At 71.5% G+C, this 112,443-nt stretch carries 107 protein-coding genes, 1 pseudogene and 1 riboswitch (1 of these 109 only partly in view); of the genes and pseudogenes, 45 read left to right on the plus strand and 63 right to left on the minus strand.

Going from position 1 to position 112,443, the window contains the following annotated elements:
• Positions 1–161: 161 nt before the first annotated feature.
• Together ACGFN2_RS08125 and ACGFN2_RS08130 are read right to left on the minus strand one after the other, a co-directional pair.
• Entirely contained in the window at positions 162–533 is a 372-nt protein-coding gene (locus ACGFN2_RS08125) for a low affinity iron permease family protein (RefSeq protein ID WP_362613979.1), read from the minus strand.
• Positions 511–822, minus strand: a complete 312-nt coding sequence (locus ACGFN2_RS08130) for a DUF6479 family protein (RefSeq protein WP_393358419.1) — start codon at positions 820–822, stop codon at positions 511–513. The genes ACGFN2_RS08125 and ACGFN2_RS08130 overlap by 23 nt, the downstream gene beginning before the upstream one ends.
• Positions 823–1,008: 186 nt before the next feature.
• Here ACGFN2_RS08130 and ACGFN2_RS08135 point away from each other — a divergent pair, with 186 nt between their 5' ends.
• Both ACGFN2_RS08135 and ACGFN2_RS08140 read left to right on the plus strand, forming a co-directional pair.
• Entirely contained in the window at positions 1,009–1,164 is a 156-nt protein-coding gene (locus ACGFN2_RS08135) for a DUF6131 family protein (protein ID WP_362613984.1), read from the plus strand.
• A 446-nt stretch (positions 1,165–1,610) separates the two neighbouring features.
• Positions 1,611–2,060, plus strand: coding sequence for a hypothetical protein (locus ACGFN2_RS08140; protein WP_393358421.1), 450 nt, complete (start codon positions 1,611–1,613; stop codon positions 2,058–2,060).
• On the opposite strand, the gene ACGFN2_RS08145 is transcribed toward ACGFN2_RS08140, so the two are convergent.
• The 4 genes from ACGFN2_RS08145 to ACGFN2_RS08160 all read right to left on the minus strand — a co-directional run bounded on the left by ACGFN2_RS08145 (position 2,054) and on the right by ACGFN2_RS08160 (position 4,891).
• Complete coding sequence (locus tag ACGFN2_RS08145; RefSeq protein WP_393358423.1) at positions 2,054–3,043, minus strand: MerR family transcriptional regulator; 990 nt, start codon at positions 3,041–3,043, stop codon at positions 2,054–2,056. The genes ACGFN2_RS08140 and ACGFN2_RS08145 overlap by 7 nt on opposite strands.
• Positions 3,044–3,111: 68 nt before the next feature.
• A complete protein-coding gene (locus ACGFN2_RS08150) occupies positions 3,112–3,378 on the minus strand; it encodes a DUF4190 domain-containing protein (protein WP_362606035.1) in 267 nt (88 codons plus the stop codon).
• The gene (locus ACGFN2_RS08155) at positions 3,375–3,548 is read right to left on the minus strand and encodes a hypothetical protein (RefSeq protein ID WP_362606038.1); all 174 of its coding nucleotides are present in this window, start codon (positions 3,546–3,548) and stop codon (positions 3,375–3,377) included. The genes ACGFN2_RS08150 and ACGFN2_RS08155 overlap by 4 nt, the downstream gene beginning before the upstream one ends.
• A gap of 128 nt (positions 3,549–3,676) precedes the next feature.
• Positions 3,677–4,891, minus strand: coding sequence for a PP2C family protein-serine/threonine phosphatase (locus ACGFN2_RS08160; RefSeq protein ID WP_393358426.1), 1,215 nt, complete (start codon positions 4,889–4,891; stop codon positions 3,677–3,679).
• A 520-nt stretch (positions 4,892–5,411) separates the two neighbouring features.
• Here ACGFN2_RS08160 and ACGFN2_RS08165 point away from each other — a divergent pair.
• Positions 5,412–5,741 carry an STAS domain-containing protein gene (locus ACGFN2_RS08165; RefSeq protein ID WP_362606043.1) on the plus strand — a complete coding sequence of 110 codons (330 nt, stop codon included), beginning with the start codon at positions 5,412–5,414 and terminating at the stop codon, positions 5,739–5,741.
• Between the two features lie 82 nt (positions 5,742–5,823).
• Here the strand turns inward: ACGFN2_RS08165 and ACGFN2_RS08170 are convergent, their stop codons facing one another.
• The 7 genes from ACGFN2_RS08170 to ACGFN2_RS08200 form a co-directional block, all read right to left on the minus strand.
• Positions 5,824–6,234: an ATP-binding protein gene (locus ACGFN2_RS08170; RefSeq protein ID WP_393358428.1), complete on the minus strand. Its 411-nt coding sequence runs from the start codon at positions 6,232–6,234 to the stop codon at positions 5,824–5,826.
• 125 nt (positions 6,235–6,359) lie between these two features.
• Positions 6,360–7,646, minus strand: a complete 1,287-nt coding sequence (locus ACGFN2_RS08175) for a PP2C family protein-serine/threonine phosphatase (RefSeq protein WP_393358430.1) — start codon at positions 7,644–7,646, stop codon at positions 6,360–6,362.
• Positions 7,643–8,656, minus strand: a complete 1,014-nt coding sequence (locus tag ACGFN2_RS08180) for a SpoIIE family protein phosphatase (protein ID WP_362606051.1) — start codon at positions 8,654–8,656, stop codon at positions 7,643–7,645. The genes ACGFN2_RS08175 and ACGFN2_RS08180 overlap by 4 nt, the downstream gene beginning before the upstream one ends.
• Positions 8,653–9,129 (minus strand): ATP-binding protein, encoded by a 477-nt coding sequence (locus ACGFN2_RS08185; RefSeq protein ID WP_362606053.1) that lies wholly within the window; start codon positions 9,127–9,129, stop codon positions 8,653–8,655. The genes ACGFN2_RS08180 and ACGFN2_RS08185 overlap by 4 nt, the downstream gene beginning before the upstream one ends.
• Positions 9,113–9,523: an STAS domain-containing protein gene (locus tag ACGFN2_RS08190; protein ID WP_362606056.1), complete on the minus strand. Its 411-nt coding sequence runs from the start codon at positions 9,521–9,523 to the stop codon at positions 9,113–9,115. The genes ACGFN2_RS08185 and ACGFN2_RS08190 overlap by 17 nt, the downstream gene beginning before the upstream one ends.
• A complete protein-coding gene (locus ACGFN2_RS08195; RefSeq protein ID WP_362606058.1) occupies positions 9,520–10,395 on the minus strand; it encodes an STAS domain-containing protein in 876 nt (291 codons plus the stop codon). The genes ACGFN2_RS08190 and ACGFN2_RS08195 overlap by 4 nt, the downstream gene beginning before the upstream one ends.
• A 294-nt stretch (positions 10,396–10,689) precedes the next feature.
• Positions 10,690–11,877, minus strand: a complete 1,188-nt coding sequence (locus ACGFN2_RS08200) for a PP2C family protein-serine/threonine phosphatase (protein ID WP_393358434.1) — start codon at positions 11,875–11,877, stop codon at positions 10,690–10,692.
• Between the two features lie 79 nt (positions 11,878–11,956).
• On the opposite strand from ACGFN2_RS08200, the gene ACGFN2_RS08205 reads away from it, so the two are divergent.
• The 4 genes from ACGFN2_RS08205 to ACGFN2_RS08220 all read left to right on the plus strand — a co-directional run bounded on the left by ACGFN2_RS08205 (position 11,957) and on the right by ACGFN2_RS08220 (position 16,336).
• On the plus strand, positions 11,957–12,466 hold the full coding sequence (locus ACGFN2_RS08205) for a MarR family transcriptional regulator (RefSeq protein WP_362606063.1): 510 nt from the start codon (positions 11,957–11,959) through the stop codon (positions 12,464–12,466).
• Between the two features lie 465 nt (positions 12,467–12,931).
• The gene (locus ACGFN2_RS08210) at positions 12,932–14,008 is read left to right on the plus strand and encodes a hypothetical protein (RefSeq protein ID WP_393358436.1); all 1,077 of its coding nucleotides are present in this window, start codon (positions 12,932–12,934) and stop codon (positions 14,006–14,008) included.
• Positions 14,009–14,325: 317 nt separating this feature from the next.
• On the plus strand, positions 14,326–15,552 hold the full coding sequence (locus ACGFN2_RS08215; protein WP_393358438.1) for a cytochrome P450: 1,227 nt from the start codon (positions 14,326–14,328) through the stop codon (positions 15,550–15,552).
• Between the two features lie 40 nt (positions 15,553–15,592).
• Positions 15,593–16,336, plus strand: coding sequence for a MerR family transcriptional regulator (locus ACGFN2_RS08220; RefSeq protein ID WP_393358440.1), 744 nt, complete (start codon positions 15,593–15,595; stop codon positions 16,334–16,336).
• Between the two features lie 100 nt (positions 16,337–16,436).
• Here the strand turns inward: ACGFN2_RS08220 and ACGFN2_RS08225 are convergent, their stop codons facing one another.
• Positions 16,437–16,799: a helix-turn-helix domain-containing protein gene (locus ACGFN2_RS08225; protein WP_362606074.1), complete on the minus strand. Its 363-nt coding sequence runs from the start codon at positions 16,797–16,799 to the stop codon at positions 16,437–16,439.
• A gap of 83 nt (positions 16,800–16,882) precedes the next feature.
• Here ACGFN2_RS08225 and ACGFN2_RS08230 point away from each other — a divergent pair, with 83 nt between their 5' ends.
• Positions 16,883–17,791 carry an NAD(P)-binding domain-containing protein gene (locus ACGFN2_RS08230; RefSeq protein WP_362606077.1) on the plus strand — a complete coding sequence of 303 codons (909 nt, stop codon included), beginning with the start codon at positions 16,883–16,885 and terminating at the stop codon, positions 17,789–17,791.
• A gap of 25 nt (positions 17,792–17,816) precedes the next feature.
• Here ACGFN2_RS08230 and ACGFN2_RS08235 read toward each other — a convergent pair whose 3' ends face one another.
• Positions 17,817–19,013, minus strand: a complete 1,197-nt coding sequence (locus ACGFN2_RS08235; RefSeq protein WP_393358443.1) for an FAD-dependent oxidoreductase — start codon at positions 19,011–19,013, stop codon at positions 17,817–17,819.
• Between the two features lie 195 nt (positions 19,014–19,208).
• Between ACGFN2_RS08235 and ACGFN2_RS08240 the strand changes: the two genes are divergently transcribed.
• Positions 19,209–19,811 (plus strand): TetR/AcrR family transcriptional regulator, encoded by a 603-nt coding sequence (locus ACGFN2_RS08240; RefSeq protein WP_393358445.1) that lies wholly within the window; start codon positions 19,209–19,211, stop codon positions 19,809–19,811.
• Between the two features lie 26 nt (positions 19,812–19,837).
• Here the strand turns inward: ACGFN2_RS08240 and ACGFN2_RS08245 are convergent, their stop codons facing one another.
• Positions 19,838–20,866, minus strand: a complete 1,029-nt coding sequence (locus tag ACGFN2_RS08245; protein WP_393358447.1) for an aminoglycoside phosphotransferase family protein — start codon at positions 20,864–20,866, stop codon at positions 19,838–19,840.
• A gap of 128 nt (positions 20,867–20,994) precedes the next feature.
• Here ACGFN2_RS08245 and ACGFN2_RS08250 point away from each other — a divergent pair, with 128 nt between their 5' ends.
• Complete coding sequence (locus tag ACGFN2_RS08250) at positions 20,995–21,486, plus strand: hypothetical protein (protein WP_393358449.1); 492 nt, start codon at positions 20,995–20,997, stop codon at positions 21,484–21,486.
• A 326-nt stretch (positions 21,487–21,812) separates the two neighbouring features.
• Here ACGFN2_RS08250 and ACGFN2_RS08255 read toward each other — a convergent pair whose 3' ends face one another.
• Positions 21,813–22,484: a hypothetical protein gene (locus ACGFN2_RS08255; RefSeq protein WP_362606089.1), complete on the minus strand. Its 672-nt coding sequence runs from the start codon at positions 22,482–22,484 to the stop codon at positions 21,813–21,815.
• Positions 22,485–22,662: 178 nt separating this feature from the next.
• A complete protein-coding gene (locus tag ACGFN2_RS08260) occupies positions 22,663–23,319 on the minus strand; it encodes a TetR/AcrR family transcriptional regulator (protein WP_393358451.1) in 657 nt (218 codons plus the stop codon).
• A 136-nt stretch (positions 23,320–23,455) separates the two neighbouring features.
• Here ACGFN2_RS08260 and ACGFN2_RS08265 point away from each other — a divergent pair, with 136 nt between their 5' ends.
• The gene (locus ACGFN2_RS08265; protein ID WP_393358453.1) at positions 23,456–24,091 is read left to right on the plus strand and encodes an MSMEG_1061 family FMN-dependent PPOX-type flavoprotein; all 636 of its coding nucleotides are present in this window, start codon (positions 23,456–23,458) and stop codon (positions 24,089–24,091) included.
• Positions 24,092–24,093: 2 nt separating this feature from the next.
• The gene (locus ACGFN2_RS08270; protein ID WP_393358455.1) at positions 24,094–25,002 is read left to right on the plus strand and encodes a PDR/VanB family oxidoreductase; all 909 of its coding nucleotides are present in this window, start codon (positions 24,094–24,096) and stop codon (positions 25,000–25,002) included.
• A gap of 110 nt (positions 25,003–25,112) precedes the next feature.
• Here ACGFN2_RS08270 and ACGFN2_RS08275 read toward each other — a convergent pair whose 3' ends face one another.
• Entirely contained in the window at positions 25,113–26,210 is a 1,098-nt protein-coding gene (locus tag ACGFN2_RS08275) for a hypothetical protein (protein WP_393358457.1), read from the minus strand.
• A 288-nt stretch (positions 26,211–26,498) separates the two neighbouring features.
• Between ACGFN2_RS08275 and ACGFN2_RS08280 the strand changes: the two genes are divergently transcribed.
• Positions 26,499–27,539 (plus strand): NADP-dependent oxidoreductase, encoded by a 1,041-nt coding sequence (locus ACGFN2_RS08280; RefSeq protein WP_393358459.1) that lies wholly within the window; start codon positions 26,499–26,501, stop codon positions 27,537–27,539.
• A 12-nt stretch (positions 27,540–27,551) separates the two neighbouring features.
• On the opposite strand, the gene ACGFN2_RS08285 is transcribed toward ACGFN2_RS08280, so the two are convergent.
• Together ACGFN2_RS08285 and ACGFN2_RS08290 are read right to left on the minus strand one after the other, a co-directional pair.
• Positions 27,552–27,953 (minus strand): DoxX family protein, encoded by a 402-nt coding sequence (locus tag ACGFN2_RS08285; RefSeq protein ID WP_393358461.1) that lies wholly within the window; start codon positions 27,951–27,953, stop codon positions 27,552–27,554.
• A 95-nt stretch (positions 27,954–28,048) separates the two neighbouring features.
• Positions 28,049–29,047 (minus strand): DUF5937 family protein, encoded by a 999-nt coding sequence (locus ACGFN2_RS08290; protein WP_393358463.1) that lies wholly within the window; start codon positions 29,045–29,047, stop codon positions 28,049–28,051.
• A 65-nt stretch (positions 29,048–29,112) separates the two neighbouring features.
• Here ACGFN2_RS08290 and ACGFN2_RS08295 point away from each other — a divergent pair, with 65 nt between their 5' ends.
• The 6 genes from ACGFN2_RS08295 to fes all read left to right on the plus strand — a co-directional run bounded on the left by ACGFN2_RS08295 (position 29,113) and on the right by fes (position 38,004).
• On the plus strand, positions 29,113–30,363 hold the full coding sequence (locus ACGFN2_RS08295; protein ID WP_393358465.1) for an MFS transporter: 1,251 nt from the start codon (positions 29,113–29,115) through the stop codon (positions 30,361–30,363).
• Positions 30,364–30,445: 82 nt separating this feature from the next.
• Positions 30,446–31,966 (plus strand): M28 family peptidase, encoded by a 1,521-nt coding sequence (locus ACGFN2_RS08300; RefSeq protein ID WP_393358467.1) that lies wholly within the window; start codon positions 30,446–30,448, stop codon positions 31,964–31,966.
• A 478-nt stretch (positions 31,967–32,444) separates the two neighbouring features.
• Positions 32,445–33,602, plus strand: coding sequence for a cytochrome P450 (locus ACGFN2_RS08305; protein WP_393358469.1), 1,158 nt, complete (start codon positions 32,445–32,447; stop codon positions 33,600–33,602).
• Positions 33,603–33,791: 189 nt separating this feature from the next.
• Entirely contained in the window at positions 33,792–34,847 is a 1,056-nt protein-coding gene (locus ACGFN2_RS08310) for a YncE family protein (RefSeq protein WP_393358471.1), read from the plus strand.
• 364 nt (positions 34,848–35,211) lie between these two features.
• Positions 35,212–36,516: an enterochelin esterase domain-containing protein gene (locus tag ACGFN2_RS08315; RefSeq protein ID WP_393358473.1), complete on the plus strand. Its 1,305-nt coding sequence runs from the start codon at positions 35,212–35,214 to the stop codon at positions 36,514–36,516.
• A 210-nt stretch (positions 36,517–36,726) separates the two neighbouring features.
• Entirely contained in the window at positions 36,727–38,004 is a 1,278-nt protein-coding gene (gene fes / locus ACGFN2_RS08320; RefSeq protein ID WP_393358475.1) for an enterochelin esterase, read from the plus strand.
• 135 nt (positions 38,005–38,139) lie between these two features.
• On the opposite strand, the gene ACGFN2_RS08325 is transcribed toward fes, so the two are convergent.
• The 7 genes from ACGFN2_RS08325 to ACGFN2_RS08355 all read right to left on the minus strand — a co-directional run bounded on the left by ACGFN2_RS08325 (position 38,140) and on the right by ACGFN2_RS08355 (position 47,633).
• Entirely contained in the window at positions 38,140–41,982 is a 3,843-nt protein-coding gene (locus ACGFN2_RS08325; RefSeq protein ID WP_393358591.1) for an amino acid adenylation domain-containing protein, read from the minus strand.
• A 77-nt stretch (positions 41,983–42,059) separates the two neighbouring features.
• Positions 42,060–42,290 carry a phosphopantetheine-binding protein gene (locus tag ACGFN2_RS08330; RefSeq protein WP_362606122.1) on the minus strand — a complete coding sequence of 77 codons (231 nt, stop codon included), beginning with the start codon at positions 42,288–42,290 and terminating at the stop codon, positions 42,060–42,062.
• 6 nt (positions 42,291–42,296) lie between these two features.
• On the minus strand, positions 42,297–42,929 hold the full coding sequence (locus ACGFN2_RS08335) for an isochorismatase family protein (RefSeq protein WP_362606125.1): 633 nt from the start codon (positions 42,927–42,929) through the stop codon (positions 42,297–42,299).
• Positions 42,930–42,941: 12 nt separating this feature from the next.
• The gene (locus ACGFN2_RS08340) at positions 42,942–44,594 is read right to left on the minus strand and encodes a (2,3-dihydroxybenzoyl)adenylate synthase (RefSeq protein WP_393358477.1); all 1,653 of its coding nucleotides are present in this window, start codon (positions 44,592–44,594) and stop codon (positions 42,942–42,944) included.
• The gene (locus ACGFN2_RS08345; protein ID WP_393358479.1) at positions 44,591–45,805 is read right to left on the minus strand and encodes an isochorismate synthase; all 1,215 of its coding nucleotides are present in this window, start codon (positions 45,803–45,805) and stop codon (positions 44,591–44,593) included. Before ACGFN2_RS08345 ends, ACGFN2_RS08340 begins: the two co-directional genes overlap by 4 nt.
• A gap of 62 nt (positions 45,806–45,867) precedes the next feature.
• Positions 45,868–46,662 carry a 2,3-dihydro-2,3-dihydroxybenzoate dehydrogenase gene (locus tag ACGFN2_RS08350; protein WP_393358481.1) on the minus strand — a complete coding sequence of 265 codons (795 nt, stop codon included), beginning with the start codon at positions 46,660–46,662 and terminating at the stop codon, positions 45,868–45,870.
• Positions 46,659–47,633: an ABC transporter substrate-binding protein gene (locus ACGFN2_RS08355; RefSeq protein ID WP_393358483.1), complete on the minus strand. Its 975-nt coding sequence runs from the start codon at positions 47,631–47,633 to the stop codon at positions 46,659–46,661. Before ACGFN2_RS08355 ends, ACGFN2_RS08350 begins: the two co-directional genes overlap by 4 nt.
• A 151-nt stretch (positions 47,634–47,784) precedes the next feature.
• On the opposite strand from ACGFN2_RS08355, the gene ACGFN2_RS08360 reads away from it, so the two are divergent.
• From ACGFN2_RS08360 to ACGFN2_RS08380, 5 genes are all read left to right on the plus strand, one after another.
• Positions 47,785–48,870, plus strand: a complete 1,086-nt coding sequence (locus tag ACGFN2_RS08360; protein ID WP_362606137.1) for an iron ABC transporter permease — start codon at positions 47,785–47,787, stop codon at positions 48,868–48,870.
• Positions 48,867–49,934: an iron chelate uptake ABC transporter family permease subunit gene (locus ACGFN2_RS08365; RefSeq protein WP_362606140.1), complete on the plus strand. Its 1,068-nt coding sequence runs from the start codon at positions 48,867–48,869 to the stop codon at positions 49,932–49,934. The genes ACGFN2_RS08360 and ACGFN2_RS08365 overlap by 4 nt, the downstream gene beginning before the upstream one ends.
• Positions 49,931–50,734, plus strand: coding sequence for an ABC transporter ATP-binding protein (locus ACGFN2_RS08370; RefSeq protein WP_362606143.1), 804 nt, complete (start codon positions 49,931–49,933; stop codon positions 50,732–50,734). Before ACGFN2_RS08365 ends, ACGFN2_RS08370 begins: the two co-directional genes overlap by 4 nt.
• A 794-nt stretch (positions 50,735–51,528) precedes the next feature.
• Entirely contained in the window at positions 51,529–52,005 is a 477-nt protein-coding gene (locus ACGFN2_RS08375) for a tyrosinase family oxidase copper chaperone (protein WP_362606146.1), read from the plus strand.
• Positions 52,006–52,045: 40 nt separating this feature from the next.
• Entirely contained in the window at positions 52,046–52,864 is an 819-nt protein-coding gene (locus tag ACGFN2_RS08380; protein WP_362606149.1) for a tyrosinase family protein, read from the plus strand.
• Positions 52,865–53,147: 283 nt separating this feature from the next.
• Here ACGFN2_RS08380 and ACGFN2_RS08385 read toward each other — a convergent pair whose 3' ends face one another.
• The 6 genes from ACGFN2_RS08385 to ACGFN2_RS08410 all read right to left on the minus strand — a co-directional run bounded on the left by ACGFN2_RS08385 (position 53,148) and on the right by ACGFN2_RS08410 (position 59,902).
• Positions 53,148–54,707, minus strand: coding sequence for an alpha/beta hydrolase (locus tag ACGFN2_RS08385; protein WP_393358487.1), 1,560 nt, complete (start codon positions 54,705–54,707; stop codon positions 53,148–53,150).
• A gap of 272 nt (positions 54,708–54,979) precedes the next feature.
• Positions 54,980–55,633, minus strand: coding sequence for a response regulator transcription factor (locus tag ACGFN2_RS08390; RefSeq protein ID WP_362606155.1), 654 nt, complete (start codon positions 55,631–55,633; stop codon positions 54,980–54,982).
• 96 nt (positions 55,634–55,729) lie between these two features.
• On the minus strand, positions 55,730–57,466 hold the full coding sequence (locus ACGFN2_RS08395) for a sensor histidine kinase (protein ID WP_393358593.1): 1,737 nt from the start codon (positions 57,464–57,466) through the stop codon (positions 55,730–55,732).
• A gap of 214 nt (positions 57,467–57,680) precedes the next feature.
• The gene (locus ACGFN2_RS08400; protein ID WP_393358595.1) at positions 57,681–58,244 is read right to left on the minus strand and encodes a TetR/AcrR family transcriptional regulator; all 564 of its coding nucleotides are present in this window, start codon (positions 58,242–58,244) and stop codon (positions 57,681–57,683) included.
• Between the two features lie 70 nt (positions 58,245–58,314).
• Positions 58,315–59,709, minus strand: coding sequence for an amidase (locus ACGFN2_RS08405; RefSeq protein WP_393358490.1), 1,395 nt, complete (start codon positions 59,707–59,709; stop codon positions 58,315–58,317).
• Complete coding sequence (locus ACGFN2_RS08410) at positions 59,696–59,902, minus strand: hypothetical protein (protein WP_362606166.1); 207 nt, start codon at positions 59,900–59,902, stop codon at positions 59,696–59,698. Before ACGFN2_RS08410 ends, ACGFN2_RS08405 begins: the two co-directional genes overlap by 14 nt.
• A gap of 239 nt (positions 59,903–60,141) precedes the next feature.
• Here ACGFN2_RS08410 and ACGFN2_RS08415 point away from each other — a divergent pair, with 239 nt between their 5' ends.
• Complete coding sequence (locus ACGFN2_RS08415; protein ID WP_393358493.1) at positions 60,142–61,077, plus strand: MBL fold metallo-hydrolase; 936 nt, start codon at positions 60,142–60,144, stop codon at positions 61,075–61,077.
• Positions 61,078–61,238: 161 nt separating this feature from the next.
• Positions 61,239–61,718, plus strand: coding sequence for a hypothetical protein (locus ACGFN2_RS08420; RefSeq protein ID WP_393358495.1), 480 nt, complete (start codon positions 61,239–61,241; stop codon positions 61,716–61,718).
• 24 nt (positions 61,719–61,742) lie between these two features.
• Here ACGFN2_RS08420 and ACGFN2_RS08425 read toward each other — a convergent pair whose 3' ends face one another.
• Positions 61,743–62,126 (minus strand): VOC family protein, encoded by a 384-nt coding sequence (locus tag ACGFN2_RS08425; RefSeq protein WP_362606174.1) that lies wholly within the window; start codon positions 62,124–62,126, stop codon positions 61,743–61,745.
• Positions 62,127–62,253: 127 nt separating this feature from the next.
• On the opposite strand from ACGFN2_RS08425, the gene ACGFN2_RS08430 reads away from it, so the two are divergent.
• Positions 62,254–62,904 carry a class I SAM-dependent DNA methyltransferase gene (locus ACGFN2_RS08430; protein ID WP_393358496.1) on the plus strand — a complete coding sequence of 217 codons (651 nt, stop codon included), beginning with the start codon at positions 62,254–62,256 and terminating at the stop codon, positions 62,902–62,904.
• A gap of 82 nt (positions 62,905–62,986) precedes the next feature.
• On the opposite strand, the pseudogene ACGFN2_RS08435 reads toward ACGFN2_RS08430, so the two are convergent.
• Both ACGFN2_RS08435 and ACGFN2_RS08440 read right to left on the minus strand, forming a co-directional pair.
• Positions 62,987–63,088 (minus strand): annotated as a pseudogene (locus ACGFN2_RS08435) (hypothetical protein); the annotation flags it as partial.
• Between the two features lie 202 nt (positions 63,089–63,290).
• A complete protein-coding gene (locus ACGFN2_RS08440; protein WP_362606179.1) occupies positions 63,291–63,761 on the minus strand; it encodes a hypothetical protein in 471 nt (156 codons plus the stop codon).
• A gap of 622 nt (positions 63,762–64,383) precedes the next feature.
• Here ACGFN2_RS08440 and ACGFN2_RS08445 point away from each other — a divergent pair.
• The gene (locus ACGFN2_RS08445; RefSeq protein WP_393358499.1) at positions 64,384–65,937 is read left to right on the plus strand and encodes an AbgT family transporter; all 1,554 of its coding nucleotides are present in this window, start codon (positions 64,384–64,386) and stop codon (positions 65,935–65,937) included.
• Positions 65,938–66,023: 86 nt separating this feature from the next.
• Positions 66,024–67,487, plus strand: coding sequence for an amidase (locus ACGFN2_RS08450; RefSeq protein WP_393358501.1), 1,464 nt, complete (start codon positions 66,024–66,026; stop codon positions 67,485–67,487).
• Here ACGFN2_RS08450 and ACGFN2_RS08455 read toward each other — a convergent pair.
• The 6 genes from ACGFN2_RS08455 to ACGFN2_RS08480 form a co-directional block, all read right to left on the minus strand.
• Entirely contained in the window at positions 67,477–68,529 is a 1,053-nt protein-coding gene (locus ACGFN2_RS08455; RefSeq protein ID WP_393358503.1) for an Lrp/AsnC family transcriptional regulator, read from the minus strand. The two genes, ACGFN2_RS08450 and ACGFN2_RS08455, sit on opposite strands and share 11 nt — an antisense overlap.
• 153 nt (positions 68,530–68,682) lie before the next feature.
• Positions 68,683–69,510, minus strand: coding sequence for a DUF3159 domain-containing protein (locus tag ACGFN2_RS08460; protein WP_393358505.1), 828 nt, complete (start codon positions 69,508–69,510; stop codon positions 68,683–68,685).
• Between the two features lie 219 nt (positions 69,511–69,729).
• Complete coding sequence (locus ACGFN2_RS08465; RefSeq protein ID WP_393358507.1) at positions 69,730–70,596, minus strand: GNAT family N-acetyltransferase; 867 nt, start codon at positions 70,594–70,596, stop codon at positions 69,730–69,732.
• A 54-nt stretch (positions 70,597–70,650) separates the two neighbouring features.
• On the minus strand, positions 70,651–71,064 hold the full coding sequence (locus ACGFN2_RS08470) for a cytidine deaminase family protein (RefSeq protein WP_393358509.1): 414 nt from the start codon (positions 71,062–71,064) through the stop codon (positions 70,651–70,653).
• Positions 71,065–71,233: 169 nt separating this feature from the next.
• Positions 71,234–71,890 (minus strand): response regulator, encoded by a 657-nt coding sequence (locus tag ACGFN2_RS08475; protein WP_393358511.1) that lies wholly within the window; start codon positions 71,888–71,890, stop codon positions 71,234–71,236.
• Positions 71,872–73,770 (minus strand): sensor domain-containing protein, encoded by a 1,899-nt coding sequence (locus tag ACGFN2_RS08480; protein ID WP_393358513.1) that lies wholly within the window; start codon positions 73,768–73,770, stop codon positions 71,872–71,874. Before ACGFN2_RS08480 ends, ACGFN2_RS08475 begins: the two co-directional genes overlap by 19 nt.
• A 578-nt stretch (positions 73,771–74,348) precedes the next feature.
• Between ACGFN2_RS08480 and ACGFN2_RS08485 the strand changes: the two genes are divergently transcribed.
• Both ACGFN2_RS08485 and ACGFN2_RS08490 read left to right on the plus strand, forming a co-directional pair.
• On the plus strand, positions 74,349–76,481 hold the full coding sequence (locus ACGFN2_RS08485) for an alpha/beta fold hydrolase (protein ID WP_393358515.1): 2,133 nt from the start codon (positions 74,349–74,351) through the stop codon (positions 76,479–76,481).
• 317 nt (positions 76,482–76,798) lie between these two features.
• Positions 76,799–77,311: a Rieske (2Fe-2S) protein gene (locus ACGFN2_RS08490; protein WP_393358597.1), complete on the plus strand. Its 513-nt coding sequence runs from the start codon at positions 76,799–76,801 to the stop codon at positions 77,309–77,311.
• Positions 77,312–77,349: 38 nt separating this feature from the next.
• Here the strand turns inward: ACGFN2_RS08490 and ACGFN2_RS08495 are convergent, their stop codons facing one another.
• Positions 77,350–77,997 carry a cysteine hydrolase gene (locus ACGFN2_RS08495; protein WP_393358517.1) on the minus strand — a complete coding sequence of 216 codons (648 nt, stop codon included), beginning with the start codon at positions 77,995–77,997 and terminating at the stop codon, positions 77,350–77,352.
• Positions 77,998–78,226: 229 nt separating this feature from the next.
• On the opposite strand from ACGFN2_RS08495, the gene ACGFN2_RS08500 reads away from it, so the two are divergent.
• Positions 78,227–78,691: a pyridoxamine 5'-phosphate oxidase family protein gene (locus ACGFN2_RS08500; RefSeq protein WP_362606208.1), complete on the plus strand. Its 465-nt coding sequence runs from the start codon at positions 78,227–78,229 to the stop codon at positions 78,689–78,691.
• Positions 78,692–78,826: 135 nt separating this feature from the next.
• Here the strand turns inward: ACGFN2_RS08500 and ACGFN2_RS08505 are convergent, their stop codons facing one another.
• Positions 78,827–79,348, minus strand: a complete 522-nt coding sequence (locus ACGFN2_RS08505; RefSeq protein WP_393358520.1) for a GNAT family N-acetyltransferase — start codon at positions 79,346–79,348, stop codon at positions 78,827–78,829.
• Positions 79,349–79,496: 148 nt separating this feature from the next.
• On the opposite strand from ACGFN2_RS08505, the gene ACGFN2_RS08510 reads away from it, so the two are divergent.
• The 3 genes from ACGFN2_RS08510 to ACGFN2_RS08520 all read left to right on the plus strand — a co-directional run bounded on the left by ACGFN2_RS08510 (position 79,497) and on the right by ACGFN2_RS08520 (position 83,809).
• Complete coding sequence (locus ACGFN2_RS08510; protein ID WP_393358522.1) at positions 79,497–80,399, plus strand: DUF3626 domain-containing protein; 903 nt, start codon at positions 79,497–79,499, stop codon at positions 80,397–80,399.
• Positions 80,400–80,754: 355 nt separating this feature from the next.
• Positions 80,755–82,215, plus strand: a complete 1,461-nt coding sequence (locus ACGFN2_RS08515) for an acyl-CoA synthetase (RefSeq protein ID WP_362606215.1) — start codon at positions 80,755–80,757, stop codon at positions 82,213–82,215.
• Positions 82,199–83,809: a carboxyl transferase domain-containing protein gene (locus ACGFN2_RS08520; protein ID WP_393358524.1), complete on the plus strand. Its 1,611-nt coding sequence runs from the start codon at positions 82,199–82,201 to the stop codon at positions 83,807–83,809. Before ACGFN2_RS08515 ends, ACGFN2_RS08520 begins: the two co-directional genes overlap by 17 nt.
• A 42-nt stretch (positions 83,810–83,851) precedes the next feature.
• Here the strand turns inward: ACGFN2_RS08520 and ACGFN2_RS08525 are convergent, their stop codons facing one another.
• Positions 83,852–84,766, minus strand: a complete 915-nt coding sequence (locus ACGFN2_RS08525; protein ID WP_393358526.1) for a LysR family transcriptional regulator — start codon at positions 84,764–84,766, stop codon at positions 83,852–83,854.
• A gap of 74 nt (positions 84,767–84,840) precedes the next feature.
• Between ACGFN2_RS08525 and ACGFN2_RS08530 the strand changes: the two genes are divergently transcribed.
• Entirely contained in the window at positions 84,841–85,917 is a 1,077-nt protein-coding gene (locus tag ACGFN2_RS08530; protein WP_393358528.1) for a DMT family transporter, read from the plus strand.
• A gap of 159 nt (positions 85,918–86,076) precedes the next feature.
• On the opposite strand, the gene ACGFN2_RS08535 is transcribed toward ACGFN2_RS08530, so the two are convergent.
• Entirely contained in the window at positions 86,077–87,408 is a 1,332-nt protein-coding gene (locus ACGFN2_RS08535) for an aminotransferase class I/II-fold pyridoxal phosphate-dependent enzyme (RefSeq protein WP_393358530.1), read from the minus strand.
• A gap of 35 nt (positions 87,409–87,443) precedes the next feature.
• Here ACGFN2_RS08535 and ACGFN2_RS08540 point away from each other — a divergent pair, with 35 nt between their 5' ends.
• A complete protein-coding gene (locus tag ACGFN2_RS08540) occupies positions 87,444–88,109 on the plus strand; it encodes a pyridoxamine 5'-phosphate oxidase family protein (protein ID WP_393358532.1) in 666 nt (221 codons plus the stop codon).
• Positions 88,110–88,118: 9 nt separating this feature from the next.
• Positions 88,119–88,775 (plus strand): FMN-binding negative transcriptional regulator, encoded by a 657-nt coding sequence (locus ACGFN2_RS08545; protein ID WP_393358534.1) that lies wholly within the window; start codon positions 88,119–88,121, stop codon positions 88,773–88,775.
• A 55-nt stretch (positions 88,776–88,830) separates the two neighbouring features.
• Here the strand turns inward: ACGFN2_RS08545 and ACGFN2_RS08550 are convergent, their stop codons facing one another.
• The 3 genes from ACGFN2_RS08550 to ACGFN2_RS08560 form a co-directional block, all read right to left on the minus strand.
• Positions 88,831–89,808 (minus strand): DMT family transporter, encoded by a 978-nt coding sequence (locus tag ACGFN2_RS08550; protein WP_393358536.1) that lies wholly within the window; start codon positions 89,806–89,808, stop codon positions 88,831–88,833.
• Positions 89,809–89,985: 177 nt separating this feature from the next.
• Complete coding sequence (locus tag ACGFN2_RS08555) at positions 89,986–91,152, minus strand: DMT family transporter (RefSeq protein WP_393358538.1); 1,167 nt, start codon at positions 91,150–91,152, stop codon at positions 89,986–89,988.
• 49 nt (positions 91,153–91,201) lie between these two features.
• Positions 91,202–91,732, minus strand: a complete 531-nt coding sequence (locus ACGFN2_RS08560; RefSeq protein ID WP_393358540.1) for a Clp protease N-terminal domain-containing protein — start codon at positions 91,730–91,732, stop codon at positions 91,202–91,204.
• A gap of 301 nt (positions 91,733–92,033) precedes the next feature.
• Between ACGFN2_RS08560 and ACGFN2_RS08565 the strand changes: the two genes are divergently transcribed.
• A complete protein-coding gene (locus ACGFN2_RS08565; protein ID WP_393358542.1) occupies positions 92,034–92,462 on the plus strand; it encodes an SRPBCC family protein in 429 nt (142 codons plus the stop codon).
• Between the two features lie 58 nt (positions 92,463–92,520).
• Here ACGFN2_RS08565 and ACGFN2_RS08570 read toward each other — a convergent pair whose 3' ends face one another.
• Both ACGFN2_RS08570 and ACGFN2_RS08575 read right to left on the minus strand, forming a co-directional pair.
• Positions 92,521–93,135, minus strand: coding sequence for a PadR family transcriptional regulator (locus ACGFN2_RS08570; RefSeq protein WP_362606240.1), 615 nt, complete (start codon positions 93,133–93,135; stop codon positions 92,521–92,523).
• A 184-nt stretch (positions 93,136–93,319) separates the two neighbouring features.
• Positions 93,320–94,324, minus strand: coding sequence for an SDR family NAD(P)-dependent oxidoreductase (locus ACGFN2_RS08575; protein ID WP_393358545.1), 1,005 nt, complete (start codon positions 94,322–94,324; stop codon positions 93,320–93,322).
• A gap of 316 nt (positions 94,325–94,640) precedes the next feature.
• Between ACGFN2_RS08575 and ACGFN2_RS08580 the strand changes: the two genes are divergently transcribed.
• Positions 94,641–95,177 (plus strand): GNAT family N-acetyltransferase, encoded by a 537-nt coding sequence (locus tag ACGFN2_RS08580; RefSeq protein WP_393358547.1) that lies wholly within the window; start codon positions 94,641–94,643, stop codon positions 95,175–95,177.
• Positions 95,178–95,327: 150 nt separating this feature from the next.
• Positions 95,328–96,149 carry a PhzF family phenazine biosynthesis protein gene (locus tag ACGFN2_RS08585; RefSeq protein WP_393358549.1) on the plus strand — a complete coding sequence of 274 codons (822 nt, stop codon included), beginning with the start codon at positions 95,328–95,330 and terminating at the stop codon, positions 96,147–96,149.
• A 71-nt stretch (positions 96,150–96,220) separates the two neighbouring features.
• On the opposite strand, the gene ACGFN2_RS08590 is transcribed toward ACGFN2_RS08585, so the two are convergent.
• Positions 96,221–97,030 (minus strand): CPBP family intramembrane glutamic endopeptidase, encoded by an 810-nt coding sequence (locus ACGFN2_RS08590; RefSeq protein ID WP_393358551.1) that lies wholly within the window; start codon positions 97,028–97,030, stop codon positions 96,221–96,223.
• A gap of 193 nt (positions 97,031–97,223) precedes the next feature.
• Between ACGFN2_RS08590 and ACGFN2_RS08595 the strand changes: the two genes are divergently transcribed.
• Positions 97,224–99,011, plus strand: a complete 1,788-nt coding sequence (locus ACGFN2_RS08595) for a substrate-binding domain-containing protein (protein WP_393358553.1) — start codon at positions 97,224–97,226, stop codon at positions 99,009–99,011.
• A 19-nt stretch (positions 99,012–99,030) separates the two neighbouring features.
• Here ACGFN2_RS08595 and ACGFN2_RS08600 read toward each other — a convergent pair whose 3' ends face one another.
• Positions 99,031–100,584 (minus strand): glutamate-cysteine ligase family protein, encoded by a 1,554-nt coding sequence (locus tag ACGFN2_RS08600; RefSeq protein WP_393358555.1) that lies wholly within the window; start codon positions 100,582–100,584, stop codon positions 99,031–99,033.
• A 591-nt stretch (positions 100,585–101,175) separates the two neighbouring features.
• On the opposite strand from ACGFN2_RS08600, the gene ACGFN2_RS08605 reads away from it, so the two are divergent.
• Both ACGFN2_RS08605 and ACGFN2_RS08610 read left to right on the plus strand, forming a co-directional pair.
• A complete protein-coding gene (locus ACGFN2_RS08605; RefSeq protein ID WP_362606256.1) occupies positions 101,176–101,763 on the plus strand; it encodes a hypothetical protein in 588 nt (195 codons plus the stop codon).
• A 331-nt stretch (positions 101,764–102,094) separates the two neighbouring features.
• A complete protein-coding gene (locus ACGFN2_RS08610) occupies positions 102,095–102,289 on the plus strand; it encodes a DUF5999 family protein (RefSeq protein ID WP_362606258.1) in 195 nt (64 codons plus the stop codon).
• A 69-nt stretch (positions 102,290–102,358) separates the two neighbouring features.
• On the opposite strand, the gene gcvP is transcribed toward ACGFN2_RS08610, so the two are convergent.
• Entirely contained in the window at positions 102,359–105,244 is a 2,886-nt protein-coding gene (gene gcvP, locus ACGFN2_RS08615; RefSeq protein WP_393358558.1) for an aminomethyl-transferring glycine dehydrogenase, read from the minus strand.
• A 188-nt stretch (positions 105,245–105,432) separates the two neighbouring features.
• Positions 105,433–105,529, minus strand: a riboswitch (glycine riboswitch).
• 114 nt (positions 105,530–105,643) lie between these two features.
• On the opposite strand from gcvP, the gene ACGFN2_RS08620 reads away from it, so the two are divergent.
• Complete coding sequence (locus ACGFN2_RS08620) at positions 105,644–106,027, plus strand: PRC-barrel domain-containing protein (RefSeq protein ID WP_393358560.1); 384 nt, start codon at positions 105,644–105,646, stop codon at positions 106,025–106,027.
• Here the strand turns inward: ACGFN2_RS08620 and ACGFN2_RS08625 are convergent.
• From ACGFN2_RS08625 to ACGFN2_RS08660, 8 genes are all read right to left on the minus strand, one after another.
• The gene (locus tag ACGFN2_RS08625; protein ID WP_393358562.1) at positions 105,937–107,400 is read right to left on the minus strand and encodes a DNA polymerase IV; all 1,464 of its coding nucleotides are present in this window, start codon (positions 107,398–107,400) and stop codon (positions 105,937–105,939) included. The two genes, ACGFN2_RS08620 and ACGFN2_RS08625, sit on opposite strands and share 91 nt — an antisense overlap.
• A 67-nt stretch (positions 107,401–107,467) precedes the next feature.
• Complete coding sequence (locus ACGFN2_RS08630; RefSeq protein WP_393358564.1) at positions 107,468–108,073, minus strand: MerR family transcriptional regulator; 606 nt, start codon at positions 108,071–108,073, stop codon at positions 107,468–107,470.
• A 187-nt stretch (positions 108,074–108,260) separates the two neighbouring features.
• On the minus strand, positions 108,261–108,734 hold the full coding sequence (locus tag ACGFN2_RS08635) for a bifunctional nuclease family protein (RefSeq protein ID WP_006606439.1): 474 nt from the start codon (positions 108,732–108,734) through the stop codon (positions 108,261–108,263).
• Between the two features lie 56 nt (positions 108,735–108,790).
• The gene (locus tag ACGFN2_RS08640; protein WP_393358566.1) at positions 108,791–109,537 is read right to left on the minus strand and encodes a MerR family transcriptional regulator; all 747 of its coding nucleotides are present in this window, start codon (positions 109,535–109,537) and stop codon (positions 108,791–108,793) included.
• A 17-nt stretch (positions 109,538–109,554) separates the two neighbouring features.
• A complete protein-coding gene (locus ACGFN2_RS08645) occupies positions 109,555–110,403 on the minus strand; it encodes an FHA domain-containing protein (RefSeq protein WP_362606275.1) in 849 nt (282 codons plus the stop codon).
• A 118-nt stretch (positions 110,404–110,521) separates the two neighbouring features.
• The gene (locus ACGFN2_RS08650; protein WP_362606277.1) at positions 110,522–111,565 is read right to left on the minus strand and encodes a DUF881 domain-containing protein; all 1,044 of its coding nucleotides are present in this window, start codon (positions 111,563–111,565) and stop codon (positions 110,522–110,524) included.
• A gap of 5 nt (positions 111,566–111,570) precedes the next feature.
• Entirely contained in the window at positions 111,571–111,903 is a 333-nt protein-coding gene (locus ACGFN2_RS08655) for a small basic family protein (RefSeq protein ID WP_003984969.1), read from the minus strand.
• Positions 111,900–112,443 carry the 3' portion of a DUF881 domain-containing protein gene (locus ACGFN2_RS08660; RefSeq protein ID WP_393358568.1) on the minus strand. It continues 389 nt past the right edge of the window, so only the last 544 of its 933 coding nucleotides appear in the window; the start codon falls outside the window, past its right edge; the stop codon is at positions 111,900–111,902. The genes ACGFN2_RS08655 and ACGFN2_RS08660 overlap by 4 nt, the downstream gene beginning before the upstream one ends.

Consider the following 112,443-nt stretch of genomic DNA (forward strand, 5'->3'; position numbering starts at 1 on the left):
CCCCACCACACCCCCCCCCCCCCCCCGGCCGGCGCGCCGGGCCCCCCCCCCCCCCCCCCCCCCCCCCCCCCCCCGCGCCGCCGCCCCCCCCCCCCGCCCGCCCCCCCCACGGCTCCGCGGTCGCATCCGGCCCCGTCAGGCGCGGGCGGTGCGGCGCCGCGTCAGGTCTCCTCCTCCAGGCGGATGGCCTTCCTGAGATTCTCGGCGGCCTGACCACCGCCCTTCTGCTCACGCTCCTCCAGCAGGGCCGCCGCCAGGGCGTCCAGCTTGCGCTGGACGGCGTGTTCCGCGCGCAGCTCGGAGTTCTTCAGCAGCGCGAGGAGCAGCAGGGTGACCGCGGCCATGAGGTCGCCGGTCACGATCTGCCACTCCAGGGGCAGATGCGCGAGATGGACGGCCACGAAGAGGGCGACCAGCGCCAGGCAGATGAGGAAGAAGGCGGGCGAGCTGGTGAACAGCGAAGCCTTCTCGGCGAACTCGGCGAACCGGCCTCGCTTCTCGCCGCCTCGGCTAGCGGGATGGCGTACGGCCATGGCCTTCGTCCTCTTCTTTCAGCCCGCGCGGGGAGCGCCGCTGCTCCGTTCGGGCGAGTTCCCGGGTCTCCCGGCTCTCCATGACGTCGCCGACCGGCCCGCCCTCCGGCAGCCGGGGCTGTTCCCCGGGACGGGGTGGACCGGGCTCGCGGGCCCTGTGCCGCCGCCCCCACATGAAGGCCGCGAGCAGCAGGGCTACCAGGGCGACGCCCGCGATGGCGAGCAGCAAAGCGCCCGTCCCGTCGGCGGCGGCCAGTTGTCCGGGCAGGTGCAGCGGGGGTGCGGACATGGTCTCAGTCTCCATCCGGGCCGGTTACCCGACGAGGCGAGAGCTACCCGCACCGGGCGGACCGCCGTCCGTGTCGCCGCTCACCCCGGCCCGGCCGCGGCGTGAACCGGTCCGTTTCGCAGCGGTTGCCGTGGCCGCGGTCCGGGATCACAGTGAAGGCAACACTCGTGCGAGATCGGAGTCGTGATGGTCGTTCTCGGCATCATCCTTCTGGTCATCGGATTCGTGACGGGGCTGGCCTTCCTGTGGACGATTGGCATCGTGCTCGTGGCCATCGGCGCGGTTCTGTGGCTCCTGGGCGCGACGGGGCACGCCGTCGCGGGACGGAAGCACTACTGGTAGCGCCGGAGGCGTTCCGCTGCCGGCGGGAGCCGCTGTGGAACGCCTCCGAGGACCGGCTGCCCGCCCACGGGTGCCCGCTCGAGGTGAGCGGGCACCCGTGGGCATGCGCGAGGCGTCCGAGGCGGAGTCCGTGGTGCCGGTCCCGGTCGGGGCCGGCACCACGCGCGTCCGCGGCCCCTGTCGGGGAGGCCCTCCCGACGACACGTCGGCGGCTGCTCGCTCCCGCCGTGTGACGGTTGCCCCGGACAGCATCCGGACAAGGCGCTGACCAGGCCGGACACCCCACCGGTTGTCCGGGACAGCGAACGCTGTTGTGTGCGTCCGTGCCGCTCCGTCAGGCTCTTGCTGCCCCGGCCGAGCAGCCCCCGGCGGGCCCCGAGCGTGCGAGGAAGCTCCGTCGGAGCCGCTCACGGACCGGGAACGGCACGCCCCTTCAAGGAGGACCGATGCGCACCATCCGTCTCGCTCTCACGGCCGCCGTCGCGGCGATCGGCGCAAGCGTCCCTGTCGTCGCGGCCGCCCCCTCGGCCGCGGCCGGCCCGCCGGCGAGGACGATGCACGTCAGTGCCGTCGCCGCCGACACAGGCTCGACCACGTGCAACGACCTGACGATCAGCGCGACGTACACGATCCGTGGCAAGTGGAGCTACCTCAACAGCGTGCAGGCCTACGAGACCGGCGGCTACGACAAGTTCTCGTCGACCACGCTCCACTACCGGGCGGACGGCGGGCGGACCACCTTCACGTCCGAGTCGTGGTTCCGGGACCAGGACGACGACTTCACCTGGCGCCCGAACATGGGCGGGGTGGACCTCGCCCGCAAGCCCTACCTCAAGATCCAGCGCAAGTCGTTCGGCGGCCTCAACTACTGCGAGGCCTACATCCACCTCTACTGACCCGCCACGTCAGCGGGGAACGGGCGGGCCGTGGCACCCTCACGGCCCGCCTGCCGGGTCAGATCGCCAGAATCCGGTCGCTGTCCGGATCGTGCAGCACCACCTCGGCGTACGGACCGAGCAGCAGCGCCACGGCCTGGCACGCCGGTCCCCATCCCCTCGTCGAGCGCGCGGATCGCCGCGGCGGTCTCGATGCCGTCGTCGTGCAGCACATGGCGCAGGCGGGTGATGTCGACGTACGCGGCGTCGAGGGGGTACGGGGTCAGGCGGGAGAGCGCGGTGCAGTACTTGGCTATCGAGGACCGGCCCGGGATGAAGATCGACAGTTCGTCCCTGGCCTCGAAGGTCTGCACCTCCAGATCGCCGGGCAGCGCCGCGAGGGTGCCCTCGTCCGCCGTGACGGGAATCTTCACCAGCCAGGACTCCTCCTCGCCCGCGAGGGTCCGTCTCCGCTGCTCCGGGGTCTCGTTGGCCAGGGTGTACCAAGGGGGCCCCGGCACGACGGCCCCGCAGGACTCCACGGCCCTGACCACCTCCCGCGCGGTGGCGGCGATGGCGGCATCGGCCTCGTCCCACGCGCGCTGGTCGCACACGACCGAGGTGCCGGGCACCAGCTTCGAGACCACCGTCGTCCCGGGCGTGTGGCACCGGCGCACCTCCGGCCACGAGGCGAAGAACCTGCGCGCGTCCCTGATCGCCTCGTCCTGGGCCTGCCGCAGGCGCTCCACCTCCGCGCTGTGCTCCTGCAGCAGAGCCGGGGCGGTGTCCGGTTCGTCGAGAGCCCGCCGGACGAGCTTGACGCTCATGCCCGTGCCGCGCAGGACGGTGACCAGCATGGCCTGTTCGGCCTGTTCCAGCAGGTACGAGCGGTAGCCGGTCTGCTCGTCGACATGGGCCGGGACGAGCAGACCCTCGGAGTGGTAGTACCGCAGCGTCTGTGGCGGCAGATGGCACATTTCGCTGAATTCGCTGATCGACAACATGACGCCATGGTCGTCGTTACAGCAGCTGCAAGGTCAAGCCCCCGGGCCCGGTGCCCGCCGGCCGGCTCTCAGAGGTGCCAGCTGAGGGTGCCGCTGTGCGCGGACAGCACCACCAGCAGCACGAGGTCGACGGTGCCGAAGAGCAGGCCCAGGGAGGCGCGCAGGCGCCGGATGGTCCCGCGGCGGAGGGCCGCCGCGCCGAAGAACAGGGCGCACGGGCCGAGGAAGAGGTTGAACACCAGCAGGCCCAGCAGCCCGCAGACGAACGCGGCGACCGCCATGCGGTCGGCCTGAGGGTGCGCTCCGGTCTTCAGGGGAATCCGCAGGGAGGTCATCGGCCGGCTCCCTTCGTCGCGCCGCCCGCCTTGTGGCGCTCCCTCGCGAAGAAGACCGCCAGCCAGGCGGTGATGGCGATTCCGGCGACGACCGTGACGGGCACGGGAACGTGCCCCGCGGTCCCCAGGAGTGCGCCGAACAGGAACAGGGCCACGACCAAGAAGAGCATGATCCGCCTTTCCGTAGGGGTCGGCAGGGTGCCGGCACCGGGACACCGGCGAGCGTGAGGCCCCTGCTGGTGACACCCGCTGCGCCCTTGGAGCGGTGCCCTGTCCCGCGTACCCGGAACTGCTGCTTCTAAAGGGGGCCGTCCCCGGCGTCTGCCGCCCTCCCCGGCCCCGCCGCCGGGTCTCCCTGCCGTCCGAACCAGTCGACGCACAGCACCAGGGAGTCGTCCGGTGAGGCGGCGTCGCGGTGTGCGGCCAGGTCACGGAGTACGGCACGGGGCACGTCGGCGGCCGGGAGCAGCCGGCCGGCGTGGATGGTCCGGGCCAGGGCGCGCTCCACGTAGGCCTCCCCCCGCGGGGAACGCGCCCCGTACACGCCGTCGCTGACGATGAGCAGCCGGTCCCCGGGCAGTACCTCGAACTCCTGCGGCTTGTAATGGGTCTCCTCGAACATGCCGAGCGGCATCTGGCCGTCGAGTTCGATGCGCTCGACGGTCCGTCTCCGCAGTCGCCACAGCTGGGGCGACCCGGCGTCCACGGCCTGGACCCGGCCGTTCGCGAGGTCGAAGCACAGCAGCAGCGTGGACACATGGGCGGCGCCCCGGTACTGGGCGTAGACGGCCTGGTCGGCCAGTGCCGCCTGGTCCTCGATGCCGATACCCGCCCGGCGCGCGTTGCGCAGCGCGTTCACGGCGAGATGGGTGAGCATCGAGGCGGCAACGCCGGTGCCCGTGCCGTCGGTGACGGCGAGGGTCAGCTCGTCGGCGTCCGAGGCCCAGTCGTAGTTGTCGCCGTGGCTGTCATAGGCGGGTTCGAGCTGGGCGCCGATGGCGTACTCGGCGGCGGAACAGGCGCTGGCGGGCAGGAGTTGCCACTGCATCTCGGCGGCGAGACTGAGCCGGCTGATGCGTCGCGCCCGCCGGTAGACGTCGGTGTCCCGCTCGGCCACCAGGAGTTCGTGGCCGAGCACACCGGCCACGTGGACGAGGTCGTCGACGGCTTCCGGCAGGGACCGCTCGACGGGCAGCCGTACGGTGAGAACGCCGGTGCGTTCCCCGCGGACGGTCACCGGAAGGTGGTGCTCGACGATCCCTCCCTGCCGGGTCCGGCTACGGGGTTGCTGGCTGCCGAACGCCCTGCCCTCGGCGCTGTTGGCGACGGGGACCGGTGTGGCGGCCGCTCCCGCCGCGCCGAAGGGGGCGAGGGCCGTCGCCCCGTGGTCAGCGAGCAGCAACTCCACCGAGAGCGCGCCGTAGCCTTCGGCGAGTACCTCGCGAAGCGTGTCCACCAGAGCGTGCGGGGGCGAGGCTTGCAAGGCGCGTGCTACCCCAAGGCGTTGAGTCACGGTCTCTCAGGCATTCTTCGTCCGTGGACGAGGGCAAAGGCGGGGGTCGGCGGGGAACCGCGCCGCATGACGGAACAGGGTGGTCAAGGCTCCCGTCACGGTGGCCTCTTGACCCCCGTGAGCACGGAAGGGCGGGCGCCCCGCGCACAGTTGCACCTGCCGGGGCAGGGAGGCGGGGCGGCAGACGGCCCGGTGCGTTCCAACGCGGCGGCCTCCCTCCCCACTCGCACAGGAGGTGACGGCCCACGCTTCGTCGGCGGCCACGCTCATGTTCTGCCAGCGCGTGCGGCGGATCTCAGGCCGCTTCCGGTCTCACGCCACGCCAGGCGCAGCCGCCTTGCTCCGTGACGAGAACAGATTGTTGCCTTATGGCGAATGTTGTCAAACGGCAACTATGGCTTCTATTCTGGAGCGAGCCAGTCACGTGTCGTACAGACGGACCGGGAACGACGCGTCGCTCCAGCCGTCAGCCCCTACAGCGAGGTTCACCGTGCTGCCCCAGCCCAGTGGAGGCCGACCGATGGCGACGGAGAGGGTGGCGTGGCGAGGGCGGGAGGCGCTGGTCGTCGCTGTCTCGGGACCGCTCGATCTCGACACCGTCGGGCCCCTCGAAGAGGCCCTCGGGGCGGCGGCCGAGGACGGCAGCGCGGCAGTCGTCGTCGACCTGTCCGCGGCCACGTTCGCGGACTCCACCACGGTCAACGTGCTGTTGCAGGCGCACACCGCGCTGGGCCCGGCCCTGCGCCTCGCGGCCCCGTCCGCCGCACTGCGACGCCTCTTCACCCTCACGGGACTGGACACGGTCCTGCCGCTCCACGAGTCCGTGACGGAAGCCCTCGCCGCCGGGTGACGGAGCGGGGCCGCGGCACCCAGGGCCGGGCCGGCCTCGGGCGGCGCTGCCGCCGCTCCGCACCGCGCCCGGCGGAGCGCTCTCAGCGTGCCAGGGCCGCCCGCACCGTCTTGCCGCCGGAGGACCCCGGGAGGACCACGACGTCGAGAGCCAGGCTCTTCACCAGGGGCCATCCGAAGCCGCCGTTGCTGCCGGACAGGTCGGGGCGTCGCTCCCGCGGATGCGCGGAGCTGGGGTCCTCGACGGAGACCTCGATCCGCTCGCGGTCCGCGCGCAGGTGCAGGGCCGTGACGGCGCCGGCGTGCCGCAGCGCGTTCGCGACCAGCTCGGAGACCAGGAGCAGCACGTTCTGGGTGGTCCCCGCGGAGGGCTCCGGGCGGAGCAGCGCGGCGAAGTGTCTGACGACCTCGCGGGCGTCCGCCGCGGAGTCCGGGTGGCAGACGCGGTAGGCCGACGGTGACGGGTGGTCGTCAAGCACGAGCTGGTGTTGCATGGTGTTCTCCTCCCGCTCGGTAGGGGCCCGTTCTCGGCTGCTGTTCATGACCGTCTGCCCAGACATTCGCCCGGGAAAGATGGCGTGCGGCGTACGGCCGCCGTGGCAGGGGGAGTTCAAGGCCGTCACGTCAGGGAGGTGCTCGGGGTGTTCGCCGCTCGGCGGACGGCCAGGGCGAGTGTGTCGTCGGCATGCAGGATGACCGTGTGCATGTCCTTCGCGACGGCGCCGGGGATCTCGTGCACCGGCCGCCGGGCGTGCGCCCAGGCGCTCTTGACGAGCCGCGCCTCGCCTTCGATCGGATCGCGCCGGCTCTCGGTCAGACCGTCGGTGTAGAGCACGAGCAGATCGCCCTCGTGCAGCGTGTCCTCCAGCACGGTCTCGCTCCCGGGGAGCGGGAAGCCGATACCCCGGCCGCGGACCTCCAGGTAGTCGGAGGTCCCGTCGGCGCGTACGACCAGGGCCGGCGGGTGACTGCCGTTGGCCAGGCGGAGTGCGCCGGTTTCGGGGTCGATCCGCGCCAGCAGGACGGTGGCCATGGTCTCGGGGTCGAACGGCGCGAGAATGTCGTGGGTCCGGGCCACGATGGATTCCAGCGGGTGGCCTTCGAGGGCCAGTGTGCGCACCGCGTGCGTGACGTTGAGCGCGCTGCGGGTACTGCGCACCCCGTGGCCCAGCGCGTCCACGACCGTGATGTGCACCGTGCCGTCGGGAAGCAGGAGCCAGTCGTAGAAGTCGCCTCCGGTGGGGGCGTCGGTGTCGGCCGGGGCGTAGTGGACGGCGAACTCCAGACCGCTGACAGTGATCGGCGGGGGTCGGAGCGCGTCCTCCAGCTCCCGCAGGATCTGACCGTGCGCCCGCCGCAGTCGCTCGTCCCGCTCCTCCAGCTGGATGTAGAGGGCGAGCACTCCGCTGTTGGTCTCGGCGAGTTCGTCCTTGAGCCGGTGCAGTTCGGTGGTGAGGGTGTCCACCCGGGAGAGCGCGGCGCGGAGATCACCTTCGAGCGCCGCGATCTCCGCCTCGTGGGCCACCGCCCCGTCGGCCTCCTGGGGAAAGCCCTGGGCGGGCACCGGGGCGGGGCGCGGCGCCTCCTCCCCTTCGCCGAGGGGGAGGTACCAGGCAACGGCACCGTCGGGCGTGGGCTGCCCTCGCAGCGGAAGGTCGGTCAGGCTCGGCGACGCCGTGCTCCGGCCCGCGTGCAGGGTGACCGCCAGCAGTCGCCTTCCGTCGGGGACGGATTGTTCGACGGCCTCCAGGCGGACGGGGCCCTCGGTCTCGAAGGCGGCCGTGGCCATCTGGGACACGGAGAGCAGCAGCCGCGCCGTGTTGTGGGACGGAAGCCGGTGCGCTGCGCAGACTTCCCGGACGGCGCGTCGCAGGCCCGGCAGGTTGTGGAAGGTATGGGGGGTCACGGAAGTCTCTGGCTGGGTCGGGCGGCGAGCACGGTCGCGTCGTCGCGGGTGAGGCGGTGGCTGTGGGCGAGGGACGCGGCGAGGAGGTGCGGCGGCAGCCGGCGCACGAACGGCGAGGGCGCCTGGGCCCACCGCTGATCGATGCCGTCGGAGTGCAGCACCGCGGTGGCACCGGGCGGCACGGGGAACGAGCGCACCTGCGGCACCGTCATGTTCAGGCCGGCTATACCAGGCTGGCCACTCAGGCGGTGGCCGACATCGAGCGCGGTCAGCGTCAGGACACGGACATTGCCGATACCGGTGTACTCCGCCCGGCCCGGGTGCAGGCGCAGCAGGCCCACCGCGGCGCCCCGGGTGCGGCGCAGCGCCCGGTGGAGGGCGGTGAGGAGTTCCGGCAGCGGGAGGTCCGGGGCCCGGTGGAAGGACCGGAGGGCCACCTGCGCGGCCTCGGCCGCTTCCGGGCCGTGGCCGAGGCCGTCGACCACGACCGCGGTGCGGACGGCGCCCCGGTCGACGACGGCGTAGGCGTCGCCGCTCGTCTCCTCGCGCTCCGCCGGCAGACAGACCGCACCCACCTCCTGCCCGGCCGCCGGTGCGGCGTCGGGATCGCTGAGGCGGGCCCGGACGAGGGTGCCGGTGCCGGTCTGCGTACGGATGGTGAGGTCGGTCGCTATCCGCTTCACGGCGCCCAGGCCGGCACCGAGGGTGCTGCCGGTGGTGTAGCCGTCGGTGAAGCAGCGCTGGAGTTCGCCGATGCCGGGCCCGTGGTCGGCGGCGACGATCTCCATCCCGCCGCCCAGGGGCAGCGGCTGGATGAACAGCGACCCGCCGGTCGCGTGATGGGCCAGGTTGCTGGCCAGTTCCGAGGCGATGACGGCGGCCTGGTCGGGCAGTGCTCCCGGCAGGGAACAGCGCCCGGCGACCGCGCGGGCGGTCTCGGCGGCAAGATGGACGGCGCTGTAGTGGTCGACGGCGATGTGTGCCGTCGGCAGGGTCTCGGGAAGGGTCACCGCCCGGCCCATCGCGTGGCGATCACGGTCGTGCCCCGCCCGGACGCGGTGTGCAGTTCGAAGTCGTTCATCAGCCGCCGGGCACCCCCCAGGCCGTGGCCGAGTCCCGCGCCCGTGGTGAAGCCGTCGGTCAGCGCGGCGTCGACGTCCCCGATGCCGGGCCCGTCGTCCACGACCGTCAGGCGCAGTCCGGCGTTTCCGCTCAGCGACAGCTGCTCGATGGTCACGCTGCCCCCTCCGCCGTGGATGTAGGCGTTGCGCGCCAGCTCACTGGCGGCGGTGACCACCCGCGTCTGGTCGACGATGCTGAATCCGGCGCGCAGGGTGGCCGCGCGCACCGCGTGGCGGACGGTCAGCAGGTCTTCTTCGGTGCGCACATGGTGGACCGTACGGCCTCCCTTTCCGTCGGCGGTGTCGTTGGCCCTGGTGGCGGCGGGAGCCACCGGGTCGTCAGTGCTACGGGCGGAACTCACTCCGGCCCCCTCCGGACGGCTGCGGGTTCTGACGCCACCCCATCGCAGCCATGCCCTGTTCGGCGTTGAGTGCCGTCTCCACTCCGGTGAGCTGGAGTCCCAGCTCGACCAGGGTGATGGCGACCGGCGGCCGCATCCCGGCGACGATCACCCGGGCGCCCAGCAGCCGTGCCGTGGTGGTCAGTTCCATCAGCGTGCGGGCCACGAAGGAGTCGACGATCTCCAGCCGGGAGATGTCGATGAGGACGCCGCGGGCTCCGTCGCTGGTGATGCGGCTGGTGAGTTCCTCGGTGAACGCCACGGCGGTCTTGTCGTCGAGTTCGTTGAGGAGACCTGTGACCAGGACGTCTCCCAGGCGCAGAATCGGGACGCCACCCGAGACGGGGGCATTCATCGCCTGTCCAGCGTGGCGATGTCCGACGCCGCGTCGGTGAGTTTCACGGCCTCGCCGAGGGCGTCGGCGAGGGTGGCGCGGGTCAGGATCGTCGACAGGTCGATGCCGAGCTGCGCGATGGTCTGCGCGATGGGCGGCCGGATTCCGCTGATGACGCAGTCCGCGCCCATCAGACGTACGGCGTTGACGGTGTGCATCAGATGCTGGGCGACAGCCGTGTCGACCGTGGGCACACCGGTGATGTCGATGATGGCGACCAGCGCCTCGTGCTCCTGGATGGCCTGGAGGAGGTTCTCCATCACCACCTGGGTGCGTGCGGTGTCGAGCGTGCCGATCAGCGGGACGGCCAGAACCTGGCGCCACAGCCTGACGACCGGGGTGGAGACCTCCAGCAGCTGCTGGCTCTGCCGGCGGATGATCTCCTCGCGGCCCTCGACGAAGACCTCGAACGAGAGCGCGCCGGCGGTGTCCAGCAGGCGGTTGATCAGCACCGCACTGCCGAAGAGGTCCTCCCCTTCACGGGTGCGCCGCTGTACGGCCTCCAGCAGGACCTCCTTGAGCGACAGGACCGCCAGGGAGGTCGCGGTGGGCGAGACGCCCCGGCGGGCACGGCGCAGCGAGATCTCGGACACCGTCCGGTGCATCTCCTCGTGCGAGGTGACCACCCGTTCGACCGGAACGCCGAGTTCCAGGCCGGAGAGCAGGGCGCCGACCAGCGCGTCGGCCTCCTCGCCCAGCTCGGCCTCGCTCACGTCCCCGTCCAGGGAGGGCTGTGCCAGCTGCAGCCGCACCCAGCGGTCCGAGATCTCATCGGCCTCTTCGCGCAGCACGTTCGTGACCCGCTCGCGTGCGGCAGCCTCAGCGGAAACCAACTCTTTGTCCTTTCGGTCCGGCCCGTCCGACCGCGTCGGGACTTCTCGCCCGGCGGTGCGGCCGGGCCCACCCGCACTCATCGATAATTGCCTTCCGGCAAATGTTAGCGAGCGCGATCAAGCGTTGATAGGCGCGGGCCCCCTCTTCACCCGCCGAGACGGAGAACGGCCGGACGGCCGAATCGGTGCGGTGTTTTTGCGGCTGAAGAGGAGATATGAGATCCGGGATTCCCCGGGGCACGGCGGTCCGGCGGGGTCCTGAGCGAAGCGCGTGACCAGCACCGCGCGCGACGGTCACCCGCCGGTCGCCGCCTGACCGAGAGCGTGGCCGAACCAGTCAAAACACAGCACCAGGGCGTCATCCAGCGTCTCCGCACCACGGTATTCGGCCACATCGCGGAGCACGGCTCCCGGAGCCATGGCGGCGGGCAGCAGACGCGTGGCGCCCAGCGCCCGCGCGAGCGCCCGCTCCGCGTACGTCCCGCCCCGCGGCGAGGGCGCCTCGTACACCCCGTCGCTCACGAACAGCAGCCGGTCCCCCGGTTCGACCGTGAAGCTCTCAGCCGTGTAGTGGGACTCCTCGAACATGCCCAGCGGCAGCTGCCGGTCCGGCTCGACGCGCTCGACGGACTTCCCCCGCAGCCGCCACAGCTGCGGCGACCCCGCGTCGACGACCTCCATCCGTCCCGTCGCCAACTCGACGCGCAGCAGCAGCGTCGACACATGACACGCGCCCCGGTAGTGGCCGTACACCGCCTGGTCGGCCAGTGCCGCCTGATCGGCGAGGCCGGCGCCGGCGCGGCGGGCGTTGCGCATCGCGCTGACAGCGAGGTGGGTGAGGAGCGCGGCCTCCACGCCCTGCCCCATGCCGTTGGTGACGGTGAGCGTCAGCGCGTCGCCGTCCGAAGCCCAGTCGAAGTTGTCGCCGTGCACGGCGTAGGCGGGTTCCAGCTGGGCACCGAGGGCGTACTGCGCGGTGGCACACGCCCGGGCGGGGAGCAACTGCCACTGCATCTCCGCCGCCACGGTGAGGCGGCTGACCCGGCGGGCCCGCTGGTAGACGTCGGTGTCCCGCTCGGCGACCAGGATCTCGTGGCCCAGCTGGCCGGCGATCTGCCTCAGCTCGTCGAGGACCGCCGGTGTGGAGCGTGCGGCGGGCAGCCGGACGGTCAGGATGCCGATCCGGTCGCCGCGCACCGTCACCGGCAGATGGTGGTCGACGGCCTCGCCATGGGGCGCCTGCTGCTCGCGCGGCTCCTGGCTTCCCAGCGCCCGCCCTTCGGGGCTGTTGGCCACGGGCAGTGAGACATCGCCGCCCTCCGGGGCGTCGCACGACCTGAGGACGGTGCCGCCGTAGTCCGTCAGATACAGACGCACGGAGGTGGCCCCGTAGGCGGCGGTGAGATGGTCGCGCAAGGTGGCCGGCAGGGCGTGCGGGAGCGAGGCACGCAGCGCCGGCCCCAGGTCACAGCGTTCAGTCATGGTTCCGGAGCACCCTTCCTGCGGCGCCTGGGGCAGGGTCGGTCTGACAAGGAGAGGCGCAGGGTGACAGAGTGTTGGTGTGCCCCGTTTCACCAGTCGGTCCCCTTCCCGCGCACAGGCGAGCGCGGCGGCCCTCGCCGCCTCCGAACTGCTGGAGGTGCTGTGGGGGCACGGCCAGGAGGCGGCGCGCTCGGCGGAGGTCTCCCCTTCCCAGCTCCGCGCGCTGCTGGTGCTCGAAAAACGGGAAGGCACGAATCTGCGCACGCTCGCCGCGGCGCTCGCCTCGCGCCCGCCGGCGGTCAGCAGGCTCTGCGACCGTCTGGAAGCGATGGGCCTCGCCGAACGGGGCCCCAGCGCGACGAGCCGACGTGAGGTCGAGTTGCGGCTGAGCCTGCGCGGCAGGGTGCTGCTGGAGGAGTACCGGGCGGCGCGGAGCCGGGAGATCACGGCCACCCTGGAGCGGATGGACCCGTCCGACGTCGCCAAGCTCGCGGCCGGCCTTGAAGCCTTTCACACGGCGTCCGCCCGGCTCGTCGTGGACGAGGGCGGCGCGGCCGCCCGGGACAGCGGCGTCGCGGACAGCGCCTAGCCTCACCTGTGCTCCGTCCCTCGATCCGGCGTGCCACGCCGGAAGCGCTCTGCGCGGACGGGACAACAGATCGCCGTCGCACCGGCGACGTTATCAAAGCGCGATATCGCCGCTCGCCGGACGCCCGGCACCGCACCAAAGGCGGCTCACTCCGCCTGAGAACCGTCTCACCATCCGCGTGAGAACGGCGAGCGCAGGCGCTTCCCGCTAAAAGCCGCAAATGTTACCGAGAAGTCCGCGGAACCACCGCGGAACGGCTTCCCTCTTCGCTTGTGCCGAGAGGAGGAAACCCCGTTCCGCATTCGCCGGGCGAGGTCGGGCACAGCGCGGCCCAGCGGAATCCCTTTCTGGTGGATTCCGGCCGGCCTCCCGCTCTCCACGGCGAATTCGATGAACTGGTCCCTTTTCGCGGGGTTCTGGAAACTCACGCGCTCAACAGCTGCTGGAAGCAAGGGAGATATCACCATGTCGAATTCCGCTGCCGCCCCGCGCCGGGCGTCCCGGCGCAGGGCCAGAAGTGTCACGGTGCTGGCCGCGGCCCTGCTCACCGCGGCGCCGTTGCTGGGCTCCGCCTCACCGGCCGTGGCCGCCGAGGAGAATCCGATCCGCAATGACAAGCTCTACGAGAGCGAGGACGACATCCAGGCGGCCTTGACGAAGACGGCACCCGTCGGGGACTCCGAGACGGTGATGGGTTACCCGAAGGGAATCGACAGGGACGCGAACGGTGCCGTCATGCCGTTCGACCTGCGCGATGTGCAGGACAAGTACGACCCCCAGCAGGCGGTCCAGGACGCCAAGCAGGCGGCGCAGAAGTACGCGGACGACGCGAACAACCCCGCCGGGTACCGGGATGTCGCGCAGCAGCTGGTGACGGGCTGGGGAAAGAAGAACGCCGACAACCCGGCCGTCGAGGTCCGCAAGAACACCACGGACGACAAGATGACGGACAAGTACACCCAGGGCCCCGCCGAGTCGTACTGCGCGGGGAAGGACGTCATCGACGGGTCACCGCACGATGTCCAGGCATCGCCGTGCGTCTTCGTCGGGAAGCTCGACACGAAGCCCGGCTCCAAGTACCCCAAGATCGGGAGCTCCAGCGCCGTTCTGGGCGGAGGGAAGAAGACCTACAAGGTGACGGGTCAGGTCACCGACGAGAAGAGCACGACGGACGGCTGGTCGGTGGGCGGCAAGTTCACGCCCAAGGTCACCACGACTCCCGCCAATGGAGGGACGGGCGGAGAGCTCGGCGGCGAGGCCGGCTTCACCTACAGCTGGTCCGTCACCACGACCGAGCGCAAGATGACCGGGGTCGACGACCAGACCGAGGTCACTTTCCCGAGCGACAAGAAGGGCAGCCTGCAAGGCCGCCGTGACGGCGCCTACTACGTCGGCTACCTCGTCGTCCGCTACGCCGACCCCAAGGGCTTCGCACGGGCGGAGGAGGAGCGTCTGATCGCCATTCCCGCCCGGGTCTACGTGCAGTCCCCCAAGAGCAGCACACCGGTCAGCTACTTCACCTACACGGAGCCCGTGTCGTAGGAGCCCTGGCCGGACCTCGGCACCCGGCCCGAGCGAAACCCCGGCCCGTCGGGTCGTTCCCCGCACCACCTCCGGCACCGGCGGGCTGGGAACCACCCGGCGGGCCCGAAAAACCGGCGGGCCGCACTCCGCACAGCAGGACAGCTCACGGGACAACTGCGCGCATTTCGGGTATGGCGGCAGAAGGCTTGACCCTGACCCTGCGTCAGGGTTGGAGCCTTCTCGGCATGACCGGGGGAAGTCCCCTGCCGTTCAGGGCAGTTGACCTGTCCCGAGGCGCCACTCCCCCTCATCGACCGCCACGAGAGGAAATCCCGATGAGTCACACGGTTCCCGTCCCGAACGGCCTGCCCATGGAGCGCGACGCCGGCCCCTTCGACCCGCCACGCGACCTCACCCGGCTGCGCGAGGCCCGCCCGGTCAGCCCTCTGCTCTTCCCCGACGGTCACGAGGGCTGGCTCGTCACCGGATACGACGCGGTCCGCCAGCTCCTGGCCGACACCCGGTTCAGCTCCCGCCAGGACATCGGCGTGCTCCACGTACCGTACGAGACCCCCGGCATGCCCGCCGCCACCGAACCGTCCCCGCAGGTGCCGGGCCTGTTCGTCGCCATGGACCCGCCGGATCACACCCGGCTGCGGCGGATGCTCACCGGCGCCTTCACCGTGAGACGCATGAAGCAGCTCGAACAGCACATCACCGACATCGTCGAGCGGCAGCTGGACGAGCTGGCGCGCCTCGCCCCGCCGGTCGACCTGGTCAGGGAGTTCGCCCTGCCGGTGCCCTCGCTGGTGATCTGCGAACTGCTCGGCGTCCCCTACGCGGACCGGGAGACCTTCCAGGTCAACTCCGCCAGGTTCCTGGTCAAGGACCAGCCGCTGGACGAGAAGATGGCCGCGTACGGCGCCATGACCACGTACCTGGCCGAACTGGTCACACACAAACGCGCCGACCCCGGCGAGGACATCCTGTCCGACCTGGCCCGCCGAGACGACCTCAGCATCGAGGAACTGACCGGTATCGCCTTCCTGTTGCTGCTCGCGGGCCACGAGACCACTGCCAACATGCTGGCGCTGGGCACCTTCGCGCTCCTGGAACACCCCGAGCAGCTGGACCGACTCCGCGCCGACGCCGACCTCCTCCCCGGTGCCGTCGAGGAACTCATGCGCTACCTGTCCGTCGCCGACATCTTCTTCCGCTACGCGACGGAGGACATCGAACTCGGCGGTGAGACCATCGGCAAGGGATCGACCGTCGTCGTCTCGCTCCTGGCCGCCAACCGCGACCCCCGGCGCTTCGACGACCCCGATGCCCTGGACATCCGCCGAAAGGCCCGCGGTCACCTGTCGTTCGGTCACGGCATCCACCAATGCCTCGGCCAGCAACTGGCCCGCATCGAGATGCGCGCCGGATTCGAGGGACTGCTGCGCCGCTTCCCGACCCTCGAACTCGCCGTCCCCGCCGACGAGGTGAGGCTCAGGACCGACATGAACATCTACGGCGTCCACGAACTGCCGGTCACCTGGACGGAACCGGCCCGCTAAGATCCTCGCCGGCGCTGCCGCGCGTCCCGAAGACCGGAGGATGACGGTGCTCACGATCAGCCAGCTCGCGGCGACCGCCGGTGTGACCGTGCGCACCGTCCGCCACTACCACCACGTCGGCCTGCTGCCCGAACCCGCACGCGACGCCTCCGGATACCGCCGCTACAACGCGCAGGCGGCGGTGGATCTCATCCGGATCAGGACCCTCGCCGACGCCGGGGTGCCCCTGGCCCGCATCGACGCGCTGCTGCACGCGCAGCCGGCCGAGTTCGCCGCCGCCATCGCCGATATCGATGCCGAGTTGCAGCGCAAGATGGACCAACTCACGGAACACCGCCGCCGGATCGCCACCCTGGCGAGCGGCGAAGCGCTGGTGCTGCCCGCCGAGGTGGTCGCCATCCTGGACCGGATGCGCGGCCTGGGGGTCAGCGAACGGGCGATTCAGCTGGAGCGCGACACCTGGGTCCTGATGCAGGCACTGGACCCGAAGGCCATGGCAGAGGGGATACAGGAGAAGAAGGCCAGTTTCGACGACCCCGAGACGACGCGCCTGTTCCTCGTCTGTGACCAGTCGGTCGACTGGGAACCGCACGACCCACGCGTGGACCAGCTCATCGAAGACCTGGACGCCTGGGAGATCGCCCACGGACGCGACAGCAGCCAACGGGGAAACCTGGAGTTGATCTACTCCCGGATAGCCGAGGCCTCACCGGCGTGGAAACGCATCCTCCAGGTACTCGCCCACCGCGCCAAACAGCGCCGCACCACCGGGCACGACACCTGAGAGCCGGCCCGGGGCGCCCGGGGCGGCGGAGCCGGCGCACCACTGTCCGCCGGCGGGAAGCGGCCTACCGGTGGTGACCGGGGCGCTCTGCGGTTGTCGGCTAGCTCCCCGCCACGTCGACCCTTTCGGAGGACTCGCGGCGTATCCGCTCGATCCCCCAGTCGCTGAGCGGTACGAGCGCCTTGTTGAGCGTGTGCCCGTGTTCCGTCAGGGAGTACTCCACCCGCGGTGGCACCTCGGCGTAGACCTTGCGGTGTACGAGACCGTCCTCCTCCATCTCCCGCAGGTGCTGGGTCAGCATCTTCTCGCTCACTCCCTGCAGGCCACGGCGGAGTTCGGCGAAGCGGCGTACGCCATAGGCGTCGAGCTCCCAGAGGATCAGCCCCTTCCACTTGCCGCTCACCACGTCGAGCCCAGCGTCGATACCGCAGAAGTAAGGCCCGCGTCGCGCTGCCTTGGCCATCGCCGATCCCCTTACGAAAAGGTAAGTACCGCAGTAAATAGTGGGTACTTCCGAGAATAGTGGTGTTCTTCGAGCATGGAGGGGTGAACGGACAACAGAACCTCACCACCAGGCACCACAGCGCTGTCACCGTGATCGGGCTCGGCCCGATGGGCCAGGCGATGACCCGTGCGCTCCTCTCCGCCGGACACCCGGTCACCGTCTGGAACCGCACCGCCGGCCGGGCCGACGGCGTCGTCGCCGACGGAGCCACGCTCGCGGCGACACCCGGCGAGGCGGTCGAAGCGAGCGACCTCGTGATCCTGAGTCTCACCGACTACCAGGCCATGTACGCCGTCCTCGACAGCGCCACCGCGTCGCTCGCCGGGCGGACGCTGGTCAACCTCAGCTCCGACACTCCCGACCGCACCCGCGAGGCGGCAGCCTGGGCGGCGGAGCACGGTGCCGCCTTCCTCACCGGTGGCGTCATGGTCCCGGCGCCGATGGTCGGCACGGCGGCGTCCCATGTCTACTACAGCGGCCGCGAGGACGCGCTGAAGAACCACCTGCCGGCGTTGACCCTGCTCGGCACACCCCAGCATCTGGGCGAAGACCCGGGCCTCGCCCAGATGATGTACCAGGCGCAGCTCGCGGTGTTCCTCACCACTCTGTCCGGGCTGATGCACGCCACCGCGATGCTGGGCACCGCGGGGAGGAAGGCCCAGGAGACGCTGCCGGAGCTGCTCTCCTTCGTCGACACGATCGGTGGCATGCTGCGGGCCGGTGAGGAGCGCCCCGGCGCCGCGCTGGACGCCGGAGAACATCCCGGCGACCTCAGCACGGTCACCATGATGGGTGCGACCACCGACCACATCGTCGAGACCAGCACCTCACTCGGCCTCGACCTCGCGCTCCCGCTGGCCGTACAGGCCCACTACCGGCGCGCGATCGAGGACGGACACGGCGGCGACAACTGGACCCGCATCATCGACGGCATGCGCGAACCGCGCTGATCCGACGGCCCTCGACCGCTCGCCCCTACGCGCCGGAAGGCCCCACCACACTCCGGGAGTTGTCCGGACCCGGGTCAGCGGCAGGCTCCGGAGCGGGTGCGAACGTGTCGGCGTCGGGCACCGCCAGCAGGTGCTCGGCGCCGCCTTCGAGCAGCCGCGCCGTTTCGGCCGAGCGGGGGAGCATCGACTTCTCGTAGGTGCGTACGGCGTCGGCGACGGTGGCGGAGTGGACGAGGGCGAGGGCGAGTTCGCAGGCGTCGAGCATGGCGAGGTTGACGCCGACGCCGAGGGGCGGCATGAGGTGTGCGGCGTCGCCCAGGAGCGTCACGCCGGGCGAGTGCTCCCAGGTGTGCGGCACCGGCAGGGCGAAGAGCGGACGGTCGACGTAGGGACCGTCGTTGTCGCTGATCATCCGGAGCAACTGCGGTGACCAGGCCGCGAACTCACCTAGCAGATGCGCACGGAGGCCCTCGGTGTCCTCGGGGCGCAGCCCGTTCGCCGCGATCCAGTCCACGGGGACGCTCCGCATGAGGTAGACGCGCAGATGGCCGCCGCTGTTGCGCTGCGCGAAGAGGCCCCGCTCGCCGTCGGCGATGTGGGCACTGCCCTTCCCGACCAGGCGGGACAGCTCGGGGTGCGCCTGCTCCACGTCGTCGAACCAGGCCTCCAGGAAGCTGACCCCGGTGTAGCGCGGCACTGCGGGTGACACGGCGGTGCGGACGCGGGAGAAGGCGCCGTCCGCACCGATGACGAGGTCCGTCTCGACGGACGTACCGTCGGTGAACGTCAGTGTTCGCGGCCCGTTGGCCGGTCCGCTCACCGAGGCGAGGATGCGCCCCCACTGCACCGTCCCCGCGTCGAGCGACCGCAGCAGGAGAGCACGTAGCTGCCCGCGGTCGATCTCGGGACTGGCCGTTTCCCCTTCGTCCGGCAGATGGTGGGCCAGGAGCCTTCCCTCCGGGTCCATCTGGCGCATTTCCTGCCCTTCGAGCCTGGCGAGCGCGAAGAACTCCGCCAGCAGGCCCGCTTCATGGAGTGCGCGCTGGCCGTCCTCCTGGTGCAGGTCGAGCGAGCCGCCCTGGTTCCGGGAGGCCACCCCTGGATCGCGGTCGTACACCGTCACCGCGATGCCGTGCCGCTGGAGGATGCGGGCGCAGGTGAGGCCGCCGGGCCCGGCGCCGATGATGCTGATCCGCGCGCTCGCGGGCGTCGGAGAATCCATGGGAGTCCCTTTCCTCGGTCGGGTTCCTCGGTCGGGGTCTCCGGGTGACGCCGTGCGCGCCATGGCACGGCGATGCCCCGGTGCCGGGTCCCCCACGGGGCGGCAACCCCCACGGAGACACCAAAGCAGAAACGAGTCCATAAGTGCAATGGTTACAGTTTCTGCTTCGTTCCAGCTATGGGGTACGGTGGCGTCATGCCCGACTCCCCGCCCCTTGGCCGTCGCGAACGCAAGAAGGCCGCGACGAGGCAGGCCATCGCCGACGCCGCACTGGAACTCTTCCTGGCGCACGGCTTCGAGCGAGTGAGCGTCCGCGACATCGCCGACCGAGCCGATGTGTCGACGACGACCCTCTTCGCGCACTTCCCGAGCAAGGAAGCGCTGGTCTTCGACCGCGAAGAGGAAGTCGAGGCGGCGCTGACCGCCGCCGTCCGTGAACGCCCCGACGACCAGAGCGTGGTCGAGGCACTGCGCGCCCACGCGCTGACCTCATGGGCGCCGATCGCGTCCGATCCCCGCCTGCGGCAGTTCACCGCACTGGTGGACCGCACGCCCGCGCTGCGTGAGTACGCGGAGCGCATGTGGCTGCGCCATGCGGACGCCCTCGGCACCGCGATCGCGGAGGAACTCGGCCGGGAGACAGATGATCTCGCCTGCTCGGCGCTGGCCCGGTTCGTCCTGCAGGTCCCGACCCTCACCAAGGGCCGGCCCGACCCGCGCGCGGCCGTGGAGACGGTCTTCGACCTGCTGCTCCACGGTTGGCGTTCGCAGTTCGATGCCGAGGGGGGCGTTGGGTAATTCGTCGACAGTTCGGGGGCCGCCCCCTACGGACGCTGTGCCGGCACCGGCCGGAGCGTGGGCCAGCGCGCGAGCATGCGTCGGCGCATCGCGGTGCAGAGGGTGCTCAGGCCGCTGAGAGCGGGGTCGTCGGCCGTCAGCCGGCTCACGACACCGAGGCGGTGGACGAGCCGTTGCCGGGCCGTGGCGGTGCCCCACTCCCAGTCCTGGTCAGGAATCCGGGCCAGGTGATCCTTGCTTCCGCGGTGTGCCCGCTGAACCAGTGCGTCGCCGCGGAGCAGCCAGCCGGCACAGGCGTCAGTGAGGCCATCCGGGATGTCGGAGCCGGTCGCGGCGCGCCACGCCGTGCGATAGGCCTGCTCCGCCCGTTCCAGCAGCGGCTCCGCGGCCGACGTGACACACCAGCAGGTCGGAAATCCGATGCGCAGATAGGCGAGTTCCATCAGGCCGCTGCCGAGCGAGGCTTGCTCGAAGTCGATGAATCTGATCCCGGTAGCGGTGTGGAGATCATTACCGGGACAGGGGTCGCCGTGGAGAAGGGCATGCCCGGGTGCCTGGTCGAGCCGGTTCACCAGGTCCTGGAGTTCGCCGGACACACCAGGCGTGACAGGGGCCTCCAGCGCCACGGCAAGCCGTAGGAAGGCGTCGGCATCGGCCTGGTTCGGGCCCTGCCACCGGGGGAGTTCCCCGGCGTCCTCGGGCCGGGCGGTGGCATGCAGCCGTGCCAGCGCGTCTGCGTAGTCGACGATCCAGTCGGCGGCGGGGCGTCGGTGCTCCAGGTGTTCCAGCACCAGCACCCGCCGGGCGGGATCGGTGGCCAGCACCGCGGGCACCACGGGAGACTCCGCTCGGGCGGCGCACCGCAGCGCGGCTACCTCGCGGGCGAATCGCTCGCCGGCATCAGCACCGCCGACGCTCTGCTTCACCACCGCCGTCGCCGTCGGCAACTCGACGCGCCACACACGCGAGCGAGGACTGCTGTCCAGCCTGCGAGAGCTTCTGGGCGCTCCCAGCTCAGCCCGTAACCCGTCCCCGAACGGCAGCCGCAGCAACATGAGTTCATCCTGGCACGCGGCCGAACGGGTCTGTCGGCCACACGGGGACCGGCCGTCCGGTACCGGCCGTCCGCCCACGCCCGGGACTGGCGGCATGGGCAGCCTCGTCCGGCCGCTAGGGTGCGCGGGTGAGCAGTGCGATATCGCGTGAGTCGAACAAGAAGCGGCAGAACGAGCCGAAGCCGGCGTGGGGGTGGCGGATCACCGGGCTGCTACTGGGCCTCGTGCTCACCCTTGTCGGTGCCGGAGCCGTCCTTCTCCAAAGTGTCCAGGGGGTCCAGGCCACCGGTCTGGTGGGCACACGTGGCACCTTCACGGTCGGCTACTGCATCGACAAGAACCGGAGCGGGAAAAACTCGGACTACGAATGCGGTGGCGATTTCACACCTCGTGGCGGGAAGGCCGACGACGGGTGGAGCGGAAGGCTCGTCAACGCGGGCGACTACGCGACCGGCGCTAAGTACGACGTGGTCGAGTCCTGGGTGGGCAGCGACGGCCGCTTCCGCGAGGTCGGTATCGGGGCGGTCTTGGCATCCCTCATGTGGCTCTGCTTCGGACTGGTGATCCTGGCGATGGGCATATCCCAGCTCCGCAAATGGGGGAAGAGTTTCAAGGGGTAGGGCGTGCTGAGACCAAAGGGCAGGCGCAGCCCAGTCGTCAACTCGCCTGAAATGCCTGGCCGTTGCCCCAGCCCTGTGACATTGTCCGCAGGTGAATGACACCGCTCAGGGAGAGACGGCCTCGGGGCGTCCCGACGACCGCGTCGCTCCGCTTGGGCGGCGGTCCCGGTGACCGTGCTGGCCACCGCTGCCGTCATCATGGAGCACCGCCGCTGGGGCTGGCTGATCTCCCGCTGAAGGAGCACCAGTTGAAGGGCCGACCCATGCCCCCGGCGGCGGCCGTCCACCTCGGTGCCGGTGGGTCGAGACCGGCACGCGTCACATGATCACGGTCGTGAGTCCGCTGCCATGGCGCGAGCGTGGGAACTGGCCGGCCCGGCATAGGAGTAGACGGTGCCGTCGAGGTCGAGCATGACCCAGACTCGACCGACCTTCGTTGCCGCGTACGGAGTGGCCGCACCGCGGGCCTCCACGGAGCCGAGCACCCGCCCGTCGCGCGAGAACGTGGCCTTGTGGTGCTGGGTGCCGAGCCTGCTCACCTTGGCGACGGTCTTGCCGTCGGCGAGCTTTTCCGTGTGCGGTCCGCTCCCCTGGGAGGTCCGCTGAATCCACGACACGGCGTTGCCCTTGTTGTCGAGCATGGTGATCATCCCATTGAGGTTGCCCGCAGCGTACGGCTTGGCCGCGGTGGCCTCGATGGAGCCGAAGGAGGAACCGTGCGCGAAGCCTTCCTCGCGGAAGTGGCGATCGCCCAGCTTGTAGATCTTTCCGATCGAGACGCCGTCGGCGAGCTTCACCGTGCGGACGTAGCGTCCACCTCCTTCGGAGTGGGCCGCGGGCTCGGCCGCGGTCACCACGGCGTGCGGGGTTCCGGTGGCGGCCGTGGCTCCAGTGGCGGCCGTGGCTCCGGCCGCGGGCACCAGCACCGCTGCGGCTGCCACGGCGGCGGCCGCGGCGAAACGGAAGCTGTGCCGACGAGTACGTAACTGCATCACCATGCGAAGCTCCAAAGCTCGTCAGTTCAAACGGAGGATTTCCGGAGACAATGCGCGCAGTCGCTGCGCCGGTGGGGCGATACGGCTGTGGGCATTGCCAGGAGAGGAAGCTAAGGGCTTGGTGTGTTTGTCCTCTGCCGGTCAGGTAACGGAAGGCCAGCGGCTGGACCTCGAATAACCATCAAATGGAATGTGGTGTACGGGATTCGCGCTCCCCCGCATCGCCCTTGAGATAGCGGGTGAGCATGGTGACCAGTTCGCTCTCCAGACGTGTGGGGGCGAGCGGGTCGGGGGCGGCGATGAGCTGGTGGACGACCAGTTCGACCGTGGAGACGAGGAGCCGGGCGGCGACCTCCCGGTCCGCGACCCGGACCTCCGGGTGGTCCTCGATCAGCTCGCGGGCGTGGGCGGTCCGTGTCTGCTGGTATCGGGACACCTTCTCCAGCAACTCCGAGGAACGCGGCGCCTGTTCGAGCATGACGCGGAGGAGGTGCGGGTCGTCCTGGTGATTGTCGATCGTGCGGCGCACATAGCGGCGGATGCCGTCTTCGAGGGAAGAGGGTGCCGTGTCGTCATCGCCGCGTGAGAGGGCTGTCATCCCGGCGTCGAGGTGCCGGGTCATCAGCTCGACGAGGATGGCGTCCTTGTTCGGGTAGTACTGGTACAGCGAGCCGATGGAGATCCGCGCCTGCTCGGCGATCCGGTTGGTGGTCCCGGCGGCATGTCCGTACTCGGCGAAAACATGAGCAGCGGCGGCGAGGATGCGCTGCCGGGTGTGCTCGGCCCGAGCCTGACGGGGCTGTTTACGTGGCTGAAGTGCGCGGCGTTCCGACGCCATGAAGCCTCCTGGGCACGACCGCGAATGCGAGTAGCGCACAACCTGAGTATTTGCTCACAATACTCCCATGACCTGCGGCGGAGCGGTCCTTGGGCGCTCCGGCGCGGTCTTCTGCCTGCCCCGGAAGGAGTTCCCCTTGACGCAGTCGCAGAGCGGTACGCGCCCCAGGCGGGTGTCGCCCGCCGAGGTCCTCGCCCGGCTCGGAGAGCCGGAAGCGATGGCCAAGGCCAAGATCCTGGACCGTATCGACGAGCACTTCCACCGCTTCATCGCGCACTCCCCCTTCCTGACGATGGCCACCGCGGACGCGGCGGGCCGCGCCGACTGCTCGCCCCGGGGCGACTACCCCGGGTTCGTGAAGGTCCTGGACCCCCACACACTCGCGGTCCCCGACCGGCCCGGCAACAAGATCGCCGACTCCTTCCGCAACCTCGCCGAGAACGACGGAATCGGCCTGCTCTTCCTCATCCCCGGGCTGCGCGAGACACTGCGGGTCAACGGCCACGCCTACCCCACCGACGAGCCCGAGGTGCTCGCCAGGATGCGGACCGAGGCCAGGGAACCGGAACTGGCGCTCATCGTGGAGGTGACGCAGGCGTACTTCCACTGCGGACGCGCCATCCTTCGCTCCCGGCTGTGGAACGCCACGAGCCAGGCCCTCGCCGAGGAAATGCCGACGCCGGGCGAAGTGGCGACGGCCCAGTTCGGCCTCGACATCGACCCGGGCCTCATCGACCGCGGTCTCGAAGACTCCTACCGGAAGCTCTACTGACCATGCAGCAAACCGTCGTCGACCGCATCGACCGGGCCGCCGAGGACACCGTCTCCCTCGTCCTGCGCGGCACCACCGGACCGCTGGCGCCCTGGGAGCCCGGAGCACACCTCGACATCACCCTCCCGAACTGGCTGACCCGGCAGTACTCGCTGTGCGGCGACCCGGCCGACCGCACCGCGTACCGCGTCGCCGTACGGCACGAGCGCCTCAGCCGGGGCGGGTCCGAGTACATCCACCGGTTCCTGCGCCAGGGCCGTGTCCTGGACGTGTCCCTGCCCCGCAACCACTTCCCGCTCGTGCCCGCGCCCGCATACCTCTTCCTCGCGGGCGGCATCGGCATTACCGCCGTCCTGCCGATGCTGCGGGCGGCAGTCTCGGCGGGGATACCGGCCTCACTCGTGTACGTGGGACCGTCGGCCGCGACCATGCCGTTCGCGGACGAGCTGCGGACCGCGTACGGCGAGCACGTCCGTATCGTCGCCACCCGCGAACAGGGCAGGCCGGATCTCGGCGCCCTCGCGGCCGGGCTGGCTCCCGGCGCCCTCGTCTACTGCTGCGGCCCCGCGCCGATGCTCACCGCGGCATCGGCCGTGTTCCCGCCCGGCCGGCTGCACACGGAGCGGTTCCACCCGGTGGCCAAGTCCTTCGCGCCGGATACGGAGTTCGAGGTGCGGTGCGCCAAGTCCGGACGGAAGGTCCAGGTACCGGCCGACGAGTCCCTGCTCGACGCCCTGGCCCACGCCGGCCATCCGCTGCCGTCCGGCTGCCGCGAGGGCGTCTGCGGCAGCTGCGAACTCACCGTCCTGGAGGGCGAGCCCGAGCACCGCGACGACATCGGCGCCCCCGAAGGCCGCATGTACGCCTGCGTGTCACGCGCGCTGAGCCGGTGTCTGGTGGTGGACCTCTGAGGCGTATCTGTTGATCACGAGGCTGTGCGGAACCGGAGCCGGAGCCCTGGTCAACCAGCCAGGTATCGGGGCCGGAACCGGGCTCGCGGGTAGCGGATGGCGCGCTGTCCCTACTGGATGTCCAGGAGGTGGGGGTGCCTCGGGTCGACGGGGCAGATGAAGATGCGTAGTTCGCCGCAGCGGCCAGGGGTCACGCCGGTCGGCGTGCAAGCGCCCACCGCGTTTGCCTGGGAATCCTCAAGGGGGCGCCAGCTCTTGGAGCCACCGTCCCATTCGCTGCTGTCGAAGCTGAGCAGCAGGTCCATCGACGCTCCGCACCGGCAGTTGACGGGCGCCGGATCGGTCAGATGCCAGGATGCCCAGCCGCCGGCCTTGCAGCCGGGGGCGATCGACAGGTCGTATTGATACCCGAAGCCCGTTTCCTCCTCCCATTGTTCGTCCTGCACGTCGAGGCGCTCGCGCAGGGCATCGGGCAGCAAGTCCGCGTACTGGTACTCGGTCACCTGCTCGGGGTGCAGCACGCAGGGGGTGGGCAGGTAGGAGTCGTGGGTGTCCCGGGGCTGCGGCGGCGTGCTGCTGGGCACTGAGGAGACGTCGGAGGGGATGTCGAAGGGGATTTCTGAGGAGGCATCGAGCGCGCGGCGCCAGGTGAGGTGTACGAACGGGCCTCCGTAGAAACGGGGCTGCCCGGGCAGATCCTGGTGGTCGGTGGGGCACCACAGCACCTGGAGGAGGTCGGTTCCTGAGGGGAAGGCGATGGTCGGGACATCGCGGGCGTGGAGCTGGGCGACGGGCACCAGGAGGTTCGGTTTCTCGTGTGCCTCGGACTCGTACCAGTGGGTGGTGTAGTGGACGAGGTCGAAGGACGCGCCACGGCGGACGGTTGCCCGGTCGAGCAGGGCGAACTCCTCCGGGCTGCGCCGCCCACCGCGTCGCGCCCCCTGGCGCGCCTGCCGCTTGGCCTGGGCCTGCTGCAACGCGATGACGAGCGCGAGGTCCATCGGCTCGCTGCGCCGCACCATACGGGGTGCGGTACACGTGGGCCACGGCTCACCGGCGGGCCACAGCAGCGGACCGCCGATCGAGCTATCGGTGCGGGCCGGGGCGCCGGGTCTTGGGTGCAGGCGGGTCGTCTTCCTTGCGTGGGCTGCCAGTTCGGGCAGTACCGCGGTGACGTCGATGGGTCGTGGTGGTGTCGTTCGGGGCAACGTGTGCTCTCCCAGAGCTGCTGTGGCATGGGGGCGTATGGAAGAAAGTGTCCAGGACGGCGGTGAGCTGGAACCCACCGCACCGGTCGTCAGCACCTATCCGCTGCCCGTAGCGATCCGGGGTGGACGGGGCCCCGCCCCGGGCAGGAAGCATCGGGGCGGCCCGGCCGCCCGTGGGGAATCGGACGTGTCCCGCCCCCTTCCCCGTCCGTCGGCGGGGAAATGTTCTCGGTGTCCGCGGGGTTGTGTCGGCTGGTTCGTCCCATGACCCCGAGGAGGACTGCGCTCATGTCCGTACTGCTGACGACCGGCTCCTTACCGCCCACGACAGGCCGCGAATGGCACCTCGTCGCCCGCCCGTACGGCCGGCCCACGCCGGAGGACTTCGCGCTGCGTGAGGCGCCGGTGCCCGAGCTTGGCGAGGGGCAGATCCTCGTCCGCAACACGTACTTCTCCGTCGATCCGTACATGCGCCTGCGGATGAACGAGGTGGCCTCCTACCTCCCGCCCTTCGCGCTCGGCCGGCCGATGGACGGCGGGGCGGTGGGCGAGGTCATCGCCTCGCGTGACGGCTCCCGCCCGGTGGGTGGCCATGTCCTGCATTTCACCGGCTGGCGTGAGTACGGGGTCATGGACGCCAAGGACGCCACCCCGGTGGACCCGTCGCTCGCCCCTGTGAGCGCCTACCTCGGTGTGCTGGGCACTACGGGGCTGAGCGCGTATGCGGGTCTGCTGGAGGTCGGGGCGCTCAAGGAGGGCGACGCCGTGTTCGTGTCCGGGGCGGCCGGTGCGGTGGGCAGCGTGGCCGGTCAGATCGCCCGGATCAAGGGCGCCTCCCGGGTCGTCGGCTCGGCCGGCTCCGACGAGAAGGTCCGGCTGCTGGTCGAGGAGTACGGCTTCGACGCCGCCTTCAACTACAAGAACGGCGAGGTCGCCCGGCTGCTCAGGGAGGCCGCGCCGGACGGGATCGATCTTTACTTCGACAATGTGGGCGGCGACCACCTCGAAGCGGCCCTCGACTCCCTCAACATGTACGGCCGAGCGGTCATCTGCGGTCTGATCTCGCAGTACAACGCCACCGAGCCGGGCCCCGGCCCGCGCAACCTCGAAGAGATGATGTTCAAGCGGCTGCGGCTGCTCGGCATGATGACCTACGACCACTCCCACCTCCGGCCGCAGTTCATCGAGGAGGTCTCGGGCTGGCTCCGCTCCGGCGAGCTGACGTATCACGAGACCACGGTGACCGGCATCGAGAACGGCGTCGAGGCGTTCCTGGGCATGCTCCGCGGCGACAACACCGGAAAGATGCTCGTGAGCCTCGGGGAGTGACGAGGGCGGGGGCTACGTGAAGTACCGGCCGTGAGCGGTCAGGTTGAGCACCAGGGCCGCCACGGCCAGGGAGAAGAAGACGGCCCAGCCACCGAAGTGGTGGTCGCCGGCCCGCAGATGGGCTGCGAACGCGCCGAGGAAGTACAGCACGAGCCCCCCGGCGGCGAGCGCCCCCACCCACGGCACGGCGATCCCCACCAGCAGCCCGGCGGCCCCCGCACCCAGCAGGACGCCCAGCGGCCGCACCCAGGACCGCGGCACCCCCATCTTGTCCGCCTGGCTCCGGGGGTAGTCGTGGCCCGTCAGGTTCGCGACGGCCGCCACGCCATGGACGAGCGAGGCCGCGAGGGTGACCGCGAGGTAGGTGAGGAACATGCTGGGCTCCTGTTCCGTGAGGACGAGGTGGGTGGACACCTCACTGACGGGACGGGAGCCCGGGATGTGACATGGCCGGTGCCGTACGCGCATCACGGCCATTGCCGGTCCCGGCGTCGGTGCCACTGGTCACGTCACCCGTCCTCCGCGCACCGGGTCCCCCCGACCAGTGCGTCGCCCAGTGGAGTGCGGTAGTAGAGCACCGACCGGCCGGACCGGGCGCGGCACAGGAGACCGGCGGTGCGCAGGACGGCCAGGTGGTCACCGACGGCTCCGGGGGCCAGGCGCAGGGTCTGGGCGAGTTGTGTGGTGCTCGCGGGCCGGCCGAGGGCGGTGAGGATGCGGGACCGGGAGCGGCCGAGGAGGGCCGGCAGGGCGTCGTGCGTGGTGGGGCCGGGGGACTCCCACAGGGCGGCGATGCCACGGGCGGGGTAGATGAGGGACTTCGGCCAGGGTGCGTCTGTGTGGGTGGCGATGCCGGGCCAGACAAAGATGGAGGGGATGAGGAGGAGCCCCTCCCCCTGGAGTGCGACGGTGCGGTCCGTGGCGGAGTGCATGACGTCTATTCCGCCGTCGCGCCACCGCAGCCCGGGGTGCAGGCCGTCGAGGACCGCCGCCCAGCCCGAGCGGCCGAGCCTGCCGGTGCGGTGGACGACGTCGCGTTCGCAGATGGCCTGCAACTGCGGCCAGTCCCGGGCCAGCAGCCCGTGCCAGGCCTGATCGAGGGCGTCGGCGATCGCGTGGACGGCGCCGTCGTCGTGCAGCACGGACCGTACGTGCGGGTCGGTGACCGGCCGCGCGGCGAGGCAGCGCGCGATCTCCCTGCGGGCGTCGGGCAGGGGGGTCGCACGCAGCGCCGCCATGTCCTCCTCCCAGGTCCGGTCGAGGCTGCTGGGCGGCGAGGTGACGAACGAGGCGCCGAAGGTGCGGTGGTGGAGTGCGAGAGCCGCGTCGAGCTCCGTGGTGCGGCGCAGTTCCTGGAATGCCGGTAGCAGCCGCCCCAGCCAGGTGGCGGGAAGGCGTCGTGGGGTGAGTCCGCTCAAGATGCGCAGCAGGCCGCCGAGTTCGAAGGCCGGTGACAGCGCGAAGCGGCTGCGCAGCACGTCGTCCGTCCCGACCTCGAAGCGGAGCATGGCGGGAGCTTACGCCGCTGGACGTAACAGTCGACATCGCCGCGGCCCCGCCACAGGCTCCTGCCATGACGTCCACAGGCGCCCCGCAGCGGCGTACCACCTATCGGGACGTGCTGGCGGACCGCCGTTACCGCCTGCTCTTCCTCACCCGGGCGGCGGCGATCACGGCCGACTCCCTGCGGATCATGACCCTGTCGGTGTTCGTCTTCGCGGCGACCGGTTCGCCGTTGCTGGGCTCGCTGACGTTCGGTGCCGGTTTCCTGCCGCAGCTGGTCGGTTCGGTGCTGCTGGGGTCGCTCGCCGACCGGGTGCGTCCGCGGCGGCTGATCGTCGCGGGCTACCTGCTGGAGTGCGGCGCGGCGGCGGCGCTCGCGCTGGCGGATCTGCCGGTCGGGTGGATTCTGGTCCTGGTGGCCGTCGTGGCCTGTCTGACCCCGGTCTTCGGGGGCGCGTCCAGCCGGCTCGTCGCCGAGACCCTGACCGGTGACGCCTATGTGCTGGGGCGCTCCCTGTTCAGCATGTCCTCGTCGGGAGCCCAGTTGCTGGGTCTGGCGGGGGGCGGCGCCGCCCTCACCTTGCTCGGCGCGCGGCATGCGTTGTTGCTCAGTGCCGGGGCGTACCTCGCCGCCGCGCTGGCCGTACGCCTCCGGCTTCCCGACCTGCCGACGCCTCAGCCGGCGGACTCCGGGCGGCCGGAGCCGGCGGCCCCGGGTTCCGTGCTGCGCCACAGCTGGTCGGGGATCGCCGGGCTGCTCGGCGCGCGCCGGGTGCGGCAGTTGCTTCTCGCGCAGTGGCTGCCGTCGTCGTTCGCGGCCGGTGCGGAGAGCCTCATCGTGCCGTTCTGCGGTCAGCGCGGCTTTGCCGCCGGTTCGGCGGGGCCGCTGCTCGCCTGTCTGCCGGTCGGGATGCTGCTCGGCAATCTGCTCGTCGGCCGCTTTCTGTCCCCGGGAGCACGGGAGCGCCTGGTGGCTCCGCTGGCGGCGGTCCTCGGTCTGCCGCTGGTCGTCTTCGCGCTGCGCCCGCCGTGGGTGGTCTGTGCGGTGCTGCTGCTGATCAGCGGGGTCGGCTTCGCCTATGGCCTGGGGCTGCAGCGGGCGTTTCTCGACGCGGTGCCGGAGGCGAGCCGCGGCCAGGCCTTCGGGCTGCTCACCTCGGGCCTGATGACCGTGCAGGGCGTCGGTCCCGCCGTCTTCGGCTCGGTGGCCGAGGCGTCGAGCACCGGGGTGGCCATGGCATGGGCCGGAGGCGCGACGGTGTGCGTGGCCGGCTTCCTGACGCGGGTGCCGGTCCGGCCGCCGGCCGCCGGGACACCGTGACGTCACCGGGTGCGCGGCGGAATCCGGCCGCCGCGGTGGCGTGCGTATCCGAACTGCTCCGCATCCAGCGAAGGAGAAGACCGTGAACGATCCATCGAGGCGGCGGACGATGCCGCCGCGTCCGGCCCGCGGGGGGCGTGCCTCCCGCCGGAGGTCCGCCGCCCTCGCCCGTGCCACCGGCATCGGCGTGGCGCTGGTGAGTGCCGCCGCCCTGCTGACGCCCGCCGCGGCGGCGGACGACGGGGCCGGGGACTCCTCCGCCCGGGCCGCCGGAGACTGGCTGGCGGGCCAGGTCACCGGGCGGCGGGTGTACGACGAGTTGCGGCACTTCCAGCGCCTGGCGGACGAGAACGGCGGCTCACGGGCCGCGGGCGAGCCGGGCGAGGCGGCGACGGCCGCCCATGTCGCCGACCGGTTACGGGCCGGCGGGTACCGGGTGACCGTGCAGTCCGTGCCGATCACCTATGTCGCCTTCGACACGGAGGAGGCCACCGAGACCTCGCCGGGCGGCGGCGCGCTGAAGGTCCTCATGACCCGGTACGCGCCGTCCACGCCGGCCGGCGGCCTCACCGCGCCGGTCGCCGCCATGGAGGCGTCCCGTACGGGGTGCACGGTCGCCGACTACCCCGCCGAACGCTTCGACGGCGCCCTCGCGTTGGTGGCCCGCACCTCCGCCTGTCCGCTCGCGCAGCAGGAGAAGGCCGCCGCCGATGCCGGTGCCCGGGCGCTCCTGGTGTGGCAGCCGACACCGTCTCCGGAGCACATCTGGCGCTATCAGGCGCCCGCCACCGGGTTCCGCCTCCCCGTCGCCTCGGTGACCCAGAAGGCGGCCGAGCAGCTCGCGGACCGGGCGGCGGCCGGCCGGGTGGAGCTCCATCTGACCCTGCGCGCCCGTCGCATGGCGCGGTTCTCGCAGAACGTGCTGGCCGAGACCTCCGGCGGCCGGCCGGACCGGGTCGTCATGATGGGCGCCCACCTCGACGGCGTCACCGAGGGCGCGGGCATGAACGACAACGCCACGGCCGCGGCCGCCGTGCTGCAGACCGCGCTGCGGCTCGCTCCGCGCCAGGGCCAGGTCACCCAGAAGGTGCGGTTCGCGTTCTGGGGCGCGGAGGAGTTGCAGAGCGTGGGCTCCGCGTCCTACCTGTCCCGGCTCTCCGGGGACGAACGCCGCCGCATCCGTGTGCTCCTCAACGGCGAACTGCTGGGCTCGCCCAACGATGTCCGTCGGGTGTGGCGGGGCGCGTCGCCCGGCAGCGACGCGGTGTCCGCGCTCTTCCAGGACTGGTTCACCCGCCGGGGCCTGCCGTTCGACACGGTCCCCTCGACGTCGCTCGGCTCCGACCATCTCGTCTTCGACGAGGCCGGCATCGCGGTGGGCGGTCTCGACGCCGGGCTGCGCGCCGTCAAGACGGAGGAGGAACAGGCCCGCTACGGCGGACGGGCGGGGCAGCTGTACGACCCCTGCTACCACCAGCCGTGCGACGACCTGGGGAACGTGAACGCGCGGGCGCTGGGGCAGAACGCGCCCGCGCTCGCCTACGCACTCGGGTACGCGGCCTACGCCGAGCCCGCTGCCGACGGCACGTTCCGGACACCGTGAGGCCAGGACGCCGTGGCCTGCCGACCCGCCCTCGGGCCGCGACCGGTCAACTCCCTCACGTGGTAGCTGAATTGGCCGTTCCGTGACCGGATCGGCCACACCGCGATGACGATGCGTAGGCCCTGCATCTGAGCGCGCCTGTCCATAAAAGCCCTTGAGCGGGTGACTGACCGGCCGAACACCACGAGGAAGCCGAACGTCCTCCTCCATTAATATCGCTCGACGTAATGGCGCCACCCGCCTATTCGGCCAATCTGATCTACCTGCCCCCCGCCCTTCGCGACGGCCTTGCGGGGACTGTGACGGCACGGCATAGTCGGAATTCTTCGCATGAATTCCATGCGAAGAAAAGCCATCCGAAATCGGGGGGAGGGGTCGACCATGCTTTACGACTACTGACACGCAGGCGTGGCCCGGGAATTACGCCCGGGCCACGCGTTCATTTGCCGAGGCCATAAAGCGAGTCGCGGGAGCACGCGTGTCTGACTATGACCCCTTGTCGCCGGTCATGGTGGAGAATCCCTATCCCTCCTACGCGCAATTGCGGGCGACGGAGCCGGTTTTCTGGAGCGACCGGCTCGACTCATGGGTACTGACGCGCTACCGCGACTGCCGGGCGGTCCTGAGCGACGCGCACACCTTCGCCAGCGACCGGCGCCGGGCCGGGTTCGAGCGCCCCACCGCGTCGAGCATGCAGAATCTCGACCCCCCTGAACACACGCCCCTTCGCCGGCTTTTCACCACCACGTTCAGGGAACAGGACCTCGACGGCATCGGGGACGCCGCCGTGGCCGACACCCGTGACCTGGTGGCCAAGTACGCCGATGCGCCGGAGTTCGACTTCACCGCGGAAGTGGCGCGCCCCGTCGCGCTCTTCGCGGTGTGCCGGCTGCTGGGGGTCGATCCCCCGCCCGTCGCACAGTTCGCGGCCCTCTCCGACGCGCTGGTCCGCGGTATGGACGCGGGCCTGCGCCCCGAGGTCCGCCAGCCGGCGCTCGCGGCCCGGGAGAAGGTCAGCGACCTCATCTCCGGCTGGTACCACGCCACTCGCCGTCCCGGGCTGCTCTCCCAGGTGCTCGCCGGGGCGGAGCGTGCGGGTGTGCGGGAGCCGGAGATCTGGAACAGCGCGCGGGTGCTGTTCCTGGCCGGTTACAGCACCACCGTCGGCGCGGCGGCGAACGCGGTGCACACCCTGCTGACGCACCCCGGCACCCTGGCGCGGATGAGGGACCCGCAGCTGCTGGCGAGCGGGGTCGATGAACTCCTGCGGTTCGACGGCCCGGTGCAGGGCACCACCCGTACCTGCGTCGAGCGGACCGGACTCGGCGGCGTCACCGTCGAGCGCGGCCAGCTCGTACTGATGCTGTTCGGAGCGGCCAACCGCGACCCCGAGCAGTTCACCGCCCCCGACGACCTGGTGCTCGACCGCAGCCCCAACCGCCATCTCTCCTTCGGCTGGGGGCCGCACGCGTGCACCGGCGCGACGCTCGCCCGGATCGTCGTCCGGGCCCTGGTGACCGGGCTGCTCGCCGCGCCGCGGCCGCCCCGGCTCGCCGGGCCGCCCTGGCGGGAACGCCGCGCGACCCTGCGGTATCCCGACCGGCTGCCGCTGTCCTTCCGGCCCGAGCGGCCCTGAAGCGCCCACCGGCACCGGCCGCTCGGGGCGGACGCCGCCCGCCCGGCCGCCCTCGACGCCCCTCCCCCACCACCGCGACGGCTCACGGAATCCGGCGACCGAATCGGAGTGCATGTTAGGTAAGCCTAAGCTAAGTTAGTCGGCGATCGCCTCTCCGGGGGGCGCTTCCGCCAAGGAGACTGACGCCGCATGACCTCACTCGCCTACCGCATCCGCCGTACTGCCGCGATCGCGGTGAGCCTCGCCGCCGGCAGCACGCTCGCACTGGCCGGCACCGCGACCGCGCACCCGGCTCCGCAGTCCGGTCCCGGCCCGCAGTCCGCCCCGGTCGCCAAAGGGCTGTACCAGTCCGCGTACTCCGAGCGGAATCACGTCCTCTGGGCCACCTCCGCCGTGGGCAGGCCGCCGGTCACGCAGTCCGGCCTGGTGAAGGTCGACCCGCGCACCCTGAAGGTGAGGGCGACGTACACGCCGCCGGTCAGCCGGCCGGAGACGGGTGCCGTGGAGGCGGTCTACGGCGTCGCCGTCGATGACGAGCACAACACCGTCTGGACGACGAACACCCGCGACAACTCCGTGGCCGTCTACAGCCAGCGCACCGGCAAGCACCTCGCCACCCTGCCGGGTGTGCCGCACGCCCGGGAGGTCGTCGTCGACGAGCGGCACAATCTGGCCTGGGCCAGCAGCTTCGGTGACGGCAGCGTCGTCGCCTTCGACACCCGCACCTACCGGGAGAAGCGGCGGGTGACGGTCGCGGGGTCGAGCCCCGCGGGCCTCGCGGTCAACGAGCGGTCCGGCACCGCCTACGCCACCGACCTCGCCAACGACCGGATCATCGAGATCGCCCCGGGTGCCGCCGGACCACGGCTGATCCCGACGGGGGACGGCCCCCTCTCGATAGCCCTTTCCGAGGACGGCCGGACCGCCTACTCCGCCGACCAGGCCGCCGGCACCGTCTCGGTGATCAACCTGCGCAGGGGCGCCGTCACCAGGACCGTGCCGACCGGAGCGGGCGCACTGTCCGTCGCCGCCGACCCGCGCTCGGGCCGGGTCCTGGTCGCCAACCGCGGCACGGCCGGAGTCTCGGTCGTCGACCCCCGTAAGGGCACCGTCGTCGACACCCTCAACACCGGGGCCAACCCCAACCATGTGCGGGTGACCCACGGCGCGGCCTTCGTGGTCGCCAAGTCCGGCTCCGGACCCGAGGGTGAGGACGTGCTGCACCGCTTCCCCCTCGGGCGCTGACGCCCGGCCCCGTCGGCCCGGCCCGGTCCGGAGCCAGCACCGCGTCCCGCCCGCCTCGCCCGAGCACGGGCGGGGCCCCGGCGCCGGGCCACCACCGCATCCGTACGAGGACGGCCTGCCGCCGCCCTGCCCGAACCGTCCGAACTGCCCGCACCACGCGGTACCGAGCGCGCATCGCCCGCGTACCGCGCGCTCCGATCGGAAACACCCTTCCCCACATGACGCATCGATTCGCCCTCCAGCCCCTTCACCCCTCGCTCCGAAAACTCCACCGCCGGGACCGGGCCGTTCCCGACGGACCCGTGGTCCGGCCGGCGGCCGGTCCGCGGGCCGGGCAGCCGCACCGCATACCGGGCGCGCTCGCATGAGCCGCACCGTCTCCGCCGCGGTCCCGGCACCCGCGGACGCCCCCGCCCCCGCGCCGCACACCGTCACCAGCCCGCGCCTCACCCGCCTCGCCCGGCGGATCGAGCAGGCCGGTCAGGCCGAACGCGGCGCACTGACCGCCGAGTTCTGGGCCACGGTCGAGCGGGACGGCACGCCGCTCATCGAGCCGCTCGACGATGATCCGCACCACCGGGCGGTGACCTTTCTGTGGCGCGGTCACCGCGCCACCCGCCAGGTGCTGTTGCTCGCCCACGGGCTCACCGACCCCGACGACCTCACCGGTTCGCTCCTCACGCCCCTGCCCGGCACCGAGATCTGGTATCTGACCCGCCGCCTGCGGGCCGATCACCGCGGCTCGTACCGCATGGTCGCGGACATCTCGACCGGCCCGCTGCCCGGTGCGGAGGGTCCGCTGCGGGCCCGGCTGCGGGGGCTGGCCGCCCACGCCGCCCCGGACCCGCACAACCGGACACCGCTGCGCGAGAGCGCCGGATCGGCCGGGAGTTCGCTCTTCGAGCTGCCGTTATCCCCGCCGCAACCCTGGCGGGAGCCACGCCCGGACGCCCCGCGCGGCACCGTGGAGCGCCTGCGCAGCCCCGGCCTCCCCCTGGGCGACCAGCACGCGGTCCGGGTCTACCACCCGCCGTCCGGCACCGCGTCCGGGCCGCTGGACGTGCTCGTACTGCCCGGCGGGGAGCGGTGGTTCGGGGCCCTCGGCCTGGCCGCCACGCTCGACGCGCTGCTGGCCGAACGGAGGATTCCGCCGCTGCTGGTACTGGCGCCCGAGGTGGCCGGCCCGGCCGGGTGGTGGCGCGAGCCCGGCACCCACGATCCCTACGCGGACTTCCTCGCCGACGAGTTGCTGCCCTGGGCGGCCGCGCTCCGGCCGGTCACCACGGACCCACGGCGCACCGTCGTCGCGGGGCAGGGCCTGGGCGGCACCGCCGCGCTGCACACCTGTCTGCGGCGGCCCGAGCGGTTCGGCGGCGCGCTGGTCCAGTCCCCCGCCGCCGCCCGGCCCTCGGACGACCGGCACGCCGGGAGCGGTCACGGCCGGCCGTCCTGGCCGTCGCAGTGGTTCGACGCGCCGCACGGAGCCCCCGTCCGGGTCCACCTCGACGTCGCCCGGCAGGAAACGGCGACGGAGCCGGGGTCCGGCCTCCCCGACCTCCTGCGCCGCCGCGGGCACACCGTCACCCGGCAGGAGTTCAGCGGCGGCGCTGACTACGCCTGTTGGCGCGGCGGGCTGGCCGACGGCCTGATCGCCCTGCTCGGCGGCTGACCGGCAGTCGCGCCGCGGGGTGCCGTCCGTTGTCGAGCGACGGGCGGTCCGCGCCCCTCCTGGAGCAGCCGTTGCGCGGGCGTGCCGTCGTCGCCGCTCGGGTGCGGCGGCCCATGGCCTGCGGTGTCCGCGGGGCGGGGCCGGGAGACACCCCGGAGACTGAAGTAAGGTGACCCTAAGTCCACCGCCCAGTTGTCCGGAGTGCCTTCCATGCCCGTGCCGCCGCAGGACGCCCCGAACCACCCGCCCCGACTGGCGCGCCCCGATGCGCTGCCGCGGCTCCTCGGGCCGGGCTTCGCGCTGCCCGCGCCGGACGGGACCGGGGACTTCTGGGCCGGGGTCCGCCGCCGCGGCACCCCCCTCGTCGCGCCGGACCCCGCGGCCGGCGCGGAGCACGTCGCCGTGACGTTCCTGTGGCGCGGCACCGACCGGACCCGCGCCGTCCAGGTGCTGCCGAACAAACTGGCCGACCCACGGGACCCCGGGGCCAATCTCATGGAGCGCGCCCCCGGCACCGACATCTGGCACTGGACGGTCCGTCTGCGGCACGACTGGCGCGGTACCTACGACCTCTTCGTCGACGAGGGCGGCGGCCCCGAGCCGGGCGGGGCCGACTACTGGCGCTGGCTGCGCACCCAGCGCCGCACCGACCCGCACAACACCCGTGCGCTGCCGCGCCGTTGGGGCGGCGAACCGGTCCCCTACGCCGAACTGTCCGGGGCGCCGGCCGCGGTGGACTGGGAGCCCAGGCCGGGCATCCCGCGGGGCACCGTCAGCGAGCACACGGTGCACAGCGGCCACCTCGGCGCCGACCGCCGGTTCTGGCTGTACCAACCGCCCGGCACGGCACCGGAGACGACGGAGCTGCCCGTCCTCGTCCTGCTCGACGGTGAGCACTGGCAGCCCCGGCTCGGCGTCGCGCACCTCCTGGACAACCTGATCGCCGACGGGCGCATCCCCCCGCTCGCCGCCGTCCTGCCGGATTCCGTCGACGCCGGCACCCGGTGGACGGATCTGACGTGCCGTCCGGAGTACGTCGGTTTCCTCACGGACGAGCTGCTGCCCTGGGTGGCCGGACGGCTGCCGGTGACCGGCGACCCGGCCCGTACCGTGATCGCCGGGCAGAGCCTGGGCGGACTCACCGCGGCCTACGCGGCGTTCGCGGCACCGCACCGCTTCGGGAACGCCCTGGCCCAGTCGGGCTCGTTCTGGTGGCCCGAGGGTCCGGAGCCCGAGTGGCTGACCGCCCGGCTCACTGAGGCGCCCCGGCTGCCCGTGCGCTTCTGGCTCTCCTTCGGCGAACAGGAGTGGGTGGCCCTCCCCGCCGCCCGGCGGCTGCGCGCGACCCTCGCCACCGCCGGCTACGACGACACCGTCTACCGCGAGTTCAACGGCGGCCACGACTACCTGTGCTGGCGCACCGAACTGGCCGACGGGCTGGTGGGGCTGCTCTCCCCCGGCGGAGCCACCGCCCGGACCGCCGCCTAGCCGCCGTCCCCACCGGCCTGCCGGACGTCGCCGTCCGGCAGGCCGGCCGTACCGCGGCCCCGTGCGCCCGTCAGGGCCGGCCCGCCGCCACGGGCCGGGTGCGGGCGTCGTACGGGGCCGGGCCGTGGTGGGCGGTCATGTGTCCAGCTCCTTCAGGCGGGTGGCCAGGACGGCGGCGATCTCGTCGAGCTGGCGGTCCTGCATCAGCTGCGGGTGGGTGCAGTCCAGGTCGCGGTTGATGATCGCGCCGGTCACATGCGGCTGCCAGGCCTCGCGGGTGAGCCAGTCCTCGGCGCGCGGCGCGGCGGCGGTGAAGAACAGCAGGTCGCCCTGGTAGGTGCGGTGGTGGTGGGCGCGCATCATCCGCGCGTGGTTCGGCACGATGTCGACGATCTTCGACAGGGTGTGGTCCGTGAGGCCCGCGAGCGGGCTGCCCGCGCGGCGCAGGGTGGCCAGGACCTCGTCCCGGGTGCGCTCGTCGGTGCGGTCGAAGCCGGCCATGCGCAGCACCGCGGTGAGCGCGTCGCCCTCCTCGGGCGCGGGCCGCTCCCGCCACTGTTCGGCGGGGAACGCGTCGAGCAGCGCGAGCAGTTCGACGCTCTCCCCCGCCTCCTGGAGCAGCACCGCGACGGTGTGCGCGAGGATGCCGCCGACGGACCAGCCCAGCAGCCGGTAGGGGCCGTGCGGCTGGACGGTGCGCAACTGCTGCACATAGTCCTCGGCCTGCTCCGCCAGCGCGCGGGGCAGCGGCGCGTCCCCGGCCAGGCCGCGGGCCTGGATGCCGTACACCGGCTGGTCAGGTCCGAGGCGGGCGGCCAGGCCCGCGTAGCACCAGGCGAGGCCGCCGGCGGGATGGAAGGCGAAGAGGGCGGGCCGGTCTCCGGTGGCGCGCAGCGGCAACACGACGTCCAGAGCGTCCCCGGACGCCGGTCCGGAGCTGTCCAGGCGGGCGGCCAGCGCGGCCGGGGTGGGCGCCTCGAAGAGCGAGCCGATCGTCAGCTCGCAGCCGAACGCCGCGCGGACGCGCGCCACCAGCCGCACCGCGAGCAGCGAGGTGCCGCCCAGGTCGAAGAACGCGTCGTCGGGACCGGCCTGTTCGAGGCCCAGTACCTCGGCGAACAGCCGGGTCAGGGTCTCCTCGCGGGGGCCGGCCGGGCGGCGCGCGCCGCGGCCGCCGGTGAAGACCGGGGCGGGCAGGGCACGGCGGTCCAGCTTGCCGTTGGGGGTCAGCGGCAGGGCGTCCAGCGCGATGACGCTCGCCGGAACCATGTGCTCCGGCAGCGTACGGGCCAGCCCGGCCCGTACGGCGTCGGGTGCGGCGCCACCTGTGACATAGCCGACGAGCCGCTGCTCGCCGGCGCCGTCCTCGTGGACCAGCGCGCAGGCGCCGTCCACCCCGTCCTGTGCGGTCAACGCCGCCTCGATCTCGCCGAGTTCGATGCGCTGGCCGCGCAGCTTCACCTGGTGGTCGGTGCGGCCGAGGTACTCCACCTCGCCCTGTTCCGTCCAGCGGGCGAGGTCGCCGGTGCGGTACATGCGGCTGCCGGACGGTCCGAAGGGGTCGGCGACGAACCGGGAGGCGGTGAGCGCGGGGCGGTTCAGGTAGCCGTCGGCGAGTTGCCGGCCGGCCAGGTAGAGCTCGCCGGGGACGCCGGGCGGGCAGGGCCGGAGCGCGGCGTCGAGGACGTACAGCCGGGTGTTCCACACCGGCCGCCCGATGGGCACCGGGCCGCTGTCGCCGGCCGCGCACGCGTGGTACGTGACGTCGACGGCGGCCTCCGTCGGCCCGTAGAGGTTGTGCAGTTCGGTGTCCGGCAGGGTGCGGGCGAAGGTGTGCGCGGTGTCGCGGGGCAGGGCCTCGCCGCTGCAGAAGACGCGGCGCAGCGCCCCGCATCCGGCGGGGTCAGCGGCGGCCAGGAAGACCTGGAGCATCGACGGCACGAAGTGGCAGGTGGTGACGGCCTGTTCGCGCAGGAGCCGGGCCAGGTAGTGGGGGTCCTTGTGGCCGCCGGGCTCGGCGACGACGAGCACCGCGCCCTCGCGCAGCGGCCAGAAGAACTCCCACACCGACACGTCGAAGGTCGCGGGGGTCTTCTGGAGCACCCGGTCGTCGGCGGTCAGCGGGTAGCTGTCCTGCATCCAGCGCAGCCGGTTGTCGATCGCCCCGTGGGAGACCACGACGCCCTTGGGGCGGCCGGTCGAGCCGGAGGTGTAGAGGACGTAGGCGGGGTGCGCGGGGGTGAGCGGCCGTCCCGGATCGACCGGGAGGTAGCCGGAGAGGTCGAGTCCTTCCAGGACGACCAGCGGGGTGCCGGTGTCCTGGGGCAGCCGGGCCGGGTGGTCGGTGACGGCGCACACCGGCGCGGCGTCGTCCAGCATGCCGGCCAGCCGTGGTGCCGGGTGGTCCGGGTCGAGCGGCAGATACGCGGCGCCGGACTTCAGCACCGCGAGCAGGGTGACGACCAGCTCCACCGACCGCGGCACCGCGACCGCCACCACCGCTCCGGGCCGGGCGCCGAGGGTCTGCAGATGGCGGGCCAGCCGGTTGGCGCGGGTGTTGAGGTCCGCGTAGCTGAGCGTGGTGTCGCCGTGGACCAGTGCGGGGGCGGTCGGGGTGCGGGCGGCGCGGGCCTCGATGGGGCCGATGAGGGTGGTCGGCGGGAGCCGGCGGTCGGTGCGGTTGAACTCGTCGACGACCAGGGCGTGTTCGGCCGGAGTGGCGATGCCGTGGGCGGTCATGGGGGTGTGCGGGTCGGCGGTGGTGAGCCGGTCCAGCAAGTGCAGGAACCGCTCCTGGTGGGCGGCGAGACCGGCGTCCTCGTAGAGGGCGGGGTTGCCGTCGTGGTCGATGCGCAGGCCCCGGCCGTCGGCGCGGTCGTAGACGTTGAGGGTCAGGTCGTCGACGGGCCCGGCGGAGAGGTTGCGGGCGCGTGCGGGTGCGCCGGCGAACGCCACGCCGTAGTCGAACGGCATGATGTTGACGAGCGGCCCCACCAGGGCGCGGCTCTCCCCGAGCAGTCCCAGGTCGCGGCGGATGTCCTCGTAGCGGTAGCGCTGGTGGCGGCGGGCCGCGCGGATGCCGAGCACGACCTGCCGGACCAGTTCGGCGAAGGTCGCGTCGGCGGAGACGGTCAGCCGCAGCGGCAGCACGTTCATGACCATGCCGGGCACCCGCAGGGCGGCCGAGCCCATGCGGCCCATCATCGGCAGTCCCAGCACGACATCGGACCGGTCCGTGGCGCGGGAGGTGTACAGGGCCTTCGCCGCGATCAGGACGTCGGGCCAGGTGGCACGGAGCCGGGCGGCGAGTGCGTGGACGCCCTCGGTGGTCTCCGGCGGCAGGAAGGCGGTGCGGCGGCGGAAGGTCCGCGCGGGCAGCGCGCCGCGGCCCGCGAGCCGCGGCGCCTCGGGACGGTCGGCGAAGGCCTCGGCCCAGTGGGCGCGGTCGGCGGTGAAGTCCGGTGAGGCGCGGTAGGCGGCGTCCTGGGCGACCAGGTCGGTGAGGCTCCCGAAAGTCCGGGGGCCGGGCTCCTCGCCCCGGACGAGGGCGGTGTACACCTCGGCGGTCCGGCGCACCAGGAGGGAGTATCCGAAGCCGTCCATGACGAGGTGGTGGATGCACTGGTACCACAGCCAGCGCCGCTCCCCGACGCGGAACAGGGCGTGCCGGAAGAGCGGACCGGCCGCCAGGTCGAAGGGCTCGGCGAGGTCGGCGCGCATCCACCGCCCGGCGGCCTCCGCACCGTCGTCGGCGTCCCGCATGTCGCGTACGGTGAGCGGCGGTTCGACCCGGTCCAGGACGTGCTGGCGCGGGCCGTCCGGGGTGTCCTCGATCCGTACGCGCAGCGCGTCGGCCTCGTCGGCCACCCGGCGCAGGGCGTGGGCGAAGAGGTCCGGGGCGAGTTCCCCGTCGATCTCCAGGCACTCGGCGGTGTTCTGGGCGGGGCTGAGCGGGTCGAGGGCCTGCGCGTACCACATGCCCGACTGTGCCGCTGTCAGCGGCAGGGCGGCCTGCGGGGTCCCGGTGCCGGGTCCGCCGCCGGTGAGGAGGACCGTCACGAGGTGGCTCCCAGCAAGGGGGCCCAGGCCTCGATGGCGGGCTGTTCGGCGAGGTCCACGAAGGCGGCCTCGACGCCGTGTTCGCGGCGCCAGCGCTCGACGAGCGCCATGAGGCGGACCGAGTCCAGTCCGTAGTCCACGAGGTTCTCGTCGAACGGTATGTCGGTGGGGTCCTCGCCGAGGGAGTCGGCGACGTCCCGGCGGATCTGCTCCAGGGTGAGCGCCATGGCGGCTCAGGCCTCCTTGAAGAGGGCGTCGGTGGTGGTGACGACCGCGCAGCGGCCGGCGGCCCAGCGCAGGGCCATGTCGTGGTCGGCGCGGGAGAAGTCGGCGACGGCGTCCGCGACGACGAACGCCTGGATGTCCCGCGACCAGGCGTCGCAGGCGCTCATCAGCACGCCGATGTGGGCGTACACCCCGACGACCACGAGCTGGTCGCGGCCCGCCGCGCGCAACAGTTCCGCCAGCTCGGTGCGGGCGAACGCGCTGTACTTCCACTTGGTGAGGACGGTGTCGCCGGGCTCGGGCGCGACGGCCTCGGGCGTGGCGAGGGCCTGCGGGTCGTCCGCGACGCCGGGGCCCCAGAAGTCGAGCTGCAGACCGCGTTCCTCGGGGGTCTGGCCGCCGCGCTGGGCGGAGTAGACGACCGGCACCCCGAGCCGGCGGCACCGTTCGAGGAGCCGGGCCGTGTTGTCGAGCATGCCGGTGAGCGGCGGTTCACCGGGCGGGAAGGCGCCGAGGAAGTGCTGTTGCAGGTCGTGGACGAGCAGCACGGCGCGCGCGGGGTCCGCCGTCCAGGCGACGCGGTTGGCCGGCAGCTCGTCCCCGGCCGGCAGAGGGTAGGACGCGATGGCGGGAAGTGCCATGGGGTGGGCCTTTCAGTGCTGCGGTGCGGTGGCCGCGGCGGACCGCAGCCCCTTCTTGCTGACCTTGCCGATCCCGGTCTGCGGGAAGGCGTCGACGAACTCGACGCGGTCGGGGACCTTGTAGGCGGCGAGGCCGCGTTCCCGGACGAAGCGTTTGACGGCGACGGGCTTCAGCGGCTCGGCACCGGGGCGCAGGATGACGTAGGCGAGGGTGCGTTCGCCCAGGTACTCGTCGGGCACGGCGACGACGGACACGTCGTGCACGGCGGGGTGGGCGAGGATGACGTTCTCGACCTCCTCCGGCGCGATCTTCTCGCCGCCCCGGTTGATCTGGTCCTTGGCCCGCCCCTCCACGACGAGGTGGCCGGTGGCGGTGCGGCGCACGATGTCGCCGGTGCGGTAGAAGCCGTCCTCCGTGAAGGCCGTCGTCTGGTGCTCCGGGGCGCGCCAGTAGCCGCGGATGGTGTACGGCCCGCGGGTGAGCAGATGGCCGAACCCGTCCTCCGTGACCTCCTGTCCGGCGTCGTCGACGATCCGGATCTCGTCGTCCGCGGAGATCGGCCGTCCCTGGGTGGTGACGACGGTCTCGGGGTCGTCGTCGAGCCGGGTGTAGTTGACCAGGCCCTCGGCCATGCCGAAGACCTGCTGCAGCCGGCAGCCCAGAGCGGGCGCCAGCCTCCGGGCGGCCTCCTCGCTGTACTTCGCGCCGCCGACGAGCACCACGTCCAGGCTCGACAGATCGTTCTCCGTCTCCGCGGCGGCCGTCGTCCACACGAGGGCGAGCGGCGGCACCAGCCCGGTCAGGGTGATCCGTTCCCGTTCGATCAGCGGGAAGGCGGTCGCCGGGTCCGGTGCCGGGCACAGGACGACGGTGCCCCCGGCGTACAGCGCGCCGAGCCAGCCGGGGGAGCTCATCGGGAAGTTGTGCGCGGCCGGCAGCACCACCAGGAACCGGGTACCGGCGTCGACGCCGCAGATCTCGTTGGAGCCGCGCACCGAGTAGAGGTAGTCGTCGTGGGTGCGGGGAATGAGCTTCGGCACGCCCGTGGTGCCGCCCGACAGCTGGAGGAAGGCCAGCTCGTGCGGCTCGGGCCCGTCGGACCGGCCGGCCGGGTCGCAGGGAACATCGGACAGCGCGGTGTGCTCGCCCGGTTCGCCGGCGACGAAGACGTGCCGCAGGCTCGGCGTCCGCGCCCGGACCGTGGTGGCCAGGGCACGGTGGTCGAAGCCGGCGTGGCGGTCGGGGATGACGTAGGCGGTGGCCTCGGTGAAGGAGCAGAAGTAGCCGATCTCCGTCTCCCGGTGCGCGGGCAGCGCGTAGACGGGCAGTGCGCCGATCCGGAAGAGCGCGAAGACCACCTCGAAGAACTCGCCGGTGTTGGGCAGTTGCACCACGACCCGGTCGCCCTTGGCGATGCCGCGGGCCGCGAACCCGGCGGCCAGCCGGTCGGCGCGCTCGTCGAGCTGCCGGTAGGACCAGGTGCGGCGCCCGGGGGCCGGATCGACGAGGGCAGTCCGGTCGGGGTGGGCGGCGGCGCGCTCGCGCAGTATGCCGCCGAGCGTCTCCCCGCGCCAGTACCCGGCGGCCCGGTAGCGCGCGGCGAACTCGGCGGGCCAGGTGGGGGCGTCGAGCCCCGGGGTGGTGGCGAGGGCGTCGGTGCTCACAGCGAGGCTCCCACGGCGCTCAGGAAGGTACGGAACTTCGCCCCGGTCTCGGCGGTCTCGGCCTCCGGCGAGGAGGCGGCCACCACACCGGCGCCCGCGAACAGCCGCAGGTCGCGGCCCTCGGCCTCGGCGCAGCGGATCGTCACCACCCATTCGCCGTCGCCGTCCGCGTCCTGCCAGCCGACCATCCCGGTGTACGGGCCCCGGTCGAAGGGCTCGGAGGCGGCGATCACGGACCGGGCCACCTCGGTCGGGGTGCCGCACACCGCGGGTGTCGGGTGCAGCGCGGATGCCAGCTCCAGGGCGCAGACGCCCGGATCGGCCGGTTCGCCGGTGAGGGTGGTCGACAGGTGCCACATCGCCGCGGTGCGCACCAGCGTCGGACGGGCGGGCACCTCCAGCGTCCTGGCGTACGGGGCGAGTGCCTCGCGTACGGCGTCGACGACGACGGCGTGCTCGTGCAGGTCCTTGGCCGACTCCAGGAGGGCGGCAGCGCGCCGGACGTCCTCGGCCAGGTCGGCGCTGCGCGGCGCGGAGCCGGCCAGCGGGTTGGCGACGATCCTGCCGTTCCGGCGGGCCACCAGCAGTTCGGGGCTGGCGCCGATCAGGGTGCGGCCGGGGCCGCTGGGCACGGCGAAGGTGTAGCCGGAGGGGTCGCGGCGCGCCAGGCGGCGCAGCATCGCCGTCAGGTCCGGCTCCCGCCGGGCCGTCAGCTCCAGCGTCCGGGCGAGCACGACCTTGTCGAACTCCCCGGCCCGCATCCGGCGGACCGCGGCGGCGACCGCCGCGCCGTACCGCTCGGCCGACGGCACCTCCCGCAGCTGCCAGCCGTTGTCCTCGGCGGGCGCCACGGGCAGGGCGATGAGGGGGTCCTCGTGCAGCGGCGGCGCCCAGCGCACGGAGTCCGGGACGGCGAGCGCGTGCGGGGCGTCCGCGGCGAAGGGCAGCGAGCCGACGACGACCGGCGCGGGGTCGCCCGCATGCCGCCGCGCATCGAGGGTCTCCCGCACCCGCCGGGTCAACGGCCGTGCGTCGTGGGGTATTCCGACGGCGGTGCCCTGGCCGAGCAGGGTCTGCCGGGGCGTGGCGAGGAAGCGGTCCGTGCCGGGGCGGTAGGCGTCGAGCAGGGCGGTCGCGGCACCGGGGGCGAGCAGGGTGGGCGGCGCGGGGTCCGGGGGCGGCGCGGTGGGTTCGCACAGGGAGGCGGACATGGCTGTCTCCAAGGGGAAGGGTCGCGAGCGACGTCGCAGGGGGTGGCGGGTGCGGGTCCGGTTCAGGCCCGCAGCGTCGCGCCGCCGTCGACATACAGGTCGTGCATGGTGATGTGGCGGGCGCGGTCGGAGACCAGGAAGACGACGGCGTCGGCGATGTCGGCCGGGTCGGCGATCCGGCCGAGCGGGATGCCGGTGCGGTGCGTCGCGAGGTCGCCCGTGATGACGCGCTGTGCGGCCGCCGTCTCGCTCTCCGCGGCGTTCCACAGGGCGCGTTGCATGTCGGTGAGCGTCGAGCCGGGAGAGACGGTGTTGCAGCGGACGCCGCGCGCTGCCACCTCCAGGCCCAGGCATTTGGTGAACATCACGGCCGCCGCCTTCGACGCCGCGTAGGCGGACATGCCCGCGCGGGGGATGCCGGCCGCGTTGGAGGCCACGGTGACGATGTTGCCGGAGCCCCGCACGGCCATGCGGCGGGCGGCCGCCCGCGAGACGTGGAAGACGCCGTGGGTGTTCACGGCGAAGGTGGCCGCCCAGTCCCCGTCGGTGAGGTCCGTGACGGCGGAACTCCGCAGGATTCCGGCGACGTTGACCACGATGTCCAGCGGTCCGAGGGAGTCCTCGGTCCCGGCGATGAGGGCGTCGACGGCGGCCGTGTCGGTGACGTCGAGGCGGCGGGCGGTGAGGTGCTCCGGGTGCTCCTGGGCGAGCTTGTCGACGCCCTGGGGAGTCAGGTCGGTGGCGACGACCCGGGCGCCGCTCGCGACGAGGGCCCGGACCACCGCCTCACCGATGCCCCGGCCCGCCCCCGTCACGAGGGCCAGCCGCCCCGTGAGTTCCAGGCCGGTGGCGCTCACTTGACCATGGCCTTCCGGATGTCGCCGAGCACCGAGACGGCGGCCTCGGCGCCGCCCAGGCTCGTCCACTTCGAGCCGTCGATCATGGTGGCGTGCTTGTCGTGCACGGCCTTCAGCTGCCGGTAGGCGGGCTTGGTGGCCAGCTTGTCCAGGAGGCCGGCGTCCGGGCCGGCGGTGGAGAGGGTGCCGATGAACAGCCAGTCGCCGTCGATCTCGTGGAGGTTCTCGTCGCTGAGCGGCGTGGAGTGGCCCTGGCCCGGCTCGTTCTGTACTCCGGGCCGGCGGAATCCCAGGTCCTTCAGGACGTCGCTGATGAACACGCCCTGCTGCATGACGGCGGTGCCCTTGGCCGAGTAGCGGGCCACCGACACGCTCGTGCCGGCCCGTGCGCCGAGGTCCTTCTTCAGCGCGGCGGCCTTGGTGTCGTATCCGGCGAGGACCTTCTTGGCCTCGTTGTCCTTGCCCAGCGCCTTGCCGGTGAGGGCGAGGGACTTCTTCCAGTCCTTGGTGCGGTCGATGGTGACCACGGTGGGGGCGATCCGCCGCAGCTGTTCGAGGATCTGGGGATCGGTGGTCTGCCCGGCGAGGATGACGTCGGGTCTGGAGCGGACGACCTTCTCGATGTCCGGTCCGGTCACCGCGCCCACGACCGGTATGCCCTTCGCCCGGTCCGCGAGGTATCCGGGGGCGCCGTGCTGGCCGCGGCCGGCGGTCAGCCCGATGGGCTTGACGCCGAGGGCGAGTGCCGAGTCCAGGTCCATCTCGCTGAGCGCCACGACCCGTTCGGGCGCTGCGGGCACCTTGACCTTCGTGCCGGTCGCGTCGGTGATCCGGGTGACCTTGTCCGCCGCGCCGTCCGTGCCGCCGCCGGCCTCGGGCGCGCCGCACGCGGTCAGGGTCAGGGCACAGGCGGCGAGGAGGGCGGCCGCGGCGGCGGGGCGGGAAGGTTGGCGGGAAGAGGCTTGCAACATGGCCTGAGATCTCCGTTGTTCGATAAGACAGCGAGTCCGGAAAATGCGCAGATTCCTCGGCCGCACCGAGAAAATCCGCATGACAAAGAAGGCCTTTGTCGGCATACGAGCGGCCAAGCTCACAGCGCGAAGCTTAGGTTAGGCTAACCATATGTCAATCACGCAAGGAGACCGGGCGGAAACGGAACGTGTCCGTCCGCACCGGCGGCCGCCCTTCCGGGCCCGCCCCGTCGCCTGGGCGGCCGCCGGACTCGTCGCCGTGCTACTGGGTTTCGTCCTGCTCTCGCTCCTCATCGGCACCGGTTCCAGCTCCGCCGGCCACGCCTGGGAGTACCTGCGCGGCGACCCGGCCGCGCGCGCCGACGCCCAACTGCGGCTCGCGGTGGTGGACGTACGCCTGCCGCGGACGCTCGCCGCCGTGCTCGTCGGCGTCTGCCTCGGCACGGCCGGCTGTCTGCTCCAGGCCGCGACCCGCAACCCGCTCGCCGAGACCGGACTGCTCGGCGTCAACTCGGGTGCGGCGTTCGCGGTGGTCCTGGGGCTGACCTTCTTCGGCGCCACCTCCTCGTCCGCACTGCTGCTGTGGGCCCTGCTCGGCGGGATGGCCGCCAGTGCGGTCGTCCTGCTCTTCGCCGCGTCGGGACGGGCCGCCGGTTCCCCGCTGCGGCTCGTCCTCGCCGGATCGGCGCTCGGCGCCACCTTCCACGGCCTGACCTCGTATGTGCTGCTGGGCACCCAGTCGACCTACGACACCTACCGCTACTGGACGATCGGCTCCCTCGCCGGCGTCGAGACCGCCGACCTGCTGCCCCTGCTGCCGGTGGTGGCCGTCGGCCTGCTCATCGCGCTCGGCTGCGCCCGTCCCCTGTCGGCCCTCGGTCTCGGCGACGACAGCGCCCGCTCACTGGGCCACCACCCCGGGCGGATTCGTCTGCTCGTCGCGGCGGCCGTCTCGCTGCTGGCGGGCTGTGCGGTCGCGGTGGCCGGCCCCATCGCCTTCCTCGGACTGCTCGCCCCCTACGCCGCCCGCGCCCTGGCCGGGGCCCGGATGGCCGTTCAACTGGTGCTGTCCGCGCTGATCGCGGCCGATGTCATGCTGCTCGCCGACATCCTCGCCCGGATCGTCATCCGGCCCTGGGAGACCCCGGTCAGCGTGCTGCTCGCCTTCGTCGGCGGGCCCTTGCTCGTCTGGATCGCCCGCTCGTCCCGACTGTCCACGGCAGGAGCCTCGGCATGACGGCCCCCGACACCCACCCGCCGCTCACCCCGCCGGACAGCACCGTGCTGCGTGCCGGCGCCCTGTCCTGGCTCTTCCCGCGCCGCAGCGCCCTGGCCGCCGCGTTCCTCGTCCCGCTGATACTGCTCCTCATCGCCCTGGCCGTCGCGGCGAGTTCGACCGGCATGCCGTTGTCGCAGACCCTCTCCGGGCTGCTCGGCACCGGCGACCCCGGGACCGTCATGATCGTGCGGGACTTCCGGCTGCCCCGGGTGGTCGTCGGCATCATGGTCGGCGGCGCCCTGGGGCTCTCCGGCTGTCTCACCCAGACCCTGGCCGGCAACCGCCTCGCCACCCCCGACCTCGTCGGGGTCAACGAGGGCGCCACCGCGGCCGTCGTGGCCGCGGCCGCCGGATCGGCGACCGGGATGGTCGGCGGCTGGTGGCTCGGCCCGCTCGGCGCCGTCGCCGCCGCCGCGCTGGTGGTGCTCTGCGCGGGCGGCGCGGGCAGCGGCGGCTACCGCCTCCTGGTGGTCGGCATCGGCGTCTCCACCTTCGTCGGGGCGGTGAGCGACCTGATCATGTCGCGGGAGAACGACAACACCGCGGGCGGCGTGTTCCTGTGGGCCGTGGGCAGCCTCAACGGCCGTGACTGGCACGTCGGCACCCCGCTGCTGACCGCCCTGCTCTTCCTCGTGCCGCTCGCCCTCGTCGCCGGGCACCGACTGCAACTACTGCGCTTCGACGACGACATGGCCGCCTGCCTCGGCGTCGACCTGCGACGGGTACGGGCCGTGGCCCTCGCGCTCGCCGTCGCCCTCGCCGGTCTCGCGGTCGGCGTCGGCGGGCCCATCGCGTTCGTCGCGCTCGCCGCCCCGATCCTCGCCCAGCGGCTCAGCGGCCCCACCCGCGTCCCGGTCCTCGGCTCCGCGCTGACCGGCGCCGCACTCATCGCCGCGGCCGACGCGCTGGGCCGGGTCGCCGCTCCCGTCGAGCTCCCCGTCGGCGTCGTCACCAGCGTCCTCGGCGGACCCTTCCTCCTCTGGGTCCTCCTCCGTTCGGACCGGACCACCGGAAAGGCATGACCAGCATGACCGCAACTCCCGGGCTCGCCGTACGCGCACTGCGGGCCGGCTACTCCGGCCGCACCGTCGTCGAGGGAGCCGAGTTCACCCTGCCCGCCGGCCAGGTCGCCGCCATCGTCGGACCCAACGGCTGCGGCAAGTCCACCCTGCTGCGTACCATCGCCCGGCTCCACCGCCCGGAGTCCGGCGAGGTCCACGCCGACGGCGCCGACATCTGGCAGCTCAGCCGACGGCAGGCCGCCCGCCGGGTCGCCCTGCTGCCCCAGTCCCCGCGCGCACCCGAAGCCGTCACGGTCGCCGGGCTCGTCCGCTACGGCCGCCACCCCCACCAGGGCCTGCTGCGCCAGTGGTCACGCGAGGACGAACACGCCGTACGCGAGGCGCTGGAGGCCACCGGCACCACCCAGCTCGCGGACGAGCGCCTCGACCGGCTCTCCGGCGGCCAGCGTCAGCGCTGCTGGCTCGCGATGGTGCTCGCCCAGCACACCCCCGTGGTGCTGCTCGACGAGCCCACCAGCGCGCTCGACCTCGGCCATGTCGTCGACGTCCTCGAACTCGTCCGCGAGGTCGCCGCCGCCGGCCGCACCGTCGTCATGGTGCAGCACGACCTGGCCGCCGCCGCCCGCTACGCCGACACCCTCATCGCGATGAAGGCAGGCCGCATCATCGCCCAGGGCACCCCCCGCGACACGGTCGACGAGGCCCTGGTCAAGGACCTCTACGCCCTGGACGCCGACATCCTGCGGGCACCCGGCGACGCCTCGCCGGTCGTCGTTCCCCGGGCGCGGAGCGGTAGTTGACGCGGGGTTCAGGGGAGGGTGGACCTGTCTGCCCTCCCCTGGCGCGGTCCGCCCCGCCCCCGCGCCCCCTCAGTGCCCGGCGGGCGGCTCGATGCGGCGGGCTTCCTTCTTCGCGCGGAGATGCCCGGGGCGTCGGTCGTTGTTGCGCTTGTGCCGGGCTGCGTACCGCATGCGGTCAGCGCAAGGGCGGCGCCCAGAAGGAGAGCGCCCGCGACGACGCGTCTGCGCCACCCCAACGTCAAGGTCACCATGGGCTGAACGTGTCATGACAGAAGTGCCTTTACCGGCGCATGCCGCGTAACACTGCCGTACTCCCGCTTTGCGGGGCGGGGCCGCGACACCGTGGGTCGCGGTGACATTCCCGCCGAGCACCGGCCGCTCAACTCCCCCACGTTCATGGCTGGTTCATCACCATGGGGCGACCACGCCGCGCGGAGTCTCAAACTCCGCTCTCTCGAAGCCCCCTGCATTCACGCCGAGTTCCGGCCGTGGGGGGACTCATGGTTTCGATGCCGTGCGTAAAGGATCTGCGGCGGAGAGTGGCCGAGATCGCGGAATTTCCGGTTCCGCGGCGCACTCCGCCGGGCCATGAGCACGATCGCCGCCGTTGAATCCTGCACCTCCGCCCCCGTGTTGACTCGTTCCCGACCTCCCCGGCCGGTGCAACTTGATGATCCGTTCGTCCCTGCCAGCATGTGGCGGCGCGGGCCGACGGCCGGCGCCGTCGTCCCGACACACCGCCTCCTCCCCGGGCCCACCCGGAGGAGAAGCCGCGACGAACAGAGGAGTGCAACATGTCGCGTCCCACCCGACGACAGGTGCTGTACAGCAGCGCCGCGGCCCTGACAGGGGCGGCGCTCGCCGCCCCCGCCGCCTTCGCCGACACCACGGCCGCCCGCCCCGCCAAGGGACACGCGGCCGGGCATGGCCACATGGCCGGGCACGGGAAGTCCGGCGACCACCAGATGCCGGAGCCGTTCGACGAGACGTACCAGGGCCGCCACATCGAGGGCTGGCCCGCCGCCGACGAAGGCGAGCCGGGCGGAGGAGGCCACGGAGGCCACCACGCCGGCGGGGCAGCCGGTCCCCACGAGGGCATGGACTTCGTCGTCCGCATCGACAACGACGACCTCCATGTGATGCGGAACGCGGACGGCACCTGGATAAGCCTGGTGAACCACTACGAGACGTTCACCACGCCGCGGGCCCTGGCGCGCGCCGCCGTTCGCGAACTCCAGGGCGCTGACCTGGTCCCCGTTGTCACCGGCTGAGACCTGCCGCTGATTGTCCCCCCACCGAGGAGTCCTCGACATGGCAGTCCGGAAGAACCAGGCGGACCTCACCGCCACCGAAAAGCGGAACTTCATCGACGCGGTGCTGGAACTGAAGCGCAGCGGCCGCTACGACGAGTTCATCAGCACCCACAACGCCTTCATCATCGGTGACACCGACACCGGGGAGCGGACCGGCCACCGGTCACCGTCCTTCCTCCCCTGGCACCGCAGGTTCCTGATCCAGTTCGAAGAGGCCCTGCAGACCATCACGCCCTCGGTCACGCTCCCCTACTGGGACTGGACCGTCGACCGCTCACCCCGCAGCTCGCTCTGGGCCGACGACTTCCTCGGCGGCGACGGGCGGACCGGCGACGGCCGGGTGACCTCGGGGTCCTTCGCCTTCGGCAACGGCAAGTGGCCGATGAACATCCGGGTGGACGGCCGGACGTTCCTGCGCCGCTCCCTCGGCTCAGGGGTCCGCGAGCTGCCGACCCGGGCCGAGGTCGATCGCGTCCTCGCGATGACGGTCTACGACGCCGCCCCCTGGAACAGCTCCTCCGACGGCTTCCGCAACAACATCGAGGGCTGGCGCGGCCCGAACCTGCACAACCGGGTACACGTCTGGGTCGGCGGACAGATGACCACCGGCGCCTCGCCCAACGACCCGGTCTTCTGGCTGCACCACTGCTTCATCGACAAGCTCTGGGCCGACTGGCAGCGCATGCACCCCAAGTCGGGCTATCTGCCGACCGGCAACACACCCGATGTCATCGACCTCCACGACACGATGAAGCCATGGAACGACATCACCCCTGCGGACCTGCTGGACCACACCAAGTTCTATACGTATGGATGACAGGTACCTGACACTCACCCTCTGACGACCCTGAGGGACAGGGCCTGACAGCGGCACGGCCCAGGGTCGGGGAACGGTCACCCTGCTGAGCGCTCCCCGGCCCTGCGGTGGGCCCTATCGCAGCCGTGGCCCTAGCCGTGGCCGTGGCGCCGTGACTGTGGCGGCGTGGCTGTGGCGGCGTGACTGTGACTGTGACTGTGGCTGTGGCTCTGTGGCCGTGGCTCCGTGGCCGTTGCGGGACTCCGGCGCCTCGCGGCGCGCGGGCCTTCGCGCTATGCCGTGCTCACGAACAGACAGTGCCGTCCGCCGGGACCTTGCCGTCCAGCAGATGCCCGTTCGCAGCCTTGGTGGCGCACAGATTGACGCCATACGTGCCATGACCCTCGCCCTTGACCGTGAGCAGCTTCCCCACTCCCTTGCCGAGCTTCTCGGCCATCTTCCGGGCGCCCGCGACGGGAGTCGCCGGGTCGCCCGCGTTGCCTATGACAACGATGGGGGCGGCGCCGGGCGCCGAGACCTCCGGGGTGTCGGCTTTGCCGGTGACCGGCCAGCCGGTGCAGCCCAGCAGGCCCGTGGCGGTCAGCTCACCGAAGACCGGGGACGCCTTGCGGAACTCCGGCAGTCTGGCCTGCACTTCCTTGGCAGTGGCGCGCCGCTTGGTGTCGGCGCAGTTGATTGCGGTGCTGGCGGACTCCGTGTTGCTGTAGTGCCCCTTGTCGTCCCGGCTCAGGTAGCCGTCGGCCAGCTTCAGGAGGTTGTCGCCGCTGCCCTGCTCCGCGTCGGAGAGTGAGACCGACAGGGCAGGCCAGGCCTCCTTGGAGTAGAGCGTCGCGGCGATGCCTATGACGGTCTGCTCCTTGGTGAGCTTGCGCCCGCTCTTGGTCAGCAGCGGCTGCTTACCGGTCTTCGCCAGGAGCTGGGCGATCCGCCGGCGTCCGTCCTCGGGACTCCGGTACGGGCAGGTGCCCGGGGTCTTGACGCAGTGGGCGAGGTAGTTGTCCAGCGCCAGCTGGAAGCCCTTCGCCTGGCCCAGGGGCTCCTGTACGGCGTCCTGGGTCGGGTCCACGACGGCGTCCAGGACGGTGCGGCCCACATGCTTCGGGAACAAGTGGGCATAGACGCCACCCAGTTTTGTCCCGTAGGAGATGCCGAAGTAGTGGAGCTTGGCATCGCCCAGTACCTGGCGCATGAGATCCATGTCGCGGGCGGCGCTCTCGGTGCCGACGTGCGGCAGCACCTTCCCGGACTTCTTCGCGCAGGCCGCCGCGGTCTGCTTGTTCTGCTCGGCCGTACCGGCCAGATCGTGGGTCTCGCCGCGCTGCTGGTCGAGTTCCTTGTCGCTGAGGCAGGTCACACCCGCGCTGTCGCCGACGCCGCGCGGGTCGAAGCTGACCAGGTCGTACTGCGAGTGCAGGGCCCGGGCCTGGGGATAGCCCGGCAGGGTGGCCACGCCGGACGCTCCCGGTCCGCCGAAGTTGAAGACCAGCGAGCCGATCCGTTTGCCGTCACCCTTGGCCTTGGCGCGGATCATCGCGAGGTCGATGGTGTCGCCGACGGGCTTGGCGTAGTCCAGGGGCGCCTTCAGGTTCGCGCACTCCCATGCTGTGCCGTCCGGCAGCTTGCCGGGCGCTGCGCCACCACCCTGGGCGGTGGACGGCGCCTGGCAGGGCTGCCAGTTGAGCTTCTGGGAGGTGAGGGAGGCGGGGAGTCCGGCAGCGGCCGAGGGGGCGGACTCGGTACGGCCGGCGTCGTCCTTACCGGGGCCGCAGGCCGTGGCGCCGAACGTGAGCAGGAGGGAGGCGGAGAGCAGTGAGATGGCACGAAGAGCGAGAAATCTGGGCATGACGGTCTTCCTGTTGGTGAGTGAATGCACCTGAAGGGGGGCGACGTGCAGGGAGAGCACGTGAAATGGGCTCAGTGCAGGGAGAGTTGGATGTTCGTGTTGCTGGCGGGACGTGCTGGCCTCTTGCGGTTGCTACGCCAGAACGGCGCGCCTCGGCGCGAGCGCGCCGCGGACCCGTCGTGAGGTGTGACGGCAGCGGCACGCCGACCGGGAGCCGGCTTCGCCGGCGCGGTGTACGTCGTGCTACCCAGCCTTCGGCTGCGGGTGGGGGCTCAGATTCCCAGGCCGGCGTCTCGTGCCAGCAGGGCCGCCTGTACACGGTTGTCGCAGCCGAGCTTGGCGAGAATCCGGCTCACGTAGGTCTTGACCGTGGCCTCGCTCATATGGAGCCGCTGACCGGTATCCGCATTGGACAAGCCCTCGCCCAGCAGCGCCAGGACCTGCACCTCGCGCTCCGACAGGGCCTCCAGCCGACGGCGGGCCTGCGCGGCGCGGCGGACACTCTGGCCGGATGCCAGCGAATCCACGACATGGCGGGTGGCGCCCGGCGACAGATACGCGTCCCCGGCCGCGGCAGCCCGTACCGCACGCATCAGCTCCGCAGGTGCCGAGTCCTTGAGCAGAAAGCCCGCACTGCCCTCGGCCAGGGCGCGCAGCACGTTCTGCTGCTCCCCGAAGGTGGTGAGGATCAGCACCCGTGCATCGGGGACGGCACGGCGGAGTTCGGCCAGGGCCGTCAGCCCGTCCATGACCGGCATCTGGATGTCGAGCAGCACGACATCCACGCGCTGCGCCCGGGCCAGTTCGACCGCCTCACGGCCGTTCGCCGCCTCCGCGACGACGTCGATGTCATCGGCCGAGGTGAGAATCATCCTGATACCCGCCCGAATGAGCGGCTCGTCATCCGTGACGAGAACCTTGATCACGATTCTCCTGCGCCCTCTTGAACGGTCATAGCTGCGGCCGTTCGCCATCATCCCCGATCAGGCGGCCCGACGGGACATCACGGCGAGCGTTCCCCCTTACGTCTTGACCTCGAAGGACTTCTTCTCGATCAACTTGCCGTCCCTGAAGCAGAACCGGAAGACCGGGTCTCTCTCCCAGCTGCTGCCGATCTCACTGGAATTCAGGCTGAGGCACTTCGCCCCCTTGGGTATGGGAGGTGCGCCCTTTTCCAGGCCATCGAGCAGGAACGAGGAGCCGTCGGGCAACCGCTTGCGCACCTCGGACTCGGGCTGGCCCACCTTCACGGCCTCGTACTCCTTCGGCTCGATCATGGCTTCGTCCAGCTCCATCACGACGAAGGCGCCGGCGACCGCCACGATGATCACCAGCAGCAGGGCGATCAGTGCCGCCGCTCCGCAACCGATGGCAATGCCACTGCTTCTCTTCCGCGTGCTCATGGCCTTCGCCAGCTCCTTCGGCAAACCGTTCCCGTCGATGACAGGACCACCTTCGCCGAACGAACCCGCCGGAATCTGCTGCCGAAAGTCGCCTGTGGAATCAACGAACGTCGCTGTCTCGCTGCCGGGCGAGGGGCTGGTGGCACGGGCCTCCGACGCGGTGTACGGCAGCACACCCGCCAGCCGGAAGCCGCCCTCCGCCGTCGGGCCCGCATGCACCATGCCTCCGACGACCCGGGCCCGCTCCCCGAGCCCGGTCAGCCCCTGGCCGCCGCTCACCACGCTCCGGCCGTCGTCCGCGGTCGCGGGCGCGGGACCGTTCGCGACCTCCACGACCAACGAGTCCGGTTCATAGCGCAGTTCGATGGTGATCGAGGCGTCCGGGGCGTGCTTGTGGGCGTTGGTCAGGCCCTCCTGGGCTATCCGGAACGCCGCGTGGTCGGCGGTCGGGGCGAGCGGGCGCACCTCGCCCGAGCGCCGCAGCTCCACGGCCGTACCGGCGCTCCGGGACACCTCCACCAAGCGCTCGATGCCTGCCACCCCTCGCGCAGACGCCATGGCGTTCTCCTCCCCCATGGCCTCAAGGGCAGGGGTGGGAGTGTCCCCGGTGGTCGCCGAGGGAGCGGCCCCGTCCCCCGGGTCGTGGGTGCCGTCCCTCAGCAGCCCCACCACCTCGCGCAGCTCGTGCATCGCGCCCACCGACGCCTCCCGCAGCACCCCCACGGCCTCCCGCTGTCGCCCGGTCAGCTCGCGGTCCACCTCCAGCGCTCCGGTGTGCACCGAGATGAGCGCGAGCTGATGGCCGAGGCTGTCGTGCATGTCCTGCGCGATGCGCTGGCGCTCGCGCATCCGGGCCTGTCCGGCGATCATCGCGCGCTCGCGCAGCAGTTGGGCGTTGTACTCCTGCAGGGTGTCCAGCAGCGTGCGCCGCTGCGACCAGTAGCGGCCGGCGAGGCCGGGAACGACGGTCGCGACCAGCGTCACCAGGACGCCTATGCCCAGAAGCGCCGGCGTGACGCGGGGCAACTCCTGCAGGAGTTCCAGGCCGAAGCTGAGGGCATACGCAAAGGCGAAGGTGCCGGTCGCCCTGCCGACCCCGACGATCCGGCGGCCGGCCGACCAGCCGACGACGGGGGTCAGCGGGGCGAGACCGCCGAACGCGGCCGCACCCACGATGGTCACCAGCAGTACGCTCCCGGGCAGCACCCGGCGCAGCTGCAACAGCAGTCCGGCAGCCAGAGCGACGGCAATGATCTGTACCGCGCCACCGTGGCGCAGGGCCTCGATCCCCGCCGCCAGCGTCCCCAGCACCAGGCTCAGCAGCAATTCGCCCACAATGCGCCCGAGCGGCCACAGCCCGGGATCGAAGAGAGCCCTGCCCGGATCGGCCAGCCGCCGGAACACCCCACGCAGCCTTGCCGCCGGCGCCTGGCGAGCACGCCTCACCCGCTCCATACCTTCCACACCTGTCACGGAGCCACGTTAAGCAACCTCTCCCACCGCCGACATCACCTTTCGTCGCGACGTACAGCAACCAAAGTCGTGCCAATGCCCCCGGCGTCTCGCTGCGTCAGTCGGGCGAGACGGGAGAAGCAAGGACGGCGCGTACGAGGTGATCCGCGTAGGAAGCGGTCAGTTGGCCCGGCCGGAACAGGATGCGGTACATCACCGGGGCCACGACGTGGTCCACGACTGCTTCGACGTCGACGTCGGGAACGGCTTCGCCGCGCCCCCTCGCCCGGCCGAGGATGACCTCGATCTGCTCCGCGGCGTAGGCCGAGCACTGGCCGGCATTGCTGCCGTCCGGGTCACCGAGGAGAGCGTCACGGATATAGGCACGTCCTGACGGGGAGACCATCTCGTCGAGGAACTGCCTGGCCCAGGACTCCAGATCGGTGTGAAGGCTCCCGTGGTCGGCGGGTGGCTCCTCGGGGCGCAGCCGCTCGACCGCCACGTCGGACAGCAGCTCATGGAGGTCGCCCCAGCGACGGTAGATCGTCGAGGGAGTGACACCCGCACGGGCCGCGACCGCGGGCACGGTCAGTGCCGCGCGGCCCTGTTCGGCTTCGAGTTCCCGCACCGCGGCGTGCACCGACTCCTGGACGCGGGCGCTGCGCCCTCCCGGGCGCGCCATGGGCTTGGGACTCACGACTCCACCTTAAAGCAAAATCATTGCTTCTGGAGCAGTCCGTCCCCTCGGCCCGTCAGCCCATCGCCGCCGGTTCGCCACGCTGATCCCGGTCTGCCTCATAGGCATGGCCGGCACGCAGCACGAGAGCCTCCCCCATGGGCGGCCCCATCAGCTGCATTCCTATGGGCAGGCCCGCCTGATCGCGGCCGACCGGAAGGGTCAGCGCCGGAATCCCGGTGATGTTAGCCGGAGCGGACAGCCGGACATAGGCGTCGGACACACTCTCCGTCGTACCGTCCGGCCATTCCACGGCGTCCTGACCGGCCACGACGGCCGTCATCGGCACCGTGGGCGCAGCGATCACATCGACCTCGTCGAGCAGCCGACCCCACGCCTCACGCATGAGGGCACGAGCCCGCTGGGCCCGGAGGTAGTCACCGGCCGACATCAGCTCCCCGGCCTCCAGCAGCACCCGGATGTCCGGTCCGTACAGCTCGGGGACCGATCGCAGCGCACGTTCGTGGTAAGCAGTCGCCTCCGGGACCATCAGGCCCCATTGGATTGCCTGGACGTAGCGGGCCATCGGGATCTCGACCTCGACGAGTTCGGCCCCGAGATTCGACATCCGGGCGAGGGCGCGCCGTACCGCGGCTTCGACATCGGGGCTGACCCGGTCGAAGTAGTAGTTGACCGGCACCCCGATCCGCAGGCCCGTCAAGTCCCCTTCCTGAGGGAGGACGTAGCCGGGCCGCGCCCCACCGGAACCGGCCGGGCTCTCGGCGTCCCGGCCCGTCAGTGCGGAGAGCACCAGTGCCGCGTCCCGCACCGTGCGGGTGAGGGGCCCGACATGGTCCAGGGACCAGGACAGCGAGGTCACCCCCTGCCGGGAGATGAGGTCGTAGGTCGGCTTGAGCCCGACGACACCGTTGAGTGCCGCGGGCACGCGGATGGAGCCTCCGGTGTCCGTGCCCAGAGCGAAGGTGGCCGCTCCGGCGGCCACGGCGACCGCAGACCCACCACTCGACCCGCCCGCGATGCGGCCCGGGTCCCAGGCGTTGCGCGTCTGGGGTGTCGTCAGCCCGTAGGCGAATTCGTGCGTGTGCGTCTTCCCCAGGAGGACCGCGCCGGCGTCGAACAGCCGCTTGGTCACCGCGCTGTCGGTCTGCGCGACATGGCTCGCCCGCACCCGGGAACTGGCCGTGGTCGGCAGGCCGGCGACGTCGATGAGGTCCTTCAGCCCGAACGGGATGCCGTGCAGCGGGCCGCGGTGCCGGCCGGCCGCGATCTCGCGCTCGGCGAGCGTGGCGGCCTCGTGTGCCGCCTCGCCCGCCACGGCGACGTAGGCCCCCAGCCGCTCCTCGACCGCGTCGATGCGTTCCAGCACGGAGGCGGTCAGCTCTACCGGGGACAGTGCCCCCTTCGCCATGGCGTCGGCCGCCTCGGCGAGGGTCAGTTCAAAGGGACGCATCGGCGGGCTCCCCTGCGTCGGTGTGGGTGGCGGGCTGCGTCTCCCCGAAGTCCAGCTCACGCAGCGTGCGCACCACGGCGTGGATGTGGTTGGCGGCGGCGGCCACCTCGGCGTGACGCTCGCTCTCCAGCGGGAGTCCCGCGCGGAGCGCACCCCGGGCGGCCTCCGCGGCGGTGAGTTCGACGGCGCTCATGAATCCCCTTCGTGTGCGTGCAGGGTGTTGCGGAGCGGCGGTCCGGCGACCACCGCGCGGCAAAAGCAAAATTTTCGCCTTAATCGACGGTAAGGGCTGGCGCCAGCTAAGGCAAATATGTAGCGTTTAGAGCGGAGGGGGCGCCGGCGACGATCAGCGCCGACTCCTCCATCTCCCTGACAGCGGGCGCCCGTTGTCCGCCCCTCTCACGCCTACGAGCAATGGAACGGAATCACCGGATGCACCACCACTCGACACCCTCTTCCTCTTCTCACAGCAAGCCCCCGACCTGGGACCTCGGAGACCTCACCATCCACCGCATCGACGAGGTGCCCCTGCCCCCACAGACCGGCCCCTGGCTGCTGCCGGCGGCCACGCCCGGCGTGGTGGCACAAGCCCCCTGGCTCCGGCCCGAGTTCGCCGACGAGGCCGGCATCCTGCGACTGAGCAGCCACAGCTTCGCGTTCTCCGTCGACGGTCTGCGCGTCCTCGTCGACACCGGCATCGGCAATGGAAAGACCCGTGCCAACCCCGCCTGGAACAACCTCGACAGCGACTATCTCGCGCGCCTCGACGCCGCCGGCTTCCCACCGCAGACCATCGACCTCGTGATCCTCACCCACCTCCACACCGACCATGTCGGATGGAACACCTACGCCGACGGGGCCAACTGGAAGCCCACCTTCCCCAACGCCCGCTATCTGACGGCCCGGAAGGAGTGGGACTACTGGGCGTCCGCCGACATGGACGAAGCCCGCACGCAGATGTTCCGGGACTCCGTGTACCCGATCAAGGACGCAGGCCTCCTCGACCTCATCGAGGTCCCGGAAGGCGGCATCGACATCGCACCGGGCATCCGCCTGATCCCCACCCCCGGCCACACCCCCGGCCACCTCGCCGTGGAGGTACGCAGCCGCACGGCCACCGCCCTGATCACCGGGGACTGCATCCACCACCCCGTACAGCTGCTCCAACCCGGTATCGGCAGCTGTGTGGACATCGACCCGCAGCAGTCAGCCGCCACCCGGCGCCGCCTGCTCGCCTCCCTGGCAGACACCGGCACCCTGATGCTCGGCACCCACTTCCCCTCCCCCACCGGCGGCCTGGTGCAGTCCCACGGCGACTCCTATCAGCTCACTCCCCTCCCCGAAGCCTCGAAGCACGACCTCCCCTGACGCCGTGGCGCACCGTTCCCCTTACGGGGCGGCCCCGGCAACCCCCTGAGGCCGACGGAACCGCGCTTCGTCCCACTGAAGGAAGAACGGGCAGCGGGCGGACCAGATCCTGGAAACGGTGCCGTCGACAGCGGTAAGCCCCGTACAGCGAAAGGGAGTTCATGACCACCCGCAGACCACACCCCACGGAGGTATCCGAGGAGAACCTGCGCCATCCGCGCACCCGGCAGGCGTTCCGCAACACCAAGCTGCTCGTCGGCTGCTACGCCGGCCTCAGCACGCTCACCCTCCTAGCGATCATCCTGCTGCGCCACCACCCCGGCATAGTGACCGACGCCGTCTGGGTCCGCGCAACCCTCGTCGTGGCCACGTCCCTGCTCATGACTTCCTTCGCCGCTCGGACGGCCCGCGGCCACAGCCGCTCCTATCTCCGACTGCGCCTGGCCTCCGGCATCATGCTGGCGGCCATCGCGGTCATCATCGTGCTGCCGGGCACCTTCCCCCTGTGGCTGAAGATAGAACAGGGCGTCTGTGGAGCCCTGTTGACCGGTGTGACCGCCATCGGCAACGGCAGGCAGCTGCGCTCCGCGTTCGCCCCCACCGCAGCCCGAGATGAACTGACTCCGAGCAGCCTCCAGTAGGGCTCCTGCCCCGAGCCCCGAGCGTCAGGAAGACATCGCAGCGCGGTCGGACTCACTGCGCAGGACACAGAACTCATTGCCTTCGGGGTCCGAGAGAACGGCCCAGCCCGCGCCGTCGGGTTCCCGGCGATCGGTGACGAGGGTGGCTCCGAGGTTCAGCAACCGCTCGATCTCCTCCTCGCGCGAGGTCGTCGGTCGCAGGCACAGGTGAATCCGGTTTTTCGTCGTCTTCGGTTCCGGCACTTGGTTGAAGTACAGCATCGGGCCCTCCGACAGCATCACCTGCGCCTCCCGGTCGCCCGGCCTGTCCTGCGGATGCAGCGGACAACCGGTCACCTCACCCCAGAACCGAGCCAGCCCATAGGCATCCACACAGTCGATCGCCACGTTCTGCAAAACCGAGATCATGCACGTGAGCCTGCCTGAGCACCGGTCGGCCCGCTACCACCTTGCGCCCAGCCCCACCCACAACCCATGGAAGGTCAGGTGCCACACGACAGCAGCACGTCCACAACAAGCTCTAGCCTCCTGGCTTGTGACAGAACTTTCCGCGCACCTCCGCACGACAACAGATGCCTACGATGCCGTCGCCGACCTCTACGCAGAGCTCGTCCGCGATGCGCTGGACACACTTCCGCTGGACCGTGCGGTGCTGGCCGCGTTCGCCGAGCTGGCGCCGCCCTCAGGTGCCGGGCCCGTCGCCGAGCTGGGATGCGGCCCGGGATGCGTGACCGCACACCTGCGGGACTTGGGGCTGGAGGTCTTCGGCGTCGACCTGTCGCCGGTGATGATCGATCTCGCCCGCGAGGCCTACCCCGACCTGCGATTCGAGGTGGGCTCGATGGACGCCCTGGACCTGGCCGACGGAACACTGGGCGGCATCGTTTCCTGGTATTCGGTCATTCACACCCCGCCAGAGGAGGTGCCGTCGTACTTCGCCGAGTTCCGGCGGGTGCTGGCCCATGACGGCCCGCTGCTGCTGGCGTTCTTCGAGTCCGAGGGGGAGCCGGTCACGGCGTTCGACCACAAGGTAGCGACGGCCTACCGGTGGCCGATCGACGACCTCGCGCGGCTGGCCGCCCAAGCCGGCTTCCTCGAAGTCGGCCGGATGCTGCGTGAACCGCACGAGGGCGAACGGTTCCGCCGGGGCCATCTGCTGATGCGCAAAGGCGGGCAGGAGAGCTGATCGCCTGATGTGAGGGCGTGGGTGAGCGGTGGGTCGGGCGGTCGGGAGCGGGGCGCAGGCGGGCTGGCAGGCAGGCATTCGGTTACGGCAGAGGAAGAGGAAGGCGCTTGTCCTCTATAGCGATCCGCCGGACCACAGAGACCGCCGACAGGCCGGTCTCCTCGGCGACCTCCCGACGGACCGCTTCCTCAGTAGGGCCATCCCGGCATTGCCGGTCATCGGGACCTCATGGCCGTTCCTGCTCATCAGGCCGCCCCGGGGTCCGCGCCGGTTCCGCTCGCGTGCTCCGCGTGCCCCGTTCACGGATGGCGCTGCCCGCCCAACGCCCAGGGAACGGAGCGATCCGCGCGCACGAGGGCCGCGCGGATCGATCCGTCGGCCGGGTGTCAGTCGAGATCCTCCGAGTAGTCGGTGGTGAAGCAGCCGTCGATCACGCTGTCGTCCGCCGACTTGCCCTCGGGGGCCTCGAAGTTCGGGGTGCAGTTCAGGAACTGCATACCGGCCTCGAGGAGTCGACGCCGCTGATCGTCGCTGCCCGGGTCGACGACGAAGTCGTCGCCGATCATGAGTTCGTCCTGCTGGTCGTCGTCGCCCCGGATGACGGTCTGGAACGCCTCCATGTCCTCGACGGTGAAGAAGTCGACGTCACCGCCGCCGCCCGCCGGGTCGTCACACTCGCCGCCGCCGTTGATGCCCGTCATCCCCATGGCTTCCACCCGCTGCACTTCATGGGGCGCGGCGATGTCGATGCTCCGGCAGCGGAGCGCCGACTTGAGAAAGTCCCCGGCTTCCTCGGACGAACCCGCGGAGGGAAGGCCGCAAGCGGAGACCGACGCCAGAGCGGCAACGGTTCCCACGGTGGCAAGTATTCGATGGAAACGCATGACGTCCCTTTGCAGTTGTGGCTTTGAGCCGGGCGCACACCGCCTGGATACGGCGGGCGGCGCCTCGACTGCGGGGTGAAGAAAGCCAACTGCCCTCTCCCCCGTTCCCCGCCATGATCAGTTGACCGGGACATGGTAGTTGGATCAAGGCGTAAGGGACGCACGGTCACGCCGCGGGCTGGTTGCCACGAAGCGGGCCATCGGCCCCAACCGTCAAGAGACGCCACAGACTTCCGGGACGTAGCCACGATTTCTCGCCGCCCCGACCACGGCTGTCCCGGAGCCGGCCTGGGCCGGTCCGGGCCGGTCCGGGCCGGTCCAGGGCCGTTCGGGTCCGGGCCCGGGTCGGGTCCGGGCCCGGTCCCGACAACACGACCGGCACCAAGCTGGGCGCGGCCGGCGAATCCGGCCGCCACCGGCCAAGCCGGCTACAGCCGATGACTGACGACCGACAGCTCCATGGCCGATGGCCGCTTTCCTGCGAATTCAGGGCCCCGATAGACATTCCCCTGCACCTCCCCAGACCTTTGCACCGCCCCCTCGATAGTGGCGCGCACGCACCGCCGACACGCACCGGGACGAGAGGCAGGCAGTAATGAAGGCACTGGAACGGAATCCGCTCCCGCTGGACGGACTGCTGGGACGCGTCGAGCGTGTGCTCAACCGGCTGCCCAACCCGTTCGTGCTCTTCGCCGGCATCTTCGGCCTGGTCGCCGTGGTGTCAACGGTGATCGCCGCCTTCGACGTCTCGGTGCAGGTCCCAGGGGAGAAGAGCCCGACCCCGGTGCTCGGCGCGCTGACGCCGGAAGGCCTCAGCCATCTCCTCGCCACGGCCATCGATGCGTTCATGGCCTTCCCCGCGCTCGGTCCGGTGCTGGTCATCGCCATGGGCATAGGCGTCGCGCAGGGCACCGGTGCACTGGAGTGTCTGATGCGGATCGCGTTCCTGCGGGTGTCGCGACGCTGGGTTCCCTACCTCGTCGCGTTCGTCGCCTGCCAGGGACACGTACTGGCCGATTCCGCCTACATCCTGCTGCCGCCGCTCGCCGCGATCGTCTTCAAGGCGGTGGGACGGCACCCGGTGGCGGGCCTGCTCGGTGCCTTTGTCTGCGTGGGGAGCGGCTACGACGGAGGCATTCTGCTCGGCACGCTCGACGTGACCACCACCGGCATCACGCAGAGTGCGGCGAACTTGCTGCCGGGCATCGACAGCCCTCCCGTCCATCTCGCCATGAACTGGTTCTTCACCGCGACGGCCGGACTGATCCTCCCCCTGGTCGGCGGCTTCCTCATCGACCGGGTCCTCGAACCCCGGCTGGCGCCCTGGAACCCACGGCACGACCCGGCGCATTCCGGTTCCGAGGGGGCGGCCGCCGAGACGCTGGCGACCCCGGCGCAGCGCCGGGCGCTGCTGATCAGCGGCGGGATGACGCTGGCGGTCGCCGCCGTGCTGATCACCGCTTGGCTGCTGCCGGGAAGCCCGCTGCGCGGCAAGGGCGGGGGGCTGGCGCCGTCGCCGTTCGTCGACAGCCTCGCCCTCGTGCTGTCCGGGCTGTTCTTCCTCTTCGGCGTCGTCTATGCCCGCTGCGGTGGGGCCGGCAAGGAGGCGCCGGCCGTCTACCCGCACCTCGTTGGCGCGGTGCGGGACATGTCCGGGTTCATCGTGCTCGTCTTCGCGATCTCGCAGACCATCAATCTGCTGACGTGGAGCAACTTGGGCAAGCTCTTCGCCATCGGTCTCGCGGACGGTGCGAAGTCCGCCGGGCTGGGTGGCTTCGGGATTCTGCTCGCGGTGGTCCTGGTGACCTCGTTGCTCAATCTGCTGATCACCTCGGGCTCCGCCCTGTGGTCGATCCTGGGCACCGTCCTCGTGCCGGCCGGGATGCTGCTGGGCCTGTCGCCCGCCGCCCTGCACGCGGCCTTCCGGATCGGCGACTCGGTGACCGGGGCGATCACCCCCATGCAGGTCTTCCTGTACTTCGTGCTGCTCTCGGCGCAGAAGTACCAGCCCCAGCTGCGACTCGGCACCGTCATCTCCCGCCTGGTGCCCTTCGCCCTGTCCTTCGCGGCGGTCTGGACCGTCATCCTCACCTGCTTCTACTTCCTCGACCTGCCGCTCGGCCCCGGTGCCCCCATCCATCTCCCATAAACACATCCCCCGACCCACCGATCCCATCCATCCCACCAACCCCACCGATCTCACCGATCTCACCGAGACAAGGACTGCTGATCTTCGTGACCGAGAACGACCTCCTGTGGCTGCCGGCCCGGGAACTGGTGGAGCTCCAGCGGCGCCGTGAGGTGTCGGCGCGCGAGATCCTCGACGCTCACCTCGCCCAGATCGACGCGGTGAACCCGCAGGTCAACGCGATCATCACGCACGCCGAGGACCGCGCGCGGGAACTCGCCGCCCGCGCCGATGCCACCGTCGCACGCGGCGAACTGCTGGGCCCGCTGCACGGCCTACCCGTCGCGCACAAGGACCTCGCCCCGACCAAGGGCATCCGGACGACCTACGGTTCGCCGCTCTACGCCGAGCATGTGCCGGACCATGACGCGCTGGTGGTGGAGCAGTTGGTGCACGCGGGCGCCGTCACGGTGGGCAAGACCAATGTGCCCGAGTTCGGTGCGGGCATCCAGAGCACCAACGAGCTGTTCGGCCCCACCCGTAACCCGTACGACCTGAGCCTGACGGCCGGTGGCAGCAGCGGCGGTGCGGCCGCCGCCGTCGCGACGGGCATGGTGGCTCTCGCCGACGGCGGAGACACTGGCGGTTCGCTGCGCAACCCGGCGACCTTCTGCAATGTCGTGGGGCTGCGACCCTCGGTGGGCTCGGTGCCGATGTGGCCGGCCGGCGATCCGTTCGCGCCGCTGAGCATCCAGGGCCCGATCGGCCGGACCGTCGACGATGTCGCACTGCAGATGACCGTGCTGACCAGGCCCGATCCAAGGTCCCCCTGGGGCCTCGGTGACCCTTCCCGATTCGATGCCGGGCTGGAGTACGACTTCTCCGACGTGCCGGTGGCGTGGAGCACGGACCTCGATGGCCAACTGGCCGTCGACGACGCCGTACGCACCGCGATGGCCCCGGTGTCCGAGGCACTGGCCGGGATCTCCCACAAGGTCGGCGTCGCGGCCCCGGACATGACCGGCGCCGACGAGGCGTTCCGCACACTGCGCGGCTGGTATCGGGCGCTCAACTACGGCGACCGGTACGCCGCGAACCCGGAAGCCTTCGGCGTCAGGGTCCGCCAGGACATCGAAAACGGGCTGGCGACGACCTCGGCCGGACTGATGCGCGCACACAAGCTGCGCGGGCGGCTCTTCCACCGGTTCACGGAATTCACCCGCGAGTACCGCTATCTGGTGACGGTCACTACCCAGGTCGTGCCATGGAGCGCGGACCGGCTGTGGCCGGAGCGCATCGGCGACACCAGGAGCGAGAACTATCTCGACTGCATGCGCTCCATGTACTGGTTCACCGTGCTCGGTGTGCCCGCCCTCTCGGTACCGGCGGGCTTCACGGCGGACGGGCTGCCGGTAGGAGTGCAGATCGTCGGGCGCAGCGGTGACGACCTCGGCGTACTGCGACTGGCCCGGCAGATCGAGCGGACGCTCGGCGCGGGTCTGCGGCGACCGGCCGTCGCGGTCCCCGTCAGCGGCGCCGGTACGGACGACGGGACGCGCGTCACCGGCTGAGGCCGCTGGGACGCCAGATGTCGAGCGGGACGACGCCCTGGCTGCGTCCCCACGCATCCAGCAGATGGCCGCACAGCTTGTCCTGGCGCAGCACCACGGAACGGTCCGCGATCTCCGCGTACGGGAGCGCCCGGCGCAGTTGCACGGCCCAGTCGTGGAGCGCGTCCACCGAGTGCAGGGTGACCGTGACCAGCAGGTTGTTCGCGCCGGACAGCGCCGCGCAGCTACGGGTCTCCGGGAAGCCGCTGAGCCTGTGGCCGGCCTCCTCCAGCCGCTCGTCCGGGACGTTGAGCCAGAGCAGGGCGCCGGTCGGCCAGCCCGCGAGGGGCCGCGCGACATCGCAGCGCAGGAGCAGGTCGCGGTTGCCCAGCAGCCGGTTCAGCCGGCGCTGCACGGTTCGGGGCGTGACCCCCAGCGCGGTGGCGATATCGGTGTAGCGGACCCGGCCGTCGTTGCTCAGCGCGACGATCAGTTCACGCTCCCAGGTGCTGTACGTCGGAGCCTCGGCGGTCCGCGGCTCCGGCCGGGTACGGAGCAGGTCCCGTTCCTGGCGCTGGTTCAGCACCCCCAGGCGCCACTGCGATCCGGTGTGGAAGTTCCGTGTCACCAGGTGGGACCGTACGCGGACGACGCCCTCCTGCCGGGGCAGGCTGGTGAGCAGGTAGTCGGACATCGACGCGAAGTCCGGGGTGAAGGCGATCGCGAACAGGTCGTAGGTGCCTGCGACATGCTGGATGGTGAGCAGGTGGGGCTGCCGGGACAGCTCGGCCGACACCTGAGCGGCGCTGCCCGGCTCGCAGTGGATCTCAACGAACGCCCGACAGGTCCGGTAGAGCAGCCCAGGTCCCAGCGCGGGGGTGACCCAGGCCAGGCCCTTGCTGCTGAGCCGCTCCCACCGGCGGGCCAGCGTCACCGCATCCTGTGCGAGCGCCGTTCCCAGCTCACTCCAGCTCGCCCGGGGCGCGGCCTGGAGTGCGTTGGCCAGCAGCAGGTCGTCCTCGCCCAACTGCTCCGGACGCGGCACTTCGGCTTCGCTGCTCACGGGCCGATTCTATAAAGGGGCCACCTCCCTCTCCAGACTGCTGCCGCCCCGTATTGCCGTATTGCCTTATGGCGGTAGGCGGTAGGCGGTAGGCGGTAGGCGGTAGGCGGTAGGCGCACCGTCCGACTCGACGAATGCACGGGGCAATGACTTTCACCCATGGCGCTGTCCGTTCCGGGCCTCGCCGTTCTCCGCAGCCTTGGCCGCCGCAAAGTCCACCGAGCCGTTCTCCCCGCCATCCGCCTTCTGCCGGGCGCGCTTGTAACGGGGGTCGTGGAGTTTGCGTCGTCCGTCCACCTTACGGACCGCCCACATGCTGGTCATCACGGCGAAGAAGGTCAGCGGCCACCCCATGACCAGTCGCGCAATGCCGAGCCAGGTGGTCTCGTCCATGTCGTAGAGCCACCGCTCCACCGCGAAACGGGAAAAGCTCAGCAGCGCCCAGAGCGCGGTGGCCACGTCGTAGTAGAAAAGCGACTTCCGGTCCGTGCGCCAGAAGGTGCCCTGAAGGTTCGCTGCCGCCCAGACCTGGCCGATCAGCGGCCGACGTATCAGGACGGACAGCAGCAGAATGCTGCCGATTCCGACCGTTATCCAGTTCCCGAGGAGGTAGTAGCCCTTGGCCTCACCGACGAACGCGGCCACGCCGGAGGTGATGAGCACCGTACCGAGGCCGAGGAGTGCGGCAGCCGGCTTCTCCTTACGCAGCAATTGAAAGATCCCCACCAGGACCGCAGTCCCGATCGAGGCCCAGATCCCCGGCCACATGCCGGCCAGCGCATTGACCACGATGTACGTGATGACCGGAAGAATGGTCAGGATCGTCCCGTAGACCCCACCGATGTACCCCCACGCGAAAGCCAACTGCTCCTGAAAATTCTCCGGGACCTTCTTCGGCTCTTCCTTGGCATCCGCTTCCGGCCGGCCGGTCAGGGCCCCGGAAGGCGATCCACCCGAGTCCGAGCCGTTCTTTTCGTACATGGTTCGCTCTCCCCCCGGTTCGTCAACATGCTTCATCCTGACGGGAGATGAGCCACGAGACATGCCAGCCAGGTCCCAGGAATGACTAGAGCTACCTCTACCCGGGGCGATACATCAGGCGATGCGCTCGACTCCGCTCACGCGGCGGGCCGGCCACGTCGGCCCCTCTGCGGGCAGGCGGTAGATGGGTCCCGACTGCTCTCACCGCCGACAGGCGCACTATGCCTCCCGGTATCGGTCCCGAACCTCGGGGCGTTGCTGGAAGCCGGCTGACTTGTAGGTGGCGACGGCGCCGACATTGGAGCTCGGGGTGCAGACGAGGGCGCTGGACGAGCCCAGCTTCTGAAGGGCGGCAGCCGCGGCGACGGTGATCGCCTCGCCGTGGCCGTGGCGGCGATGGTCCCGGTGCACGCCCATCGGTTCGAGCAACCCGGGCCTGCCCGGCCCGGCCGACCACACCGTCACCGCCGCCACCGCGTCGCCCTGGTCGTCATATGCGAGCAGACACCGGGCATCGGTATACGGCAGACCAGCCGCCATGGCGGACCAGCGCTGGTCCGTGAAACTCGACCCGTCGAAGGCTGCCCGGAGTACGGCGGCAAACACGTCCGCCTGCCCCTGCCCGACCACCTCGATCCGGACGCCCGGGTCCTCCACCGGCTCCGTGAGGGCGCGGCGCAACGGCGTCCACGGCTCGTCGGCCTTCCAGCCTTCCTCGGACAGCAGCTCTTGGATCAGGGCTCCCTTCGGCGCCTCGATGTTCACCCTCCCCTCGGGGAGCACGCCGCACTCCGGCTCGGTCACGTCCGCAACCACCTGCTGCGCCAGCTCCTCGTCCCGCTGAGCGTCTGACGCCATCGTCATCCGCAACAGCCTGGGACCGTCCAGCAGCCCGACGGCGAGGAGCTGTCCGTCCCGGCTCCACGTCCTGACCGCAGCGGCGGTCGCCTCCGCGCCCTCCCGCCAGAACCAGCCCAGGTCCCCCGGATGCAGTTGCATCGGCGCCCCGTCGTACTGCCACTCCCGCAGCACGCTTACAGCCTCGCTCAGCCCGTCAACTCCCGGCTTGCCCAACACAATCGCCATGCCGCCGATCCCACACCACGGCACCGGCACTGCGCACCCGGTTTCCGACGCGCTCTACTCGGCGTCGAGTTGGTGGTCCGCCCAGACATAGCTTTCGGGTAGCAGGTCAGTGATGAGGACGGTGCGGACGCGGTCGCCTTCGCCGACGATGACCTTGAGGTCGGGAAAGTAGTCGAGAAGCACCTGACGGCACCGGCCGCACGGCGCGACCACCCCGCGATCGCGGTCTCCCACAGCGACGATCGTGTCCAGTTCGTAGGCGCCCTGGGCGGCGGCGGTGCCGATGAGGACCAGCTCGGCGCAGGGGCCTCCGGTGAAGTGGTAGGCGTTCACCGCCGTGACGATCCGCCCGTCCTGAGCGCGGGCCGCAGCCGCCATGGTGTGGTTGTCGCCCCGGCAGCGGGTGCGAGCGGCGTCCGCCGCGGCCTCGATGAGTTCGTGGTCGACGTGATGGGTCTGCGTGGTCATCTTCTCTGCCTTCGTCAGGTGTCAGGCGACGTTGACCCGAGTGTCGATGGCGTGCAAGCGAATATCAGCGGTCTGCTGTGCCTCCGCTCGCGGACACGGCCCCGTGCTGCGTCCGGACAGCCTGGTGACGCTGCCCGGTCATGCGTACCGGCGGGTGCCCTGGTTCCGACTAGTCGGGATTCATGCCGTTCAAATAGGCAAGGACCGCGAGTACCCGGCGGTTGGTGTCCTGGGAGGTGGTCAGGTTCAGCTTGGTGAAGATGCTGGCGATGTGCTTGCTCACTGCGCCTTCGCTGAGGTGGAGGCGGTTCGAGACCGCCGCGTTGGAGCAGCCCTCGGCCATCAGCTCCAGGACCTCCCGTTCGCGGGCGGTCAGGGTGCCCAGCGGCTCCTGGTGGGCAGTGCTCCGCACCAGTTTGGATATGACCTCGGGGTCCATCGCCGTACCTCCCTCGGCAACCCGGCGCAGCGCGTCCACGAACTGGGTGGCGTTGAACACCCGGTCCTTCAGCAGGTATCCGATGGCGCCGGAACCGTCAGCGAGCAGTTCGCGTGCGTAGAGCTGCTCGACGTGCTGGGACAGCACCAGGACGGGCAGGCCGGGCATCCGCCGGCGGGCCTCGTGCGCCGCGCGCAGTCCCTCGTCGGTGAAGGTGGGCGGTAGTCGTACATCCACGATCGCGACATCGGGCCGGTGCTCCTGCACGGCCGTGAGCAGTTCCGGGCCGGTCTCCACCGCCGCGACCACGTCGAAGCCGTGCGCGGTGAGCAGATGGGTCAGGCCTTCGCGAAGCAGGTAGAGGTCCTCTACGAGGACAACACGCACGGAATCTCCAGGGTGACTGTGGTGGGACCGCCAGGTGGACTGTGTACGGCGAGACTTCCGTCGAAGGTGGCGAGTCGCCGCTGAATGCCGCGCAGCCCGCTGCCCCTCGCCGGATCGGCGCCACCGGTTCCGTTGTCGGTGACCTCGATCCGCAACTGCTGCGCTATGTGACGCACGTCGATGTGCACCCGGCCCGCTTCGGCGTGTCTGGAGACGTTGGTGAGGAGCTCGGACACCGCGAAATAGGCGGCGGATTCGACCGGGCGCTCCGGGCGGCCGGGCAGCTCGATCCGCAGCCCGACCGGGAGCGGCGAGTCCAGGGCCAGCCCGCGGATGGCGTCCGCGATCCCGCGTTCTGCGAGCACCGGCGGGTTGATCCCGCGGATCAACTGGCGTAACCCGATGAGCGCCTGCGCGGAGGCTTCCCTGGCGGAACCGAGCATCATCTTGGCGGCGGCCGGGTCCCGTTCGACGAGTGCCTCGATGGTGCCGAGCTTCATTCCCATGGCCACCCACTGTGCCTGCGCCCCGTCGTGCAGGTCCCGTTCGATCCGGCGCAGCTCCGAGGACAGCGTCTCCTGTGCCTCGGTCCGGGTCTCGGTGAGCTGTACCACCCGGCGGCCGAGCAGCGCTGACTTGGCCGGCCCGAGGAGGCACCGGCTCCACAGGCCGTGCAGTCGCAGCAGCGGCAGGGCGAGCAGGCTCCCGGTCAGGGTGCCGGCCACTCCGATCAGCGGGGCGACGGCGACCGGGTGATCGCCGAGGACGGGGAGGCCATGGGTGAGTGAGGACCAGCCGTCGAAGGTCGGGAAATCGACGAAGGGTCGAAGCAGGGACGCCCATGCCCAGGACCAGATCAGGCCGAAGAAGCAGTACGCGGTAACCACCACGGGCAGCGCGGCGAGCAGCACCGCGACGACGGGGTCGAGCAGAAGCCACAGCAGGTCCCGCCAGGTGGCCGGATCTCGCGCGTGCTGCCGTAACCGCAGCGACCGCAGGGCCGCCTCCGGGGTGCGGTACAGCGTGCGGCCGATCCGGTGGGTGCCGTCGGGCCGGGGCGGCGGCAGGGCAGGTTCGGGCCCGTAGGGCAGGTCGATCCGGATGCCGGTCCACTCCTGGATCTGCTGCCGGCGCCAGGAGGTGAGGTGCCGGCCGGCGGCCAGCACGGTCGGCCAGGCCCACAGCAGGATCGGTACCAGCGCCAGCACATGCAGGAGGGCGGCGGCCAGTTCGGCGACCGCGAGTCCGGCGGTCAGGGCGAGCCGCCAGGTGGCGAGGCCGCCGCGGCCGACCTGGATCAGCGCACGGCGGGTCCCGGAGTCGGTGGCGGGCGACAGCAGATGGCCGGTCCAGCGTCCGTGGAGTCGGAGCAGGGCCGGTCCGAAGCCGAAGCCGGCCGCAGCCGTCGCCACGGCGATCGGGAGGGTGAGCGCGGCGTGTCCCGGCCAGTACCACGGGAAGGCGGCGCCCACCACGACCAGCGTGACCGGCAACAGCGCCGTGACGCTGCCGACACCGGGGTTGAGCAGCATCCACAACAGGTCCCGGGAGGTGGCCGGGTCCTTGAGCAGCCAGTCCCAACGCCGTTCGTAGGAAAGCTTCTTCGGGGTGGGATGAAGCCGGTTCTTGTAGCGGTACCAGCCATCCGGTTCGGGTTCGGGCGGTGGCGGCGGGGGTTGGTACGGCACCGGAAGGTCCACTCCGCACCACCGGCCTGCCAGGGCCCGGTAGGCATGGAGCGGAACGCGGTACCACTGGGCGAGTGTCTGGATGCCGAAGAGCGTGCCGAGTCCGATGGCGGCGAGCATCGGGACAGCGGCGAGCCCCAGCCCGAACAGCACAAGGCCGCGCAGTGGTGCCCACAGCTGCCGTCCGAACATCGTTCTCCCCGTGCTTCCGATACTCCCGCCAGGAGCAGTCGTCGTCTGTCACGATTTCGCCGTCTGTTCACGATATCGAGCCCAGGCAGGGGTTCGAGGTTTTCCACAGGCCTGCCGAGCCGGGGCCCAACTCGTGCGTTTCTCGCTCGACTTCGCTCATGACGCCCCGAAGCGGGCCGCCGCGGCGAGAAGTGCGTCCGGTGACGCCCACGCACGCGAGACGCCTCACCTGACGCGTTGTCATCCCAATCGTTGTGCGCCGGCCTTCTCGCCAACCCCATGTGATAGAAGTAATCGAGATCGTCGTACTCGACGAGTCCCGGAAGCAGCCGCATTCACGCACTCGCGTGCCGGCATGGCACGACGGCTTCGGCCGGCTTCCCCCCACCCGCCACGGCATCACCCCGTAGCTGGATTTCCCTTTGTGCCCGGTCAGGTACCGGCGCTCCGCGCTGCGCCCATTCAGGCCGTTACGGGGCCTTTCGCCTGAATCCGGAATATGCCTAGGTTGCATCCAGGGTTCGCCGTGCCCGGGACCACGCAGGCCCGAACACCCTCAGCATCTGGAGGAGAGCATCTTGCACAGCACTACCGTGACATCCGAGCAGTCCACGAACTCCGCTGCCTTCCCACTTCAGTTCGCCCGCAGCCGCCGCTTCTCCCTGGGAGTGCCCAGGAATGTCACCGTCTCCCCCGACGGCCGCCGGGTGCTCTTCATCCGTACGGTCTCGGGCACCGATCCGGTGGGCCGGCTGTGGCAGTACGAGGACGGCGCGGAGCGGCTGTTGGCCGATCCGGCCCTCCTGGTAGGGGCCGGGTCCGGGGCGGTGCCCGAGGAGGAGAAGCGTCGCCGGGAGCGCGCCCGCGAGCAGTCGGTGGGCGTGGTGTCGTACGCGGCGGACGAGGCCGCCCGTCTGGTGGCGTTCGCGCTCTCGGGGGCTCTGTGGGCGGTGCGTACCGACGGCGGCACACCGTTCTCGGTACCCGCGGCCGGTCCGGTGGTCGACCCGCGTCCCTCCCCCGACGGCCGGTACATCGCCTATGTGAGCAGCCGCTGCCTGCACGTCGTCGACCTGGAGGGCGCCGACCGGCAGCTGGCCCGTGCGGAGGACCTGGAGATCTCCTACGGCCTCGCCGAGTACGTGGCCGCCGAGTCCATGCACCGGCTGCGCGGCTACTGGTGGGCACCGGACAGCCGTCGCCTCCTGGTGGCCCGGGCCGACACCAGCCCGGTACAACGGCGCTTTATCGGCGATCCGGCCGACCCGACGCAGCCGCCGCAGGCGATCCGCTACCCGGCGGCCGGCTCCGCCAATGCGGAGGTCACCCTCCAGCTCCTCTCACTGGAAGGTGAGCGGGTCGAGGTGGACTGGGACCGCAAGGCGTACGAGTACGTCGTGGCGGCGGGCTGGGACGGGCACGGTCCGTTCGTCACGGTGCAGAGCCGCGACCAGCGCATAGTGCGCACGCTCACGATCGATCCGGAGACCGGCGCCACCGAAGTACTGCACGAGCGGACCGATCCCGCCTGGGTGGAGATCATCGGCGGCACCCCGGCCCGTACGGCGTCAGGTGCCCTGGTGCTCCATGAGGACGACGGTGACACCCGCTATCTGACCGTCGGCGGCCGACGGGTCACCCCGGAGGGGCTGCAGCTGTGCGCGGTCCTAGGGGTCGAGGGGGAACGAGTGCTGTTCACGGCGAGCGAGGACCCTCTGGAGACCCATGTGTGGTGCCATGAGCCCGGCCGCGGCAACCGTAGGCTGAGCCGGGAGCCCGGCAGGTACACGGGAGCGGGGCGAGGCGGCACGGTCGTCCTGGCGGGCGAGACACCGCGGGGCCACGAGGTGGGCGTTCTGCGCGGCGACGGGTCGGCCGGGGACCCGTCTTACCAGGCCCTCACCACGCTCGCCGAGGAGCCGTCCATCACCCCGCGGCCGGTCCACCTCACGCTCGGCGAACGGCAGTTGCGCGGCGCCCTGTTCCTCCCTTCGTGGCACGAGGAAGGCACCGGGAAACTGCCGGTGCTCCTCGACCCGTATGGGGGGCCGGGCATCCAGCTCGTGGGACGGGCCCATGGATGGTTCACCTATGTGTCGCAGTGGTTCGCCGAGCAGGGGTTCGCGGTGCTGGTGGTGGATGGGCGCGGGACCCCGAACCGGGGCCCGGCCTGGGAGAAGACGATCCACGGCGACCAGCTGACACCGGCGCTGGAGGACCAGGTGGACGCGCTGCGGGCTGCTGCGGCGCGCTGCGGCGACCTGGATCTGACGCGGGTGGCGATCCGTGGCTGGTCGTTCGGCGGGTTTCTGGCCGCAGCCGCCGTGCTGCACCACCCCGAGATCTTCCACGCGGCGGTCGCCGGTGCCCCGCCCACCGACATGCGGATGTACGACACCCACTGGAAGGAGCGGTTCCTGGGCCACCCGGAGGAGCAGCCGGAGAACTACGCACGCTGCTCCCTGATCGGCCACGGCCATCTGCTGAGCCGCCCGCTGCTGCTGGTCCACGGGCTCGCGGACGACAATGTGGCGGCCGCGCACACCCTGCGCTTCTCGGCGGAGCTGCTCGCGGCGGGCAAGCCGCACAGCGTGCTGCCGCTGCCCGGCGCCACCCATCTGCCCGTCGATGACGCGGTCGTGGCCCAGCTGCTGCACTTCCAGCGGGACTTCCTGTTGAAGGCGCTGGAGGAACGGGGCGGCCAGGACTGACGGGGGCATCCGGCCGGAGCGCACCGGCGGTGTCGACGGTGCTGTCGGCCCGCCGGGCGCTCCGGCCGGTCGCCGTTCCACGTGCGGCGGCCGGCTTCCTCGGCACCACACCCACCCCGCGGTCCCCCACCACCCCCGCTCCCACCGTTTTTGCCGTTCCCGCGCAAGACTCCGGCCCCGTTGAACACTCCGGGCGGCGGCTCCGTATCGAGCCTGTGCAACGTCCATGGACCACATCGCGCACCGAAGGCACCACCGAGAACCGGAGGCACACCATGGCTCGACAGTCAGCGTCGGAGCAGGCGGAGACCGAAGCGATGACGGCGGAGGCGACCGGCCCAGCGGGGCGCGGGGCGGGGCGGCGGGCCGTCGTCGCGGCCGTCGGCGCCGCGGGGCTCACGGCCGCGCTGGCGGCCTGCGGCGGCGGCATGTCGGACGCGGAAAGCGGCGGCGGCTCCAAGGCCGCAGGGGACGATCAGGCCGCCCCGGGGACGAGCGATGCGGGAGGCAGCGGCGGCGGCGGCTCCGCGGGTGGGGAGGCGGGCCCCGCGCTCGCCAAGACGTCGGAGATCCCCAAGGGCGGCGGCAAGATCTTCAAGGGCGAGAAGGTCGTCGTCACCCAGCCCCAGGACGGCGACATCAAGGCGTTCTCCGCGATCTGCACCCATGCGGGCTGCCTGGTCGGCGAGGTCTCCGGCGGCACCATCAACTGCATGTGCCACGGCAGCAAGTTCGACATCACCGACGGCAGCGTGAAGACCGGCCCCGCCACCAAGGCGCTCGCGCCCGCCAAGGTGACCGTCAAGGGCGGCTCGGTCACCCTCGGCTGACGCGGAGGGCCCGCCGCCCGGTTGCCCGCCTCCCCGGGTTACCGGCCGGGCGCGGCCGCGCGCCAGCTGGACAGGACGTCATCGGTGGTGGTGACGGTGGCGACCAGAGCGAGGGTGTTGCGGACCATCGCGGGGGTGTAGTCGGCAGGCACTCCCGCGATGGCGTCCGCGGGCACCACGGCCGTGTAGCCGAGGTTGACCGCGTCGAACACGGCATTGGGGACCGCCACATTCGCCGACACCCCGGTGACCACCAGGGTCCGGCATCCGAAGGTGCGCAGCAGCGCGTCCACCTCGGTGCCGGCGATCGGCGAGAGACCGTGCAGCCTGCGCACCACCAGGTCGTCGCCGGAGACGGGTATCGGGTCGGCGATGCGGACCGCGGTGGACCCGGTGAGCTGTTGTACGGGCAGCCTCTCGGCCGCCTTGAACAGGCGGGCGTTGCGGCTGGCACCACGCCCGTCGGGACGTCGTTCGGCAACCGCGTGCAGCACCTGGACGCCGGCGTCGTGGGCGGCCGCCACCAGCCGGGCGACGTTCGCCAGCGCCCCCGAGGTGCGTGCCGCTTCGGCGAGTTCGGGCAGGGCGCTGTCCGGGCCGACCACCCCGCGCTGGCACTCGACCGTGAGCAGCACCGTCGTGCCCGGGGCCAATTGGGCGATGAGCCGTGCGGCATCCGAAGACATCGCGTTCCTCTCTGGCGGGCCTGATTGCCGGCGTGCGCGGGATTCCCGGCGTGCCCGGGTACTGCCCCGACGGGCCGGTGCGAGCCGGGCGAGGCTAGCGGGCATTGCGTACACCAGGAAGAGCCCGCATGCTTTCTGACACTCAGTCAGGTGGCTTGGGGCCGGTCCGGCCGGTGTCAGGCGAACGGGCCGCTGCCGCCTGAGCGGACACGGCGGAGGCGGGTACGGCATGGCCGACACACAGCGACGCGGGCGCCGGATCATGATGACGCGGGACGAGCTCGACGCTTTCCTCACGACGCAGCGCACCTGCCGGGTCGCCACGGTCGGCGGCGACGGCGCGCCGCACGTCGGAGCACTGTGGTTCCTCTGGGACGGTACGGCGCTGTGGCTCTACTCGATCACCCACAGCAAGCGGTGGGCCCAGTTGCGCAAGGACTCACGGATCGCGGTGGTCTTCGATGACGGGCACACCTACGACGAGCTGCGCGGCGCCGAACTGGCGGGCCGCGCGGAGTTCATCGGCGAGGCACCGCGCACCGGCGACCCCTGCCCCGAACTCGACGCCCCGGAACGGCTCTTCGCGGAGAAGTACTTCGGAATGTCCGCCATGCCGCACGACGGCCGGCATGCGTGGCTGCGGCTGACACCGGAATCCGTCGCGTCCTGGGACTTCCGCAAGATCCCGGGGTAACGGGGCGGGCCACGAGACGGGAAGCGGCCGGGCGACGGAGCAGCCGACGCGCAGCCGAAGCGCTCATTCCGGATCGATCCACCCGCCAAGGAGAGCCTCCCTCCGTCCCCTCGGCTCCCCTCTTCCCTCATCGGATCAAACTGCGGGAACCCGGAGTCGCATGCGAACGTAGCGGGAGTGACCTGGTCCTGGACGAGAGTACCCGTCCGGTTTCCACCCGTGCCGGGCGTAGAAGGCTTGCGCGCGGTCGTTCTGCTCCCATGCCTCGACCTGTCCCGTCCGTAGTTGAGTCGCGCGCAGGAACTGCACGAAAGCGGCGTGCAGCCGGCCCCCGATTCCCCTTCCCCAGTGGCCCGGCAGGACATGGATCTGGTACAGCTCACCCACAGTTGCCGCATCCGCCTCCGGGCGCAGAGGCGGGCCCATCGCCATCACGCCCACCACCGTTTCTTCGCGAAGAGCACACAGCACTGTCTTTTCGTCCGCCTCCATGCAACGTGCCCACCCTTCCCGCCGCCGCATTGGCCCGCCCGGGTCGTCGACTTCCGCCTGGGGCAGCCTTCCCGCTCGGTAGTAGGCGGTGCGGGCCTGGGTGTGCACATCGACGATCGCGTCCAGGTGGACAGACCCTGCGGACTGAATCGACATGTTCACCATGCCCGTGATGACGTGCTCGCGATGACGCGTGGTTCTGCTGTCGGATGCGTGGTTCCGTTGCCACCCGGCCGCGCCACCACTTCACGTGCCGTGCAGTAGCCGGTCGAAATCAGGTGCTGGAGGGAGGGCTTCTGTGCACACTGCACGGATGCGTACCGACACCGCCTGGTCGTTGCAGGAGAAGGCCCTACTCCATGTTGCGGCCAGGTCCTCAGGGGAACCGCTCGACCCTCGGATGCGGCTGACGATGAACTTTCACCCCGACCGCATGGTGGGAAACGACCCGGTCCTTCGCCGGATGGCGGCGGATGGCCGCTACCGGTCGCAGTTCGTGACCGGCACCAGCAATGGCGGCCTGACCGCCCATCCTGGTGGTGACCGATGGCTTTGGGAAAGCCGCATCTTCGGGGGTGCCTACGACCATGCCTCCGCTGGTGAACGGCCCGTCTACGGCGCGTTGAACTTCCGTTCCGACCCTGCCGGCGGCGCACCGCGGTTCGGCTCCTCCCACTTCAGGCTCGCAGCCGAGACCCTCACCCGCACCACGTTCTGCTACCCGGACAGCTCCACCTGCCCCTCGGACTTCGGCGTCGCCGCTCGCTTCTCGCTCATCGAGATGGCCGAGTCCGACGGTCTCGACAGTCTGGACGGGCACATCGAGGCGCAGATCCACGGGCCCGTCAGACTCGACCGGGACGTGGAGGCGCTGGTCCTGGATCACAGCTATCGCGGAACCGCCGTGGAGGCCGCCGCCCGTGAGCTTCCGTGCGCCATCGAGTGGCATCCGGGCTTCCGGCTGGACATGGCTCACCTGCGGCGTCACCCGGACTACCGGGGACAGGAATCCGTCGATCTGGCTGCTGAGATCGCGGTCGACGCGGGCCTCGACCCCCGGATCATCGGAGATGCCGCCCTCACGGGTCGCTACGCCCCGCAGGCGCTCAAGAAGGTCTGGCACTGCCTGGCGCGTTTCGGATCACCGCCGCCCCGTGAAGGCGCCGCGTGCAGCGGTCCGGTAACCACGTGCTGTCCTCAGGCCTCGGCGAGCTGATGTCCGCCCGCTGCCGAACTTTCCCGTAAGGGGCGGGCCTGAACTCTTGCCCCTGGCGCCGTGCGGGCCACGGGAACGGGCACCGCGGGCATCCCTCGTACAGCGTCGCCGTTTCTCAAGGACGTATCCAGCATCAAGATCAGGTGACGTTCCTCCCGAAGACTCGAAGACTCCTCGACTCAAAGACTCAAAGACTCGATGAGTCGCAATCGTCGACATGAGTCGTCCCCGTGCGATCGCGTTGTCAGTGGTCTCTGCGAGAGTGGGGTGAGTCAGCCCGTTCGGTGCCGGCAGGTGCGGGCGGGGCGGCCCGGTCGCGAAGGGGCCGGGTGCCGACGAGGACGAAGGAGATCCGGTGAACGTGCTCTTCCCCGCGCTGCGCGACGCTTCGCCCGCACCCGCGCTGCGCTTCGGCGATCGCAGCCTCAGCCATCGCCAGTTGGCCTCGGTGGCGGGCGCGCTCGCCGAGCGGATCGCCGGTGAGAACCGCATCGCCCTCTGGGCGACGCCGACGCTGGAGACCTCGGTCGGTGCGGTGGCCGCGCTGCTCGCCGGGGTGGCCGTGGTACCGGTCAACCCGAAGATCGGTGAGAGCGAGCTGGCGCACATCGTGGCGGACAGCGCGCCCTCGCTCGTCCTGGCCGAGCCGGGCGCCGAACTGCCGGGCCCGCTCGCCGCGCTGTCCCGTATCGACATCGAGGCCGCGGCGCCGTCCGAGGAGAGCGGCCCGGCCCCGCTGCCGGCCGAGCCGGGCGGCGAGGCCCCGGCCCTGATCGTCTACACCTCCGGCACGACCGGGCCGCCCAAAGGCGTCGTCCTCCCCCGGCGCGCCCTCGCGCACACCCTCGACGCGCTGGAGGACGCCTGGCAGTGGACCGCCGACGACGTCCTCGTGCACGCGCTGCCGCTCTTTCACGTGCACGGTCTGATCCTCGGCATCCTCGGGCCGCTGCGCCGCGGCGGCTGTGTCCACCACCTGGGGCGTTTCAGCACCGAGGCGGTGGCCCGAGAGCTGGCGGCGGACGGCACGATGCTGTTCGGCGTCCCGACGATGTACCACCGGCTGGCCGTCGAGGTGGGAGAGAACCCCGCGCTCGCCAAGGCGCTGTCCCGGGCCCGGCTGCTGGTCTCCGGTTCCGCCGCGCTGCCACTGACCGATCATGAGCGGATCACGGCAGCCACCGGGCGGCGGGTGATCGAGCGCTACGGCATGACGGAAACGCTCATGAACACCAGCGTCCGGGCGGACAGCCCCGATGCCGCGGGCACGGTCGGCGTGCCGCTCCCGGGGGTGTACGTCAGGCTCGTCGACGAGGCGGGGCAGGCCATCGGGGCCGAGGACGGCGACATGGTCGGCGAGATCCAGGTCCGCGGCCCGAACCTCTTCGTCGAGTACCTCAACCGTCCCGACGCCACCGCCGCGGCCTTCGACGGCGGGTGGTTCCGCACCGGCGACATGGCGGTCCGCGACGCCGCGGGCAACTACCGCATCGTGGGCCGTAAGGCCACCGACCTGATCAAGAGCGGCGGCTACAAGATCGGCGCGGGTGAGATCGAGAACGCCCTGCTGGCCCACCCCGGTGTCGCCGAGGCCGCGGTCACGGGCGAGCCGGACGAGGACCTCGGTGAGCGGATCGTCGCCTGGATCGTGGCGGAGAGCGGCCCGGACGCCGGTCCGGTCCCCTCCGCCGAGGAACTCGCCGACCACGTCGCCCGCCAGCTCGCACCGCACAAGCGCCCCCGCACCGTGCACTTCCTCACCGCCCTGCCGCGCAACGACATGGGCAAGATCCTGAAGCGTGAACTCCGTGCGTAGGGGCGGAGACGGGGGCACCGGGGAGATGGACGAGGGCGTGGGCGGAGGCGCATCCCCGCGTCGGGAGCCGGGCCCGGGGGCGCACCCCGGCAGCGAGGCGGACGGCCGCAGCGATGGCGACCGGGTCGCGGCCGGTGACCGAACCGCGGCCGGCGACCGGGCCGCAGTCGGCGAAAGCGCGGTGGCCGGCGGCGCGGCAGGCCACGACCCCGCCCGGACGTTGCCGTGCGCGCGACTGACAGCCCGTCAGGCCATCGCGGCGGTGGCGGACAGCTACAGCGAGTCGGCCGTTCCCGACCGCCCCGGAGCCCCTTCAGGGACGGTGTCCACACCGGACGGCCCCCTCGGCTGGCGCGGCTACGGGGACGCGCGGGCCCGTGCCCGGGAACGGACCGGCGAGGACGAGTCGGTGGTCACCGCCCTGGCCACGATAGGCGGCCGGGAAGCGGTGGTGCTCTCCTTCGAGTTCCGCTATCTGGGCGGCTCCCTGGGGGAACGCACCGGCGACCGACTGGAGGCCGCCTACACCCATGCGCGCGAGCACGGTCTCCCGGTGGTCTCGCTGATCGCCACCGGCGGCAGCCGGATGCAGGAAGGGATGCGTGCGCTGACCCAACTCCAGCGGGTGGCACGGCAGTCGGCGCTGAACCGTGCCGCGGGGCTGCCGCAGCTCGCGGTGCTGCGCGATCCGACGACCGGCGGCGGCTGGGCCACCCTGGGCGCGGGCGCCGATGTGATCCTCGCGCTCCCCGGGGCCCAGGTCGGCTTCGCGGGGTCACGGGTGCGTCCCCCGGACGCCGACCCCACCGCCTACACCGCCGAGGGGCAGCTGGCCACCGGCCACATCGATGCCGTCGTCCCGCCCGACCGGCTGCGCGCCACGCTCCAGCGGTGGCTGCAACTGCTGTGCATACCGCAGGAGTTGGGTGATGCGTCCGTGGAGCCGGCAGCCCCGCCGGGTGCGCTCGGCCCGCCCGCGCTGCCGGAGACCGGCTGGGGCGCGGTGGTCCGTGCCCGTGCACCGGGGCGGCCGCGCGCCGAGGCGTATCTGCGCGCGTACTTCGACGGCTTCGAGGAGATCAGCGGCGACCGCTGCGGCGGCGTCGACCCCGGCATACGGTGCGGCTTCGGGCACCGCGAGGGGCGCACCGTAGCCTTCGCCGCCCAGTGCGGTACGGCCACCCGCCCGGCGGGCTTCCGTACCGCCGCGCGGCTCGTCCGGCTCGCCGACCGACTCGGCATCCCGGTCCTCACCCTCGTGGACACGCCGGGCGCCGCCAACGACGCGGCGGCCGAGCGGGCAGGCGCCGGGGCCGCCATCGCCGACACCTTCGCGGCCCTCGCCACCGCCCGGGTGCCCGTCACCTCCCTGCTCATCGGCGAAGGCGGTTCGGGCGGCGCACTGGCCCTCGCCGCACCGGACCGGCTCTGGGCCACACCGGACGGCTACTTCTCGGTGATCGCCCCGGAACTGGCGGCGGCCATCCTCAAACGCGACCCGGCAGAGGTTCACGCCACCGCGGACCAACTCCGCATCCGCCCACAGGACTTGCTGGAGCTGGGCGTCATCCGCGGCATCGTCCCGCCGGCCTGAGCGGCACCGGGAGGCGGTCGGCGGGGGGCCGCCTCGGCCGGGTCAGTCAGCAGCGCCCTGGAGGCCCTCACCGGCCGTGCGGAGGGCCCCCACGGCGGCCCGGATCGAGGGCCTGCGGTCGGCGTCCGCGCGCCAGATGGCATAGACATGGCGGCGCATCGTATGGCGTACGGGCACCACGCTCACCCCCTCCGGCACCGGTCCACGGCCGAGGCGGGGGGCGACCGCGACGCCCAGCCCGGCCGCGATCAGGGCGAGCTGAGTGCCGTGCTCCTCCGCCATGTGCGCGACCCGCGGCTCGATGCCCTTGCTGCGCAGCGTGAACATCAGCCATTCATTGCAGAACTCCCCCTGGGGCCAGGCGATCCACTCGTCGTCCGCGAACTCCTCCAGCTCCACGGAACGCCGCCGGGCCAGCGGATGGGTGGACGGCATCGCCACATCGGCCGGGTCGTCCAGCAGCGGCGCCTTCGCCAGCCCGTCGGGGAGGGACAGCGGCCGGTTGTACCAGTCCAGGACGACCGCCAGATCGATGTCGCCGCGCACCACGCCGCGGACCGACTCGTCCGGCTCCATCTCCGTCAGCCCCGCCCGCAACTGGGGGTGCTCGGCGCGGAGGGCGACCAGCGCGGCCGGGAAGAGCCCCCGGGCCGCGGTGGGAAAGGCGCCCATCCGCAGCTCGCCCACCGCCTGGCCGCGATGCGCCTCCAGCTCGGCCTGGGCCAGCTCGACCTGCGACAGGATGCGCGTCGCATGATCGGCGAGCAGCCGTCCGGCGTCGGTCAGCCGCACCCCGCGCCCGTTCTTCGCCAGCAGCTGCTGGCCGGTCTCCCGCTCCAGCTTGGCGATCTGCTGCGAGACGGCCGAGGTCGTCACATGCAGCCCGTCGGCGGCCGCGCTCACCGAACCATGGCGGGCGACCGCGCTCAGCGTCCGTAGGCGATCCAGGTTCAACATATAAGCAATGCTAAGCGATACCACCCACGAATTCTCGCTTGTGCTACGAAGTTGTACGCCGCATCGTTGACCGCATGAGCACCGCCACCGGCGCACCCACCGCCTCCTCCGCCGCCACCAACTCTCCGGCCACACCTGTGCGCCCCACAGTCGACGGGGAAGCCGCGACCACCGCGCCCGCCTCGCCGCGCACCACCGCTACCGCCACCGCCCCCACGGCCGCGAAGGCCGGTGGCCGGGCCCGCGCCTGGCAGCTCCGCTTCGCCGCCCTCTCCCTCGTCTGGGGCTTCAGCTTCCTCTTCATCAAGGTGGGCACCCAGGGCTTCGCCCCACTGCAGGTGACGCTGGGCCGGGTCGCCTTCGGTGCGCTGGTGCTACTGGCCGTCCTCGCGGTCCGGCGCGAGCGGCTTCCCCGGTCCGCCCGCACCTGGGCCCATCTGACCGTGGCCGCGTTCTTCCTCAACGCGCTGCCGTTCTCCCTCTTCGCGTACGCCGAGCTGACCATCCCCTCCACACTGGCCGGCATCTGCAATGCCACCTCGCCGCTGTGGGGCATGGCACTGTCGGTCGTCGCGCTGTCCGAGGACCGTCCCACCCGGCGCCGAGTGGCGGGCCTCGGCCTCGGATTCCTGGGCGTGCTCACCGTGCTCGGCGCCTGGCAGGGCTTCGCCGGCACGGATCTGGCGGGCACCGTGTTGGCGCTGGGCGCCTCGCTCAGCTACGCCATCGGCTGGATCTACGTCCGCCGCACCCTGGCGGGCGCCGGCCAGTCCCACCTGTCCATGTCCAGCGCCCAGCTGCTGCTGGCCACCGCCCAACTGGCCGTGTTGACACCGCTGTTCACCACCGCGCCGAGCAGCTACCCGGTCATCCCGCTGCTCGCCGTCTTCGCCCTGGGCGCCCTGGGCACCGGCTTCGCCTTCCTCATCCAGTACGGCCTGGTCGCCGAGATCGGCCCTACCACCGCACAAATGGTCACCTACTTCGTCCCGGTGATCGCCACCGCCGCGGGCGTGGCCCTGCTGCACGAGGAGCTGAGCTGGAACACCCCGGTCGGCGCGCTCATCATCCTGGCCGGCGCCGCCCTCACCCAGAGCAGGCCCCGCCTGAACCGCCCAAGGCTTCAGCGGATCGGCTCGACCGCCGACTGACCGCCTCCGTCGGCCGGGCGACCCGCGAACCCCGGGCCGCCCGCAGGACCCCGAGCCCCCGAGCTTCACCTCGGGGGCTTCAGCCCGTCAACGGCCCCAAGCAACAGCCGCAGTTCAGACGCCTGCCGTACGGGCCCCAGCCGCTTCGCGCCCTACCCGTCACTCGTACCGCCGCACCTCCCCCACCCCCGTCGCCACGGCCACCGCGTCCGCCACCGGGGCGATGTCGTCGTCGGAGAGGCCGGAGACCGTGATGCGGATGCCGGGTGGCGAGTGCAGGCGGAAGCGCGCGCCGGGGGCCACCGCCCAGCCGGAGTGCAGGAGCCGGGCCACCGCACCGGTCTCGTCCGGGACCTGCACCCAGACGTTCATCCCGCTGCGGCCGCGCGCACGGACCCCGCGCTCGGCCAGCGCCCGTATCAGCGCCTCCCGCCGCAGGCCGTACGCCCCGGCCACGGCCTGCGGGTCGATCGCGGAGGTCCGCCACAGGTGCACGACCGTGTCCTGGAGCAGATGACTGATCCAGCCCGGCCCGAGGCGCTGCCGGCCGCCCACCCGGTCGATGGTCAGCGCATCACCGGTGAGCACCGCGAGCCGCAGGTCGGGACCGTACGCCTTGGCCGTCGAACGGACCAGTACCCAGTGGTCGGTGATGCCCGTGAGCGGATGGAGCGGGAGGTCGACGATGCCATGGCCGTGGTCGTCCTCGATGAGGAGGATGCCGGGGTTTTCGGCCAGGAGGGTGCGGAGTTCGGCGGCGCGGGCCCGGCCGATGGCGGCGCCGGTGGGGTTCTGCGCCCGGTCGGTGATGATCACGGCACGGGCTCCGTCCTGGACCGCGCGCGCCAACTGCTCCGGCAGCGGCCCGTCGTCATCCACCTCCACCGGGACGGGACGCAGTCCGAGTGCCGGGATGAGGTCCAGCAGGCTGCCCCACCCCGGGTCTTCCACCGCCACGGCGTCGCCGGGCCGCAGATGGGCGGCCAGCACCCGCTCGATGGCGTCCAGTGAGCCGCTGGTGACGGCGACGGGGGCCTCGGTCACGCCGTCGGCGGCGAACGCCGCGCGGGCGAGGGCCGCGAGATCGTCGTCCACGGCAGGTGTGCCGTAGAGCGCGGGGCGCCGGGCGCTGCGCGCGGCCGCCTCGGCCAGCGCCCGCTCCAGCGGGGGCAGCAGGGACGGATCGGGGTTTCCATCGGAGGCGTCCCGGACGCCCGGCGGCACCTCCACCCGCAGTGCCTCGCGTGAGGTGCTCGCGGGGCGCGGGCGCACCCGGCTGCCGCGCCGGCCCGAGGTCTCGATCACCCCGCGGTCGCGGAGATTGCGGTAGGCGGCCGCGACCGTATTCGGATTGACCTCCAGATAGACGGCCAACTCCCTGAGCGGTGGCAGCAGTTCACCCGGCATGAGCGCGCCCGCACCGACGGCCCGCTCGACGCTGGCGGCGATCTCCGATGCGCGCCGCCCTTCAATCCGATACTCTCCTAGCACAAACTTGATTATGCACTAGTGCAATGGAGTTCGCAATGTCCCGAGCCGCGTCGTACGAACCGACCGAGCGCACGACCCCCACCCGCGCCGGCGCCCGCGCCGCCTACGACCACGAGACGGTGCACGCCATCCTCGACGCGGGCTATGTCTGCCACCTGGGCTTCGTCCGCGACGGCGCCCCGGTCGTCCTGCCGACGCTCTACGGCCGGGTCGGCGATCGCCTCTATCTGCACGGCTCGACCGGGTCCCGCCCCCTGCGGATGGCCGGTGCGGCGCCGGACCCGGGCCTGGAGGTGTGTGTGACGGTCACCCATGTCGACGGTCTGGTGCTGGCCAAGTCGGCGTTCCACCACTCCATCAACTACCGCTGCGTCGTGGTGCACGGCACCGCGCACCAGGTGACCGACCCGGAGGAGAAGACCGCCGCGCTCGACGCGCTCGTCGATCATGTGCTGGCCGGGCGCGCCGCGGACTCCCGGCCCGGCAACGCCAAGGAACTCGCGGCCACGGCCGTGATCCGCCTCGATCTGCGCGAGGTCTCCGCCAAGATCCGCACCGGCGGCCCCAACGACGAGCCGGAGGATCTCGCGCTGCCGTACTGGAGCGGCGTGCTGCCCGTGGCCCCCGTATACGGCGCCCCCATACCGTCCGAGGACCTCGCGCCGGGCACACCCGAGCCGGCGTACCTCTCCGCCCGCTGAGGAGTCCCCGTGCTGATCCACCCCTGGGACGCCCCCACCGACGACACCGAGTGGCAACAGTGGCTCGCGGTACACGACTTCGGCCAGCTGGCCGCCAACGGAGGGCCCGGCGAGCCGCCCATGGTGCAGCCACTGCACTTCGCCTACGACCCGGCCCGCCACGAGGCGGTGACCCATCTGGCCCGGCCCAACCCCCTCTGGAGCGCGCTGGCGGACCGGCCGACGGTGCTGCTGAGTGTGGTGGACGACTACACCTTCATCCCCGGCCCCTGGCAGGCCACCGAGGACCAGCCGCCCGAACACGGCGTTCCCACCAGCTTCTATGCCGCGGTCCAGCTGATCTGCACCGCCCATGTCGTGGACGCCCCGGAGGAGAAGGCGGCACTGCTGCGGCGCCAGACGGGCCACTTCCAGCCGGACGGCGGCTCGGCGCCGGTCACCGCGGGCGCGGCCCCGTACGGACGGCTGCTGTCCGGCATCCGCGGCCTGCGCCTGGAAGTGCGGGAGGTCCGGGCCAAGTTCAAGTACGGGGGCAAGCGGAGCGAGGCGGTGCAGCACCGTGTCTCGGAGCGCCTCGCCGAGCGGGACGGCCCCGGGGACGCGGCGGCGCGCACCCACCAGCAGCGCAGACTGGCCGCGGCCGCCAAAGGGAAGCCCGCTTCCTGACCGGCTCCGCTCCCCCGCGGGGCCCGGCCGCCACCGCCGGCCGGACCCCGCGCCCTCAGCCCACCACCGGCGCCGCCGTCCGTGCGGCCGCCACCGCTCCGCGCGCCTCGGTCACCGCCAGCGCGGCAACGGCCGTCAGCAGCACCCCCGTTCCGACCGCCGTCGCCACCGTCAGCCGCTCCCCGAGGAACAGCACCGCGATGGCCGCGGCCGACACCGGTTCGATCAGGGAGATCACGGACGCGGTCGCGGCGCGGACGGCCGCCAGGCCGGCGAAGTACAGCCCGTAGGCCAGCGCCGTCGGCACCGCCGCGATATAGCCCAGCAGGCAGAGGCTGCGGACCAGATCGTGCGCCTGGGGCCACAGCCCCTCCACTACGGCGAGCGGCAGCAGGGCCAGCGCACCGACCGCGAAGGCACCGACCGTCGAGGCGTACGGATCACTGCCGCCGGCCTTGCCCAGCCGCCGGGTGATCAGCGTCATCGCGGCGCAGCCGCCCGCCGAGAGCAGCGCCCACCCGACACCGGCCGGCCGGACGGACGTGCCGCCGTCGCCGCCGAGTACCAGGACCGCCAGCCCGGCCAGCGCCCCGGTGACGGCCAGGGCCCCGCCCGCGCCGAGCCGTTCGCCCATCGTCACCCGCGCCCCGATGGCGATGAGGACGGGACCCGCCCCCATGGTGACGACGGTGCCCACGGCCAGCCCGGTCGCTTCGACGGCGGCGAAGTAGGCGGCCTGGAAGACGGCGAGGGCGAGGCCGGTCAGCACCGTCCGGGTCAGGCGGCTGCGCAGCGGTTCGTACGGCGCCGGGACCGCGGCGAGGCCGGAGCGGCGGCGCAGCAGCGCCCGTACGGCGAGCAGCAGGACCAGCCCGCCGAAGGTGCGCCAGAAGGTGAGGGCGAGCGGGCCCAGTCCGCTGCCGCGGTAGAGGAGGGCGGCGGCCGCGCCCGCGGTGCCCCAGGCGGTCGCGGCGAGCGTGACGTACAACAGCCCCCGGCCCACGGGCAGGGCGGAGGAAGGAGTGGTGTGCATGGAAGACGTGCTCCGGGAGATACAGACGGCGTGCTGCGCCGTGCGGTGGTCGCGTGGTCCCGTGTGCAGGCAGCGACCAGCGGCCCGGGAACCAGCCCGGGCCGGGGTTTCCTCGGAGGCCGCCGCCCGCGTTACGCGGCGGGAGGGGGCAGCACAGTCGAATGCATGATCGGCACCCTATGTCGCACAGGAACCGGCCGACAAGTCATCCCCGGTCCGGGCCGCGGACGCCGGAGCAGCCGGCGAGGCCGAGGACCCGATGCCCCCGATCGCCCCTTCGCCCGTCCCCGTCCCCGTCCCGGCGCCGGCCACCCGCACCGTCTCCGTCGACTTCGGCTTGGCCGACTGCGCGATGAAGGCGCCGGTCAGCACGACCACCCCACCGACGATCTGCGGTGCGGAGAGATGCTCCCCGAGCAGGACCCAGGCCAGCACCGTCGCGATGACCGCCTCCAGACAGGCGACCACGCCGGCCACCTGCGGCGAGAGCCGGCGGATCGACACCACTCCGGTCAGGTAGGCCGCCACCGTCGCGATCAGCACGATCCAGGCGAGCAGCAGAGCGGCAGACACCTGAGTGCCGTTCAGCTCCGCTGCCCCGCCGAGTACGGCCCAGTCCATGCCCCAGGGGCGGGCGATCACGGTGAGCAGAACGGTGCCGATCAGCAGGCCGTAGGCGGTCACCCCGAGCGGGTCCACCGCCTCGTCGCCGTCGGTGCCGTGGTCGGAGAGCACGAAGTAGCCGACCTGGCAGCAGGCCGCACCGAGGGCGAGCCCGAGGCCGAGGGCATCGAAGGTCAGCCCGGACCAGATCTCGACGACACAGGCCAGTCCGCCGACCGCCAGCACCACACCCACCGCCGCGGCCCGGGTGACCGGCCGTTTCTGCACGAAGCGGACCCAGCCCAGTACCAGGGCGGGCGCCAGATACTCGATGAGGAGCGCGACCCCGACCGGGATGCGGGAGAGCGCGGCGAAGTAGCACGCCTGGACGCCGGCGACGGCGAGCAGCCCGAAGCCCGCGAGCAGCGCGGGCCGGCGGCGCGGCAGATCCCGGTGGCGCCAGGCGAGCGGCAGCATCACCAGCGCCGCCCCGGCCACCCGCAGCCAGGTGACCTGGAGCGGTTCGAGACCGGCGGAGATCAGGGGCTTGGCGGCGACGCCCGATCCGCCGAAGGCGAGCGCGGACACCAGGGCGATCCCGAGGCCGGCACCGCGCCCTCCGGCCGTCCGGCGCCGCCCCTCCCCGGGGGCGGGTGATGGCTGCTGGGCCCCCAAGGACCCGGATATTCCCTGGCCCGAGCCGGTCGATGCTCCTGCCGGGCTCCCCGAAGACGCGTGCATCCGGCCATCATGGCAGCCGTCGTCAGCAGTGCCACCCCCGAGACCCCTGTCAGTCCTGGCCGGGACGCTCCCCGTCCAGCCGCTCGGCGAGCCGGGCGGTGTCGACGGAGGCCCGGCGCAGCACCTCGACGGCTCGCGATTCGGGGTCGTCGACGAGAGCAGCGAGCAGGTCGAGGCAGCCCGCGCGGGTGGCGTAGCGGGTGTGGGCACGGTCCAGCGCGCCGTCCAGGGCGGCGGCCGCGGCCGGTGACCATCCGGGGACGGCACCCTCGGAGACCACGGGGACCGCGCCGGAGTCCTCGACGGTGCCGTGCCACTGGAGTCCGTAGCCGATGCTGCGCTGGACGAGATAGCCGAGCAGCCGCGCGACCTGCGGTGGTCCGTCGAAGGTGTCCCGTACCGCGGGGTCCGATTCCAGAAGGCCGTGCAGCAGATGCGCGGTGTCGACCTGCCGGTCGCCGTCGCGGGTGGCCCGCCTGCGGGCAGCGGACACGACCGACGCGAGTTCGACGGTGAGCTGTGTGTCGAGGTCCTCCGGGGCGGGACTGCCGCCGCCACTGTACGCAGTACGGTTTTGCACAGCCCCCACCCCACCAGCCCCCGGGAACCGCGACATCACCGGCGGGAAGCATTTGCGCCTCCCACGCTGGTTGCGCACGTCCACACCCGATCTCATCCTCACGGAGGAGAGGTGCGGATTTCATGGAGGCCGGACATACGGGGCGGGACGACTCCCCGGCCGCCACGGCGCCTCCGTACCACCCGCGCCCATCAAGAACTGACACCCCGTCAGCAAAGGCGGCCCGCACCCTTGAACCTTCACCCCGGCGGGGATACGTTCCGCGGCACCAGCCGGGGATCGTCACCGAAGGGGTGGTCACATGGCCGAAGTCACCGCGCAGGCCCGTATCGAGGCACCGGCCGAGAAGGTCTGGGAGCGGCTCACCGACTTCGACTCCTACAGGGAGTGGAACGCCACCCACACCGCCTTCCCCAAGGGCGGCCCGGAATCGCTGGAGGTGGGCGCGGGATACGAGGAGAACATGAAGCTGATGGGCTTCCCCGCGGAGGTCCTCTGGACCGTGCGGGAGCTGATCCCGGGCCGGCTGCTCGACGTCGAGGGCAAGGGCCCGATGGGCGTCAGCCTGGGGATGCGCTACGAACTCACCCCGGACGGCGGGGCGACGGGCGTACGGATCGACGGGACGTTCACCGGCGCCGCGGTCTCACTGATGGCCGGCAAACTCAAGGACTCGGCGGGCGCCGCGCTGCACGAGTCGCTGCGCAAGCTCGCCGCCCTGGTCGTCTGACCCTTCGGGGGCCGTCCCGCACCCCGGCCCCCGAAGGCTCCACCCCCGTTCTCCCCGCTCAGTCCTCCTCGGCGAGGATCAGGTACAGCTCCTTGCGCGCCTTGTTGACCACCGCCATGGCCTTCTCCCGCTGCTCGGGACTGCCGGTGGCCCACACCTGACGGAACGCCTCGACCAGGCCGCCGCCCGCCTTGCGGATCTCGTTCATCGCATCCCAGTCGACACCGCGGCCGGCGTCCTCCCAGGGGGCGTCCGAGCCGCTGTCGGCCTCGGCGCGCCCGGCGTCGGTCAGCGAGAACAGCTTCTTGCCGCCCTCACTGGCGCTGGCGATCAGACCCTCGTCCTCCAGGAGCTGCAGCGTCGGATAGACCGAGCCGGGGCTGGGCTTCCACGCGCCGCCGCTGCGCTCGGCGATCTCCTGGATCATCTCGTAGCCGTGCATCGGACGGTCCTTGAGCAGCGCCAGGATCGACGCCCGCACATCGCCACGGCGCGCCCGGCCGCGCGGCCCACCGCGCCCCCGACCACCCCCGAAGGGCGGCCCTCCGAAAGGCGGCCCGAAGGGACCGAAGGCCGAGCGCCGCCGCTCCCAGCCGCCCGCGAAGTCGCCACGGCCTCCGGGGCGCCCGGGTCCGCAGTGCTCATGTCCGTGTTCATGTCCGTGGGAACGCATGATGACGTCCTCCCCATCCTTATCGTTGATCGGTCGCGATGCCTCAACGATATATCGGGAGTGTTCGTAGAAGCAAGGCCTCGACTCCGAACCCGGCTCGCCGAAGCGGTGCCCGGCGCTCTGCCGGTCCCGAAGCGACTGTCCTGTGTCAGGAGATCTCGACCGCCCGTCAGGTCTCCTCCGGTCAGGCGTCTCCTTGGCCGCGCTCGGGCGCTGGGCCTTCGGCCGCACCGGACCTTGTCGGTGCGGTGAACGTCAGGTCGCTGCCGGTCAGGTCGCGGCTGGCCGCCCATAGCCGTGCCGCTGTCGTGGTGTCGGCGAGGTGGCTCCAGAGGGGTTCGTTCCTGGGCGTACCGCGCAGCCCGAACAGTCGGGGACTCCACATCTGGCCGCCGCGGACGCCCGGGTCGAGCACGGCCCGCACAGCGGGCCATGCGGCGGCGTCCTTGCCCTGGACGAGAAGACGGAGCGGCAGACGGCTGAGCCGCTCACCGGCGGTCCGGACATGGAACGGCGGGCGCGACGGCGTGAGGGAGTCGAGCGCGCCGCCGGGATGAACGACCACGCTCAGCGTCGTGCTGCCGGCAGCACGCAGGCGGCGGTCGAGTTCGAAGCCGAAGAGCATCTGGGCCAGCTTCGACCGCGCATAGGAGCGCTTGGACTGGTAGTCGTGCGTGCTCTGGAGATCGTCGAGGTCCAGGCGTTCGGACTTGGCGGCGAAACTGCCGGTGGTGACGATCCGGCTCCCCGGGGTTGCCGCGAGCAGGGGCGCCAGGTGGTGGGTCAGCGCGAAGTGCCCCAGGTGGTTGGTGGCGAGCATCAGCTCGTGGCCGGCTGTGGTTTCGCGGCGCGGTGGATCGTCGAGCGCCACACCGGCGTTGTGGACGACGGCGTCGAGGCGATCCACTCCGAGCACGTCCACGGATGCCTTGAGCGAAGCGAGATCGGCCAGGTCCAGGGGCAGGTGCGTCACCTTGGCGCCGGGAACGCGCGAGGTGATGGAAGCGATCGCGTCCTCGGCCTTCGTCCTGGAGCGGCTGCCGAGAACGACCGTGGCCCCGGTGCCGGCGAGCTGCTCGGCGACGAAATACCCGATGCCCGCGTTGCCTCCGGTGACCAGGAAGACCTTTCCCTCGGCCTGTGGCAGCCGGTGGACGTCCCACTGCGGGACCTGGGGTACGGCGGGCATGGCGGGCTCCCGGAAACTCGGAGTGGTCTGGAGGCGGGCGACCGCACATCCGAAGACGGCCACGCCCGGTTCCCACAGTCGTAGGCGCCACCGACATCCCGCCGACAGCCGGCCGACAGTGGGCAAGCCCGGTGCGGCAACAGCCGCAGCCTCCCGCACCGATCAAGACAAGTGGCACAAACCCTCCGGCCGTCACGATCGCTCGCGTCACGGGACAGCGACCGCTGGATCAGCCTCGCCGGTGAGAGACCGGGCCGGTGGGTTGGCCGATTCTCGATTCTTGATCGCCTCCGGGCCCGCTGATTGGCTGGCCGGTATGACTGAACTCGGGCCCGTCGCATGGCCGCCTGCCCCGATCAGGACCGAGCGGCTCGTGCTCCGGGAGCCCGAGGTCCGGGACCGCACGGCGGCCATCGAGCTGCTGGCCTCGCCGGAGGTGGGCACCTACCTCGGTGGCGCGCGGCCGCGTGACGAGCTCGAGCGCACGATCCCCGGCGCGCCCGGCCGGCGCCCGGGCCTTTTCATCGTCGATCTCGACGGAGCGATGATCGGCCAGGTCATGCTCACCAGAGACACGGGGCACCTTCGACAGGCTGCCGGAAGGGCCGAACTCGGCTACCTGTTCCTGCCGCGGGCCTGGGGACACGGATACGCCGGCGAGGCGTGCGCAGCGGCACTCGACTGGTTCGCCGGCGCGCTTCCCGGCGAACCGGTGGTGCTCGCCACCCAGACCGCCAACACCCGCTCGATGCGCCTCGCGGCGAAGCTGGGATTCACCGAGGAAGAACGGTTCGAGGCGTACGGCGCCGAGCAGTGGTTCGGCGTGTGGTCCCCGGCCACACCGTCCGCCTGAGCTCCTCCTCGTCTCCCCGGGACAGGCCACCGGTAGCGCCACCCGACACCCGACAAGCCACTCGCACGGGCCACCGCCACCCCGCTCACCGTCCAATTCCCCCCGATTGGCCTTGGCCCACGGGTTCCCGGCGCCTCTACGCTCGCGGCCATGAGGATTCGCATCGTCGACGCCTTCAGTGAGCGTCCGTTCGCCGGCAACCCCGCGGGAGTCGTCCTGCTCGACTCCGCCGCCTTTCCCGATACGGCCTGGCTCCAGCGCGTCGCCGCCGAGGTCAATCTCTCCGAGACCGCCTTCGCACACCCGCTGCCCGCGGGCGGCGACGCCGACTGGGCGCTGCGCTGGCTCACCCCGGCCGCCGAGGTGAACATGTGCGGGCACGCCACTCTGGCCACCGCGCATGTGCTGCACACGACGGGGACGGCCACGGGTACGGTCCGCTTCCGCACCCGTAGCGGGGTACTGGCCACTACGGCCGACGACAGCGGGGCGATCACCATGGACTTCCCGACCGCCCCGCTCACCCCCGTCGAGGTACCGGCAGTGGTCGCGGACGCACTGGGCACCGCGATCCGCTCCGCTCACGACACCGGCCCCGGCGTCGGCGACCTCCTGGTCGAGCTGGCCGACGAGCGGTCCGTACGGGCGCTGGCCCCGGACCTGAAGGCGCTCGCCGGGCACGGCGGCCGCGGGGTGATCGCCACCGCGCGCGCCGAAGACCCCGACGGCGGCTACGACTTCCTCTCGCGCTGCTTCTTCCCCTCGGTGGGCATCGACGAGGACCCGGTGACGGGCAGCGCGCACACCGCGCTCGCCCCGTTCTGGTCAGCGCGCCTGGGCCGCGCCAACCTGGTCGGCTGGCAAGGCGGCGCCCGCACCGGCTTCGTACACACCGAACTGCGCGGCGACCGGACCCTGCTGACCGGTTCAGCGGTCACCGTCATCGACGGGGAACTACTGGCCACCGGCTGAACCGGCCGGTACGGCGGCCGCCCACGGAAGGCGCGGCAGGCACCGATGGTGCCCCGCGCCTTCCCGGGGGCTCACGGCGTCGGCAGCCACCCCACCCGGCCCGCGAGCAGCGCGTAGCCCACGAACGCCACGATGTCGATCAGTGCGTGGGCAGCGACCAGCGGCCCCACCCGCCCCCACCGCCGGTAGAGCAGGACGAAGAGCACGCCCATCACCATGTTGCCGACGAAGCCGCCGATGCCCTGGTAGAGGTGGTAGGAGCCGCGCAGCACCGAGCTGGCCGCGAGCGCCGCCAGCGGTGACCAGCCCAATTGCCCCAGCCTGCGCAGCAGATACCCGACGACGATGACCTCCTCCAGGACGGCGTTCTGCACCGCGGAGGCGATCAGCACCGGAATCTTCCACCACACGTGGGGCAGCGCCTCGGGGACCACCGTCAGATTGAATCCGGCCGTCCGCGCGCCCAGATAGAGCAGCAGACCGCTGCCACCGATGACGACCGCCAGCCCGAGACCGCGGCTCAGGTCGAAGACGGGCCGCCGCCGGTCGAACCCGATCACCCGCAGCCCCCCGGCCCGTTCCCGCAGCAGCAGATGCGCCACCAGCACCACCGGCACCAGCGCGGAGGCGATACCGAACAGCTGCCAGGCGAGATCCAGCCAAGGACGCCCGGGCGCATGAGAGCCGTTGAGCGTCGCCGCCTGATCCTTGAGCCCGCCGGGCTTGGTCACCGACCCGATGAAGCTGATCAGCGCCGACAGCCCGCTGGCCCCCAGCGAGAGGGCCAGGACGATCCACGTCTCGCTCCGCAGAATGCCCCGGGCCGGCTCCCCCACGAGCCCGTCACCAGGCCCTTGACCTGGAACGTCCGCATCGGCCACGGGACTTGTATCCGACTGCACACTTCCTCCGCTTCCGCCGTTACCGCCTCGGTGCCACCACCGCCCCGCTAGGGTCTCGGCAGCAGGTCCGAAGATCGCGCACGACAGGCCGGGGACGGGCGCCATCCCGATGGCGCGATTTCCCCTACCGGCGCATCCTGGTCGAGCTCCGAGAAGGAGAGGCGCTACCGCAATGGGACGACACAGCTTGCCCGACGGACCCGTACCGGCGCGCACGGGGGCCCGCCGAGGGGTACCTCCGCGCACGCTCGTCCTCGCCGCCGGCGTGGCGCTGGCCGTCGCCGCCGGCGCGGTCGTGGCGCTGGACACGGGTCTGCTCGCGTTCGGCGGACCGTGCGGCGGCGAGGCGACACAGCTGGCGGTGGCGGCCTCGCCCGATATCGCCCCGGCGATCGAGGCGGTGGCCGAGTCGGCGCGGAAGGAGGCGATACGCACCGACGGCAGATGTCTGGACGTCAAGGTCACCCCACGGGCCGCCCACGAGATCGCCGACGCCTTCGCGCAGCGGCCGGTCGATCCCGAATTCCAGGTCTGGATACCGGATTCGAGCCTGTGGGTGGACCGGGTCGGCGCCGAGCGCGGCACCCCGCTGGCCACCGCCGGTACCCTCGCCTCGTCCCCGGTCGCACTGGGCGCCGTGCCCCAGGCCGCCAGGTCGCTGGGCTGGCCGGCGAAGACCTATACCTGGACGGAACTGACCCGGGCCACGACCTCCGGCGACGCCCTCCACCTCGGCGTCGCCGACCCCTCCCACAGCGCCACCGGACTGCTCTCCCTGGCCCGCCTCAGCGCCGCCGACGCCAAGGCGGCACCGGACCCCGCCGCCGCGGACACCCGCACCGCCGCCACGGCACGGCTGCTCAACCAGCGGGCCGCGGAAGACGACCGGCAGGCCATGGCCACCCTGCCCCGCGACGGCTCCACCGCCGAGCAGCGCAATCCGCGCCGCAACCAGGCGCTGCTGCTGTCCGAGCAGGCCGCCTTCGCCCACAACAGACGTGCGGACGGCGGGCCGGAGCTGGACCTGCTCTACCCGAAGGACGGCACGGCCCGGCTCGACTACCCGTACACCCTGGTCGACAACAGTGAGACGTCCCCGGACCAGTCGCGCGCCGCCAACCGCTTCATGACGCTGCTGAGCGAGCCCGCCGGCCAGCGTGAGCTGCGCCGGTCCGGCTTCCGGGGCCCCAACGGCGAGGCCGACCCGAAGGTGGTCCGCGCCGCCGGCGGGCGCGCGCCCCAGCCGTACTCCGCCGACGCCGCCGAGCCGCCGACGGCGAAGGAACTCCAGGCCCTGATGGGCATGTGGACGATCACGGTGCAGAGCGCCCGGCTCTCCACCGTCGTGGACGCCTCGTCCTCGATGAGCGCACCCGTCCCGGGACACAGCGGCCGGTCCCGTATGGACCTCGCCAAGAACTCCCTCCTCCAGGCGCTGACCACCTTCACCTCCGACGACGAGATCGGGCTGTGGAAGTTCGCCACCTCGCTCGGCGGCGACACGGACTATGTGGAGCTGTCCCCCACCGAGCGGCTCGGCGGCCGGGGCAAGGACGGCGGCACCCACCGCGAAGCGCTCGCCGGCGCCTTCCGCTCGCTGGCCCCCGAGCCGCAGGGCGCCACCGGCCTGTACGACACCACGCTCGCCGCCTACGAGAAGGCCCGCTCGTCCTATGCGAGCGGGAAGTTCAACGCGCTGGTCGTCGTCACCGACGGCACCAACGACGACGCCCACGGCATCGGTCTCGACGCCCTGGTGAGCAAGCTGGAGAAGCTCTCCGACCCGAAGCGGCCGGTGCCGCTGATCGCCCTCGCGGTCGGCCCGGAGGCCGACACCTCGGCCCTGGCCCGCCTCGCCGCGCCGACCGGCGGCTCGACACACCGGGTCAGCGACCCGTCGCAGATCCACCAGGTGATGCTCAAGGCCATCATGGCGGCAGGCGGCGACGGACCACGCTGAACGGCTGCGGGACTCCGGGCTACGCCCCCTCGGTCGCCGCCTGCCGTGGTTCCGGTACGGCGGCGCGCCCACCCACGGACCAGGCGACCGGCCAGGTGTGCACCGGCTTCCCCGTGTGCATCAACTCGCTGTAGCGCCGGGTCATCGCGGCGAGCGCGGCATCCCGGTCCAGGCCCTGGCGCCGCGCGTGGTGGAAGGCCGCGGCCTGCCAGGACGCCCCGTTCACCCGGCGCCGGCAGCGCTCGTCGATGATGCCGAGGTAGTGGTCACGGTCGGCCGGCTCCACGCCCCAGGCGTCCAGCCCGCGTGCCGCCAGCGGCAGCAGCTCCTCGCGCACCAGCCGTACGGCCGGGATGCCCGCGGTTCCGCCCGACCGCCCGGGACGCGGCCATTCCAGGGTGGCGTCGATGCCGTACCGGCAGGCGGTGTCGAAGTTGTGGGCCGCCGCGGCGAACGGCAGCCGCGACCAGACCGGACGCGGCTCCTCGGCCAGCACCCGCACCAGGCCGTAGTAGAAGGCGGTGTTGGCGATGACGTCGGTGACGGTGGGGCCGGCCGGCAGCACCCGGTTCTCGACCCTGAGGTGCGCGACACCGTCGGCGACCGCGTAGACGGGGCGGTTCCAGCGGTAGACCGTGCCGTTGTGCAGGACCAGTTCGGCCAGGTCGGGCACCCCGCCCTCATCGAGGATGCGCAGCGGCTCCTGTGGCCCGCACACCGGCAGCAGCGGCGGGTAGTAGCGCACGTTCTCCTCGAACAGGTCGTACGCGGAGTCGATCCAGCGCTCACCGAACCAGGTACGGGGGCGCACACCCTGGGCCTGCAGCTCGGGCGAGCGGGTGTCGGTGGCCTGCTGGAAGACCGGCGGCCGCGACTCGCGCCACAGCTCACGGCCGAAGAGGAACGGCGAGTTGGCGCCGACCGCCACCTGTACCGCGGCGATGGCCTGTGCCGCGTTCCAGACGGCGGCGAAGCGGCCCGGCGTCACCTGGAGATGCAGCTGGACCGACGTACAGGCGGCCTCCGGCGCGATCGAGGGCGAGCGGGAGACCAGGTGCTCGACGCCCCGGATGTCCAGGGCGAAGTCCTCGCCGCGGGCCGCCCGCATCTGGTCGTTGAGAAGGACGTAACGGTCGTTCTCGGAGAGGCTGGCGGCCGTGAGGTCGGTGGCGTGCAGGGTCGGCAGAATGCCGATCATCACGATCCGGGCGGCGACCTCCCTGGCCTTCCTTTCCGCATAGCCGAGCCCCGTACGGAGTTCCTCGGCGAGCTGGTCGAGCACCCGGCCGCTCAAGCGGTGCGGCAGGATGTTGACCTCTAGGTTGCACTGGGCGAGTTCGGTCTGGAAATCACCACTGGCGATGCGCTCCAGTACTTGAGTGTTCATCATGCGGGGCAGTCCGTCGGCGCCGGCGAGATTGAGTTCGATCTCCAGCCCCATAAGATCTCTGGGACGGTCGAACCGCTTCTCCGCCAGGAGCCGGTGCAATCCCTCAAGGCAGTCGTGCAGCTTTCTTCGGTAACGCTCCCGGTCCGCCAGGTCGATCCCGTCCGCAGCGACCTTCTCCCCCATCGAAGGGTCCCTCCTTCAGTGAACAGCCCGCGGCCACGGGCCACTTGGGGCCGTCCCCGACACCGCCGGGGTTCGCGCTACGGTCGATGATGCCCACAGCAATCTGATCAATAACGCCGCGACGGCATGCCGGTGCCGATAGGCTCGAAGTGGTGCAGCATCCGGCACGGCCCACAGGCATATCTGCTCGGCAATCACCAGCGGCAATTCGTTTGTGAGAAAGACCGGCCAGTTCCGGCCTACCGCGCCACCGCGGCAATACGAGGTGGCGTCCCCGAAACGCCGCACAAAGCGGTGGAAAGCACCTCGCACAGCGGTCCTGATTTCCCCTTGCCGGAAATCCACAAGGCCGGTAGCAGAAACACTTTCGGAACATACGTCGTATAAACTCCGCTTACGAGGCAGAGACTTGGCGCCCAGCGTCCAGGCGCTCTCACCGACTCCGGGCACCGCGGCCGACCCCGCCGGGCCGCGGCCCCGAACCGGCCATGCTCTGACCCCGCCCGCAGACAACGCCGTTTGCACCCGCCACGCACCACCGTGTCTCCGAGCCACGCTCCGCCGTGTCTCCGAAGTGAGAGGCGACCCACCATGCCGCTGCACCTTCCCCCTGCCCCCGCGCCCGCCCTGCGCAGTGTTCTCGCCGCTCTCGGCTCGCCCTCCGCGGTCCGCGAGGCCCCGGTCTCCGCGCTGCGCGCCCATCAGGGCCCGCTCAGCCCCGACCACCCGCTGCCCATCCACGTCTGGGACGACATCAGCCGGGCCGGCGGCACCCCGCACACCCGGCTGGCCGGCTGGAGCTTCCTGATCCGCGGCGGGGAGCGGGCCGTGGCGGCCGCCGAGACGGTCCTCACCGCGGACGGCTGGACCTTCGGGCGCTTCTGCGGCGGCCCCTACGTCGCCGCGACCGAGCGGGCACTGGCCCAGGCCGAGTCACTCGCCACGCCCTACCAGCCGCGTCTGCTGTCAGTACCCGAGCTGTACATGCTCACGCTGTGGCTGCATCACGACCTCGCCTCCGACGGCGCCGGGGGGCTGCCCGCACCCGCCGACCTGCTGGTGCCGCTGGCGCCCGCCCCGCCGGGTATCGCCGCGCACCGCCCCCAGCACCTCGCCGACCTGCTCCCCCGGCTCACCCTGCGCCTCGCCCCCGCGCCGCTCCTCGCCGAACCCGCCTGACCCGGCGGCGCCGCCCCGAGTTGCGGCGCCCGCCGTCCCGCCCGAGCGTGCCCCGCGGCCCCGTCCGGCCACGGGGCGCTCACGCGTGCTCACCCACGCGGCCTAGTCCGCGGATACCACTGCCAACCCTCTTGGGGAGGAGTGCAATTGGGAGCAACCGCCCGCACGGGTGACGCGTCCCTACCGAGTGAGTACCGCTGCTGCGAAATCCCTGCGGAATCGCGTCCGTGGGGCAACACTGGGACCGACCGACAGAAACGGGGGAGCGGCCATGAACCCCTCATCGAGCCGCACGACGACGTTCACCTCACCGCAGCGAAAGACAACTTCCATGTGCCAGCACCAACCGCCATGCCCGTCAGCAGACTCCACCGACCGGGAGGCCGCACACCTTGTGGCGCACCATCCGGAGCAGGGCTGGAGCCTGCTCTGCAACGGCGTCCTGCTCTTCGAGGACACCGGTGAGCTGCTCCCGGACGGGCAGGTCATCGCCCCGCACCGCGCCCGGGTCGGCGCCGCCGCCTGACCCGCCGCGCTCACCACGAACCACAGGGCCCCCGGCAGATCTGCCGAGGGCCCTTGCTGCTGCCGTGGGTCAGTTGTCGTACTCGTCCAGCGGCGGGCAGGAGCAGACGAGGTTTCGGTCGCCGTAGGCACCGTCGATCCGGCGCACCGGCGGCCAGTACTTCTCGGCGACGGAGACACCGGCCGGGAAGACGGCCTCCTCACGGGTGTACGGGTGCGTCCAGTCCCCACCGAGCGCGCCCGCGGTGTGCGGGGCGTTGCGCAGCGGGTTGTCGTCCTTGTCCCACTCCCCCGAGCCGACCTTCTCGATCTCCGCACGGATCGCGATCATCGCGTCACAGAACCGGTCCAGCTCCGCGAGGTCCTCGCTCTCCGTCGGCTCGATCATCAGCGTGCCGGCCACCGGGAACGACATCGTCGGCGCGTGGAAACCGTAGTCGATCAGCCGCTTGGCCACATCGTCGATGCTCACACCGGTCGCCTTGGTCAGTGGCCGGACGTCGATGATGCACTCGTGCGCCACCAGGCCGCCGGGGCCGGTGTAGAGCACCGGGTAGTGCGGCTCCAGACGCTTGGCGATGTAGTTCGCGCTGAGGACCGCGACCTGGGTGGCGCGCTTGAGGCCCTCACCGCCCATGAGCCGGACGTACGCCCAGGAGATCGGCAGGATGCCGGCCGAGCCCCAGGGAGCGGCGGAGATCGGCCCGACGCCCGTCTCGGGGCCGGCGCCCGGCTGCAGCGGGTGGTTGGGCAGGTACGGCGCCAGGTGGGCGCGCACACCGACCGGGCCGACACCGGGGCCACCGCCGCCGTGCGGGATGCAGAACGTCTTGTGCAGGTTCAGGTGCGAGACGTCGCCGCCGAACTTGCCGGGCTCGGCGAGCCCGACCAGCGCGTTGAGATTGGCGCCGTCGACGTAGACCTGACCGCCGGCCTCGTGCACCGCCGCGCAGATCTGGGTGATGTGCTCCTCGAACACCCCGTGGGTGGAGGGGTAGGTCACCATCAGGACCGCGAGTTCGTCACGGTGCTTCTCGATCTTGGCGTGCAGGTCGTCGGTGTCGACCTCGCCGTCCTCACCGGTCTTGACGACGACGACCTTCATCCCGGCCATCACGGCGCTGGCGGCGTTGGTGCCGTGCGCCGAGGACGGGATCAGGCAGACCGTGCGCTGCTCGTCGCCGTTGGCACGGTGGTAGGCGCGCACGGCCAGCAGGCCGGCCAGCTCGCCCTGCGACCCGGCGTTCGGCTGGATGGAGACCTTGTCGTAGCCGGTGACCGTGGCCAGCCGCTCCTCCAGCTCCTGGATGAGCGTGAGGTAGCCCTCGGCCTGGCCGGCCGGCGCGAACGGGTGCAGCTGGCCGAACGCGGGCCAGGTGACCGGCTCCATCTCGGTGGTGGCGTTCAGCTTCATCGTGCAGGAGCCGAGCGGGATCATGCCGCGGTCCAGCGCGTAGTCCTTGTCGGCGAGGGTGCGCAGGTAGCGCAGCATCGCCGTCTCGGAGCGGTACTCGTGGAAGACCGGGTGCGCGAGGTAGTCGTCGTGGCGCAGCAGCCCCTGCGGCAGCGCCTCGGCCGCGGCCGCGTCCAGCTGCTCGACGTCGCCCTGCACCCCGAAGGCGCTCCAGACACCGGCCAGCTGCGCCCGCCCGGTGGTCTCGTCACAGGCGATGCCCACCAGGTCCGCGTCGACCTGCCGGAGGTTGACACCGGCCTCGCGGGCGGCGGCGACGACGTCGGCGGCCCGGCCGGGCACCCGCGCGGTCAGGGTGTCGAAGTACGCGTCGTGCACGATCTCCACCCCGCCGGCCCGCAGGCCCTCGGCGAGGACCGCGGCGTAGCGGTGGGTGCGCCGGGCGATGGTCCGCAGGCCCTCGGGCCCGTGGTAGACCGCGTACATCCCGGCCATGACGGCGAGCAGCACCTGCGCGGTGCAGATGTTGCTGGTGGCCTTCTCCCGGCGGATGTGCTGCTCACGGGTCTGCAGCGCCAGCCGGTAGGCCTTGTTGCCGTCGGCGTCGACGGAGACGCCCACCAGACGTCCGGGGAGGCTGCGGGCGAACTGGTCACGGACGGCCATGAAGCCGGCGTGCGGTCCGCCGAAGCCCATCGGGACACCGAAGCGCTGGGTGGTGCCGACGGCGATGTCCGCGCCCAGCTCACCGGGTGAGGTGAGCAGCGTCAGGGCGAGCAGGTCGGCGGCGACGGTGACGATCGCGCCCAGCTCGTGGGCCTGCTCGATGAGGGCGCGGGGGTCGCGCACCGCACCGGAGGCGCCCGGGTACTGGAGCAGCACACCGAACACACCGCGCTCGGCGATCTCGGCCGGGATGCCGTCGGACAGGTCCGCGACCACGACCTCGACGCCGGTGGGCTCCGCACGGGTCTCGATCACGGCGACGGTCTGCGGCAGACAGTCGGCGTCGACCAGGAAGACGCCCTGCTTGACCTTGCCGACACGGCGGGAGAGCGCCATCGCCTCGGCGGCGGCGGTGCCCTCGTCCAGCAGCGAGGAGCCGGAGGTGGGCAGTCCGGTCAGGTCGGCGACCATGGTCTGGAAGTTCAGCAGCGCCTCGAGGCGGCCCTGCGAGATCTCCGGCTGGTAGGGCGTGTACGCCGTGTACCAGGCCGGGTTCTCCATGACGTTGCGCAGGATCACCGGCGGGGTGAACGTGCCGTAGTAGCCGAGACCGATCATGGAAGCGAGGACCTGGTTGCGGTCCGCCAGGCCCTGGAGCTCCTTGAGCACCTCGGCCTCGGTACGGGCCTGCGGCAGGCCGAGCGCCTCGGCGCTCTTGATCACATCGGGCACGGCGGTGGCGGTGAGCTCGTCCAGCGACCCGAAGCCGATGTGCGCGAGCATCTTCGCCTGCGCCGCCTGGTCGGGACCGATGTGCCGGCGCTCGAAGGGGGTGCCGCTTTCCAGCTCGGTCAAGGAGATGCGATTGGTGGTCATCTGCGGGGGCCTCCTGGTCGGTGCGACCTACGAGGGGCACCACGGCGCGGGTGCCCGGACGGCCTCCCCCTCTGTCATCTAACCTGAGAGCTTCACCGGCCCGCCCAGGAGCGGCCCGGCTTTCACCGTCGGTGAGGAGGGGTCCCGGCGCTGTGCCTTCCGTGGCCCGCCCTGCTTTCCAGAGTGACCTCGTCCATGCGGTACGGGTGCCTGAGAGATTCCGGGGAGGAGTTGCTCCTTCGGCGCCCTGGTCGCGAACGACAAGGACTCTCCCGCACGGGGTCTGCGGCCAATCGCCAGCCTACCAGCGTGGCTCTCGAAGGCTCCTTCGAGTGGCCGGGGCATGAAATGTGCCGTTTGGTAGTTGTCACAGGGCAGTTGCGACCAATTGGAGGGGCCGTGCAAACCGATATCGATCCCCGAAGCCTGATCGGCCGCAAAGCATTCGACCGTAACGGCGCGAAAATAGGGACCATCGACGAGGTCTACCTCGACGATGCGACGGGGGAACCGGAGTGGGCGGCCGTACGCACCGGACTCTTCAGCCGGGATGCGTTCGTCCCCCTGGAACCCAGCAAAATGGCCGAAGAGGGACTGCACATTCCTTACGACCGCAAACTGATCAAGGACGCCCCGGACTTCGGCGTGGGCCGTCATCTCTCCCCTGAGCAGGAACTTCAGCTCTATCACCACTATCGCCTGGATACTTCTTCCCCGACCTCCGATCCGGTGCCGGGCTCCGGCGACACCAACTTCGGCAAGATCGCCGGCTCGGACGACTGACCATCCGCCGGCGCCCCGCCCACCAGCGGCAGGGGCTCCCCCGGCCGCAGCGCCGGGTCCTCGACAGCGAAGGTCCGCACCCTCCCCGGTGCGGACCATGGCGTTTCGAAGCGGACGGTCACCCTCCCCACCCCGCTCCCCTGCACCCAGCCGGCGCCGTACTCCTCGTGCACCACGTCCAGCCCCGGATGCCAGCGCCGCGGCGGCTCCTCCTCGGCCTCCCGCCGCTCCACGCCCCCGGCAGCCCGCTCCGCCGCCGCGGCAGCGGCCGCCGCGGCCGACTCCGCCGCCTCCCGCTCCGTCGCGAGCTGGGCGAACAGATCCTCCTGCGTGAAGTCCGCCAGCCCGCTGACCCCCACGCCCAGCAGCCGCACCCCGCCGGTGGTGTCCACCGTCTCCAGCAGGCGCACAGCAGCCTCCCGTATCACCGCCGGATCGTCGGTGGGCCCGCGGAGCGTCTCGGAACGGGTCAGCGTCGAGAAGTCGTAGTTGCGCACCTTGATGACCACCGTCCGCCCGGAACGCCCGGCCGCCCGCAGTCGCTGGACGCACCGGTCCGCCAGCCGCAGCACCTCGCTCCGCACCCGCGTCCGGTCGGTCAGGTCCACCTCGAAGGTGTCCTCGACGGAGATCGACTTGGCGTCCCGCTCGGCCACCACCGGCCGGTCGTCCTGCCCCAGCGCCATCCCATACAGCCCCGCGCCGTGCGCCCTGCCCAGCAGCCGCACCAGCTCCGCCTCACCGGCCTCCGCGGTCTCCTGGACGGTATGAATCCCGGCCCGGCGCAGCGTCTCGGCCGTCGCGGGCCCCACCCCGGGCAGCGTCCGCACCGTCATCGGGCCCAGCAGCTCCCGTTCCGTGCCCGGCTCGATCACCACCAGGCCGTCCGGCTTGGCCGCCTCGGAGGCGATCTTCGCCAGCATCTTCGCCCCGGCCAGCCCCACCGAGCCGGTCAGCCCCGTCGCGGACCGGATGTCCCGCCGCAGTTGCTCCCCCACGGCCCGTACGGCCGCCCCTTCGGCCGGCACCCCGCCCGCCTCCAGATCGACGAACGCCTCGTCCAGGCTCAGCGGCTCCACCAACGGCGACAGCGTGTGCAGCAGCTCCATCACCGCCTCACTCACCTGGCGGTACAGGGTGAAGCGAGGACTGAGATAGGCGGCGTTGGGGCACAGCCGACGCGCCTGGGCCGTCGGCATCGCGGACCGGACCCCGAAGACCCGCGCCTCGTACGAGGCCGTGGAGACCACACCGCGGCCGCCGACCCCGCCGACCACCACCGGCTTTCCGCGCAGGCTCGGTTTGGCCGCCTGCTCGGCGGCCGCGAAGAACGCATCCATGTCCAGATGCAGGATCGTCGGCGCGGGTCTCACATCTCCGATGCTGCCCCATGCCACTGACAATCGGCCCGATGCCGGGCCGCGCGCTCCGCCCGGGGACTCAGCCCGCGCGGTGACGCCGCCGCGCCAGCTCGTCCTGCGGGTTCTTCCCGATCAGCGTCTCGCCCGTGTCGACGCGCTCCCCGTGGAGCTGTGACAGCGCGCCCTCCACGTCCCGCCAGACCACCCCGACGGCGATCCCGAAGACGCCCTGACCGCCCTGGAGCAGATCCACGACCTGGTCGGGCGAGGTGCACTCGTAGACCGTCGCCCCATCGCTCATCAGCGTCATCCGCGTCAGATCCGCCAGCCCGCGCGAGCGCAGATGCTGGACGGCGGTGCGGATGTTCTGCAGCGACACCCCGGTGTCCAGGAGCCGCTTGACGATCTTCAGGACCACGACGTCCCGGAAGCTGTAGAGCCGCTGGGTGCCGGAGCCGTAGGCCGGCCGGATGCTCGGCTCCACCAGGCCCGTACGCGCCCAGTAGTCGAGCTGCCGATAAGTGATGCCCGCTGCCGCACAAGCGGTCGGGCCGCGATAGCCGATGTTCTGAGCCTCGCAGTCCCCCGACACCGCCGCGGCCGGTGCCGGCGCAGGGTTCGCTGCCGCGCTCGAGTGGAGCGGCAACGCCCCTTCCGCCGCCATACCGTCGCCGGTGATTGCCACGCCGCCCTCCGTCCTCCACGTCCCGGACGGGACCTGCCACATCGACGGTATGCAGTCACTCGGGGTGCGTCAACGATCGCCGCGCTCGCCACGCCGAGTGATAATCACCCTACGAGTGGTTTCTCGTGACCTCGCACGGGGAAGGCCTGATTGTTTGGCCGGAATCAGGCGGTTCGCCTGGCCGATATCACTGGCTGTTGGTCCCGAAGTCCTCGGGCGAGATCTGGTCGAGGAACTCGCGGAACTTCTCCACCTCGTCCTCCTGCTCGTCCGGGATGGCGATCCCCGCGTCGTCCAGCACACCGTCGGTACCGAAGATCGGCGTTCCGGTGCGCAGGGCCAGCGCTATCGCGTCCGACGGACGCGCACTGACCTCGACCCCGCTCGCAAAGACAAGTTCGGCATAGAAAACCCCCTCGCGCAGATCCGTGATGCGGACCTGCGTCAGCTCCTGGCCCACCGCCTCCAGCACGTCCTTGAAAAGGTCGTGCGTCAGCGGCCTGGCAGGGACCATGCCCTGCTGGGCAAAGGCGATGGCGGTGGCCTCCCCTGGCCCGATCCAAATGGGCAAGTATCGATCGCCTCCCACCTCCCGCAGGAGCACGATCGGTTGGCTGGAAGGCATTTCCACCCGGACACCCACGACGTCGAGCTCGTTCACACAGCAACCCTAGGACGTGCCCGGCAGGTTTGGGTAGTCGGGCACTCGTTTGCTCGCTATGGGCGGACCCGCAGCGCGCTCTGCAGCAAGGCCGCGTGGAGCCGTACGGACAGCGTCGCCAGCTCCCTGGCGGTGGCTTCGGCATGCGCCCTGGTCTGCGGGTTACGGTGCCGCCGAAGGGGTGCAACGACCTGTTCGACCAGACCCGCCTCGCGCTCGGCCGCCGCCTTCACCGCACGCAGATGTCGCGGCTCCAGACCGAATCGGCCCAGGTCCGCGACAAGTTTGGCGACCGTGACGGCCTCGATGTCGTATCCGCCGTCCGCGTGGGGGACGATGAGTCCGTAGGACTCCCAGTCGGTGAGCGCCGCCTCGTCCACGTCCGCGGCGGCCAGCAGCTCGGCCCGGCCGATCCGGGCAGCCGTCGGAGGCTCCGTATCCGGGTCGGGCAGGCCCTCGACCAGGTCCCGAGAGGGTGCGGCCGGGGCCGGCAGCGGCACCTGCTCACCGCGCTCCAGGGCGTCCAGATGCTCCCGGATAACCTTGAGCGGCAGATAGTGGTCCCGCTGCATCCGCAGGACGGCGGCCAGCCGCCCGACGTCGTCCTGCGTGAATTTGCGGTAGCCGGAAGGCGTGCGCTTCGGCTCGACGAGTCCCTCGGCCTCCAGGAAGCGAATCTTGGAGATGGTGACCTCGGGAAACTCCTCGCGCAGCTGGGTGAGCACCGTGCCGATGCTCACCGGCTTGCCGTCCGAGGAGGCGGCACCGGCAGAGCCGGCGCCGCCTTTCGGTGTATCGCGCATATGCCTTCCCCGGCCGGTCAGATACCGGCGCCTCGCTGGCTCGCGTAGAAGACCAGGCGGAACTTGCCGATCTGGACCTCGTCGCCGGTCGCGAGGGCGACGGAGTCGATCCGCTCGCGGTTGACGTAGGTGCCGTTCAGGCTGCCGACGTCGGCGACGGTGAAGAGACCGTCGGAACCGCGACGGAATTCCACATGGCGGCGCGAGACCGTCACATCGTCGAGGAAGATGTCGCCCTGCGGATGCCGGCCGGCCGTGGTCAGCTCGCTGTCCAGCAGGAAGCGGCTGCCCGAGTTCGGCCCCCGGCGGACGACCAGCAGCGCCGATCCCAACGGGAGAGCGTCCACGGCCGCCTGGGCCTCGGGCGACAGCGACGGCGCCAGATTCTGGCCCGTCGTCTCCGAGTCGTAGGCCTCCAGCCCCGAAATGGAGATGGTCGACGTCGTCTCGGACGCCCGCTCGGGCTGGGCACCCGCACGCAGCGGCGCGCCACAGTTGGAGCAGAACCGGCTCGCCTCGGCGTTCTGGTTCCCACACCTCGTACAAACCGGCAAGGCCGACCCTCCACCCGTGTGTGCGGCTGATGGTTCCTGGGAACCTATGCGGCCGGCACCGGAGGGGTCAACAGAACCCGCGCCGTACCCCCCGGACGGACCGCTGACCTCGTCACGGAAGAGCGGACGGTCCTCGGACGCGCCGCTCTCGTCGGGCTGACGCGGAGCGCGGTGCCGCGCCGAGCCGCTGTCGCCCTCCTGGCGTGCGCTCTTGCCAAAAAGCTTTCCAAACAACTTCACGGGCGATTCCCCTTGAACGAAACAGACCCGCCCGTGGGGCAGGACGAACCCTCGATGCACACACCGGCCCATCCGGACATCCTGTGAACGTCCGTGGCCTTCAGACAGTTTCCACCACACACCACACGCACGGTGCGTCGACCCCCCGCTACCTCATGCCCTGCTCGGGCACTCGACATACGTGCACGCCTCACTGAGATGACAACCGAGCGTAGTCAGGCCGCTCCGCCTCTCGCAAGGCGTTCACAATGATCTTCTCCTCACGGGTCACAGACACCTTGGCCTGCTCCTTTTCCAGAGTCTGGACCACTCCGCCAGGGATGTTCAGCGCCGGTTCCAAGTCCTCCGGCTTGCCGATGACCTTGAAGCGGAACGGCTGCATGACGCGCTTGCCGTCGATCTCCACGCCACCCCGGACATCCGAGAGATAGCTGTCCGCGACGACCCGTACGTCGTTGACCTGGATGGCCTCCGCGCCGGCCGCCCGCAGTTCCTGGATGGTGTCCAGCAGCTTGTCCGCCTCCACGGAGTGCGTCGGGTCGTCGATGGTCAGGTTGATGCCGGGCCCCCGTGCCGCGACGGTCCCGGCCAGCACGCCCAGCTGCTGTTCCTTCTCCACGGTCTGCTTACGGGCCTCCTCGGCCTGGTCCGAGCTGTTCTCCAGCTCGGTCTTCTGCCCTTCCAGGCGCCGCTGTTCGTCGGTCAACCGCTGGGAGCGGTTGTCCAGCTCGTCCAGAATGCGCACCAGGTCCTCCTGGCGCGCACCTCTCAGCGCACTGCTGTCACTTGTGGAACGTACCTGAATCGCCAGGCCGAGGCCGAGAATGAACAGCAGCAGCGCAACGATCAGTTGAGCCCGGGTCAGCCGCGGCGGCCACAGACTCGCAAGGAGCCGCTCCCGACCGGTCTTCGGGCGTTCCGCACCCCCGTCGTCATCGGCGACGACGTCCGGGGTCGAGGAGTCTGCCCCTTTGCCCTGCTTCTGTCCAGCACTGTCCGGTTCCTGGGCTTCGGCTCCGTCACCGGACTCCGCCTGCTCGGGGGTGCTCCAGCTCTCGGGCGGCATCGGACGCCGGCCGGCCGGGCCGCCGTCCTGCTCCTGCTCCGTCCGCTCCGGTTCCGTCCGCTCCGCCGCCTTCGCCGGCTCCGGTTTCCGCTCCGGCTGGATCTTCTCCAGCTCGGCCTTCTTCTGCGGCTCGGGCTTCTCAGGCTCCGGGGCCTGGTCCTCGGTCATCCGCCTCACGCCCTGAAGACGTGCCGGCGGATCGCGGCGGCGTTGGAGAAGATCCGGATACCCAGCACCACGACGACGCCGGTGGAGAGTTGGGCACCGACACCCAGCTTGTCGCCGAGGAAGACGATCAGCGCGGCGACCACGACGTTCGACAGGAAGGAGACCACGAAGACCTTGTCGTCGAAGATGCCGTCCAGCATGGCGCGCAGACCGCCGAACACGGCGTCCAGCGCCGCGACGACAGCGATCGGCAAGTAGGGCTCGACCACCGTCGGCACCACGGGTCGGACGACAAGCCCGACCACGACTCCCACGATGAGGCCCAAAACGGCGATCACGATGTGCCCTTCCCTATGTCGGCGCCGTCCGCCTTGGCGGCGCCGGCCTGCGGCTTTGCGGTACGTACGATCAAGCTGGGCGCGGGCGGCAGCGTGACCCCGTTCTCAGCGGAAATCCTGGTGCGCACGCCATAGTTCTCCTGCAGCACATGCAGGTACTGACCGTCGGCGCTGTCCTGGAACGCGGTGCTCAGCCGCTGCCCGTCCCCCACCGCCAGCACCGTATAAGGCGGCACCAGTGGCTTGTTGTCGACCAGTATGGCGTCTCCCGCGGCCCTGATCGCCGAGAGTGACGTAAGCCGCTGCCCATTGACGGAGATGGCCTCCGCACCGGACGCCCACAGGCCGTTGACGACGCGTTGCATATCCCTGTCGCGTACCCGCCCGGTGTCCGAAAAACCACTGCTTTCGCGCGGACCGCCGCCGCTGGACGCCGCGCCCTTCGCATCGTCCACGACGAGCTTCACGCCAGGGCCGGTGACCTGGGTCGAGCCGGACAGCAGCGCCAGCAGCTCCGCCTTGTCGCCACCGTGTCTCTTC

This window comes from Streptomyces sp. NPDC048612 (assembly GCF_043199295.1).
Taxonomy (GTDB): domain Bacteria; phylum Actinomycetota; class Actinomycetes; order Streptomycetales; family Streptomycetaceae; genus Streptomyces.

Bases quoted from the DNA above. Each gene is read 5' to 3' on its own strand.
- ACGFN2_RS08125 (WP_362613979.1), bottom strand. From the start codon at position 533: ATGGCCGTACGCCATCCCGCTAGCCGAGGCGGCGAGAAGCGAGGCCGG.
- ACGFN2_RS08130 (WP_393358419.1), bottom strand. From the start codon at position 822: ATGTCCGCACCCCCGCTGCACCTGCCCGGACAACTGGCCGCCGCCGAC.
- ACGFN2_RS08135 (WP_362613984.1), top strand. From the start codon at position 1,009: ATGGTCGTTCTCGGCATCATCCTTCTGGTCATCGGATTCGTGACGGGG.
- ACGFN2_RS08140 (WP_393358421.1), top strand. From the start codon at position 1,611: ATGCGCACCATCCGTCTCGCTCTCACGGCCGCCGTCGCGGCGATCGGC.
- ACGFN2_RS08145 (WP_393358423.1), bottom strand. From the start codon at position 3,043: ATGTTGTCGATCAGCGAATTCAGCGAAATGTGCCATCTGCCGCCACAG.
- ACGFN2_RS08150 (WP_362606035.1), bottom strand. From the start codon at position 3,378: ATGACCTCCCTGCGGATTCCCCTGAAGACCGGAGCGCACCCTCAGGCC.
- ACGFN2_RS08155 (WP_362606038.1), bottom strand. From the start codon at position 3,548: ATGCTCTTCTTGGTCGTGGCCCTGTTCCTGTTCGGCGCACTCCTGGGG.
- ACGFN2_RS08165 (WP_362606043.1), top strand. From the start codon at position 5,412: ATGGCGACGGAGAGGGTGGCGTGGCGAGGGCGGGAGGCGCTGGTCGTC.
- ACGFN2_RS08170 (WP_393358428.1), bottom strand. From the start codon at position 6,234: ATGCAACACCAGCTCGTGCTTGACGACCACCCGTCACCGTCGGCCTAC.
- ACGFN2_RS08190 (WP_362606056.1), bottom strand. From the start codon at position 9,523: ATGAATGCCCCCGTCTCGGGTGGCGTCCCGATTCTGCGCCTGGGAGAC.
- ACGFN2_RS08200 (WP_393358434.1), bottom strand. From the start codon at position 11,877: ATGACTGAACGCTGTGACCTGGGGCCGGCGCTGCGTGCCTCGCTCCCG.
- ACGFN2_RS08210 (WP_393358436.1), top strand. From the start codon at position 12,932: ATGTCGAATTCCGCTGCCGCCCCGCGCCGGGCGTCCCGGCGCAGGGCC.
- ACGFN2_RS08215 (WP_393358438.1), top strand. From the start codon at position 14,326: ATGAGTCACACGGTTCCCGTCCCGAACGGCCTGCCCATGGAGCGCGAC.
- ACGFN2_RS08220 (WP_393358440.1), top strand. From the start codon at position 15,593: ATGACGGTGCTCACGATCAGCCAGCTCGCGGCGACCGCCGGTGTGACC.
- ACGFN2_RS08225 (WP_362606074.1), bottom strand. From the start codon at position 16,799: ATGGCCAAGGCAGCGCGACGCGGGCCTTACTTCTGCGGTATCGACGCT.
- ACGFN2_RS08235 (WP_393358443.1), bottom strand. From the start codon at position 19,013: ATGGATTCTCCGACGCCCGCGAGCGCGCGGATCAGCATCATCGGCGCC.
- ACGFN2_RS08240 (WP_393358445.1), top strand. From the start codon at position 19,209: ATGCCCGACTCCCCGCCCCTTGGCCGTCGCGAACGCAAGAAGGCCGCG.
- ACGFN2_RS08245 (WP_393358447.1), bottom strand. From the start codon at position 20,866: ATGTTGCTGCGGCTGCCGTTCGGGGACGGGTTACGGGCTGAGCTGGGA.
- ACGFN2_RS08255 (WP_362606089.1), bottom strand. From the start codon at position 22,484: ATGGTGATGCAGTTACGTACTCGTCGGCACAGCTTCCGTTTCGCCGCG.
- ACGFN2_RS08260 (WP_393358451.1), bottom strand. From the start codon at position 23,319: ATGGCGTCGGAACGCCGCGCACTTCAGCCACGTAAACAGCCCCGTCAG.
- ACGFN2_RS08270 (WP_393358455.1), top strand. From the start codon at position 24,094: ATGCAGCAAACCGTCGTCGACCGCATCGACCGGGCCGCCGAGGACACC.
- ACGFN2_RS08280 (WP_393358459.1), top strand. From the start codon at position 26,499: ATGTCCGTACTGCTGACGACCGGCTCCTTACCGCCCACGACAGGCCGC.
- ACGFN2_RS08290 (WP_393358463.1), bottom strand. From the start codon at position 29,047: ATGCTCCGCTTCGAGGTCGGGACGGACGACGTGCTGCGCAGCCGCTTC.
- ACGFN2_RS08295 (WP_393358465.1), top strand. From the start codon at position 29,113: ATGACGTCCACAGGCGCCCCGCAGCGGCGTACCACCTATCGGGACGTG.
- ACGFN2_RS08310 (WP_393358471.1), top strand. From the start codon at position 33,792: ATGACCTCACTCGCCTACCGCATCCGCCGTACTGCCGCGATCGCGGTG.
- ACGFN2_RS08315 (WP_393358473.1), top strand. From the start codon at position 35,212: ATGAGCCGCACCGTCTCCGCCGCGGTCCCGGCACCCGCGGACGCCCCC.
- fes (WP_393358475.1), top strand. From the start codon at position 36,727: ATGCCCGTGCCGCCGCAGGACGCCCCGAACCACCCGCCCCGACTGGCG.
- ACGFN2_RS08325 (WP_393358591.1), bottom strand. From the start codon at position 41,982: ATGTGGTACGCGCAGGCCCTCGACCCGCTCAGCCCCGCCCAGAACACC.
- ACGFN2_RS08330 (WP_362606122.1), bottom strand. From the start codon at position 42,290: ATGGCGCTCACCCTGGAGCAGATCCGCCGGGACGTCGCCGACTCCCTC.
- ACGFN2_RS08335 (WP_362606125.1), bottom strand. From the start codon at position 42,929: ATGGCACTTCCCGCCATCGCGTCCTACCCTCTGCCGGCCGGGGACGAG.
- ACGFN2_RS08345 (WP_393358479.1), bottom strand. From the start codon at position 45,805: ATGTCCGCCTCCCTGTGCGAACCCACCGCGCCGCCCCCGGACCCCGCG.
- ACGFN2_RS08355 (WP_393358483.1), bottom strand. From the start codon at position 47,633: ATGTTGCAAGCCTCTTCCCGCCAACCTTCCCGCCCCGCCGCCGCGGCC.
- ACGFN2_RS08360 (WP_362606137.1), top strand. From the start codon at position 47,785: ATGTCAATCACGCAAGGAGACCGGGCGGAAACGGAACGTGTCCGTCCG.
- ACGFN2_RS08365 (WP_362606140.1), top strand. From the start codon at position 48,867: ATGACGGCCCCCGACACCCACCCGCCGCTCACCCCGCCGGACAGCACC.
- ACGFN2_RS08370 (WP_362606143.1), top strand. From the start codon at position 49,931: ATGACCAGCATGACCGCAACTCCCGGGCTCGCCGTACGCGCACTGCGG.
- ACGFN2_RS08375 (WP_362606146.1), top strand. From the start codon at position 51,529: ATGTCGCGTCCCACCCGACGACAGGTGCTGTACAGCAGCGCCGCGGCC.
- ACGFN2_RS08380 (WP_362606149.1), top strand. From the start codon at position 52,046: ATGGCAGTCCGGAAGAACCAGGCGGACCTCACCGCCACCGAAAAGCGG.
- ACGFN2_RS08385 (WP_393358487.1), bottom strand. From the start codon at position 54,707: ATGCCCAGATTTCTCGCTCTTCGTGCCATCTCACTGCTCTCCGCCTCC.
- ACGFN2_RS08400 (WP_393358595.1), bottom strand. From the start codon at position 58,244: ATGGCGCGCCCGGGAGGGCGCAGCGCCCGCGTCCAGGAGTCGGTGCAC.
- ACGFN2_RS08405 (WP_393358490.1), bottom strand. From the start codon at position 59,709: ATGCGTCCCTTTGAACTGACCCTCGCCGAGGCGGCCGACGCCATGGCG.
- ACGFN2_RS08410 (WP_362606166.1), bottom strand. From the start codon at position 59,902: ATGAGCGCCGTCGAACTCACCGCCGCGGAGGCCGCCCGGGGTGCGCTC.
- ACGFN2_RS08415 (WP_393358493.1), top strand. From the start codon at position 60,142: ATGCACCACCACTCGACACCCTCTTCCTCTTCTCACAGCAAGCCCCCG.
- ACGFN2_RS08420 (WP_393358495.1), top strand. From the start codon at position 61,239: ATGACCACCCGCAGACCACACCCCACGGAGGTATCCGAGGAGAACCTG.
- ACGFN2_RS08425 (WP_362606174.1), bottom strand. From the start codon at position 62,126: ATGATCTCGGTTTTGCAGAACGTGGCGATCGACTGTGTGGATGCCTAT.
- ACGFN2_RS08445 (WP_393358499.1), top strand. From the start codon at position 64,384: ATGAAGGCACTGGAACGGAATCCGCTCCCGCTGGACGGACTGCTGGGA.
- ACGFN2_RS08460 (WP_393358505.1), bottom strand. From the start codon at position 69,510: ATGTACGAAAAGAACGGCTCGGACTCGGGTGGATCGCCTTCCGGGGCC.
- ACGFN2_RS08465 (WP_393358507.1), bottom strand. From the start codon at position 70,596: ATGGCGATTGTGTTGGGCAAGCCGGGAGTTGACGGGCTGAGCGAGGCT.
- ACGFN2_RS08470 (WP_393358509.1), bottom strand. From the start codon at position 71,064: ATGACCACGCAGACCCATCACGTCGACCACGAACTCATCGAGGCCGCG.
- ACGFN2_RS08480 (WP_393358513.1), bottom strand. From the start codon at position 73,770: ATGTTCGGACGGCAGCTGTGGGCACCACTGCGCGGCCTTGTGCTGTTC.
- ACGFN2_RS08490 (WP_393358597.1), top strand. From the start codon at position 76,799: ATGACGGCGGAGGCGACCGGCCCAGCGGGGCGCGGGGCGGGGCGGCGG.
- ACGFN2_RS08495 (WP_393358517.1), bottom strand. From the start codon at position 77,997: ATGTCTTCGGATGCCGCACGGCTCATCGCCCAATTGGCCCCGGGCACG.
- ACGFN2_RS08500 (WP_362606208.1), top strand. From the start codon at position 78,227: ATGGCCGACACACAGCGACGCGGGCGCCGGATCATGATGACGCGGGAC.
- ACGFN2_RS08505 (WP_393358520.1), bottom strand. From the start codon at position 79,348: ATGGTGAACATGTCGATTCAGTCCGCAGGGTCTGTCCACCTGGACGCG.
- ACGFN2_RS08510 (WP_393358522.1), top strand. From the start codon at position 79,497: ATGCGTACCGACACCGCCTGGTCGTTGCAGGAGAAGGCCCTACTCCAT.
- ACGFN2_RS08525 (WP_393358526.1), bottom strand. From the start codon at position 84,766: ATGTTGAACCTGGATCGCCTACGGACGCTGAGCGCGGTCGCCCGCCAT.
- ACGFN2_RS08530 (WP_393358528.1), top strand. From the start codon at position 84,841: ATGAGCACCGCCACCGGCGCACCCACCGCCTCCTCCGCCGCCACCAAC.
- ACGFN2_RS08540 (WP_393358532.1), top strand. From the start codon at position 87,444: ATGTCCCGAGCCGCGTCGTACGAACCGACCGAGCGCACGACCCCCACC.
- ACGFN2_RS08550 (WP_393358536.1), bottom strand. From the start codon at position 89,808: ATGCACACCACTCCTTCCTCCGCCCTGCCCGTGGGCCGGGGGCTGTTG.
- ACGFN2_RS08555 (WP_393358538.1), bottom strand. From the start codon at position 91,152: ATGCACGCGTCTTCGGGGAGCCCGGCAGGAGCATCGACCGGCTCGGGC.
- ACGFN2_RS08565 (WP_393358542.1), top strand. From the start codon at position 92,034: ATGGCCGAAGTCACCGCGCAGGCCCGTATCGAGGCACCGGCCGAGAAG.
- ACGFN2_RS08570 (WP_362606240.1), bottom strand. From the start codon at position 93,135: ATGCGTTCCCACGGACATGAACACGGACATGAGCACTGCGGACCCGGG.
- ACGFN2_RS08575 (WP_393358545.1), bottom strand. From the start codon at position 94,324: ATGCCCGCCGTACCCCAGGTCCCGCAGTGGGACGTCCACCGGCTGCCA.
- ACGFN2_RS08580 (WP_393358547.1), top strand. From the start codon at position 94,641: ATGACTGAACTCGGGCCCGTCGCATGGCCGCCTGCCCCGATCAGGACC.
- ACGFN2_RS08585 (WP_393358549.1), top strand. From the start codon at position 95,328: ATGAGGATTCGCATCGTCGACGCCTTCAGTGAGCGTCCGTTCGCCGGC.
- ACGFN2_RS08595 (WP_393358553.1), top strand. From the start codon at position 97,224: ATGGGACGACACAGCTTGCCCGACGGACCCGTACCGGCGCGCACGGGG.
- ACGFN2_RS08600 (WP_393358555.1), bottom strand. From the start codon at position 100,584: ATGGGGGAGAAGGTCGCTGCGGACGGGATCGACCTGGCGGACCGGGAG.
- ACGFN2_RS08605 (WP_362606256.1), top strand. From the start codon at position 101,176: ATGCCGCTGCACCTTCCCCCTGCCCCCGCGCCCGCCCTGCGCAGTGTT.
- ACGFN2_RS08610 (WP_362606258.1), top strand. From the start codon at position 102,095: ATGTGCCAGCACCAACCGCCATGCCCGTCAGCAGACTCCACCGACCGG.
- gcvP (WP_393358558.1), bottom strand. From the start codon at position 105,244: ATGACCACCAATCGCATCTCCTTGACCGAGCTGGAAAGCGGCACCCCC.
- ACGFN2_RS08640 (WP_393358566.1), bottom strand. From the start codon at position 109,537: ATGCGCGATACACCGAAAGGCGGCGCCGGCTCTGCCGGTGCCGCCTCC.
- ACGFN2_RS08645 (WP_362606275.1), bottom strand. From the start codon at position 110,403: ATGGGCCGGTGTGTGCATCGAGGGTTCGTCCTGCCCCACGGGCGGGTC.
- ACGFN2_RS08650 (WP_362606277.1), bottom strand. From the start codon at position 111,565: ATGACCGAGGACCAGGCCCCGGAGCCTGAGAAGCCCGAGCCGCAGAAG.